Origin of the sequence: Micromonospora sp. CA-249363, from assembly GCF_050950185.1 — a bacterium.
Taxonomy (GTDB): Bacteria; Actinomycetota; Actinomycetes; order Mycobacteriales; family Micromonosporaceae; genus Micromonospora.
In genome coordinates this window covers 565,371-678,196 of sequence record NZ_CP192020.1, presented here as the reverse complement: position 1 = coordinate 678,196, position 112,826 = coordinate 565,371, and the positions used below count along the sequence as shown (strand labels likewise).

Annotated in this window: 109 protein-coding genes, 1 tRNA gene and 1 riboswitch (2 of these 111 cut by a window edge); of the genes, 61 read left to right on the top strand and 49 right to left on the bottom strand. The window is 71.8% G+C overall.

The features are described 5' to 3' along the window. Positions 1-354 carry the final stretch of a 2-oxoacid:acceptor oxidoreductase subunit alpha gene (locus tag ACQPZK_RS03250; protein ID WP_433536871.1) on the top strand. The gene continues 1,494 nt to the left of window position 1, outside the view, so the window shows 354 of its 1,848 coding nt (coding positions 1,495-1,848); the start codon falls outside the window, past its left edge; its stop codon occupies positions 352-354. After that, positions 347-1,381, top strand: a complete 1,035-nt coding sequence (locus tag ACQPZK_RS03245; protein ID WP_433536870.1) for a 2-oxoacid:ferredoxin oxidoreductase subunit beta — start codon at positions 347-349, stop codon at positions 1,379-1,381. The genes ACQPZK_RS03250 and ACQPZK_RS03245 overlap by 8 nt, the downstream gene beginning before the upstream one ends. Before the next feature lie 70 nt (positions 1,382-1,451). Here ACQPZK_RS03245 and ACQPZK_RS03240 read toward each other — a convergent pair whose 3' ends face one another. Next, the gene (locus ACQPZK_RS03240; RefSeq protein ID WP_433536869.1) at positions 1,452-2,096 is read right to left on the bottom strand and encodes an FMN-dependent NADH-azoreductase; all 645 of its coding nucleotides are present in this window, start codon (positions 2,094-2,096) and stop codon (positions 1,452-1,454) included. An 82-nt stretch (positions 2,097-2,178) separates the two neighbouring features. Between ACQPZK_RS03240 and ACQPZK_RS03235 the strand changes: the two genes are divergently transcribed. Next, the gene (locus ACQPZK_RS03235) at positions 2,179-2,661 is read left to right on the top strand and encodes a MarR family winged helix-turn-helix transcriptional regulator (RefSeq protein ID WP_433536868.1); all 483 of its coding nucleotides are present in this window, start codon (positions 2,179-2,181) and stop codon (positions 2,659-2,661) included. Between the two features lie 10 nt (positions 2,662-2,671). Here ACQPZK_RS03235 and ACQPZK_RS03230 read toward each other — a convergent pair whose 3' ends face one another. After that, a complete protein-coding gene (locus ACQPZK_RS03230) occupies positions 2,672-3,685 on the bottom strand; it encodes a potassium channel family protein (protein ID WP_433536867.1) in 1,014 nt (337 codons plus the stop codon). A 176-nt stretch (positions 3,686-3,861) separates the two neighbouring features. Here ACQPZK_RS03230 and ACQPZK_RS03225 point away from each other — a divergent pair, with 176 nt between their 5' ends. The 5 genes from ACQPZK_RS03225 to ACQPZK_RS03205 all read left to right on the top strand — a co-directional run bounded on the left by ACQPZK_RS03225 (position 3,862) and on the right by ACQPZK_RS03205 (position 6,885). Further along, on the top strand, positions 3,862-4,449 hold the full coding sequence (locus ACQPZK_RS03225) for a helix-turn-helix domain-containing protein (protein WP_433536866.1): 588 nt from the start codon (positions 3,862-3,864) through the stop codon (positions 4,447-4,449). A gap of 136 nt (positions 4,450-4,585) precedes the next feature. Further along, entirely contained in the window at positions 4,586-5,185 is a 600-nt protein-coding gene (locus ACQPZK_RS03220) for an ATP-dependent Clp protease proteolytic subunit (RefSeq protein WP_433536865.1), read from the top strand. Between the two features lie 55 nt (positions 5,186-5,240). Continuing rightward, positions 5,241-6,008, top strand: a complete 768-nt coding sequence (locus tag ACQPZK_RS03215) for a hypothetical protein (protein ID WP_433536864.1) — start codon at positions 5,241-5,243, stop codon at positions 6,006-6,008. Between the two features lie 104 nt (positions 6,009-6,112). Beyond that, complete coding sequence (locus ACQPZK_RS03210; RefSeq protein ID WP_433536863.1) at positions 6,113-6,463, top strand: DoxX family protein; 351 nt, start codon at positions 6,113-6,115, stop codon at positions 6,461-6,463. Between the two features lie 41 nt (positions 6,464-6,504). After that, entirely contained in the window at positions 6,505-6,885 is a 381-nt protein-coding gene (locus ACQPZK_RS03205) for a VOC family protein (RefSeq protein ID WP_433536862.1), read from the top strand. 60 nt (positions 6,886-6,945) lie between these two features. Here ACQPZK_RS03205 and ACQPZK_RS03200 read toward each other — a convergent pair. Beyond that, positions 6,946-7,021: transfer RNA gene (locus tag ACQPZK_RS03200), tRNA-Arg, on the bottom strand. Between the two features lie 261 nt (positions 7,022-7,282). On the opposite strand from ACQPZK_RS03200, the gene ACQPZK_RS03195 reads away from it, so the two are divergent. Both ACQPZK_RS03195 and ACQPZK_RS03190 read left to right on the top strand, forming a co-directional pair. Further along, a complete protein-coding gene (locus tag ACQPZK_RS03195; RefSeq protein WP_433536861.1) occupies positions 7,283-8,113 on the top strand; it encodes a M23 family metallopeptidase in 831 nt (276 codons plus the stop codon). Positions 8,114-8,257: 144 nt separating this feature from the next. Further along, on the top strand, positions 8,258-9,877 hold the full coding sequence (locus ACQPZK_RS03190; protein ID WP_433536860.1) for a serine/threonine protein kinase: 1,620 nt from the start codon (positions 8,258-8,260) through the stop codon (positions 9,875-9,877). Between the two features lie 202 nt (positions 9,878-10,079). Here ACQPZK_RS03190 and ACQPZK_RS03185 read toward each other — a convergent pair whose 3' ends face one another. Next, on the bottom strand, positions 10,080-10,733 hold the full coding sequence (locus ACQPZK_RS03185) for a CGNR zinc finger domain-containing protein (RefSeq protein ID WP_433536859.1): 654 nt from the start codon (positions 10,731-10,733) through the stop codon (positions 10,080-10,082). 151 nt (positions 10,734-10,884) lie between these two features. On the opposite strand from ACQPZK_RS03185, the gene ACQPZK_RS03180 reads away from it, so the two are divergent. Next, on the top strand, positions 10,885-12,105 hold the full coding sequence (locus ACQPZK_RS03180) for an MFS transporter (protein ID WP_433536858.1): 1,221 nt from the start codon (positions 10,885-10,887) through the stop codon (positions 12,103-12,105). 116 nt (positions 12,106-12,221) lie between these two features. On the opposite strand, the gene ACQPZK_RS03175 is transcribed toward ACQPZK_RS03180, so the two are convergent. Both ACQPZK_RS03175 and ACQPZK_RS03170 read right to left on the bottom strand, forming a co-directional pair. Further along, a complete protein-coding gene (locus ACQPZK_RS03175; RefSeq protein ID WP_433536857.1) occupies positions 12,222-13,583 on the bottom strand; it encodes a glycoside hydrolase family 6 protein in 1,362 nt (453 codons plus the stop codon). A 217-nt stretch (positions 13,584-13,800) separates the two neighbouring features. Further along, positions 13,801-14,394: a TetR/AcrR family transcriptional regulator gene (locus tag ACQPZK_RS03170; protein ID WP_433536856.1), complete on the bottom strand. Its 594-nt coding sequence runs from the start codon at positions 14,392-14,394 to the stop codon at positions 13,801-13,803. Between the two features lie 80 nt (positions 14,395-14,474). Here ACQPZK_RS03170 and ACQPZK_RS03165 point away from each other — a divergent pair, with 80 nt between their 5' ends. The 4 genes from ACQPZK_RS03165 (at position 14,475) to ACQPZK_RS03150 (ending at position 17,538) form a co-directional block, all read left to right on the top strand. After that, the gene (locus ACQPZK_RS03165) at positions 14,475-15,383 is read left to right on the top strand and encodes an alpha/beta hydrolase family protein (protein ID WP_433536855.1); all 909 of its coding nucleotides are present in this window, start codon (positions 14,475-14,477) and stop codon (positions 15,381-15,383) included. A 61-nt stretch (positions 15,384-15,444) separates the two neighbouring features. Next, positions 15,445-15,948 (top strand): MarR family winged helix-turn-helix transcriptional regulator, encoded by a 504-nt coding sequence (locus ACQPZK_RS03160; RefSeq protein WP_433536854.1) that lies wholly within the window; start codon positions 15,445-15,447, stop codon positions 15,946-15,948. Positions 15,949-16,063: 115 nt separating this feature from the next. Further along, a complete protein-coding gene (locus tag ACQPZK_RS03155; RefSeq protein ID WP_433536853.1) occupies positions 16,064-17,011 on the top strand; it encodes an NADP-dependent oxidoreductase in 948 nt (315 codons plus the stop codon). 26 nt (positions 17,012-17,037) lie between these two features. Further along, positions 17,038-17,538, top strand: a complete 501-nt coding sequence (locus ACQPZK_RS03150) for a cupin domain-containing protein (protein WP_433536852.1) — start codon at positions 17,038-17,040, stop codon at positions 17,536-17,538. A gap of 62 nt (positions 17,539-17,600) precedes the next feature. On the opposite strand, the gene ACQPZK_RS03145 is transcribed toward ACQPZK_RS03150, so the two are convergent. After that, positions 17,601-18,830, bottom strand: coding sequence for a hypothetical protein (locus tag ACQPZK_RS03145; RefSeq protein ID WP_433536851.1), 1,230 nt, complete (start codon positions 18,828-18,830; stop codon positions 17,601-17,603). Beyond that, entirely contained in the window at positions 18,817-19,350 is a 534-nt protein-coding gene (locus ACQPZK_RS03140) for a SigE family RNA polymerase sigma factor (protein WP_433536850.1), read from the bottom strand. Before ACQPZK_RS03140 ends, ACQPZK_RS03145 begins: the two co-directional genes overlap by 14 nt. A 151-nt stretch (positions 19,351-19,501) precedes the next feature. On the opposite strand from ACQPZK_RS03140, the gene ACQPZK_RS03135 reads away from it, so the two are divergent. From ACQPZK_RS03135 to ACQPZK_RS03125, 3 genes are all read left to right on the top strand, one after another. Continuing rightward, positions 19,502-19,978 carry a MarR family winged helix-turn-helix transcriptional regulator gene (locus ACQPZK_RS03135; protein WP_433536849.1) on the top strand — a complete coding sequence of 159 codons (477 nt, stop codon included), beginning with the start codon at positions 19,502-19,504 and terminating at the stop codon, positions 19,976-19,978. A 163-nt stretch (positions 19,979-20,141) separates the two neighbouring features. Next, complete coding sequence (locus ACQPZK_RS03130) at positions 20,142-20,762, top strand: malonic semialdehyde reductase (RefSeq protein WP_433536848.1); 621 nt, start codon at positions 20,142-20,144, stop codon at positions 20,760-20,762. Positions 20,763-20,812: 50 nt separating this feature from the next. Next, positions 20,813-22,054 carry a PP2C family protein-serine/threonine phosphatase gene (locus ACQPZK_RS03125; protein WP_433536847.1) on the top strand — a complete coding sequence of 414 codons (1,242 nt, stop codon included), beginning with the start codon at positions 20,813-20,815 and terminating at the stop codon, positions 22,052-22,054. Positions 22,055-22,061: 7 nt separating this feature from the next. On the opposite strand, the gene ACQPZK_RS03120 is transcribed toward ACQPZK_RS03125, so the two are convergent. Next, a complete protein-coding gene (locus ACQPZK_RS03120) occupies positions 22,062-22,412 on the bottom strand; it encodes an STAS domain-containing protein (protein WP_433536846.1) in 351 nt (116 codons plus the stop codon). 206 nt (positions 22,413-22,618) lie between these two features. Here ACQPZK_RS03120 and ACQPZK_RS03115 point away from each other — a divergent pair, with 206 nt between their 5' ends. From ACQPZK_RS03115 to ACQPZK_RS03080, 8 genes are all read left to right on the top strand, one after another. Then, a complete protein-coding gene (locus ACQPZK_RS03115; RefSeq protein ID WP_433536845.1) occupies positions 22,619-23,023 on the top strand; it encodes an ATP-binding protein in 405 nt (134 codons plus the stop codon). Between the two features lie 357 nt (positions 23,024-23,380). Then, positions 23,381-24,751 carry a ricin-type beta-trefoil lectin domain protein gene (locus ACQPZK_RS03110; RefSeq protein WP_433536844.1) on the top strand — a complete coding sequence of 457 codons (1,371 nt, stop codon included), beginning with the start codon at positions 23,381-23,383 and terminating at the stop codon, positions 24,749-24,751. Positions 24,752-25,051: 300 nt separating this feature from the next. Further along, positions 25,052-27,493 carry a ricin-type beta-trefoil lectin domain protein gene (locus ACQPZK_RS03105; protein ID WP_433536843.1) on the top strand — a complete coding sequence of 814 codons (2,442 nt, stop codon included), beginning with the start codon at positions 25,052-25,054 and terminating at the stop codon, positions 27,491-27,493. Positions 27,494-27,653: 160 nt separating this feature from the next. Then, positions 27,654-28,085 carry a YbaB/EbfC family nucleoid-associated protein gene (locus tag ACQPZK_RS03100; protein WP_433536842.1) on the top strand — a complete coding sequence of 144 codons (432 nt, stop codon included), beginning with the start codon at positions 27,654-27,656 and terminating at the stop codon, positions 28,083-28,085. Beyond that, positions 28,075-28,398 carry a hypothetical protein gene (locus tag ACQPZK_RS03095; RefSeq protein WP_433536841.1) on the top strand — a complete coding sequence of 108 codons (324 nt, stop codon included), beginning with the start codon at positions 28,075-28,077 and terminating at the stop codon, positions 28,396-28,398. The genes ACQPZK_RS03100 and ACQPZK_RS03095 overlap by 11 nt, the downstream gene beginning before the upstream one ends. Beyond that, positions 28,395-30,191 carry a hypothetical protein gene (locus ACQPZK_RS03090; protein WP_433536840.1) on the top strand — a complete coding sequence of 599 codons (1,797 nt, stop codon included), beginning with the start codon at positions 28,395-28,397 and terminating at the stop codon, positions 30,189-30,191. The genes ACQPZK_RS03095 and ACQPZK_RS03090 overlap by 4 nt, the downstream gene beginning before the upstream one ends. A gap of 28 nt (positions 30,192-30,219) precedes the next feature. Beyond that, complete coding sequence (locus tag ACQPZK_RS03085) at positions 30,220-30,489, top strand: hypothetical protein (RefSeq protein WP_433536839.1); 270 nt, start codon at positions 30,220-30,222, stop codon at positions 30,487-30,489. 111 nt (positions 30,490-30,600) lie between these two features. After that, positions 30,601-31,893 carry a GAF domain-containing protein gene (locus tag ACQPZK_RS03080; protein ID WP_433536838.1) on the top strand — a complete coding sequence of 431 codons (1,293 nt, stop codon included), beginning with the start codon at positions 30,601-30,603 and terminating at the stop codon, positions 31,891-31,893. A gap of 40 nt (positions 31,894-31,933) precedes the next feature. Here the strand turns inward: ACQPZK_RS03080 and murQ are convergent, their stop codons facing one another. After that, the gene (gene murQ / locus ACQPZK_RS03075; RefSeq protein WP_433536837.1) at positions 31,934-32,827 is read right to left on the bottom strand and encodes an N-acetylmuramic acid 6-phosphate etherase; all 894 of its coding nucleotides are present in this window, start codon (positions 32,825-32,827) and stop codon (positions 31,934-31,936) included. Between the two features lie 243 nt (positions 32,828-33,070). On the opposite strand from murQ, the gene ACQPZK_RS03070 reads away from it, so the two are divergent. Genes ACQPZK_RS03070 through ACQPZK_RS03060 form a run of 3 tightly spaced genes read left to right on the top strand, consistent with a single transcriptional unit; the run spans position 33,071 to position 38,710 of the window. After that, entirely contained in the window at positions 33,071-34,630 is a 1,560-nt protein-coding gene (locus tag ACQPZK_RS03070; protein WP_433536836.1) for a sodium:solute symporter, read from the top strand. Positions 34,631-34,641: 11 nt separating this feature from the next. Next, positions 34,642-35,817, top strand: coding sequence for an anhydro-N-acetylmuramic acid kinase (locus ACQPZK_RS03065; protein ID WP_433536835.1), 1,176 nt, complete (start codon positions 34,642-34,644; stop codon positions 35,815-35,817). Positions 35,818-35,842: 25 nt separating this feature from the next. Then, positions 35,843-38,710, top strand: a complete 2,868-nt coding sequence (locus ACQPZK_RS03060) for an FAD-binding and (Fe-S)-binding domain-containing protein (RefSeq protein WP_433536834.1) — start codon at positions 35,843-35,845, stop codon at positions 38,708-38,710. Here ACQPZK_RS03060 and ACQPZK_RS03055 read toward each other — a convergent pair. Genes ACQPZK_RS03055 through ACQPZK_RS03045 form a run of 3 tightly spaced genes read right to left on the bottom strand, consistent with a single transcriptional unit; the run spans position 38,707 to position 42,181 of the window. Further along, complete coding sequence (locus tag ACQPZK_RS03055; RefSeq protein WP_433536833.1) at positions 38,707-40,203, bottom strand: MFS transporter; 1,497 nt, start codon at positions 40,201-40,203, stop codon at positions 38,707-38,709. The genes ACQPZK_RS03060 and ACQPZK_RS03055 overlap by 4 nt on opposite strands. Next, the gene (locus ACQPZK_RS03050; protein WP_433536832.1) at positions 40,200-41,474 is read right to left on the bottom strand and encodes an MFS transporter; all 1,275 of its coding nucleotides are present in this window, start codon (positions 41,472-41,474) and stop codon (positions 40,200-40,202) included. The genes ACQPZK_RS03055 and ACQPZK_RS03050 overlap by 4 nt, the downstream gene beginning before the upstream one ends. After that, positions 41,471-42,181, bottom strand: coding sequence for a siderophore-interacting protein (locus ACQPZK_RS03045; RefSeq protein ID WP_433536831.1), 711 nt, complete (start codon positions 42,179-42,181; stop codon positions 41,471-41,473). The genes ACQPZK_RS03050 and ACQPZK_RS03045 overlap by 4 nt, the downstream gene beginning before the upstream one ends. Positions 42,182-42,296: 115 nt before the next feature. Here ACQPZK_RS03045 and ACQPZK_RS03040 point away from each other — a divergent pair, with 115 nt between their 5' ends. Beyond that, the gene (locus ACQPZK_RS03040) at positions 42,297-42,854 is read left to right on the top strand and encodes a GNAT family N-acetyltransferase (RefSeq protein WP_433536830.1); all 558 of its coding nucleotides are present in this window, start codon (positions 42,297-42,299) and stop codon (positions 42,852-42,854) included. Positions 42,855-42,862: 8 nt separating this feature from the next. Here the strand turns inward: ACQPZK_RS03040 and ACQPZK_RS03035 are convergent, their stop codons facing one another. Genes ACQPZK_RS03035 through ACQPZK_RS03025 form a run of 3 tightly spaced genes read right to left on the bottom strand, consistent with a single transcriptional unit; the run spans position 42,863 to position 46,009 of the window. Then, positions 42,863-43,558, bottom strand: a complete 696-nt coding sequence (locus tag ACQPZK_RS03035; RefSeq protein ID WP_433536829.1) for a hypothetical protein — start codon at positions 43,556-43,558, stop codon at positions 42,863-42,865. After that, positions 43,545-44,177: a DUF305 domain-containing protein gene (locus ACQPZK_RS03030; RefSeq protein WP_433536828.1), complete on the bottom strand. Its 633-nt coding sequence runs from the start codon at positions 44,175-44,177 to the stop codon at positions 43,545-43,547. The genes ACQPZK_RS03035 and ACQPZK_RS03030 overlap by 14 nt, the downstream gene beginning before the upstream one ends. Further along, positions 44,177-46,009: a sigma-70 family RNA polymerase sigma factor gene (locus ACQPZK_RS03025; RefSeq protein WP_433536827.1), complete on the bottom strand. Its 1,833-nt coding sequence runs from the start codon at positions 46,007-46,009 to the stop codon at positions 44,177-44,179. The genes ACQPZK_RS03030 and ACQPZK_RS03025 overlap by 1 nt, the downstream gene beginning before the upstream one ends. A gap of 225 nt (positions 46,010-46,234) precedes the next feature. On the opposite strand from ACQPZK_RS03025, the gene ACQPZK_RS03020 reads away from it, so the two are divergent. Next, positions 46,235-47,035: an SDR family NAD(P)-dependent oxidoreductase gene (locus ACQPZK_RS03020; RefSeq protein WP_433536826.1), complete on the top strand. Its 801-nt coding sequence runs from the start codon at positions 46,235-46,237 to the stop codon at positions 47,033-47,035. 14 nt (positions 47,036-47,049) lie between these two features. On the opposite strand, the gene ACQPZK_RS03015 is transcribed toward ACQPZK_RS03020, so the two are convergent. Then, on the bottom strand, positions 47,050-48,117 hold the full coding sequence (locus tag ACQPZK_RS03015) for a DUF2855 family protein (protein WP_433536825.1): 1,068 nt from the start codon (positions 48,115-48,117) through the stop codon (positions 47,050-47,052). A gap of 67 nt (positions 48,118-48,184) precedes the next feature. Continuing rightward, positions 48,185-49,399: a PP2C family protein-serine/threonine phosphatase gene (locus ACQPZK_RS03010; protein ID WP_433536824.1), complete on the bottom strand. Its 1,215-nt coding sequence runs from the start codon at positions 49,397-49,399 to the stop codon at positions 48,185-48,187. 287 nt (positions 49,400-49,686) lie between these two features. Here ACQPZK_RS03010 and ACQPZK_RS03005 point away from each other — a divergent pair, with 287 nt between their 5' ends. Beyond that, entirely contained in the window at positions 49,687-50,481 is a 795-nt protein-coding gene (locus ACQPZK_RS03005; protein WP_433536823.1) for an RNA polymerase sigma factor SigF, read from the top strand. 6 nt (positions 50,482-50,487) lie between these two features. Here ACQPZK_RS03005 and ACQPZK_RS03000 read toward each other — a convergent pair whose 3' ends face one another. The 3 genes from ACQPZK_RS03000 to ACQPZK_RS02990 form a co-directional block, all read right to left on the bottom strand. Beyond that, a complete protein-coding gene (locus ACQPZK_RS03000; protein WP_433536822.1) occupies positions 50,488-51,519 on the bottom strand; it encodes a medium chain dehydrogenase/reductase family protein in 1,032 nt (343 codons plus the stop codon). Between the two features lie 91 nt (positions 51,520-51,610). Beyond that, entirely contained in the window at positions 51,611-52,153 is a 543-nt protein-coding gene (locus ACQPZK_RS02995) for a TetR/AcrR family transcriptional regulator (protein ID WP_433536821.1), read from the bottom strand. Between the two features lie 39 nt (positions 52,154-52,192). Continuing rightward, the gene (locus ACQPZK_RS02990; RefSeq protein WP_433536820.1) at positions 52,193-53,074 is read right to left on the bottom strand and encodes a helix-turn-helix domain-containing protein; all 882 of its coding nucleotides are present in this window, start codon (positions 53,072-53,074) and stop codon (positions 52,193-52,195) included. Between the two features lie 137 nt (positions 53,075-53,211). On the opposite strand from ACQPZK_RS02990, the gene ACQPZK_RS02985 reads away from it, so the two are divergent. Next, positions 53,212-54,078, top strand: a complete 867-nt coding sequence (locus ACQPZK_RS02985) for an oxidoreductase (protein WP_433536819.1) — start codon at positions 53,212-53,214, stop codon at positions 54,076-54,078. Between the two features lie 184 nt (positions 54,079-54,262). On the opposite strand, the gene ACQPZK_RS02980 is transcribed toward ACQPZK_RS02985, so the two are convergent. Further along, entirely contained in the window at positions 54,263-55,732 is a 1,470-nt protein-coding gene (locus ACQPZK_RS02980; protein ID WP_433536818.1) for an MFS transporter, read from the bottom strand. Between the two features lie 183 nt (positions 55,733-55,915). On the opposite strand from ACQPZK_RS02980, the gene ACQPZK_RS02975 reads away from it, so the two are divergent. The 4 genes from ACQPZK_RS02975 (at position 55,916) to ACQPZK_RS02960 (ending at position 59,183) form a co-directional block, all read left to right on the top strand. Next, positions 55,916-56,395, top strand: a complete 480-nt coding sequence (locus ACQPZK_RS02975; RefSeq protein WP_433536817.1) for a winged helix-turn-helix transcriptional regulator — start codon at positions 55,916-55,918, stop codon at positions 56,393-56,395. Between the two features lie 101 nt (positions 56,396-56,496). Further along, complete coding sequence (locus tag ACQPZK_RS02970; protein WP_433536816.1) at positions 56,497-57,372, top strand: SMP-30/gluconolactonase/LRE family protein; 876 nt, start codon at positions 56,497-56,499, stop codon at positions 57,370-57,372. Between the two features lie 148 nt (positions 57,373-57,520). Next, positions 57,521-58,624 (top strand): L-dopachrome tautomerase-related protein, encoded by a 1,104-nt coding sequence (locus ACQPZK_RS02965; protein WP_433536815.1) that lies wholly within the window; start codon positions 57,521-57,523, stop codon positions 58,622-58,624. Between the two features lie 40 nt (positions 58,625-58,664). Beyond that, the gene (locus ACQPZK_RS02960) at positions 58,665-59,183 is read left to right on the top strand and encodes a DUF421 domain-containing protein (protein ID WP_433536814.1); all 519 of its coding nucleotides are present in this window, start codon (positions 58,665-58,667) and stop codon (positions 59,181-59,183) included. Between the two features lie 22 nt (positions 59,184-59,205). Here the strand turns inward: ACQPZK_RS02960 and ACQPZK_RS02955 are convergent, their stop codons facing one another. Continuing rightward, positions 59,206-59,961, bottom strand: a complete 756-nt coding sequence (locus ACQPZK_RS02955) for a dienelactone hydrolase family protein (protein ID WP_433536813.1) — start codon at positions 59,959-59,961, stop codon at positions 59,206-59,208. Between the two features lie 179 nt (positions 59,962-60,140). On the opposite strand from ACQPZK_RS02955, the gene ACQPZK_RS02950 reads away from it, so the two are divergent. The 4 genes from ACQPZK_RS02950 to ACQPZK_RS02935 all read left to right on the top strand — a co-directional run bounded on the left by ACQPZK_RS02950 (position 60,141) and on the right by ACQPZK_RS02935 (position 62,435). Beyond that, the gene (locus ACQPZK_RS02950) at positions 60,141-61,064 is read left to right on the top strand and encodes an SDR family oxidoreductase (RefSeq protein WP_433536812.1); all 924 of its coding nucleotides are present in this window, start codon (positions 60,141-60,143) and stop codon (positions 61,062-61,064) included. Positions 61,065-61,168: 104 nt separating this feature from the next. After that, a complete protein-coding gene (locus tag ACQPZK_RS02945; RefSeq protein WP_433536811.1) occupies positions 61,169-61,558 on the top strand; it encodes a hypothetical protein in 390 nt (129 codons plus the stop codon). Further along, entirely contained in the window at positions 61,555-62,058 is a 504-nt protein-coding gene (locus ACQPZK_RS02940) for a universal stress protein (protein WP_433536810.1), read from the top strand. Before ACQPZK_RS02945 ends, ACQPZK_RS02940 begins: the two co-directional genes overlap by 4 nt. Before the next feature lie 41 nt (positions 62,059-62,099). After that, positions 62,100-62,435 (top strand): SAV_915 family protein, encoded by a 336-nt coding sequence (locus ACQPZK_RS02935; RefSeq protein WP_433536809.1) that lies wholly within the window; start codon positions 62,100-62,102, stop codon positions 62,433-62,435. Here the strand turns inward: ACQPZK_RS02935 and ACQPZK_RS02930 are convergent. From ACQPZK_RS02930 to ACQPZK_RS02895, 8 genes are all read right to left on the bottom strand, one after another. Next, positions 62,396-64,399: an FAD-dependent oxidoreductase gene (locus ACQPZK_RS02930; RefSeq protein ID WP_433539091.1), complete on the bottom strand. Its 2,004-nt coding sequence runs from the start codon at positions 64,397-64,399 to the stop codon at positions 62,396-62,398. The genes ACQPZK_RS02935 and ACQPZK_RS02930 overlap by 40 nt on opposite strands. Before the next feature lie 105 nt (positions 64,400-64,504). Continuing rightward, the gene (locus tag ACQPZK_RS02925) at positions 64,505-65,185 is read right to left on the bottom strand and encodes a response regulator (RefSeq protein WP_433536808.1); all 681 of its coding nucleotides are present in this window, start codon (positions 65,183-65,185) and stop codon (positions 64,505-64,507) included. Continuing rightward, positions 65,182-67,734, bottom strand: a complete 2,553-nt coding sequence (locus ACQPZK_RS02920) for a DUF4118 domain-containing protein (protein ID WP_433536807.1) — start codon at positions 67,732-67,734, stop codon at positions 65,182-65,184. Before ACQPZK_RS02920 ends, ACQPZK_RS02925 begins: the two co-directional genes overlap by 4 nt. 72 nt (positions 67,735-67,806) lie before the next feature. Continuing rightward, positions 67,807-68,688: a potassium-transporting ATPase subunit C gene (locus ACQPZK_RS02915; protein WP_433536806.1), complete on the bottom strand. Its 882-nt coding sequence runs from the start codon at positions 68,686-68,688 to the stop codon at positions 67,807-67,809. After that, on the bottom strand, positions 68,688-70,883 hold the full coding sequence (gene kdpB / locus ACQPZK_RS02910) for a potassium-transporting ATPase subunit KdpB (protein ID WP_433536805.1): 2,196 nt from the start codon (positions 70,881-70,883) through the stop codon (positions 68,688-68,690). The genes ACQPZK_RS02915 and kdpB overlap by 1 nt, the downstream gene beginning before the upstream one ends. A gap of 20 nt (positions 70,884-70,903) precedes the next feature. After that, positions 70,904-72,559, bottom strand: a complete 1,656-nt coding sequence (gene kdpA, locus ACQPZK_RS02905) for a potassium-transporting ATPase subunit KdpA (protein WP_433536804.1) — start codon at positions 72,557-72,559, stop codon at positions 70,904-70,906. Continuing rightward, positions 72,559-72,648 (bottom strand): K(+)-transporting ATPase subunit F, encoded by a 90-nt coding sequence (gene kdpF, locus ACQPZK_RS02900; RefSeq protein ID WP_036390805.1) that lies wholly within the window; start codon positions 72,646-72,648, stop codon positions 72,559-72,561. Before kdpF ends, kdpA begins: the two co-directional genes overlap by 1 nt. Before the next feature lie 408 nt (positions 72,649-73,056). Next, positions 73,057-74,097 (bottom strand): TRM11 family SAM-dependent methyltransferase, encoded by a 1,041-nt coding sequence (locus ACQPZK_RS02895; protein WP_433536803.1) that lies wholly within the window; start codon positions 74,095-74,097, stop codon positions 73,057-73,059. A gap of 72 nt (positions 74,098-74,169) precedes the next feature. Here ACQPZK_RS02895 and ACQPZK_RS02890 point away from each other — a divergent pair, with 72 nt between their 5' ends. Then, positions 74,170-75,054 carry a zf-HC2 domain-containing protein gene (locus ACQPZK_RS02890; protein WP_433536802.1) on the top strand — a complete coding sequence of 295 codons (885 nt, stop codon included), beginning with the start codon at positions 74,170-74,172 and terminating at the stop codon, positions 75,052-75,054. A gap of 154 nt (positions 75,055-75,208) precedes the next feature. Here ACQPZK_RS02890 and ACQPZK_RS02885 read toward each other — a convergent pair whose 3' ends face one another. Further along, positions 75,209-75,862: a TetR/AcrR family transcriptional regulator gene (locus tag ACQPZK_RS02885; protein WP_433536801.1), complete on the bottom strand. Its 654-nt coding sequence runs from the start codon at positions 75,860-75,862 to the stop codon at positions 75,209-75,211. 227 nt (positions 75,863-76,089) lie between these two features. Here ACQPZK_RS02885 and ACQPZK_RS02880 point away from each other — a divergent pair, with 227 nt between their 5' ends. Continuing rightward, complete coding sequence (locus ACQPZK_RS02880; protein WP_433536800.1) at positions 76,090-77,244, top strand: peptidoglycan recognition protein family protein; 1,155 nt, start codon at positions 76,090-76,092, stop codon at positions 77,242-77,244. A gap of 146 nt (positions 77,245-77,390) precedes the next feature. On the opposite strand, the gene ACQPZK_RS02875 is transcribed toward ACQPZK_RS02880, so the two are convergent. Next, a complete protein-coding gene (locus ACQPZK_RS02875) occupies positions 77,391-77,642 on the bottom strand; it encodes a hypothetical protein (protein ID WP_433536799.1) in 252 nt (83 codons plus the stop codon). 155 nt (positions 77,643-77,797) lie between these two features. Between ACQPZK_RS02875 and ACQPZK_RS02870 the strand changes: the two genes are divergently transcribed. After that, positions 77,798-78,016, top strand: coding sequence for a helix-turn-helix transcriptional regulator (locus ACQPZK_RS02870; RefSeq protein WP_433536798.1), 219 nt, complete (start codon positions 77,798-77,800; stop codon positions 78,014-78,016). A gap of 115 nt (positions 78,017-78,131) precedes the next feature. Here ACQPZK_RS02870 and ACQPZK_RS02865 read toward each other — a convergent pair whose 3' ends face one another. After that, entirely contained in the window at positions 78,132-78,434 is a 303-nt protein-coding gene (locus tag ACQPZK_RS02865) for a hypothetical protein (RefSeq protein WP_433536797.1), read from the bottom strand. Between the two features lie 157 nt (positions 78,435-78,591). Between ACQPZK_RS02865 and ACQPZK_RS02860 the strand changes: the two genes are divergently transcribed. The 11 genes from ACQPZK_RS02860 to ACQPZK_RS02810 all read left to right on the top strand — a co-directional run bounded on the left by ACQPZK_RS02860 (position 78,592) and on the right by ACQPZK_RS02810 (position 89,613). Next, positions 78,592-79,752 (top strand): acyl-CoA dehydrogenase family protein, encoded by a 1,161-nt coding sequence (locus ACQPZK_RS02860; RefSeq protein WP_433536796.1) that lies wholly within the window; start codon positions 78,592-78,594, stop codon positions 79,750-79,752. After that, positions 79,742-80,956: an acetyl-CoA C-acetyltransferase gene (locus ACQPZK_RS02855; RefSeq protein ID WP_433536795.1), complete on the top strand. Its 1,215-nt coding sequence runs from the start codon at positions 79,742-79,744 to the stop codon at positions 80,954-80,956. The genes ACQPZK_RS02860 and ACQPZK_RS02855 overlap by 11 nt, the downstream gene beginning before the upstream one ends. Positions 80,957-80,970: 14 nt before the next feature. Next, a complete protein-coding gene (locus ACQPZK_RS02850; protein ID WP_433536794.1) occupies positions 80,971-83,112 on the top strand; it encodes a 3-hydroxyacyl-CoA dehydrogenase NAD-binding domain-containing protein in 2,142 nt (713 codons plus the stop codon). Continuing rightward, positions 83,109-84,212, top strand: a complete 1,104-nt coding sequence (locus ACQPZK_RS02845) for a CaiB/BaiF CoA transferase family protein (protein WP_433536793.1) — start codon at positions 83,109-83,111, stop codon at positions 84,210-84,212. The genes ACQPZK_RS02850 and ACQPZK_RS02845 overlap by 4 nt, the downstream gene beginning before the upstream one ends. Before the next feature lie 90 nt (positions 84,213-84,302). Further along, on the top strand, positions 84,303-84,749 hold the full coding sequence (locus ACQPZK_RS02840; protein WP_433536792.1) for a YbaB/EbfC family nucleoid-associated protein: 447 nt from the start codon (positions 84,303-84,305) through the stop codon (positions 84,747-84,749). Between the two features lie 3 nt (positions 84,750-84,752). Further along, positions 84,753-85,094, top strand: a complete 342-nt coding sequence (locus ACQPZK_RS02835) for a hypothetical protein (protein WP_433536791.1) — start codon at positions 84,753-84,755, stop codon at positions 85,092-85,094. Next, a complete protein-coding gene (locus tag ACQPZK_RS02830) occupies positions 85,078-86,157 on the top strand; it encodes a hypothetical protein (RefSeq protein ID WP_433536790.1) in 1,080 nt (359 codons plus the stop codon). Before ACQPZK_RS02835 ends, ACQPZK_RS02830 begins: the two co-directional genes overlap by 17 nt. Before the next feature lie 13 nt (positions 86,158-86,170). Then, positions 86,171-86,449 (top strand): hypothetical protein, encoded by a 279-nt coding sequence (locus ACQPZK_RS02825; protein WP_433536789.1) that lies wholly within the window; start codon positions 86,171-86,173, stop codon positions 86,447-86,449. A 162-nt stretch (positions 86,450-86,611) separates the two neighbouring features. Beyond that, positions 86,612-87,859 carry a DUF2786 domain-containing protein gene (locus ACQPZK_RS02820; protein ID WP_433536788.1) on the top strand — a complete coding sequence of 416 codons (1,248 nt, stop codon included), beginning with the start codon at positions 86,612-86,614 and terminating at the stop codon, positions 87,857-87,859. Positions 87,860-88,006: 147 nt separating this feature from the next. Continuing rightward, entirely contained in the window at positions 88,007-88,363 is a 357-nt protein-coding gene (locus ACQPZK_RS02815) for a YciI family protein (RefSeq protein ID WP_433539090.1), read from the top strand. Continuing rightward, positions 88,360-89,613 (top strand): RNA polymerase sigma factor, encoded by a 1,254-nt coding sequence (locus tag ACQPZK_RS02810; RefSeq protein ID WP_433536787.1) that lies wholly within the window; start codon positions 88,360-88,362, stop codon positions 89,611-89,613. Before ACQPZK_RS02815 ends, ACQPZK_RS02810 begins: the two co-directional genes overlap by 4 nt. Positions 89,614-89,633: 20 nt before the next feature. On the opposite strand, the gene ACQPZK_RS02805 is transcribed toward ACQPZK_RS02810, so the two are convergent. From ACQPZK_RS02805 to ACQPZK_RS02775, 7 genes are all read right to left on the bottom strand, one after another. Continuing rightward, the gene (locus ACQPZK_RS02805) at positions 89,634-91,106 is read right to left on the bottom strand and encodes an alpha/beta hydrolase (RefSeq protein WP_433536786.1); all 1,473 of its coding nucleotides are present in this window, start codon (positions 91,104-91,106) and stop codon (positions 89,634-89,636) included. A 118-nt stretch (positions 91,107-91,224) separates the two neighbouring features. Beyond that, positions 91,225-91,494, bottom strand: coding sequence for a hypothetical protein (locus tag ACQPZK_RS02800; RefSeq protein ID WP_355049137.1), 270 nt, complete (start codon positions 91,492-91,494; stop codon positions 91,225-91,227). Continuing rightward, entirely contained in the window at positions 91,491-91,838 is a 348-nt protein-coding gene (locus ACQPZK_RS02795; RefSeq protein WP_433536785.1) for an ArsR/SmtB family transcription factor, read from the bottom strand. Before ACQPZK_RS02795 ends, ACQPZK_RS02800 begins: the two co-directional genes overlap by 4 nt. Before the next feature lie 164 nt (positions 91,839-92,002). Continuing rightward, positions 92,003-92,176 carry a CsbD family protein gene (locus ACQPZK_RS02790; RefSeq protein WP_278150219.1) on the bottom strand — a complete coding sequence of 58 codons (174 nt, stop codon included), beginning with the start codon at positions 92,174-92,176 and terminating at the stop codon, positions 92,003-92,005. 74 nt (positions 92,177-92,250) lie between these two features. Then, positions 92,251-94,500: a heavy metal translocating P-type ATPase gene (locus ACQPZK_RS02785; RefSeq protein ID WP_433536784.1), complete on the bottom strand. Its 2,250-nt coding sequence runs from the start codon at positions 94,498-94,500 to the stop codon at positions 92,251-92,253. Positions 94,501-94,512: 12 nt separating this feature from the next. Next, positions 94,513-95,451 carry a hypothetical protein gene (locus ACQPZK_RS02780; protein ID WP_433536783.1) on the bottom strand — a complete coding sequence of 313 codons (939 nt, stop codon included), beginning with the start codon at positions 95,449-95,451 and terminating at the stop codon, positions 94,513-94,515. Positions 95,452-95,465: 14 nt separating this feature from the next. After that, on the bottom strand, positions 95,466-95,675 hold the full coding sequence (locus ACQPZK_RS02775; RefSeq protein WP_422738011.1) for a heavy-metal-associated domain-containing protein: 210 nt from the start codon (positions 95,673-95,675) through the stop codon (positions 95,466-95,468). A gap of 95 nt (positions 95,676-95,770) precedes the next feature. Between ACQPZK_RS02775 and ACQPZK_RS02770 the strand changes: the two genes are divergently transcribed. Then, the gene (locus ACQPZK_RS02770; RefSeq protein WP_433536782.1) at positions 95,771-96,067 is read left to right on the top strand and encodes a metal-sensitive transcriptional regulator; all 297 of its coding nucleotides are present in this window, start codon (positions 95,771-95,773) and stop codon (positions 96,065-96,067) included. 1 nt (position 96,068) lies between these two features. Here the strand turns inward: ACQPZK_RS02770 and ACQPZK_RS02765 are convergent, their stop codons facing one another. Then, the gene (locus tag ACQPZK_RS02765) at positions 96,069-98,147 is read right to left on the bottom strand and encodes a copper-translocating P-type ATPase (RefSeq protein ID WP_433536781.1); all 2,079 of its coding nucleotides are present in this window, start codon (positions 98,145-98,147) and stop codon (positions 96,069-96,071) included. A 313-nt stretch (positions 98,148-98,460) separates the two neighbouring features. On the opposite strand from ACQPZK_RS02765, the gene ACQPZK_RS02760 reads away from it, so the two are divergent. Continuing rightward, positions 98,461-99,819, top strand: coding sequence for a YibE/F family protein (locus ACQPZK_RS02760; protein WP_433536780.1), 1,359 nt, complete (start codon positions 98,461-98,463; stop codon positions 99,817-99,819). Positions 99,820-99,985: 166 nt separating this feature from the next. Further along, positions 99,986-100,116, top strand: a riboswitch (cyclic di-AMP (ydaO/yuaA leader). 4 nt (positions 100,117-100,120) lie between these two features. Then, entirely contained in the window at positions 100,121-101,143 is a 1,023-nt protein-coding gene (locus ACQPZK_RS02755) for a coiled-coil domain-containing protein (protein WP_433536779.1), read from the top strand. Between the two features lie 58 nt (positions 101,144-101,201). On the opposite strand, the gene ACQPZK_RS02750 is transcribed toward ACQPZK_RS02755, so the two are convergent. Next, a complete protein-coding gene (locus ACQPZK_RS02750; protein WP_433536778.1) occupies positions 101,202-101,924 on the bottom strand; it encodes a carbonic anhydrase in 723 nt (240 codons plus the stop codon). A 159-nt stretch (positions 101,925-102,083) separates the two neighbouring features. Here ACQPZK_RS02750 and ACQPZK_RS02745 point away from each other — a divergent pair, with 159 nt between their 5' ends. Then, the gene (locus ACQPZK_RS02745; RefSeq protein ID WP_433536777.1) at positions 102,084-102,401 is read left to right on the top strand and encodes a helix-turn-helix transcriptional regulator; all 318 of its coding nucleotides are present in this window, start codon (positions 102,084-102,086) and stop codon (positions 102,399-102,401) included. A 74-nt stretch (positions 102,402-102,475) separates the two neighbouring features. Then, positions 102,476-103,714, top strand: coding sequence for a type VII secretion-associated serine protease mycosin (gene mycP, locus ACQPZK_RS02740; protein WP_433536776.1), 1,239 nt, complete (start codon positions 102,476-102,478; stop codon positions 103,712-103,714). A 52-nt stretch (positions 103,715-103,766) separates the two neighbouring features. Here mycP and ACQPZK_RS02735 read toward each other — a convergent pair whose 3' ends face one another. From ACQPZK_RS02735 to eccCa, 6 genes are all read right to left on the bottom strand, one after another. Further along, positions 103,767-105,101, bottom strand: a complete 1,335-nt coding sequence (locus ACQPZK_RS02735; protein ID WP_433536775.1) for a WXG100 family type VII secretion target — start codon at positions 105,099-105,101, stop codon at positions 103,767-103,769. Positions 105,102-105,119: 18 nt separating this feature from the next. After that, positions 105,120-105,683: a hypothetical protein gene (locus tag ACQPZK_RS02730; RefSeq protein ID WP_433536774.1), complete on the bottom strand. Its 564-nt coding sequence runs from the start codon at positions 105,681-105,683 to the stop codon at positions 105,120-105,122. Between the two features lie 37 nt (positions 105,684-105,720). Then, the gene (locus ACQPZK_RS02725) at positions 105,721-107,154 is read right to left on the bottom strand and encodes a S8 family serine peptidase (protein WP_433536773.1); all 1,434 of its coding nucleotides are present in this window, start codon (positions 107,152-107,154) and stop codon (positions 105,721-105,723) included. A 117-nt stretch (positions 107,155-107,271) separates the two neighbouring features. Beyond that, positions 107,272-107,550 (bottom strand): WXG100 family type VII secretion target, encoded by a 279-nt coding sequence (locus ACQPZK_RS02720; protein WP_354855539.1) that lies wholly within the window; start codon positions 107,548-107,550, stop codon positions 107,272-107,274. A gap of 25 nt (positions 107,551-107,575) precedes the next feature. Then, positions 107,576-107,884 carry a WXG100 family type VII secretion target gene (locus tag ACQPZK_RS02715; protein WP_355049151.1) on the bottom strand — a complete coding sequence of 103 codons (309 nt, stop codon included), beginning with the start codon at positions 107,882-107,884 and terminating at the stop codon, positions 107,576-107,578. A 216-nt stretch (positions 107,885-108,100) separates the two neighbouring features. After that, entirely contained in the window at positions 108,101-112,063 is a 3,963-nt protein-coding gene (gene eccCa, locus ACQPZK_RS02710; RefSeq protein WP_433536772.1) for a type VII secretion protein EccCa, read from the bottom strand. 166 nt (positions 112,064-112,229) lie between these two features. Between eccCa and eccD the strand changes: the two genes are divergently transcribed. Further along, a protein-coding gene (gene eccD, locus ACQPZK_RS02705; protein ID WP_433536771.1) for a type VII secretion integral membrane protein EccD crosses the window boundary here: on the top strand, positions 112,230-112,826 show its beginning. It continues 804 nt past the right edge of the window; the window shows 597 of its 1,401 coding nt (coding positions 1-597); its start codon is at positions 112,230-112,232; the stop codon falls past the right edge of the window.

Below are 112,826 nucleotides of genomic sequence, written 5' to 3'. Positions count from 1 at the left end.
ATCCCGGTGCCGGACATCGAGGTGGAGGATCCGGACGGCGACGCCCGCGTGCTGGTGCTCGGCTGGGGCTCGACGTACGGGCCGATCGGCGCCGCCTGCCGTGGCGTCCGCCAGCGTGGTCTGTCCATCGCCCAGGCGCACCTGCGGCACCTGGCCCCGATGCCGGCGAACCTCGGCGAGGTGCTGCGCTCCTACGACAAGGTGGTCATCCCGGAGATGAACCTGGGCCAGCTCGCCCACGTCATCCGGTCCCGCTACCTGGTCGACGCGATCAGCTACAACCAGGTCCGTGGCCTGCCGTTCACGGCCGCCGAGCTGGAGACGACGCTGGAAGAGGTCCTGAAGAATGTCTGAGCCCGTCGCCCTCAAGCTCACCGCCAAGGACTTCAAGTCCGACCAGGAGGTGCGCTGGTGCCCCGGCTGCGGTGACTACGCCATCCTGGCGGCCATCCAGCAGTTCATGCCGGAGCTGAACATCCCCCGCGAGCGCACCGTGTTCGTCTCCGGGATCGGCTGCTCGTCGCGCTTCCCGTACTACATGAACACGTACGGCATGCACTCGATCCACGGCCGCGCGCCGGCGATCGCGACCGGACTGTCGGTGTCCCGTCCGGACCTGTCGGTCTGGGTGGTCACCGGCGACGGTGACGCCCTGTCGATCGGCGGCAACCACCTGATCCACGCGCTGCGACGCAACGTCAACCTCAAGATCCTGCTGTTCAACAACCGGATCTACGGGTTGACCAAGGGGCAGTACTCGCCCACCTCCGAGGTCGGCAAGATCACCAAGTCGACGCCGTCCGGCTCGGCCGACGCGCCGTTCAACCCGCTCTCGCTCGCTCTCGGCGCGGAGGCCAGCTTCGTCGGCCGGACCATCGACTCCGACCGCAAGCACCTCCAGTCGGTGCTGCGGGCCGCCGCCGAGCACCAGGGCTCGGCGTTCGTCGAGATCTACCAGAACTGCAACATCTTCAACGATGGCGCGTTCGACCAGCTCAAGGACCCGTCCACCCGGGACGACTACCTGATCCGCCTGGAGCACGGCCAGCCGATCACCTTCGGGGCGGACGGTCGGTTCTGCGTGGTGCACCCGCCGGGCGCGTTCGGCCTGGAGGTCCGGGAGACCAGCTCCGTACGCCCCGAGGAGATCGTCGTGCACGATGCGACGGTGGCCGACCCGGCGTACGCGTTCGCGCTGTCCCGGCTGCCCGGCCTGGACCTGCGCAACACGCCGATCGGTGTGTTCCGTTCGGTGGACCGGCCGTCCTACGACAGCGTGGTGCAGGAGCAGTTGGCCGCGGCGAAGGCGAAGGTCACCGAGACCCCCGAGCAGCAGCTCGCGGGCCTGCTGGGCAGTGGCGACACCTGGACGATCCTCTGATCCAACCGACCTGAACGAGAGCGGCCGCCCCCATTCCGGGGCGGCCGCTGTCGTTGCGTCAGGTGCCTTCTCAGCGCTGCGCCGAGGCCGGCGTCCACAGGTTGTCGATCTCCTTCTCGGCCGCCGTGCGGCTGGCCTCGTGCAGAGGGATCAGCTCGGACATCGCCGGCACCGTGGGCGCCAGGGTCAGTTCCGTGCTGATGAAGCGCGGCTCCAGGCCGGTCATCGACAGACCGTGTGGGAGCCACTGCTCCGCATGGTCCCAGCCGTGCCGCGGGGTGCCCTCGCCGTAGCCGCCGCCCCGGGTGGCCACCACCACGAACTCACGACCGCTGAGCAGGCCCTCCTGCGTCTCCGGGTCGTAGGTGAGGCCGGCGACGATCAGGTGGTCGACCCAGGACTTGACGCTGCTCGGCGCGCCGTAGTTGTAGAGCGGCAGCCCGAGCAGGACCACGTCGGCCTGCTTCACCTCGTCGACGAGGCTCAGGCTGAGCTCCCACGAGGCGCGCTGGGCGGGGGTGTGCTGGTCCGGCGGTGTCATTCGCGCCAGCCCGCCGTCGGAGTCCAGGTGCGGCAGCGGCTCGGCGCCCAGATCGCGGTAGGTCACGGTGCCGTCGGGGTGCGCGGCGCGCCAGGCTGCGGCGGCCCGGGCGGTGAGCTGCCGGCTGACCGACCAGTCGCCCCGGATGCTCGAATCGATATGCAGCAGGTTCATGATTCCTCCTCCAAGGATCGTCTGTGTTGCACCAACTATTTATAGCAGGCAGATGTTCCGGGGCGTCGGTAGACTGGGTCACATGTCCGCCCTGCCGCTGGATCCGTCGGAGCACCGCTCGGGTGCCCTGCTGGACCATCTGGCGCGCCGGATGCGCCTGCGGGCGGAGTCGGTGCTCGCGCCACTGGGCCTACGGCCGCGACACCTGGTCGCGCTCACGGTGCTGCGGGCCGGCGGCGGCATCAGTCAGCAGGCGCTCGCGAGCACCCTGGAGATGGACAGCACCAACATCGTGGGACTGCTCAACGACCTTGAGGCGAAGGACCTCGTCGAGCGTCGGCGCTCACCCAAGGACCGTCGACGACACGTCGTCGAACTCACCGAAGACGGGGCAAAGCGCCTCAATGAGGCCGAATGCGCCCTCGCGGGCGCCGAGGACGAGGTGCTGGGAGCGTTGCAGCCGGCCGAGCGGGAAACGCTCTACAACCTGCTGCGGCGAGCGGCCACCACGACACCGATCACCTGCACCGAGGTCCTCAGCGAGGTGGACGCGGACGCCTGCTGACGCGCGAGTGTCAGACCGTGGTCGTGGACTGCGGGCGGTCGTCGCGGACGTGCACCAGCATGTCACCGGTCTCGATCACCGCACCGGCCTTGTCGGCCAGGGTGACCACCTTGCCCCGCCGCACCAGGGCGATCACCAGTGACTCCAGCTCGCGCGGTGAACGACCCACCTCGTCCCGCTCCGCCGAGCGCATCGCCAACGCCATCCCCTGCCCCGGCGTGAGCAGATCCTCCACGACGTCGATCAGCGGAGGCGCCGAGGTCGAGAGGCCGAGCAGGCGACCGGCGGTCGCCGAGGAGACGATCACATGGTGCGCGCCGCTCTGCTTGAGCAGCGGGGCGTTCTCCGCCTCGCGGGCCGCCGCGATGATCCGGACCTGCCCGGCGGTGAGCTGCCGGACGGTCAACGCCACCAGCACCGAGGCGTCGTCGCTGTCGGTCGCGATGATCACTGCCTTCGCGCTCCGGACGTGCGCCTCGTTCAGCACCGACGAGCGGGTCGCCGACCCCTCGATCGCCACCAGCCCCGCCGACGTGGCCTGCCGCAGTGCGACGCCGCTGCGCTCCACGACCACGATCCTCGACCGGTCCAGGCCGTTCTCGAGAAGGGCGTTGACCGCGCTGCGACCCTTGGTGCCGTAGCCGCAGATGATGACGTGGTCCTTCACGACTCTCCTCCACCGCGACAGGCGACGGCCGGTCCGGTACTGCTCAGTCAGGACTTCCAGGGTGGTACCGACCAGGATGATCAGGAAGAGCACCCGGGCCGGCGTGACGAACAGGACGTTGACCAGCCGGGCCGACGGCGCGGCCGGGGTGATGTCCCCGTAGCCGGTGGTGGAGAGCGAGACCACCGCGTAGTAGAAGCAGTCCAGCAGGGTGAGGCCGTCCTCGTTGACGTCGCGGTAGCCGTCCCGGTCCAGGTAGACCGCCGCCACCACGGCGAAGACCAGCCCAAGGGCGGCCGCGAGCCGCAGGCTCAGCGCGCTCAGCGGGCCTCGGCGCTGCGCGGGAAAATGGATCACCGTCGAACCTGCTCCGCCGCCGTCGCCTGCACGCCCACAACATAGCGGGTACGCGGCGCTTCGCACGCCCGGGTCACGACGACGGTCGACGCGGCATGCGCGGGTCGGCCTCGACCGCCGGCAACCGGCATGATGAAGGGGGTCTTCCCGACGACCACCGCGAGAGTGAGGTCCGCATGTCGTTGCTACGACGAGTGATCGGCGGGGTGCTGCGCCGGCTGCGCCAGAGCCAGGGCCGCACACTGCGCGAGGTGGCCGAAGCGGCCGGGGTCTCGGTGCCCTACCTGTCGGAGGTCGAGCGCGGGCGCAAGGAGGCCTCGTCGGAGGTCCTGGCGGCGATCTGCCGGGCGCTCGGCATCCAACTCTCCGACCTGCTCGAAGCGGCCCGCGACGACCTGCGCCGGGTTGAGCGTCGCATCCCCGCCGCGCCCCGGGCGGCTCTGGCCCGGCTGGAACGGGCGCCCTCGGCGCGTACCGAGACCCGCCCCGGATTCCGGCTCGGCTTCCAGCCGGACGGGGCAACGCCACCCGTGGCCGCCGCCCCGGCTCCCGTCCGGCAGCCCGCCGGGCCGGTGCTGCGGCTGGGCGGGCCGATCCTGCACGTCGGCGGTCCAGCCTCGCCCGCCGGGTCGACCGTCGGAGGAGCGGGGCTGCGAGTGCGACTGATCGCCTCCGCACCGGCCGGGCGCCCCGGTCCGCGTACCTCCAAGATGCTGGCCTGCCGCCGGGCCCGGGCGGGCCGGCGGCGGCTGGCCCGGGTGTAGGCCGGCCGGGGTTCTGCCCTGGGCCGATCTGCCGCCGGCAGAATCCCTGGGCCGCGACCGCCGCCGCGCGCACGCTGGAGGAGCCGGCTCCCCGGGCGATCCAGTCGCCCGCCGGCACGGTGGAAGGCGGCGAGACATGATCGAGAACGGCGTGCGGATGTTGGACGGCGGTCAGCCGGCCTTCGGCGACCAGGTGTTCGAGCGGCTGCTGCGGGAGCGGATCGTCTTCCTCGGCACCGAGGTGACCGACGAGTCGGCCAACCAGATCTGCGCGCAGATCCTGCTGCTCGCGGCCGAGGACGCCGACCGGGACATCTACCTCTACATCAACTCGCCGGGCGGCTCGGTGACCGCGGGAATGGCGGTCTACGACACGATGCGCTACGTCCGCAACGACGTTGCCACGCTGGCGCTCGGCCTCGCCGGCTCGATGGGACAGTTCCTGCTCTGCGCCGGCGCGGCCGGCAAGCGGTACGCGCTGCCGCACTCACGGGTCATGATGCACCAGCCGTCCGGCGGGATGGGCGGCACCGCCTCGGACATCACCATCCAGGCGGAGAACATGCTGCACGTCAAGCGCACCATGCAGGAGTTGATCGCCCAGCACACCGGACACACCCTCGACGAGATCCAGCGCGACTGGGACCGGGACCGTTGGTTCACCGCCGAGCAGGCCCGGGAGTACGGCATCGTCGACCGGGTGCTCACCCACGCCGAACAACTGCCGGCGGACTGACCCACCGTGCTGGCCGGGCCCCCCGAAGTGGACCATGTTGGTTAGGGTCGCGTCTATGCGTCGACTGATCCCTGTCCTCTCGATTGCCCTCGCCGCCGCCCTCGTGGCCGGCTGCGGCACCACTTCCGGCGACACCGGAGGGTCCGGCCCGTCCGCGGCCCCCACCACGCCCAAGCTCGAACCGGTCGCCGCCGTCCGGCAGGCCATGGACCGCAGCCTCGCCGGCACGCTCACCATGGACGCCTCCGTCAAGGCCGGCGGCCAGTCGATCAGCCTCAGCGGCAAGGTCGACCCCGCCGCCAAGGCCATCCACGTCACCGGCACCGCCCCGGAGCCGATCGAGGCCCGGCTGATCGGCGACGCCGCCTACATCAAGTCGGACTCGCTCGACGGCGAGAAGCCCTGGATGAAGATCGACCTCAACAAGCTCCGGCCGACCAGCTCGCTGCGCCAGTCGTTCGACCTGAAGTCGCAGACCGGCCTGATCGGCGGCATCGTGACCGCCCAGGAGGTCAGCCCCGGCCGCTACAGCGGCACCGCCGACCTGAACAAGGCCGCCGAGGCCGCCACCAACGACGGCGGCATGCGCGAGGGCCTCGAGTCGACCGCCAAGCTGGCGAAGGACCCCAAGGCCATCCCCTTCGAGGCGACCGTCGACGCCGACGGCCGGCTCACCGGCCTGTCCTACACGGTCGCCACGAAGAGCCTCGGCGACCTCGTCACCGACATGAAGATGAGCGGCTTCGGCGAGAAGGTCACCGTGACCGCCCCGCCGGCCGCCGACACCGAGGCCGCCTCCGCCGAGATGTACAAGTTCCTCTGACCCCGCGATGACGTAGGTGCCCTCCGGACGACCGGAGGGCACCTACGCGCTCGACATCTCGCGGAACTGTTCCGTCCTGAAGGCGACGACCACGGGGAGGGTCCATGTTCGCCGCGTACGTGACAGTCACCATCATCGCCTCGGTGTTCACCGCCATCGCCGCGGTCACCTACCTGATCGGCCACGAGTACCCCAAGGCCCAGGCGGACATGAAGCGGGTGCCACACTCCTGGCTGCCCGTGCTGGGCACGCTGCTGGCCGCCGGCTCGCTGGGACTGCTGGCCGGATTCTTCGTACCGCTGGTGGGGACGCTCGCCGCCGCGGGACTGGTGCTGTACTTCGTCGGGGCGCTGATCGCGCACCTGCGCGTGGGTTCACGCAAGCTCGTGGGATGGGCCGTCTTCTTCGTCACCGTGCTGGCCACGCTGATCGTGAACCTGGCCTACCACTGGTGACCGTCGAGACGCCCACCCTTCACTGGAAGTAGGTTCCGTCAATGGCATGCCGTATCGGTGAGCTCGTGCTCAAATGCCGCGACCTCGAGGTGCTGGCACGGTTCTGGTGCGAGGTCCTGGACTTCGTGGAACTCGATCGCGAGGAGGGCGTCTACATCGAGATAGGCCCCCGCGAGGGGTTCGGCGGCCCGCAGCCGACGATCTTCCTCATCCGTGACGACGAACCGAGGAACGGGCCTGCTCGGCTGCACATCGACGTCAACCCCACCGACCGCGACCAGGCCGCCGAACTCGAACGTCTCCTGGCCGCCGGAGCCAGGCCGATCGACATCGGCCAGCCTGCGGACGCCTCCTGGCATGTCCTCGCCGACCCGGAAGGCAACGAGTTCTGCCTGCTCAAGCGCCGCCTCGACCCGCTGTGACGGTCCCGGCGTAAACGATCGACGCAGCTGCCGACGAGGTCGGTCGAGCCCATCATTGGTTGGTGCCCCCGGCAGGATTCGAACCTGCGACACACGGTTTAGGAAACCGATGCTCTATCCCCTGAGCTACGAGGGCGCGAGGGCACAGTCTAGCGACCAGGGCTCCGCCCGGGGTGGCAGGGAGTGGCCCGCGCCCACCCACCTCCCCCGCGCGCATGTCGACCCAGCCCAGGCCCACACTCACAGCACACCTGTTCAGGTCGACGCCGGGCCCGGGTAGCCGTTCCGGCCCGGGGCAGCCACGGCGACCACGAGGCGCCCCGCAACAAGCGCGGCCCAAGCGGTGATCGCAAGCAGTTCCTTGCCCTGCAACGCGTTCAGGTCGTAGGTTGCATCGATGATCCTCAACGAGGAGCCTCGACCTGACCCCACCCCGGATGTGAGCCACGACGGTCCGCGGCGCGAGGATCTTGACGGCATCGCGTACCTGCGTGGACTGTCGAGGCGCGGGTTCCTCACGAGCGCCGCGCTGGCGGCGTCCGGGTTGTCGGCAGCTTTCGGCCTGCTGCCCGACCCCGCCCGCGCTGCCGGCAGTTACCAGCGGCCGTGCGGAAACGTACGGATCTCAAGCTCCTGGCAGGACCACCGGAACCGGACGCCGCCCTCGGGTGAGCCGGGCACCGACTATGCGGTCGGGGTCGGCACTCCCGTCATGGCCGCGGCGAACGGCACGATCCGTTTCGTGAAGACCGACACCTCTACCGCGACCGGACGCGTCGTGGGGATGGCCCACGACGACGGCAATTACACCCGGCACCTGCACCTGTCGAGGATCATCGTCTCCACCGGTCAGCGTGTGTCACGCGGCCAGACCATCGCGTACACCGGTTCCTCGGCGAACGGCAGTGACTCCGGCGTCGGACCGCATGTGCACACGAGCCTCTGGCTGAACACCGGAAGTCCGACGAATTTCGGCGCGACTGTCGATTTCGAGAACCACGTCGGGGACGTCACCGCCCCGAACCCGCCCGACCAGGAGGTAGACGAAGTGTTCATCGCGAACGTTAAGGGCAACTGGTACCTGGTGGTTCCCCAGGGCACCAGCAAGCCGCGGGCGGTGGTACTTGGCGGCGACAGCAACGCCGCCGCTTCCGGCATCCCCGTCCTGAACTTCAGCTGGGACCCGTCGATCAATGCGCTCAGGGCCGCGGTCGACGGCATCGGCTGACCTGTTCGACCACGCCGCCGCGCAGGTCCTCAACCGAGGTCGACGGCATCGACGGCGCTTGGTTGGCGGACGATAGGCTGCGGGCGGCGTCCGACTGACCTAAGGGGACCGGGTGATGGGCGGAACAGTCTGCGGGCATCCGGCGTGAACGACGGCCTGCGTCCCTGCGACCCGGCCCGCCTCGGCGGGTACGACGTGCTGGACCGGCTCGGCGACGGCGGCATGGGCACTGTCTTCCTGGCCCGCTCGCCGCAGGGACGGCGGGTGGCGATCAAGGTCATTCGTCCGGAGCTCTCGCATGACGAGGAGTTCCGGGGCCGGTTCCGTAGTGAGGTGAACCGCGCCCGCCAGGTTCCGCCGTTCTGCACGGCCGAGGTCCTGGACGCCGACCCGGACCACGACCCGCCGTACCTGGTGGTGGAGTACGTCGAGGGTCCCAGCCTGGCCCAGCTGCTCCGGGAGCAGGGGCCGCTGGGGGCGGCCCAGCTGCACAGCATCGCGGTCGGGGTGGCTACCGCGCTCACCGCCATCCACAGCGCCGGGGTCATCCACCGGGACCTGAAGCCGGCGAACGTTCTGGTGGCGCCGGGTGGGATCAAGGTCATCGACTTCGGCATCGCGCGGGCGTTCGAGGCGACGAGCCAGCACACCCGGACCAACCAGATGGTCGGAACCGTCTCGTACATGGCGCCCGAGCGGTTGGACACCGCGTCCGGCCATCCGGTGGGCCCGGCTGCGGACGTCTTCGCCTGGGGCACCCTGGTCGCCCATGCGGCGACCGGCCGCAACCCCTTCGGAGGCGACTCCGCTACCGCCACCGCGATGCGGATTCTGACCCAACCGCCGGACCTGACCGGGCTCGGTGGGCCGTTGCGGGAGTTGGTCTCCCGGGCGTTGGAGAAGGATCCCGCTGCCCGTCCCACCGCCCGCGACCTGCTCGATGGGCTGTTGACGGCAGGCTATGCGGGAGGTGCCGGGGCGTCCGCTCAGATCCTCGAAGGGACACCGGCGGCGAGTGTGCTGCCGGCCGCAGGCGGTGGTGACCAGGACGGGCGGTCCAGGCCACCCGGTCTCACCGCTGCCGGTAGCCAGGGCTCGCGCAGGCGTGGATGGCTCACCGCAGGCGGTGCGGCCGTAGCGGTGATCGCGGTGGTGGTGTCCGCCTACCTGTTCGGCCCGCAACTGCTCAACCGTGGGTCAAAACCAGATCACGTGGGCTCGACCCCGACCGGCAGCCCGGCAGCGAGCGCACCGGCGGCCACCGTGTCCACGACCCCATCGGGTACGCCCAGCGCGTCACCGTCGAGGAGCACGGACCCTACCCGGGCGATACTGACCGGTCAGCGGCGAATCCTGCTGCACCTGGTGGAGATCGACCGTGATCTGAAGCTGCCGTTCCACGGCGAGCTCGAGACCGGGGACGGCACCGGCAAGGATGCGCTCTTCGTGCTCGAGCCGGTCGGCGTCGACTTCATGATCAAATCGGTGAACCCGGACATCGCCCACCGACCGTGCCTCGGGGTCAAGATCGATTCAAAGGGGTACGCGTCGCTGGTGGGAGCCGAGTGTTACGCGACCGCCGCAACCGTGTTCGCGATATCCCGCGAGAGCAAGGACGACAAGGGGCGCCCGTCCTACGCGATCATCAGTGACGAGTACGGGGTGGTCCAGTGGAGCCCGACGAAGAAAGCGATCTACGTCGAACACCTCGGCGACGCCGAGCTCGACACCACGTTCAGCCTGGTCGACCGCGGCGCGGTCTGATCCGGCGTTCGAGGGGTCGGCCCAGCCTCAGCCCAGCAACGCCATCCGGTCGATGACGGACTCGCGCAACCCTTCCGGCCACGGAACAACGGCGGCGGGCGACCTGAGTGCTCGACCGGGACGGATCAACGGCCCGACAGGGTGGCCAGCGCCCGGTTCGGGTCGACGCTCGGAGCGCGGACGCGGCAGTGCGACCGGATGCCTACGGGCGCGAGGGTCGGGCTGCGCGGCGGCGCTCGGTGAGCCGTCGCGCCTTCACCGCGTTGCCGCAGTCAGCCATGCGGCACCAGCGACGGGAACCGCTGCGGCTCTGATCGAGGAACAGCCAGCCACAGCCACCTTCACCCACCGGGCAGCGGCGCACCCGGGTCAGATCGGCCGTCAGCATGATGTCGAAGGCGGCCTCGGCGAGCCGATCGGGCACCACCATGGCTGGCACCGTGCCGTAGGCCAGCCGCACCTGCGACGAGCCGAGCACCAGTCTCGCGCGAGCGGCCGCCCCCGACCAGCGCTCGTGCAGGCCGACCAGCGCGGCGCCGGCCGCGATCGGGTCACCCGCCGTGCCACCGTCCGGGTCGGTGCTGACCGCGAGCATCACGAGGTGGAGCCCTTCGCGGATGTCCCGCACGGCGAGGAGCCCCGCGTGCGCCGCCGCCGGCTCGTCGTGCCACGCCCGGTCGACCTGGTCGGCCTCCGCGTTGCTGATCACTCCCGCCCGGACTGACCAGCGCAGCAGGGCGGAACTGTCGGACAGGAAGTCGTGGGCGGGCGAGCTGCCCCCTCGCTCAAGAGTGTTGACCAGATCGAGCGCCGGGTGCCGGCCGACCAACGGCAGCTCGGACACATCGAGGGGCATACCGGCGATGCTACCACCTATACCGTCAAAAACGGTTGTCATATGCCCGATTCCGATCGTGTTCGCTGCTACAACAGCAGCCATCCATGGCTTCACGCTACCGCCAAAACATGGTTAGGTGGAATCACACAACGACTGCGGGAGGTAGCCGATGGCACACCCTCGACGCGAGGTCTACGCCCTCGTCGCGTTGTCCGCCGCCACGTTCTGTTATGTCACGACCGAGGTGCTGCCGATCGGGTTGCTCACGCTGATCGCGCCAGACCTGGGACGCTCCAGGTCCGAGGCGGGCCTGCTGGTGACCGCGTACGCCGTGGTGGTCATGATCGTGGCCCTCCCACTGACCCGGGTCACTCGGCGAGTGCCACGGCGCCCGCTACTCGTCGGCACGCTGGGCGTCTTCGCCGTGGCGACGGCGGTGTCGGCCATCGCCGACTCCTACGAGGTGCTGCTCGCCGCACGGTTGGTGTCCGCCACCACCAACGGCGTCTTCTGGGCAGTGGTGTTTCCCGTGGCGATCTCGATGTTCCCCGCGAACGTTCGAGGCCGCACCGTGGCTCGACTCTCGATCGGTAACGCCCTCGGGCCGGTCCTCGGCGTACCGCTGGGCACCTGGTTGGGCGGGGAGTTCGGGTGGCGGGCCGCCTTCGTCGCGATGGCCGTCCTCGGCTTCGCCATCTGCCTTGCGGTCGCCCTGCTCCTGCCGACTGTCACACCGCGGCAGAGTGCGGGAGACATCGGGTCGATGCCGGATCGACGCCGCTTCATCATTCTCCTCGTCGCCACCGTTCTCGCGGTCACCGGCGCCATGGGCGCGTTCACGTACATGACCGTCTTTCTCCTCGACGTGAGCGGGTTCGCCACGGCGTCTCTCGGCATGTTGCTCTTCGTGCAAGGCTCGTTCGGCGTGGTGGGCACCTGGGCGGTCGGCCGCGTCCTGGACCGGTTTCCGCTCGGTGTCGTGCTGGGCCTGCTCGGGCTCCTCACCGCCGCGATGCTCGGCCTCTACGGAACCGGCACGAGCCAGGTGTCGGCGATCCCGTTGCTCGCCGTGGCGGGGATGTCGTTCAGTTCGCTGATCGCCGGGATCCAGCACCGCATCATGCAGGTCGCCCCGTCGACCACCGACATGGCGTCGGCCAGCCTCAGCGTCGCTTTCAACGTCGGGCTCGCGGCCGGCTCGCTCATCGGGGCGGGCCTGCTCGCGACGGTCGGGGTCGGGGTCGTTCCGTTGTTCGGCGGGCTGCTCACGGCCGCGGCACTGACGCTGCTCGCCGGCCACGAGATGTCCCGCGGGAGAAGGAGCGGAACCCGAATCGCTCGTCGTGATCCCGACGAGCAACCGATCGGACAAGCCGCGTCGCACGCCTGAGCCGGCCGGGAGCGACCCGCCGTACGAGGACGCGCCGATCCGGCCCGTACCCCATCGAACGAGAGCGGCCCGGCGCGGAGGTGACTCTCCGCGCCGGGCCGTGACGTCGGTCGGGGTCAGGCGGCCGCGCAGCTGGCCGTCGCGCCCGGGCCGGTGCCAGTGCCCTGGAAGCCGAAGTTGGTCGACTGGCCGGCACCGACGCGTCCGTTGTAGCCCACGTTGGTGTACCGGACGGTTCCGCTCGTGCCGCTGGCCTGCGCGTTCCAGACACCGGTGACCGCGGTGCCGCTGGGCAGCGTGACGGTCACGGTCCAGCCGTTGATGTCCGCGGAACCGGCGGTGACCGTCACGCTCGCGGTGAAGCCACCGGACCACTGGTTGAGCGCCACCGACGCGGAGCAGCCGTTACCGGTGGGCGGCGGCGTGGTGGGCGGGGGCGTGGTGGGCGGCGGGGTGGTCGGCGGAGGCGTGGTCGGGGGCGGAGTGGTCGGCGGGGCGGACGTCGGCGGCGGGGTCGTCGGCGGGGCCGTCGTGGGCGGGTTGGCCACGCCGTTGGCCAGGCTGTAGGCCAGGTCGGGCTGGAACGAACCGGCCGTGTAGCGGCAGCCGTCCGCCTCGCCCGGAGGCTTCACCCACAGGTACGCGTCGATGTTGCTGTCGCCGGTGTTGGTCGTCGGGTACATCCCGATGCGCCGGTCGGTGTTGTCGTCGCCGCACCAGTCTCCGCTGGCACCACCGTTGCGGCTGGTGTCGATCACCTGGCGCTTGCCCGAGATGCCCATGCCGTTCAGGGAGGAGATGACCGCTCGACCGAAGTTGGCCTCGCTGGAGGTCGAGTTGTAGTTCGACACGTTGCTGAAGAAACCGTCGGCGTACTGCACGCCGGCTGCCCGCAGCCGGTTGGCGGTCTCACCCGCGCTGTTCCAGGTGGAGTGGCCGGCGTCGAGGTAGACCTTGGCGTTGGGGTTGGCCGACTTGATGGTGCGAGTGGCCGTCGAGATCGCCTGGTTGCGCGCGTTGATCTCACTGCTGTTCAGGCAGGTCAGCAGGGCGAGCGAGTCGGTCTCCAGAATGATGATGACCGTCTGGTTGCCCAGTCCCCGGGAGAAGTTGGACACCCAGGTCTGGTACTGGTTGAGGTCCGGCGCCCCACCGGCGCTGGCCCCGCCACAGTCCCGGTTGGTGATCTGGTACACCGCGATCACCGGGATCTGCTGGGCCGAGTTGGCGGCGCCGACGTACGCGGCGGCCTCGGACTGCGCGGTCGAGATGTTGAAGTTGGCGAACCAGCGGGCCTGAGGCTGGCTTGCGATCTTGTCGCGGATGACGGCGGCGCGCGAGTCGCCGGGGTTGGCGGCGACCCAGCGTACGACCGCCGAACTCGGGTCGCGGTAGAGCGGCCCGGAGATCGTGCCGGCGGACGCGCTGCCGACGGCGAGGCATACGCCGGCGGCGGTGGCGCCCGCGATCGCAGCCACGCTGAGAGCCGTGGATCTGCGTCGCCGGAGGGAGAGGATAGCCACGTCGTGTTTCCTCCTGATCACATTGATGTATCTAAGTTCATGGGAGCGTTCCCATGAAGGTAGCGGAGGCGCGCGCCGCTGCCAAGATGCGCGAAACTTTCGGTGCCCGACCCCGGGAGGTGGACCAGGAGCAGCCCGAGCCTCGGCTCGACCACTCTTGTGAGGCCGGCCTCTAGGACCGGCGGCGGCAGCCGACGAGCAGGCGGGCCACCATGGCCTGCGCATCGGCACGTTCGTACCCGGGACCGAGGATGCAGAGGTTCCCCACGGCGCGCATGAGGGTGTGCGCGGTCACCGCCGGATCGATGTCGCCCTCCGCCACGCCCGCGTCGATCAGCGACGCGCAGGCGGGAACGAGCCTTTCGAGCATCAGGGTGTGCAGGGTGAGCAGGCTCGGGTCCTCGGATTGCAGGGCAACGCCCAGACCGTGCTTCGTCACCAGAAACTCCACGAAGACGCCGATCCACCGCGTCAGCGCCTCACCGGCGGGGATGGGCTCGTCTCGCAACCTGGCGGCGAGCGCGACGCACTCGTCGATCTGGTGGCGGTAGACCGCGACGACTAACTCCGCCCGGCTCGGGAAATGGCGGTAGACCGTACCGAGGCCGACACCCGCGCGCCCGGCGATGTCCCGGATGGGCGCCTGCACTCCCTGCTCCACGAAGACGGCAGCAGCAGCGGTGAGAAGCGCTTCACGGGTACGCCGCGCGCCTGCCTGACGTGCGCCGAGCGGGTCGGTCACAGCCCCTCCTTGTTGGCGGAACATTGTTCCGCTACTGTTGACGGAACATGGTTCCGCCAAAGTATGGCAGATCCGGTCCCCGACGTAGAGGAAGCAGCGCACCTATGAACGGACAACAGGCAGCCCAACGGATCGTCGCGATCAAGCCCATCGGAGTGCCCACCGAGGGACGCGGCATCGACCTGCAGGTCAAGGTCACCGCGCCGGCGTCCGGCCGGGACCTCCCGGTGATCGTCTTCTCGCACGGCAACGCCTGGTCGATGGACGGCTACGAGCCCCTCGTCGACCGCTGGGCGGCGGCCGGGTTCGTCGTCGTCCAGCCGACCCACCTCGACTCCCGGCGCAACGGCATCGGATTCGACGACCCGCGGTTCGGCACGATCTGGCGCGTACGGATCGCCGACCTGCACGCGGTCCTCGACAACCTCGGAGACATCCTCGACGAGGCGGGCCTGCGCGGCCGCGTCGACGAGGGGCGGGTGGCGGCCGTCGGGCACTCCTGGGGCGGCCAGACGGTCGGCACCCTCCTGGGCGCTCGCGTGCTGGACGCCGACGGCACGCCGGGCGAGGACTTCGCCCACCCTGCGGTCAGGGCCGGGGTCCTCATCGCGGCGACCGGCACCGGCGACACCCTCACCCCGTTCGCGGCCGAGCACCTGCCGTTCATGCGACCCGACTACTCCACCATGACCACGCAGGCCCTCGTCGTCACCGGCGGCGAGGATCGGTCGGCGATGTCCACCCGCGGGCCGGACTGGTTCACCGACGCCTATCACCTCAGCCCCGCGCCGAAGAGCATGCTGACCATCACCGAGGGCCAGCACACCCTCGGTGGCATCGCCGGCGAGAGTGTCGCCGAGACCACCGACGAGGACCCGGCCCGCGTGGCACTCGTCGCCGACGCCGTCTCCGCGTACCTCCTGGATGTCTTCGGGCTCGACGACACCGCGTGGAAGGACCTCGACGCACGCGCCGCGACCAGCGACGGCGCGTTCCTTCTCGAGCACCGGTAGACCGCGAGGCCAAACGTCGGTCGACGGCACACTTCGAATCCGAAGCACGTATCGTCGCAGGATGAACGACTCGGCACCCGGCCTCGACGCGGAACAACTCGGTGCGTACTTCGCCCTGATGGAGGTCAGCAGCCTCCTTCAGTACGCGGTGGACGAGCACCTACGCGCCGACGGCGACCTCAGCTACGTGCAGTTCCAGATCCTGGCCCGACTGGTCGACGCACCCGAGGGGCGGTTGCGGATGACGGATCTGGCCGACGGTGTCGTCTACAGCCGTAGCGGGCTGACCTACCAGGCAGGCCTGCTCGACAAGCGGGGCCTGATCACCCGCTCGCCGTCGCCGGACGACGAACGCAGCGTCATGGTGACCGTCACCGACGCCGGCCGGCAGCTGGTCGCGCACGTGCTGCCCGGCCATGTCGACCGCGTCCGGCAGTTGCTGTTCGAGCCGATCGGCAGGCAGGATCTCGCTGCGATCAGCGCCGTTCTCGGCCGCGTCCGAACCCACATGCGTGCCAACCCGCCGCGATCCGCCAAGCCCCGCTCGGGCCGCTCCAAGCGCTGAGAGCCCTGTCGGCCGGCTCACAACGAACACACTTGCTTCAAACCCGAAGCATGCTATGGTCATGAAGTGCTTCGAATACGAAGCACAACGACGAAAAGAAGATGAGGGCCCCGCGATGAAGGCAGTGCGTTTCCACGAGTACGGCGAGCCGTCCGTCCTGCGCTACGAGGACGCGGAGCGGCCGGTCCCCGGCGCCGGACAGGTCCGGGTCCGGGTCGCCGCGACCTCGTTCAACCCGGTGGACGGCAACATCCGTGCCGGCTTCATGCAGGGACCGATCCCGGTGACGCTGCCGCACACCCCCGGTTTCGACGTGGCCGGCACGGTCGACGCCCTCGGCGAGGGTGTCACCGGACTCCAGGTCGGCGACCAGGTGGTCGGGTTCCTACCGATGACGGAGGCCGGCGCGGCCGCCGAGTACGTCATCGCCCCGGCCCAGGTCCTGACGCCGGCACCGGCGAGCATCCCCCTGGCCGACGCCGCCGCCCTGCCGGCCGTCGGCCTCACGGCCTGGCAGGCGCTCTTCGACCACGCGAAGCTGACCACAGGGCAGCGCGTCCTGGTCAACGGCGCGGGTGGCGCGGTCGGCAGGTACGCCGTCCAACTCGCCCACCACGCCGGCGCCCACGTCATCGCCACCGCCGGTCCGGGCAGCAGCAGGGCGGTCGCCGCGGCGGGTGCCGACGAGGTCGTCGACCACACCACCACCGACGTGGCCGCCGCGGTCACCGAACCGGTCGACGTGGTGCTCAACCTCGCGCCCATCGACCCGGAGCGGCTGGCCGGGCTGCTCACCCTGATCCGTCCGTCCGGGGTGCTGGTCAACACCACCGTCTGGATGCCCGCACCGAGCGACGAAGCCCGGGACGTACGCGGCATCGACCTCTTCGTGCGCAGCGACGCCGGCCAACTGGCGCACCTGGTGAGCCTCGTCGACTCCGGTGAGCTGCACGTCGACATCGCCCGGCGGGTGCCGCTGGCCGAACTGCCGGCCCTGCACGCCGACGCGGCGGCCGGCACGCTGCCCAGCGGCAAGGTCGTCGTCGACGTACTCGACGCCTGATCCCACCATCGACCGAGGAGACCGCGATGATTCCCGACGACGACCCGTCGCGCTCGCTGACCGTGGCGAGCCCCGACGATCCCGGCACCACGTACATCTCGCTGGTGGGCAACACGTACGCCATGCTGATCAGCGGCGCGCAGACCAACGGGGCGTACTGCCTGATCGAGATGCGCGTGCCGGACGGTGGTGGCCCGCCGCCGCACCGGCACGACTTCGAGGAGATGTTCACGGTCCTGGAGGGCGAGATCGAGTTCACCTTCCGCGGCGAGAAGCACGTCGTGCGGGCGGGGTCGACCGTCAACATCCCGGCCAATGCCCCGCACAACTTCCGCAACGTCTCCGGGGCGCCGGCCCGAATGCTGTGCATGTGCACGCCCGCCGGCCAGGACGAGTACTTCACGCGGATCGGCGACGTGGTCGACGGCTGGGACGCGCCACCGCCGCACCTGTCCCAGGACCAGATCGCGGAGCGTCGCCGTCGCGCCGTGGACCTGGCAGCGACCTACCGCAGCGAGTTCCTGTAGCCGGCCACGACGGTGACCGCACCCGAGCGTGCGGTCACCGCCGTTGCGCAGCGGAACGACGGCTACGGGCGAAGGGCCGTCGCGGCGGGGGTCCAGGTCGACTCGTTCCCAACATCGGCCACCGTGATTCCCTTGGCGATCTTTTCCAGCTCGGCCTGGGGCAGGTGGCCGCCGAGACCCGCGGAGCTGACCTGGAGGACGACCGTGCCGTCGGCGTTCCAGATGTTGCAGAAGCCACCGCCGGCGTTCCGGCCGCCCCCGCCGGACACCGGGTAGCACCTCGTGACGCCGGGCTCGGGCGACTGGTTCGAGCCGGTGTCCGGGGTGACGAAGATGTGGAACCCGTCCTCGATGCCGTCCTCGGTCGAGTCGTAGGGCGCGGTCAGGCCCGAGGCGGGCGCGGCCGGCCTGGTGTACGTCGCGCCCCCGTAGTCACCGGCCCGCGCCGTCGCGATGCCGTTGAGGCCCGGCATGGCGTGCGTGCCGATCTGGAGCGGCGTGTAGCCGGCCGGCACGTAGCCCACCGTGAACGGCACCAGGGCCGGCGCCGGAGGGCTCGGCTTCAGACCGTCGACGAGGCCGCCCAGGTCCTCGAAGCTCGGCGTCGCCGGGTCGGAGGAGATCGACGTGACGGCCGCCCAGGCGTTGTCGGCGTACTCCCAGGCGAAGAGCTTGTTGCCCGCGGTCGGCTGGTTCTTCGGGTCGAGGCCGACCGGCAGGGTCGCCCGCACGGCCTTGCGCCCGGAGACGGTGACGTCGCTGCCGCCCTTGATCCCGGCGGGGTCGAAAGCACCCGGCCGGTAGACGGTCAGGTAGGCCCACAGGCTCGGCTTGCCGTCGGCTGCCTCTTTCTGTTGCTCGATGCTGAGGCGCGGGTGCGGGGCCGTGGCCTCCCCCTCGGTCACCGGCCTGTCGTTCGCCTCGTGAGCGTCGGAGTAGACGGAGGCGATCTGGTACGCGGTGGACGCCACGATCGGGTCCTGCACGTGCAGCGGGCCGGCGTCGTACCCCTGGAAGGTGAAGGTGAACGGCTCGGCGTCGGACCACGCGGCCTGGCCGGGCCTGGACATCGCGCCGGCCGGGGCCGGCGTGGTGTTCTGCTCGGCGCTCAGGGCGGGCAGCACGAGCACACCGGCGACCGCGACGGCGACCAGACCGGCCGCGCCGGCCGACGCGAACCCGGCGCGGCGACGCCGCTCGGCCCGCCGCCCCAGGGCGACGATGTCATCGACGGTACGGGCCATCGGCGGCTCGTCGCCCGTCACCGTGTCCACGAGGTCACGCAACTGCACTGGTCCACTCCTCCATCGACTTCCCGCTGAGATTGATCCGTTCGCCGGCGAGCGACTCGCGCAGCTTTGCCAGGCCACGCGAGGCCTGGCTCTTGGCCGCGCCGACCGTGCAGTCGAGAACGCCGGCCGTTTCCTCCAGGCTCAGACCGAGGTAGTGCCGGAGCACCACCGCGGCCCGCTGCCGGGCCGGCACGGCGTCGAGCGCCACGCGCAGGCGCATCCGCTCGTCGGTCGCGACGGCCGGGTCGCGCACCACCACGTCCGGCATGGCATCGCCGGCCGGTCGCTCGCGCCGCCAGGGCCGCCGGGTCTCGTCGATCGCGGCCCGGTACACCATCGTCTTGACGTACAGATCGGGTCGATCCAGCTTCCGCCACCGCGGGTAGAGCTTGACCAGCGCGTTGGCGACGGCGTCCTCTGCCGTGTGCCAGTCGCCGCAGGTCACGTACGCCAGCTTGCGCAACGACGCCATCTCTGACGTCACAAACTCACGGAATGCCTGCTCGTCTTCGGCTTTCACGTCGACTGCCTCCTTGTGCCGGAGGTAGAACGGAACCGCCGTACCGGAAAGTTGCACCGGCTCGACAAGTAGTTGTGCGACTACCCGGTGATGAGACCGGGCCCGGAACGACGAGATGGTTCACGGATCAACCACTGGTAGATTCGCGGTCGTGACGGAGCCGCGCTGGTTGGACGAGCAGGAGCAGCGGGCGTGGCGTGGGCTCATGGCGACGCAGGAGAGCCTGGCGGCCTTCATCGACCGCCAGCTCCGTACCCGTTGTGGCCTCTCGCACGCCGACTACCAGGTACTGGCCCACCTGTCCGAGTCCCCGGAGGGTCGGCTGCGATCGTTCGAGCTGGGCGACCGCCTGCACTGGGAGAAGAGCCGACTGTCCCAGCACCTGTCGCGCATGCAGAGTCGCGGCCTGGTGACGCGTGAACGCTCGCAGGCCGACCAGCGGGGCGCGGTCATCACCATCACCACCACGGGCCAGGAGCTGATCACCACCGCGGCCCGGCAACACGTCGCGGATGCCCGGGACGCCGTCGTGGACCAGCTCACCCAGGCCGAGCTGCGGACGCTCATCGCGATCACCGACAAGGTGCGTCGCCGGCTCGCCGCCCTGGGTGCCGCCAGCGGCGACTGACGCCGACGTCCCACCGCCGGTCCTGGTCCATCCAGGGCCGGCTTTCCCTTGCCCGCGGCGAAGCCGTGTAGCACAGCTCATACCTCCACCCGCCCGGATTGGTTGATGCATTAACGATCTCTGCCTAGGCTTTGGTTTACACGTTAACTAAAGTGAGGCAGCCATGACTTCCGATAACCCGGACACCCACTCGCTCGGCGCGCTGGACGAGACCGCGAAGCGCCTGCTCTTCTCGGACGCCCGCACCGCCAACACCTTCGCCGACACTCCCGTCTCGGACGCGGAGCTGGCCGCGATCTGGGAGCTGGCCAGATGGGCACCGACCTCGGCCAACACCCAGCCGCTCCGGGTGCTGTACGTACGCGGAGGCGCGGGGCGCGATCGACTCGTCACGCACATGAACGACGGCAACCGGGCAAAGACGGCCTCGGCGCCCGCGGTCGCCGTACTGGCCATGGACGACCGGTTCCACGAGCACATTCCAACCGTCCTGCCGTACAAGCCGGAGCTGAGGGACGTCTTCGCCGGGAACGACGCCCTGCGCACGGGTACCGCCTTGTTCAACGCGACCCTCCAGGCGGGCTACTTCATCCTCGCCGTCCGCGCGCAGGGGCTGGCCGCCGGTCCGATGGGGGGCTTCGACGCCGCCGGCATCGACGCCGACTTCTTTCCGGACGGCCGCTTCCATTCGATCCTGGTGGTCAACATCGGACACCCCGGCAAGGACCCCTGGTACGACCGACTGCCCCGACTGGGGCACGACGAGGTGGTGCGGTGGGCGTGAACGCCCCCGCTCCAGAGGCCGGTCCGCAGACGAGTGCTTATGCTCGACGGGTGGACGACAGCGGGCAGGCGGTGCTGACCGGGGTGTTGCAGGCGGCCGAGGACGCCGCCCCCGTGGAGGCGGTCGAGGCCGTCACGGGCACCATCGCCACAGCGCTGCACGCCTCCAGCGTCTCCCTGCTGATCGCCGACCTCAGCGGCCGCGCGCTGGTCCGGCTGACCCACCAGCCGACCTCGGATGGTCCCGGCCGTCGCCAGGACGAGGAGGCCGCCGAGGTTCTGCCGTTCGACGGCGGCCCCCACGAGCAGGTGCTCCGCCAGCAGCGCACCCAGGTGATCCGGGGCGACGGCGGCTGGACGGTGCTGGCGCCGGTCACCGAACGCGGTGAGGCGATCGGCCTGCTGGAGATCGACCTTCCGCACGAGCCGGACGAGTCGGTGATCGCGGAGATCGCCCGCACCGCGCACGCGCTGGCGTTCGTGGTCATCGCCAACCGCCGGCACACCGATCTGTTCGAGTGGGGGCAGCGCAGCACCCCGTTCACCCTCTCGGCGGAGATCCAACGCCGGCTGCTGCCCGCCGCGTTCACCTGCGAGGCGGGCGCCTTCGCGCTGTCCGGCTGGCTGGAACCGGCGGCCAGTGTCGGTGGGGACACCTTCGACTACAGCCTGGCCCGGGACCTGCTGCACGTCAGCGTCACCGACGCCATGGGGCACGGCGTGGCCAGCGCGCTGACCGCGACCCTCGGGGTGGGCAGCCTGCGCAACACCCGCCGTCGTGGCGACAGCCTCGTGACGCAGGCCGACCAGGCCAGCCGGGCCGTCGCCGAGCACGCCAACGTGCCCGGCGCGTACGTGACCGCCGTGCTCGGCCGGATGGACCTGCGCACGGGTCGCTGCGAGCTGCTCAACGCCGGGCACGTCCCGCCGATACTGGTCCGTGGCGACCGGGTCGTACCGGTGGAGCTGCCCAGCAACTTCCCGCTGGGCATGTTTCCCGAGGAGCGCTACCGCAGCGGGCAGGTCTCCCTGCTGCCCGGCGACCGGCTGGTGATCGTCACCGACGGGATGCGCGAACGCAACGCCGCCGACCTGGATCTGAGCGCTGCGCTGCTCGAGATCGCCCACCTGCACCCGCGCGAGGCGGTCCGGGCGCTCTCGGACAAGGTGCTGGCGACCGCCGGTCCGGTGCTGGCCGACGATGCAACCCTGCTCATCATCGACTGGTACGACGGCCACGGGCCACGCAGCAGCGCTGCCGGCGCTGACATCGCCCGCGCCAGCACCCACTGAACGACGCTCAGGACACCGCCGGAGACGCCTCCTCGGCGGCCTCGACACTGTCGAAGGATGCGATGACCCGATCCACCGACGTGATCGAGAGCACCTTGCGTACCGGCGGCTGAACTCCGGCCAGGCCGAGCCAGCCGTCCCGCGCCCGCATCGCCTTGTAGGCGACCACGAGCGCGCCCAGGCCGCTGGAGTCCATGAACCCGACTGCGGCTAGGTCGACGACCACCACCCGTGCGCCGCTCTCCACCACCTCGAGCAGCCCGTCCCGCAGCTGCGGTGTGGTGCTCATGTCCAGGTCGCCGGCGACCTCCACCACCGTGCCGACGCGCCCTCGCCGGGTTGCCAACGCGAAATCCACCACTCCCCCTCACGTGCCGCTCCGCCGCCCCGCTGTGCGGCGCCTGCTCGCCTCCTACCGTGCCAGAACCCGAGACCGACCGCCTTACGACGGTGCCCGAACCACCATGGCGGCATGGGTATCGGGGCACCCGGCTCTGGGTATGACAGGGTGGTCCGGGCTGGCGACGCACGGGTCTGGAAGGGAGCTGCGCGATGCGGGTGGGCATGACACTGTCACTCCCCCGCCAGCCGTCGACGGTGGCCCGCGCCCGGCACATCCTCGCCACCCTGCTGAGTCTGACCGACGTCGGCGACGACGTCCGCGCCAATCTGGCCGTGGTGATCAGCGAGGCGTGCTCGAACGCGGTGATCCACGCCGATCCCGGCAGCCCGGTCGACGTCACCATCAGTATCGACGACGACGAGTGCGTGATCGAGGTCGGCAACCAGGGCCGCGCCCCGGACGCCGCCAAGCTCGACGCCGACCTTCCCGCGCCACTGACCATCGGCGGCCGCGGACTACCGCTGATCGCCGCGCTCTCCGACGCGGCCACCTTCGTCGACGGACCACCGGGCCAGGTCCTGCTGCGCGTCACCAAACACCTCAGCGAGGTTCGAGCAGCGCCGTAGCGCCGGCCCCGCGCGGCCGGCCGCAACCCGCTCGACACAGCATTGACATATTTCACTGCCAGTTCTAGCGTCGGGGCCGAATCGATTCGGCAGTCGACCGGGTGCTCCGTTCGACGGCCGGTCGCGTGGCGTTCGGGCGTACGGCGGGCCACCGACGATTCGACGACCCTCTGGTCCCGCATGGGCGGCGAGACCAGCGGTGCAGACCCGTGAGCGACGAGCCGATCGGTCGCCGTGGGCACACCGCGTCGGGGTTTCGTCCGCGCCGAGCGGCGTCGGCAGCGGTGAGCGGTGGCGTGTCGTGGCCGCCGTGGATCCCCTCACCTATTCCTTCGTGCCGATTGGCGGGAGCCCATCATGACAGGACGTAGACCCATCCTCGGTTCTCTTGCGACGGCGGCCCTCGTCGTCGCCACCGTGGGTGCGGCGATAGTGACCGGTGGCGTGAGCACCACCGCGTCGGCCGCGAACGTCGCAGCGGCCGCAGGAACCGCCGGGTGCGGCAAGGCGCCCACCCTGACCAGCGGTCAACGGTCCATCCAGAGCAGCGGCCAGAACCGTAGTTTCATCCTGCGGATCCCCGACAACTACGACCGGAACCACCCGTACCGGCTGATCTTCGGATTCCACTGGAACGGCGGCACCATGAACGACGTCGACGGCGGCGGGTCGGACGGTGCGGCATGGTCCTACTACGGACTGCGCCAGCAGGCCAACAACAGCACGATCTTCGTCGCCCCCCAGGGCAACGGGAACGGCTGGGCCAACCCCGGCGGCCAGGACGTCACCTTCGTCGACAACATGATCAATCTGATCGAAGCCGACCTCTGCGTCGACACCACGCAGCTCTTCGCGCTCGGCTTCAGCTACGGCGGAGGCATGAGCTACTCGCTGGCGTGCTCCCGCGCCAACGTCTTCCGCGCCGTCGCGGTCTACTCCGGTGGTCAGCTGAGCGGCTGCAGTGGCGGCACCCAGCCGATCGCGTACATGGGTATCCACGGCATCGGGGACTCGGTGCTCAATGTCAGCGCCGGGCGGTCCCTTCGCGACACGTTCGTACGGAACAACGGGTGCACCGCCCAGAGCCCTCCCGAGCCGAGGGCGGGCAGCCTGACCCACATCACCACCACGTACTCCGGCTGCCGCTCCGGCTATCCCGTCGTCTGGGCCGCCTTCGACGGCGGCCACACCCCCGGCCCGGTGGACGGCGGCGGCGACAGCGGCGCGCGGACCTGGACCAAGGGCGAGGTGTGGCGATTCTTCACGCAGTTCGGCAGCACCGACCCCACGCCGAGCCCGACCGTGTCGCCCACCGGCAATCCGACCACCCCGCCCCCGAGCAGCACGTCGGCGGTGCGCAACACGGCCTCCGGCCGCTGCCTGGACGTCAACGGCGCCGCACAGACCAACGGCGCGGCGGCGATCATCTGGGACTGCCACGGCCAGAGCAACCAGAGCTGGACCTCGACGGCCGCCCAGGAGCTGCGGGTGTTCGGCGGCAAGTGCCTCGACGTCAACGGCGCCGCCACGGCGAACGGCAGCTCGGTGATCATCTGGGACTGCAACGGCCAGTCCAACCAGAAGTGGCGGTTCAACTCCGACGGCTCGATCACCGGCGTCGGGTCCGGTCGGTGCCTCGCCCTGGTCAACAACGGGACCGCCAACGGCACGCGCGCCGAGATCCGGGACTGCAACGGCGCCGCCAACCAGCGGTGGAGCCGAAGTTGACCCCGATGACCGCGCAACGGTAGGGATCGCGCTCGGCGGCGGAGCCGTCCGGCTCCGCCGCCGAGCCACGCTGCCAACAGAGCTACATTCATCAAATCTTTAGCAATCTCTACTCGACGCCCGTCGATGCAAATGGCGGTAAATGAGCCAGGAAGCGGCATTGACCGTCGATTCATGCAGTGCTTAACATATGACGTCTGCTTATCAACGATCTTCGATCACCGGCCCCTGCGCCATGCGACAGCTCGACAACCTGCCGTACGGCTCCGGGTGTCGGGAACGGTCCGGGAGGCGAACCAGATGTTCGGTAGAGACAGTGCTGGCGGGGCGGCACGACGCCGGTCATGGCGACACACGCGGCGTCCACGTCGGTTAACGGCCGCGCTGGTGGGGGCGCTCGTGGGGGCGGCAGCCGTGCTGACCGCCGTCGCCACCCCGGCGCAGGCGGCGACGGCCATCACGATCAACGGCGGGTCCGGTGGACGGGCGCTCGACGGGATCGGCGCGGTCAGCGGCGGCGGCGGCAACAGCAGGCTCCTGATCGACTACCCGGAACCGCAGCGCAGCGACATCCTGGACTACCTGTTCAAGCCGGGCCGTGGCGCGGCGATGCAGCTGTTGAAGACCGAGATCGGCGGCGACACCAACTCCACCTCCGGCGCCGAGCCCAGCCACGAACACACCCGGGGCAGCATCAACTGCAACCGGGGCTACGAGTGGTGGCTCATGGAGCAGGCGCGGGCGCGCAACGCCAACATCGCCCTGGCGGGCCTCGCCTGGGGAGCGCCGGGCTGGATCGGCAACGGCAACTTCTGGTCCAACGACTCCATCGAGTACCTGGTCGCCTGGCTGGACTGCGCGGCCACCCACGGGTTGACCATCAACTACCTCGGTGGGTGGAACGAGAAGGGCTACAACGCGACCTGGTACAAGAACCTCCGCTCGACCCTCAACTCCCGTGGCTACAGCAACGTCAAGATCGTGGCCTCGGACGACTTCGGCTGGGGCGCCGCCGACGAGTCGCTGCGCGATCCGGCGTTCGCCAACGCCGTACAGGTCTTCGGCAGCCACTACGTCTGCGGCTACCGCAGCGCCCAGTCCAGCTGTCCCAGCTCCAACAACGCGATCTCCACCGGTAAGGCGCTCTGGGCCAGCGAGAACGGCTCCGACGACTACAACGCCGGAGCGCAGGCGCTCGCCCGGGGCATCAACCGTGGCTACATCGACGGCAAGATGACCGGCTACATCAACTGGCCCGCCATCGCCGCCATCACGCCCAACATCCCGTGGGCGACCACGGGCGTGGCGGTGGCCCAGCAGCCCTGGTCCGGCGCGTACTCGATCGGCAAGAGCACGTGGGTGATGGCGCAGACCACACAGTTCACCGCACCGGGCTGGCGTTACCTCGACGGATCGAGCGGCTACCTCGGCGGCAACCGCAACAACGGCAGTTACGTGTCGCTCAAGTCGACCAACAACAGCGACTACAGCACCATCATCGAGACGATGGACGCCGGGTCTGCGCAGACCCTCGACTTCACCGTCACCGGCGGTCTGTCCACCGGCACCGTCCGGGTCTGGTCGACCAACGTCAGGTCGAGCAACACCGCCGACCACTTCGTCCGGGGCAGCGACCTCACCCCGAGCGGCGGCCGCTTCTCGCTCACCGTCCAGCCCGGCTACGTCTACAGCATCACGACCACCAGCGGGCAGGGCAAGGGCACGGCGACCAGCCCGGCGCAGGGCACCCTGAAGCTGCCGTACAGCGACACCTTCGACAGCTACGACGTCGGGCGTGAGGCCAGGTACCTGATGGACCAGCAGGGCTCGTTCGAGATCGCCACCTGCGGGGGCGGCCACTCGGGCCGGTGCGTACGCCAGATGTCGGAGCAGACGCCGATCTTCTGGACGTCCGGCCAGGCCGAGCCGTACACGCTGTTGGGTGACCTGAGCTGGCGCAACTACGCGGTCTCCTCCGACGTCATGCTGGAGAAGTCCGGTTACGCGCAGCTCATCGGGCGGGCGAACACGTACAACCACCAGGGGCCGCAGAACCTCAACGGCTACTACTTCCGGGTGACCGATGGTGGCGCCTGGTCGATCCGGAGCAACAACACCAGCGGCAACTGGCGCACGCTGGCCAGCGGCAACACCTCGGCGCTGGGCACCGGACGCTGGCACACGCTGGCGTTGACGCTCAACGGCAGCACCCTCACCGCGAGCATCGACGGCACCACGGTCGGCACGGCCTCCGACTCGACCTGGGTCGCCGGCCAGATCGGTTACGGCACGGGTCAGGGAGTCACCGCCCAGTTCGACAACCTCTCCATCACACCGGTCGGCAACTCCGGTGAGCCGGGTCCGACCGGGACGATCCGCGGGGCGGGCTCCAACCGGTGCCTGGACGTCAACGGCCAGAGCCAGGCCGACGGCTCGGTCGTGCAGATCTGGGACTGCAACAGCGGGGCCAACCAGCAGTGGACGCTCACCAGCAGCAACCAGCTCACCGTCTACGGCAACAAGTGCCTCGACGTGGCCAGCAGCTCGACGGGGAGCCGCGCGCGGATCATGACCTGCAACGGTGGCGGCGGCCAGCAGTGGCGCGTCAACGGCGACGGCACGATCACCGGCGTCGCCTCCGGGCTCTGCCTGGACGTCAACGGCGCGGGCACCGCCAACGGCACCGCCGTGCAGATCTGGACGTGCACCGGCGGCAGCAACCAGCAGTGGATCCGCGGCTGAGCGGGTAGCGGGTCCGGGCGAGACCCGTACCCCTGATCGATGGCTCCCGGCCGCTCACCTGAGCGGCCGGGAGTCGCCGTTCCGGCGGCCGGCGCGGCCTCCATGTCGGAGGGTGGGGGCGTATCGTGTGGCGGCCGGCAGCCGCATACGGGGAGGTCTGATGGCGCAGTTCCCGAACGCCGACTTCGGCGCGGCGACCGAGAACTTCGTCGCCTCCTGGGCCGCGGGCATCTCCGAGCGGGCCGCCCGTGCGCACGAGTTGTCCGAGCGTGTCGCGGCCATGTCGGCGACCGCCGAGGGCGCGGACGGTGCGGTCCAGGTCACCGTCGCCGCGTCCGGCGCCATGACCGACCTGCGGCTCGACGACCGGGTGCTGCGCTGGCGGGCGGACGAGATCGCCGCTGAGGTGCTGGCCGTGATGCGCCGGGCGCAGGGGCGGTTGGCGCCGCAGGTGGCCGACGCCGCCGCGGAGACCGTGGGCGCCGACTCGGAGACCGCCCGCGCCGTCGTGGGCAGCTACGAGACGCGCTTCCCGGAGGTGCCCGAGGAGGACGAGCAGGGGTACGGCCGGTGGGGTGACCGTGGGCGCTGAGGCAGCCGGGTTCGAGGTCACCACAGCGGCGGTGACCACCCACGCCCGCTCCGTCGACCGGATCTCCACCGGGATCGGCGTCGCACACGACGCGGCGGCGTACGTGCGGATGGGCGCCGGCGCGTACGGGCACCTGCCCGTCTGCCAGGCGCTCCCCTTCCTGCTGGACTTCCTCCAGGGCCCGGCCGCCGAGGCGCTCGCGGCGGCGCAGGAGGCGTTGCACAGCGCGGCCGGGACCCTCGACGAGACGGTGGACGCCTACGACGACACCGACGCGACGATCTCCGCCTCCCTCGGGCGGATGCACCGGTGAGCACCGACGTGGCGAATCCGCTGATCGCCGCCCGGCAGGACACCACCACCTCGTACAGCGGCCTCGGTCTCGTCGAGAGCCTGGTCGACCTGCGCAACGGCATCGAGAGCGGCTCCTGGGTCGACCTGACCATCGGCGGCTTCGGTACGTCGATGGAGGTGCTGGCGACCTGCGTCGACCCGATCGGGTCGATCGTCTCGTGGGGGGTGGCCTGGCTCATCGAGCACGTCAAGCCGCTCTCCGACGCCCTCGACTGGCTGGCCGGCGACCCGGACCAGATCACCGCGTACGCACAGACGTGGCACAACGTCTCACGGCAGGTCAGCGAGCAGGCCACCGCCCTGTCCGAGGCGGTCCGCACCGAGATCGCCACCTGGACGGGCCCCGCGTCCGAGGCGTACCGCCGCTACAGCGACCAGCACCTGCGTCACCTCGCCGGCCTGGCGGACGCCACCGACCTGATCGGCACCGTGGTCGAGGGCGCGGGGCTGCTGGTGGCACTGGTCCGGGACCTCATCGCGGACTTCGTCTCCGTCCTCGCCGTCCGGCTGTGGGTCTGGCTCGCCGAGGCCGGTCTCACCCTGGGCGCGGCCACTCCCCTGGTCGCGGCGCAGGTCTCGTCGCTGGTCGCCAAGTGGGCCGCCAAGGTCGCCGGGCTCCTCACGGCGCTGGCCCGCAGCGTCAGCCGCCTGCGGCCGATCCTGTCCAAGCTCGGCGAACTGCTCGACGCTCTCCGCACAGCGTTGCGGGGCCTCCGGCGTACCCCGGGTGGGTCGCGCTCCACCGACATGCCGGCCCCCGGTCCGGGGGCGCGCGGTTACACGGATCCGGCCGGCGGCGGGCAGACACCGCCGCGGGCCCGGCAGGACGACTGGCCACCCGACATCGATCGCGAGCCGGGGCCAGGCGGCGGCGGGCCCGGCGGCGGCGGACCAGGCGGGGGCGGGCCGGGCGGGGGCGGGCCGGGCGGGGGCGGCACGTCGCACGATGGCGGCACGTCGCACGGTGGTGACGAGCCCACGGACCTGGACGGCACGGGCGCGCCGGAGCCCGGATCCGGGGCCGATCCGCTGGTGCCCGATCATGCGAGCGAGGCCGAGTTGCGGCTGCTCGGCAGGGAGGTGCACAGCATGACCGAACTCGACCCCGGCGGACACGTCAACGACGCGTACGACGTCACGTTCACCGACGGCACGCACGGCGTCTACAAGCCGAACGTGCCGGAGAACGAGTTCGTGCAGGTGCGTTCCACCATCCCGGAGAACCAGTTGGCCGCGCGTGAGGTCGCCGCCTCGCGCCTGGACGAGGATCTGGGCTTCGGCCTGGTGCCGACGACGGCGCGCTGGGACGGGCCACACGGGGCCGGGTCGATGCAGGAGTTCGTGGAGAACGCGAGCCCGGGCCGCCCCGCCAACGCTTATCCGGCCGCCGAGAGCGAACGGATGGCGGTGCTCGACTACATCAGCGGCAACACCGATCGCCACATGGGTAACTACCTGACCGGGCCCGACGGTCGCCTGGTCGCCATCGATCACGGCTACTCGTTCCCCGAGTCGAACGCCGAACCGTTGCGTTCGGACTTCGTCACGCAGCAGATGAACCGGCCGCTGAGCCCGGAGACGATGGCCCGGCTCCAGGACACCGACCCGGCGGTGCTGGCCGACCGGCTGCGCGGCACCGGCCTGAGTGAGCAGGCGTTGTCCGGTGCGATGGACCGCTTCAACGAGATCCGTGCCCGAGGCACGATCACGGGCGAGGCGTGGAACGCCTTCCGCCCGCCGAGCCCGTGGTGAGAGGGCCGTGGTGAATCAGGAGGCAGGCATGACCGAGCAGGCGGCGACCAGGGTGGCGCTGTACACGTTCGCCCAGCACACCAATCGTCGGGTGGCCGAGTTCCGTTGGCAGCCCGGCCAACCGGTGTCGCTGACCGTCCTCGACCCGGAGTGGGGGGCGCTCGCACAGGACTTCTACGACAACGGTGTGCCCGTCGGCGCCCAGCGGGTGTCGCCGGAGGCCGGCGCGGAGTTCATGCGCGCCCTGCTGCAACGGTTCCGGATGAGCTACTACAAGTTCGTGGACGAGAGCGCCTGACCCGCGCCCTCCCCGGCGGTCCGGCGGCCCTTTTCGTATCCTGGCACCCGTGGGCGGGCCGCGACGCGGGCGGTCATCCGACCACGCCTTACCGGGAGGGGTGACCACAGCATGACGGCGGTACCGGACCAGCGGGCGACCGCCGAAGCGTCCTCGGACGCCGGGCAGGCGGCGCAGGAGGATCTGCGCGTGCTGTTCGGGCAGTCCATCGCGGTGTTCGCGTCCCTGGTCGGGCCCACGCACGTGGTGGAGGCGGCGAACCCGGCGTTCTTCGCCGCCATCGGTTCCGAACGCGCGCGCACCGGCATCACGGTTGCCGAGCTGCTGCCCGAGTTGGCCGGTCAGGGCTTCCTCGACCTGCTCGACGAGGTCTACCGGACGGGTGAGGCGTACACCGGTCGGGACGCCCGGATCGTGCTGGGCGTCGGACCGCACGCACGGGAGGCGTTCTTCGACTTCACCTACGAGCCGCGCCGCGACGCCGACGGCACGGTGACCGGGATCCGCGTCATCGGCGTGGAGATAACCCAGGTCAAGCACGCCCAGCGGTTGATGGCCGAGCACCGCGCCCTGCTGGAGCAGATCGCGCGCCAGGCGCCCCTGACCGAGGTGCTGGACGGGATGGCCCGCTGCATCGAGGGTCTCACGCCCGAGCAGGTGCTCGTCTCGGTGCTGCTCGCCGACGCGGACGGCCGGCACCTGCGCCACGGCGCCGCGCCGAGCCTGCCCCAGTTCTACAACGAGGCCATCGACGGGATCGCCACCGGCGAGGGTGTCGGCTCGTGCGGCACCGCCGCCCACCGGCGGGAGCCGGTCATCGTCACCGACATCGACACCGACCCCTTCTGGGCGGACTTTCGGGATCTGGCCGGGCGGGCCGGTCTCGCCGCCTGCTGGTCGATGCCGATTCTGGCCCGCGACGGCGAGCTGTTGGGCACCTTCGCCATGTACCACCGCACGCCTCGCGTCCCGCAGGACACCGATCTCGCCCTGGCCCGGGTCTTCGCCGACACCGCGGCCCTGGCCATCGAGCGGCACCGGGTCGAGCAGGCCAAGACGGCTGCCGAGGCACGCGCCAGGGCGGCCCACGAGGAGCTGGCCCGGGCGGTACGCGCGGAGCGGCAGTTACGCGCCGAGGCGGAGCAGCGCGCCGCCGCCGCCGCGGAGCTCACCGAGCGGATGCGTACCGCCGCCGCCGTACAGGCCGCCCGACCGCATCCGGAGCACTGCCAGCTCGGCGGTGTCCAGGGCTGCTCCGCAGCCGCCAGGATCAAGATTGCCGACTCGTGGGGCGACTCCGCCTGGGGCTGCGACACGCACGTGGAGGAAGCCATCCTCAACGTGCGGTCGGTGTTCATCGCCAACGAGGAGCTCGGCGGCCTCGCCGCGTACGTCAACCGCTGACCGCCCCGACCGCGACGGCCGGTGAGACCGCGACGGCCGGTCAGGCCGCGACGGCCGCCCGGACGTCGTCGTTGGCGTCGCGCAGCCGTGTCGCGGCCTCCTCGGCGGTGCAGTGCGCGAGCAGGAGCACGATGGCCGTCTTGGCGTGGCCGTGCGCCGCGGCCAGCGCCCGCGCGGCCGTGTCGAGATCGGTGTCGGCGGCCTCGGCGACGATCCGGCGCGCCCGGTCGACGAGCTTGGCGTTGGTGGCGTTCATGTCCACCATGAGGTTGCGGTAGACCTTGCCGAGCCGGGCCATCGTGGCTGTCGAGAGCATGTTGCACACGAGCTTCTCGGCGGTGCCCGCCTTGAGGCGGGTGGAGCCGGTCAGCACCTCGGGGCCGGTGGGCACCTCGATGGCGACGTCGGCGTGCTGGCTGACCACAGCGTCGGTGTTGCAGGCGACGGAGACGGTGGTCGCCCCGCGCGCGCGGGCGTGCGCCAGCCCACCCACCACATAGGGAGTACGACCGCTGGCCGCGAGCCCCACGACGGTGTCGCGGTCGCTGACGCCGATCGCGTCGAGATCGGCGACGGCGCGGTCCGGATCGTCCTCCGCGCCCTCGACCGCGACGCCGAACGCGCCCGCCCCGCCGGCGAGCAGACCGATGACCCGCTCGGGCGGCGTACCGAAGGTCGGTGGGCACTCGACGGCGTCGAGCATGCCGATCCGGCCGCTGGTGCCGGCGCCCAGGTAGATCAACCGACCGCCTCGGCGCAGCGATGCCACGATGACGTCGACGGCGGCCGCGATATCCGGCACGGCCCGGCGGACGGCGTCCGCGACTGTGCGGTCCTCGTCGTTCATGGCGAGGAGCATCTCGGTGGGCGACATGCGGTCGAGGTCGGTGGTCTTGTCGTTGCGGGTCTCGGTGCCGAGGGTGCTGAGGTCCACGGGGTGCTCGTTCCTTCCGCTGGTGACTCAGTCGCCGACCGGGCGAGTGCTCCCTGACCAGTTCGGCGACGCGTGCCAGATCGTTGAGAATCCGCCGGCAACGCACCGTTTGGGCCTCGCGTCCGCCCCGTATCAGCAGGCTGAGACCACAGCGTAACCAGACTGGACGGGCGCTGGCAAAAAGTTTCGCGATAGTGTGGGCCAACGTCACTTATTGACAACCCCGCTGGTTGGGAGTGAACCGTGCGTCAACTCGACCTTGTCGTGATCGTGCTGTACCTCGTGGTGATCGCCGCTGTCGGACTACGCCTGTCCGGTAAGCAGAAGTCGTCCAAGGACTACTTCGTGGGCGAGGGCAAGCTGCCCTGGTGGACCGTCTCGTTCTCCGTGGTCGCCACCGAGACCAGCGTCCTGACCGTGATCAGCGTCCCCGGCGGCGCCTACAGCAGTCAGGGCTTCGGCAACGTCGAGCTGGCCCTCGGTTACGTGATCGGCCGGGTGATCGTGGCCGCGGTGCTCATCCCGCTCTACAAGCGGGGTGGCTTCGTCAGCGCCTACCAGTACCTGGGTGAGCGGTTCGGCCTGAAACTCCAGGGCCTGGCGTCGGTCACCTTCGTCTTCACCCGCCTGCTCGCCGAGGGCGTACGACTGTTCGCCTCGGCCATCCCGATCAAGCTGCTCCTCGACGAGTTCGGGCTGAACGTCGGCTACCAGGCGATCATCATCGTGTTGACGCTGATCACGGTGGTCTACACCTACCTCGGTGGCATCAAGGCGGTCATCTGGACCGACGCCATCCAGATGGGCCTCTACCTGGGCGGGGCGATCCTGGCCATCGCGGTGCTCAGCCACGCCATCGGCTTCGACGGCTACTCGCAGGCGCTGGACGCCGGCAAGTTCCAGCTCTTCGACACCAACTTCGACCTCGCGCACGTGCTCACCAGCCCGTTCGCCCTGCCGACCGCGATCATCGGTGGCGCCATCTTCGCGATGGCCAGCCACGGGTCGGACCAGCTCATCGTCCAGCGCATCCTGTCGACCCGAACGCTGCGCGAGGGTCAGTTGGCGATGGTCTCCTCGGGCATCTTCGTGGTCATCCAGTTCGCGGCGTTCTCGCTGGTCGGCGCGCTGCTGTGGTCGTACAACAAGGGCCAGACCTTCAAGGAGCTGGGCCTGAACAGCACCGACAACCTGTACCCGAACTTCATCCTGCACGCCCTGCCGGTGGGCATCTCGGGTCTGCTGGTCGCCGGCATCCTCGGCGCGGCGATGGGGTCGCTGTCGTCGGCGCTGAACTCGATGTCGAACTCCACCGTCGCCGACTTCATCCACAGCTTCTTCAAGAAGGTCCCGTCGGACGACACCATGCTCCGGCTCGCCCGGGTGATGACCCTGGTCTGGGCGGTGCTGATGGCGATCTTCGCCTGCGCGTTCAGCTCCAGCACCGGGAACGTCTACCTGACCGGTCTGACCATCGCCGGCTACACCTACGGCGCGCTGCTCGGGGCGTTCCTGCTCGGCCGCCTCGTGAAGCGGGCCAACCAGATCGACGCGGTGATCGCCTTCCTCGTCACGATCGCGGTGATGACCTACATCGTCCGCTACGTCAAGATCGATGTGACGACGGCCGGTACCACCACCGCGACCGCCATCGCCGCGCAGTGGCTGGTGCCGATCGGCGTCCTGATCACGCTGGCCGTCGGCGCGGTGTCGAGCTGGTTCCACCCGGCCCCGGAGCCGTACGACCACAGCCGCGTCGACGATGACGACGAGACCGCGGCGGCACCCGTGGGCCGGGCATGAAGGAGGCCCCAATGCGCGTGATCGGCCTGATGTCCGGCACCTCCTACGACGGCATCGAAGCCGCCGCCGCCGAGTTCGAGCTGAGCGGCGACGCCCTGCGGATGCGCCCGCTGGGGCGGCTCAGCCACCCGTACCCGGACGAGCTGCGTGCCCGGATCGCCGCCGCCCTGCCACCCGCGCCGACCACCACCGAGGCGATCTGCGTGCTGGACACCGGCATCGGCCAGGCGTTCGCCGAGGCCGGCACGCGGGCCCTCGCCGAGCTGTGCGAGGGTCGAGCCGACCTGGTCGTCTCGCACGGCCAGACCATGCACCACTGGGTCGAGGGCGGCGTGGTCCGGGGCACCCTGCAACTGGGTCAACCGGCCTGGATCGCCGAGGCCACCGGTCTTCCGGTGGTGGCCGACCTGCGCAGCCGGGACGTCGCCGCCGGTGGCCAGGGCGCACCGCTCGTCGCCCTCTTCGACACGCTGCTGCTGCGCGGTCTGCCGGGCGTCCCGGCCGCCCTCAACCTGGGCGGGATCGCCAACATCACGGTCGTCGCGCCGGACGCCGACCCGCTCGCGTTCGACACCGGGCCGGCCAACGCGCTCCTCGACGCCGCCGTACGCCACTTCAGCGACGGCGTCGAGGAGTACGACCGGGACGGACGCGGGGCAGCCGCCGGGCAGGTGAGCCCGGCGCTGCTGCGGCGGCTGCTCGACGAGCCGTACTACCGGCTGCCCGGCCCGAAGAGCACCGGCAAGGAGCTGTTCCACCTCCCGTACCTGCTCTCCGCCCTGGCCGACGTGCCCACCCCGGACCCGCGGGACGTGCTGGCCACGCTCACCCGGCTGACGGCGGTCACGGTGGCCGACGCCTGCCGCGCGCACGGCGTCACCCGGCTCGTGGTCTCCGGCGGTGGGGCGCACAACCCGACCCTGATGGGCATGCTCGTCGACGAACTGCCGGGCGTCGACCTGACGTCCAGCGACGAGGTGGGTGTCGCGTCGGACGCCAAGGAGGCGTTGGCGTTCGCGCTGCTGGGCTACCTGACCGTGCACGGGCTGCCGGGCACCCTGCCCTCGGGCACCGGCGCACGGCACGCCTCGGTGCTCGGCAGCATCACCCCCGGTCGCGAGCCGCTGCGGCTGCCCGCGCCCGCCGGCACCGCCCCGACCCGGCTGCTGATCGTCGCGTCCGACTGACCGCCCCGCACGGGAGGATCCGCCCATGAGCACCGTCGTACCCGCGCCGACCGCCGCCGGCGTCCGCGCCCGCGAGGTCGCCGACCTGCTGCGCTCTCGTCTCGACGACCCGAGCCGGGCCAGCGCCGAGCTGCCCCGGCGGCTCGCGGCGGCGCACGACGCCTCGCCGTACCTGTTCGAGCCGCAGGCGGTGGTCCGCGCCGCCTCGGCGGTCGAGGTGGGCGCACTGATGGCCGGCGCCCGGGAGGCCGGGGTGCCGCTGACCCTGCGCGGCGGCGGCACCAGCCTCGCCGGGCAGGCCGGCGGCGCGGGGGTACTTGTCGACGTGCGCACCGACTGGCGCGACGCCGAGGTGCTCGACGACGGGCGGCGCATCCGGCTCCAACCGGGGCTGACGATCCGGCAGGCCAACGCCCGGCTGGCCCGCTACGGCCGACGACTCGGCCCCGACCCGGCCAGCGAGGCCGCCTGCACGGTGGGCGGCATGGTGGCCAACAACTCCAGCGGAATGACCTGCGGCACCACCGACAACGCGTACCGCACGATGGAGTCGCTGCGTTTCGTGCTGCCGTCCGGCACCGTCGTCGACTCCGCCGCCCGCGACGCCGACGACCGGCTGCGCTCCGCCGAACCCGAGCTGCACGCCGGGCTGCTGCGGCTGCGCGACCGGGTGCGGTCCGACCCCGGCTCGCGCGCCACCGTCGAGCGGCTGTTCGCCATGAAGAACACCATGGGGTACGGGCTGAACTCGCTGCTCGACCACAGCAGCCCGGTCGACATGCTCGCCCACCTGATGATCGGCAGCGAGGGCACACTCGGCTTCGTCGCCGAGGCGGTCTTCCGTACCGTCGAGATCCGCCCGCATGCCGCGACCGGGCTGCTCATCCTGCCCGGTCTCACCGACGCCACCGACGCGCTGCCCGCCCTGCTCGCCGCCGGCGCGCGTACCGCCGAACTGCTGGACGCGGCCGCGCTGCGAGTCAGCCAGCGCGACCCCGGCGCGGGCCCGGCCCTGCGCGGGCTGACCGTCACCGGTCACGCGGCGCTGCTGGTGGAGTTCGCCGAGGACAGCGCGGAGCACCTGGCCGCGACGCTCGCCGACGCCCGGGTAGTGCTCGAACGGCTGCCCGCCGTCACCGGCACCGAGCTGACCCGGGACCCGCGCGAACGGGCCAAGCTCTGGCACCTGCGCAAGGGCCTCTACACGGCAGTCGCCGGGGCCCGCCCGCCCGGCACCACGGCCCTGCTGGAGGACATCGCGGTGCCGATGCCCCGACTGACCGGCACCTGCGACGGGCTGATCGACCTGTTCGAGCGGCACGGCTACCCCGACGCGGTGATCTTCGGACACGCCCGCGACGGCAACCTGCACTTCATGCTCACCCAGTCCTTCGACACGCCGGCCGAGATCGACCGCTACGCGCGGTTCACCGACGACATGGTCGACCTCGTGCTCGCCGAGGGCGGCACCCTCAAGGCCGAGCACGGCACCGGCCGGGCCATGGCGCCCTTCGTCCGCCGGCAGTACGGCGACGAACTGTACGACGTGATGCGTGAGCTGAAGCGGCTGTGCGACCCGACCGGCCTGCTCAACCCGGGCGTGCTCCTCAACGACGACCCGAGCGTGCACCTGCGGCAGCTCAAGTCCGTGCCGACGGTCGACGAGGAGCTGGACGCGTGCGTGGAGTGCGGCTACTGCGAGCCGGTCTGCCCCACCGCCGACGTCACCACCACGCCCCGGCAGCGCATCGTGCTGCAACGGCAGATCGCCCTCGCCACCGCCGCCGGTGACGAGGAGCGCCGCCGCGAGTTGACCGACGACTACGCGTACGCGGCGGTGGACACCTGCGCCGCCGACAGCCTCTGCGTCACCGCCTGCCCGGTCGGCATCGACACCGGCGCGGCGATGAAGCGGCTGCGCGCCGAGCGGCACAGCCCGCGCGCCCAGCGCACCGCCGCCGGTGTCGCCCGGCACTGGAAGGCCGCCGTGACCGGAGTCCGGGTCGGCCTGAACACCGCGCACGTCACCCCGACGCCGGTCGTTCGCGCCGCCACCGGCGTGCTCCGTTCCCTCGGCGGCACCGAACTCGTACCGCAGTGGAGCGACGACATCCCGCGGGCCGGCGCGCCCCGTCCCACGCCACGCAGCGCGCCCGACGCCCGGGCGGTGTTCTTCGCGGCGTGCATCGGGAGCGTCTTCGCGGCCCAGGACGGCGGGTCCGGCGGCTCGGCTGCGGCGTTCCTGCGCCTGTGCGAGCTGGCCGGGGTGCCGGTGGTCGTACCGGCCGGCACGGCGGGGCTGTGCTGCGGGACGCCCTGGCAGTCCAAGGGCTACCCGGCCGGGCACCGCGAGATGGCCGAGCGCACCCTGGCCGCGCTCTGGGCCGCGAGCGACCAGGGCCGGCTGCCCGTCGTGTCCGACGCGTCGTCCTGCACCCACGGCCTCGCGCAGTTGACCACCGCGCTCGCCGAGGACGACCGGGCAGAGTACGCCGGGCTGCGCTTCGTCGACAGCGTCACCTTCACCGCGCAGCACCTGCTGCCGGCGCTGCCCGAGCCCCGGCGGCTCGGTTCGCTCGCGCTGCACCCCACCTGCTCGACCGTGCACCTCGACGGCGTCGACGACCTGCACACGGTGGCCCGGGCGGTCGCCGACACGGTGACCGTGCCGGACACTTGGGGCTGCTGCGCCTTCGCGGGCGACCGGGGGCTGCTGCACCCCGAGGTCACCGCCAGCGCCACCGCCGCCCAGGCCGCCGAGGTCAACGAGCGCCCGCACGACGCGTACGCCTCCTGCAACCGCACCTGCGAGATGGGCATGAGTCGGGCCACCGGGCAGCCGTACCGGCACGTGCTGGAGGTGTTGGCCGAGGCGGTCGAGCCGCCGGCCTAGGTCCGGACGGTGTCCGCGCGGCGCAGCAGCGCGGCGGCGAGCAGGCCACCGGCCAGGACAGCGGCGGCGCCGACCAGTTGCCCGGTCTCCAGCGCGGAGGCGAAAGCGCTGGTCACCGCCGCCCGCTGCGGTCCCTCCTGTGCGGCGGCGAGCGCCGCCGGAAACGAGTCCGCGCCGGCCAGCGCGGCGGGCAGCAGCGCCGCGAACCGCGCGTTCAGGACGGCACCGAGTACGGCGATGCCGAGGCTGCTGCCGACCTCGGTCATGGTCCCGTCCACGCCGGCGCCGGCACCGGCCTTGTCGGCCGGGATCGCGCTCATCACGGCCTCCACGATCGCCGGGTTGGCCAGGGCGCAACCGACGCCCATGACGAGCAGGCCGCCGAGCAGCACCCCGTACCCGCTGTCGGACCGGAGGGTCACCACCGCGAGGCCGGCCGCGAGCAGGGTCATACCGACGGCGATGGCGGCGGCCAGCCCGATACGGCGGATCACGGCGGCCGCGACCCCACTGATGTTGAGCAGCACGATGGACAGGGCGAAGGGGGCCATGCGCAGGCCCGCCTCCCAGGCCGGATAGCCACGAACGAACTGGAGATGCTGGGTCAGCAGGAAGAGCGCGCCGGTCGCCCCGAAGGTGACCAGGACGACCCCGGACACCGCGCCGACGAACCGCCGGTTCCGGAAGAAGTGCATGTCCAGCATCGGGTGGGCGATCCGCCGCTCCCAGCGGACGAACCAGCCGAGCAGGAGTACGCCGACACCGGCCGTGCCGACCACCTCGGGCGAGGCCCAGCCCCGCTCCGGCCCGGCGATGATCGCGAAGACGACCGCGGTCAGCCCGGCGGTGGAGAGCGTCGCGCCCCACACGTCGAGGCGGCCTGCGGCCGTACCACGGGACTCGGGCACGAGTGCCCGCCCGACGAGCAGGCAGACCAGCACGATCGGAACGTTCAGCAGGAAGATCGCGCCCCACGGCAGATGGGCCAGGATGGTGCCACCGATCGGCGGCCCGACCGCGAAGCCGAACGCGCTGGTGGCGGCCCAGATGCCGATGGCCCGGGAGCGTTCGGGGCCGTCGAAGACCTGCATCGCCACCGCGAGCGTCGACGTGACCAGCAGCGCGCCGCCGACGCCCATCCCCGCTCGCGCGGCGATCAACTGGCCGCTGCTGCTCGCGAGGCCCGCCGCCAGTGAGCCGAGTCCGAACAGGACGAGTCCGGCGAGCAGCATCCGGCGACGGCCGTACCGGTCGGCGGCGACACCCGCCGTCAACAGCAGTCCGGACAGGGCCAGGGCGTACGCGTTGATCATCCACTGCGCGTCGGCCGTGCTGGCGCCCAGTTCGCTGGTGAGCACCGGCACCGCCACGGTCAGCACCGTGTTGTCCAGCACCACGACGAGTTGGGCGACGCAGAGCACGGCCAGGATGAGCCAACGGTGTGGTGGCCGGACCGCCGTCGTGGGGACGGCGACCGGCTGGGTGAGCGTCACACCGCCGCCCGTACGTCGTCCGCCGGAGCGCGCTCGGTCGAACTGCGCTCGGTCGGCGGCTCGGAGGCGGCGTGGGGTGTACGGGGGAACCGACGCTGGTGCGCCAGACCGAGGGCGACCCCGGCGGCCACCAGCACGACGGCGGCGATCGCCACCGGCGGGTAACCGAGCCGGTCAGCGGCCGCCAGGCCCACCGAGGAGGCCACGAACGAGCACACCAGGCCGAACGACGACAGAACGGTGAAGTCCGTGCCACCGGTTCCCGGCCGCGAGTAGTCCATGTTCACCGTGTAGAGCACGACGTTGGCGATCGTGTAGGCCACCATGAAGCAGCAGAGCGCGGTGACGGTCCCGCCCAGTGGGGCACGACCGTTCAGCAACGGCAGCAGCATCGTCGTGGACACCACGAGGGCCACCCCGCCGGCCACGAGCATCGTGCCGCGGCCGAACCGCCCGACGCCGACCCCGGCGACGAGCCCGGCCACGATGGCCGGCGCGCTGGTCACCACACCGGTCACCACCCCGATCCGGCCCAGCGACCATCCCGCGTCCACCAGGGCGGGCGTGACCAGGGCGTACGCCATGCCCGCGCCGACGTAGACAAGCGGCACGACGCCGAAGGTCCACCGTCGGCAGCCGGGCTGACCGAACACCGACAGCAGCGCCCGGTAGGCGACACCGACGCGCTCGACCCGGTCGGTACGGGGTGGCTCGGAGAACCGCCACACCACCAGCAGCCCGACCGCGGTCAACGCGGCCAGCAGGCCGACCGCCGGCACCCAGCCGAACCGGTCGTAGACCAGCACGCAGGCGCCACCGCCGAGCAGGTTGCCGAGGTAGCTCGCCGCCACCTGAATGCCGTTGCCGGTCCCCCGGTCCGCCTCGTGGAGCATCCGGACGGCGACGGCGTCCACGGCGATGTCCTGGGTGGCGGAGAAGAAGACGTACGCGGCGCAGATGGCAATGACCGGACCGAGCGCGTCGGCGGGACGGGGAAACGGCAGCAGGGCCAGCAGGGCGAGCACCAGAGCGCTCTGGAGGACGAGCAGCCAGGACCGGTAGTGGCCACGGCGATGGGAGCCGTACCGGTCCAGGATCGGCGCCCACAGGAACTTGACGGGCCAGATCACGCCGACGACCTGGAGGAGCGCCAGCGTGTCGAGCGACGTGCCGCCGTCGCGCAGGATGGCGGTGAGGCCGACGGTGATGAAGCCGATGCCGAGGTACTGGGTGACGTAGAGCGCGGTGAGGGTGCCGAGCCGGCCTCTCACGGGGCTCTCCAGTAGCCGAGTGAGGTCAGCCGGTTCTTGTCCACGCCCAACGTCCGGCGGATGTGTCGGGTGATGCCCCGGGTGGTGGCCGCCTCGCAGGCGACCCAGTAGTGGGCCGCGTCGTTCGCCGGCAGATCGGAGCGGACGGTGTCGACGAGGTGCTGGCCGTCGGCGTCCCGGGGCACCCAGGTGACGTCGTGATGTGCGCGGGCGCGCGGCGTGAGGGCCTTCTCGCCCTCGTGGGCGTACTCGAGCCAGATCGTCGCCGGGATGTCGGCGCCGGCGTCGAGCAGGCTGTTGACGGCCGGCAGGGAGGCCGCATCACCGACCAGGTAGAGGTGCTCCGGCGCGGGGTCGGGCAACTCGAAGGCGCTGCCCTGCACGGTGGCGACGATCGTGGCGCCCACCTGCGCCGAGGTCGCCCAGCGTGCGGCGCAGCCGTCGTGGATGGCGAACTCGAGACTGAAGCGGCCGGTGGCCGGGTCGGGGTCGACAAGCGTGTACGCCCGCTGGTGCGTCCGCCCGTCGTTGTCGAACCACAGTCGGACCCACATCGTGGGGTGGACGCCGCACTCCGCCAAAAGGCCGCCGTCGTCCAGGAGCAGCCGCTGGTAGTGCCCGTCCACCGACTCGGTGGCCCGCACCGTCAACTGAAAGTCCCGGCCTCCCATGGCCTTGAGGACCAGGGCTTCCCAGTTCCGCTTCACGCACCCCTCCAGGTAAGGCGAACCTTTGTTAGGGCAGGCTAACCTACCTCCGCCGCCGGCGGAACGCGTGTCCCCCTCGCGACACCTCGGCCCGCAGCCAACAAAGGAGCACGACATGACATACCAGGAGAAGATCACCGGCCTCGGCGAGTTCACGTTGACAGCCGTGGTGCCCGACCGGGACGCGGCGCTCCTGCACCGCTGGGTCACGCTGCCCCGCAACTCGTTCTGGGGAATGGGCTCGCACACCCTCGACGAGGTCCGCGAGATCTACACCTTCGTCGACGGCCTGCCCACCCACCACGCGTACCTGATCCGCGTCGACGGGGAGCCGGTCGGCCTGTTCCAGACCTACCAGCCCGAGGCGGACCCGGTCGGCGAGCGGTACGTCGTACAGGCCGGGGACATCGGGATGCACCTGCTGCTCAGCCCGGCCCGCCACCTCGCCCGTGGCCTGACCGACGCGGTCGGCCCGGCCCTGGCCCGGTTCCTGTTCCGCGACCCGGCCGCGCAGCGGATCGTCGTCGAGCCGGACGTCCGCAACCACCTCGCGCTGCGCCGCCTGGAGATCGAGGGCTTCACCTTCGACGCCGAGATCGACATGCCGGACAAGCGCGCCCAGCTCGCGTTCCTCACCCGGTCCCGCTTCGAGGCCGACCACCCGGCCGCCTGACCACCGGATCAGCGATTCGCGCTGAGGAAGCCGATCAGTGTCGCGGCCCACCAGCCGAGCTGGGAGGTGAGAGCGGCGGCGACGCCGGGCAGCAGAGCGGACCAGCGCGGGTCGCCCTGGACCGCGACGAGTCGATCCCGTAGCCGGCCCAGGAAGAGCCCGTTGACGCCGACCACGAGCACCGCGACGAGCTTGACCCAGACCAGCGCGGAGGAGGTGTCCGGTCCCAACGCGACGCCGCTGACGACGAGACCGACCAGGCCCAGCCAGATGAGCGGGTGAGCGGCCCGTGCCGCGTTCAGCACAGCGTCGAGCGGTTCGCGGCGCAGCAGCCAGCGCAGGCTGAACCAGTCCACCGTCAGCACCGCGCCGAAGCCCACCACCAGGCAGGTCAGGTGGCAGAAGAGGGCGAGCATCCGCCCGCCCGGCGAGAGGGTGACGTGCGGCGCGGCGAGGATCGCGAGCAACCACCCGAGGCCCACCAGCGCGGTCGCTCCGACCAGGGTGGAGTGGCCCGTGGCACGCCGGTGACCACCACGCCAACCCGCCGTCGGTGCGGTCGGGGCAACGCGGCCGGGCGGCACCGCCCCACCGGTACGACCTCGCCGGGCGCTTCCCGCGTACCCGGTCGTCGCGGCGCGATGGGCAGCCCGCGGCACCCGCGCCCGACCGTCGACGGTGTCGTACAGGTCAGTGGTCCGCATCGTCGGCCGCGCCGGAGCGGCCCGCGAGAGCGCTCAACTCGGCGGCCCGCGTCGCCTGGATCCGGCCGGCGAGCGCTCTCACCTCCGGACTGCCCCCGGCGTTCTGCTCCCCTCGACACAGCACGACCGTCTGCTCGAGGTGCGCCCGGAGCAGACCGACGGCCCGGGACGGCACCTCGCTGTCGGGGGCGGTGCGCAACTCGGCGAGACGGTCGTCCGTCACCATGCCGGGCATCTGGTGCCCCTCGTGGATGTTCTGTTCCGGGACGTTGCCGGCGGCCAGCAGACGCCGCAGCTCCGACGCCTCGGCCCGGTGCGCCGTCCGGATGTCGCCGAGGACGGCACGCAGCGCGGGGTCGGTGGCCGACGGACGGGTGTCGAGGTGGTCGATCAGCGCGAGGGCGCCCTCGTCCATCGGGAGCAGCAGTTGGATGAAGGCGTCGTCGGTGCCGTTGAGCAGCACCGACGCGGCGGGCGCGGGAGCCGATGACGCGGGCGCGGCGGGTTGCTCGGTGCGGCTCGCGTTCCGGGTCAGACCGACGGCCAGCGTCGTCGCGACCAGGGTCACGGCGACGCCGGCGATCCGCCAGGCGGGGGCCTTCGACGCGGAACCGGTCATCAGCGCGCGGCCTGGAACGCGCGGCCGATCGCCGTCGCCTTGTTGCCGTCGCTGAACAGCCCGGACTTGTCCTTGTCGGTCGCGGGCAGGCCGAACCAGGCGTACCGCTGCACGTAGGAGAGCTGGCCGAGCATGCTGGTGGCCGCGGTGAGGAAGGCGGCCTGCTGCTCCTGGCTCGGGAAGTTCTGACCCCCGCCGTCGTAGCGGATCAGCGCGAACTCGGTCAGCCAGATCGGTTTCTTGTAGCGCTGGTACACGGCTTGCAGGTACTGCCGGAGCTGGCTCACCGCCGCGGCCGTCGTGAAGTCGCCGCCGTACCAGTGCAGGGCGATGAAGTCGACGCGGTGACCCCGGGCCTCGGCACCGGCCATGAACCGGCCCAGCCAACCCTGCGGATCCGCACCGCCCCAGGCGACCGCCGGGCTGCTCAGTTTGCTGCCCGTCGCCATCAGTTGCGGCCACAGGTCCAGCGCCTGCTCGACGGTCATGTTCGCCTGTTCGGACAGGTCCGGCTCGTTGAAGCCGAGCAGGTAGGGGCCGGCCGCCCGGGCCCGGGCAAGGTCCGTGGCGTTGACGTTCTCCGCGCTACGGATCATGGGGACGAACGTCGCGCCCCGCGGAGTGGTGATGCCGGGATGCTGGGTGCCCCAGGTGTAGTACCAACCGGCCTTCGAGTTGGCCAACGCCTGACTCGCGCCCGCGAAGTTCCACACCCCGACGCCCTTGCGCGCGGAGCTGACCGCCGGCACCACCGGCGCCTTCGAGGGCGATGGACGCACGCTCGGTGACGGCGCCCTGCTGGGGGAAGCGACGACGGTGGGCGAGGCGGGCGGCGCGGCGGCCCAGGAGGGCGCCGCCTGTGGCGCGGCAGCCGGATCGGCCGGCAGGAGCACCACCAACGCGGTGACCGCGGTGACCGCCACCGCCACCGAAGCGGCGAGGGACGGCAGGAGGCCACCGGGCGCCTGCGCCGCCAGGCCGGCGGCGCTCGACGACGGCCCCACGGCCGGTACGACGGCAGCGGGCACGGTCGCCTGCGGGATGTGGGCGCTGAGGCCGGCCGGCAGCGGCAGCAGCGACATCCCCGCGAGCAGCCGATCGATCGGCAGGAAGGCGGCGCCGAGGCGTCCGCAGAACGCGCAGTCGCGGACGTGCCGCGCCAATCGCTTGCGCCACAGCGGGCTGGGGTTGCCGTCCCACTCGGCCGTCAGGGCGTGCAGGTCCGGGCACCCGGGTCGTTCGTGCAGTGCGCGGACGACACCGCGGGCGCTCTGGATCTGCTCCTTCATCCGGTGGATGCGTACCGCGACGTGCCCCGGCGACAGATTCGCCGCCTCGGCGATCTCGGTACGCGTCAGCTCGCCGGTCTCCTCCAACCACCACAGCGAGAGCAGTTCCTGGTCGTCCGGATCGAGCCACCGGGTGGCCTCGGCGACCTCACGTCGCTGGTCGGTGAGACCGAGCCGGAGGATCGTCATCCCGGCGAAGTCGGAGGCGGGGTCGGGCACGTTGTGGATCGCGTCCAGCCCGGCGTCCCGGTTGAGGGCGAGCCGTCGACGCTGGTCCCAGTCGCGCACCTGCCGGATGGTGATCGCCACCAGCCAGGACCGGTACGCCGTCGGGTCGTTGAGGGTGGGCAGGTGCCGGATCACCCGTACCAGAGTCTCCTGGACGACGTCGTCGACGTCGGCGTGGCCGCGCAGCGCACGCCCGACGATGTTGTAGACCAGCGGAAGCGAGGCCGCCACGACGTCGTCGAGAGCGCGCCGGTCGCCCTGTCGCGCCGCTACGACCAACCCGGGATCGGCAACTGCCCGACCGGCTGACGACATGGGTTCCACTCCTTGTGCGCTCGGTCCGAACAGCGCCTGTGCGCGCTGACCGCCTCCTGATCGGAGACGAGCGGTGGCAGGTCACATTACGGTTTTCTGCTCGGACCGGACACCGGCTGCGTGCGTCGGGCGTGATCTGTCCGACTCACCCTGCCGGGCCCGGCCGACACCGTTACGGTCGAGGCTGCGGCGAACGGGTGCGGTGCGCAGGAACGGGGACGGGACATGACGGTTCAGATCGACCTGACCGGTAGGACCGCGCTGGTCACCGGCTCGACCCAGGGCATCGGCGCGGCCATCACGGTCGGGCTCGCCCGGGCGGGGGCACGGGTGGCGGTGAACGGCCGTACCGCCGCCGGCGTGGAGCGCGCGGCGAAGGCGCTGCGCGACGAGGTCCCCGGCGCGGAGGTCGTCGAGGTGGACGCGGACGTGTCGACCGACGAGGGCACGGCGCGCGCGCTCGACCTGCTCCCGAGCGTCGACATCCTGGTCAACAACCTCGGAATCTTCGGACCCACCGAGCCGCTGGAGATCTCGGACGACGAGTGGCGTCGCTACTTCGAGGTGAACGTGCTGGCCGGTGTCCGGCTGACCCGCGCCTACCTGCCGGCGATGATGGACCGCGGATGGGGACGGGTGCAGTACATCGCCAGTGACTCGGCCGTCGTCATCCCCACCGAAATGATCCACTACGGCGTCTCGAAGACCGCCCTGCTCGGCGTCTCGCGCGGGTTCGCGAAGGCCGCGGCCGGCACCGGCGTGACCGTGAACTCGGTGCTCGCCGGGCCGACCCACACCGGCGGCGTGGAGGACCTCGTCGCCGATCTCGTGGGCGACAGCCTCCCCTGGGACGAGGCCCAGCGGGAGTTCATGCGGCTGCACCGGCCGCAGTCGCTGCTCCAGCGGCTCATCGAGCCCGAGGAGATCGCCAACATGGTCACGTACCTCGCCTCCCCGCTCGCCTCGGCGACGACGGGCGCGGCGGTCCGGGTCGACGGCGGCTATGTCGACGCCATCGTGCCGTAACGGCGGCCGGGTGCTCAGAACTGGACGACGTGGCCCATCCGTGGGGGCGTACGACCGGCGAGGACGTCGAGCCAGGCGTCCCGCAGCGCCTCCGGACCGTGGCTGACCCGCACGTCGAGCCACCCGCTCACCATCGGGACGAACCGCTGCCAGGCGTCGGTGAACCGCGCGTCGAGGCCGTCGCGTCCCCAGTCCTGGCTGCGCTTGCGCATCTGCACCGGCGCGAAGAAGACCTCGCCCGCGGCCTCGGCGTTTGGCGTCTGGGTGGTGAGCCCGACGGCGATGTCCCGGACGAGCCGGTCGCCGAGGTGTTCGCGGAGCGCTGCTCGGGTCGCGGGCGCGCCGGACAGGTCGAGGTACGCGGTGTCGACCACGTCGAGGGTGTCGATCTCGTCGTACGGGACGACGTCGTCGTAGCAGCCCAGTGACCGCGTGAACGCCACGTTGCCGGGCGAGGTGAGACCGATCAGGCGCGCGCCGCGGCCGTGCAGTTCGCAGGCGGCGGCGTACGCCGTCTTGCTCGACGCCGACGACAGCGCCAGCGACCGCGCGCCGTAGAAGTCGTTGTCGACGACCTGGTCGGCCAGCATGAAGGAGGTGAAGAAGAGCGGCCGGAACAGGACCAGCAGGTCCTCCTGCTCGGCCTGGTAGGCCGGGTCGCCGTCGGTCGCCCGGTACGCGTTGTACGGCGAGGGCAGGCCGGCGCGGTGCGGGCTCGCGTCACGGAACCCGGACGCGTCCACCCGGTCCGGCCGGACCACCAGGTGGCCGGCGGACGGTAGGTAGCCGTAAATCCGTTGGCCCACCTCGACGCCGTCGACCGTCGACGCGACCACCTCGGCGAACCCCCACAGCGGCACGAGCCCCCACTGTGGATCGAGCCCGCGCGGGTCGGGCGGGAAGAACTCCCAGTAGCGCATCGCCTCGCCGAGCACCGCGTAGGTCACGTTGTTGGCGGTGAGGCCGACGCGGTCGACCCGCAGCAGCGCCGCACCGTCGGGCAACCCGGGCAGTTCGTCGTCGGCGAGGGTGGTCCGGGAGAGGTCGTCACGGGCCACGGCGAAGGTCCACGAGTCAGCCATGGTGTGACGCTAGACAGCCTCACAGTCACAGACAAGTGCACTGGGAGTGCAAAATCCCACTCGACGGTCAGGGGTGCGGCGCGGTGACGTGGCGCAGGTGCCCCAGCGGCAGGTGCCGCGGCTGCCACTCCAGGATCAGGGCCGTCGCGTCGTCGTCGAGCTGCTCGTCCTGGTACGCGAGGACGGCGCGTACCAGCCGCCGCATCGTCTCCGGGCTGGGCAGGCTGTCGTTGAGGGCACGGTCGACGAAGTCGACGAGCCGGTCCAGCCCGAACCGCTCCCCGTCGGCACTGCGCGCATCGGTGATGCCGTCGGTGTAGGCGAGGAGGCGGTCACCCGGGTGCAGCTCCTCCTCGTACACCCGGGGCCTTCTCTCCGACAGGTGACCGAGGCCGAGCGGCAGCGCGGTCGGCCCCGGCAGCTCCCGGATGGCCTTGCCGTCGCGCAGCAGCATGGCGCCGGGGTGCCCCGCGTTGATCAGCCTGAGCCGGCCGGTCCGCCGGTCCAGCTCGGCGAGCAGCGCGGTCGCGAAATAGTTCGGGTGCTCCGAGCGCACCCAGCGGTCGATGCTGATGGCCGTGTCGACGAGGTCGAGGCCGGATCGGCGGGCGTTGCGGTACGCGCTGACCACCAGCGAGGCCAGGCTGCTCGCCCTGATGCCGTGGCCACAGGTGTCGAAGAGTCCGACGCTGAGAACGTCGCCGTTCAGCGCGTAGTCGAAGATGTCCCCGCCCACGTCGTAGCACGGTTCGAGGATCGCGGTGATCACCAGATCGTCGGTCGCGAAGGTCAGCGGCGGCAGCAGCCCCCACACGATCTCGGCGGCGACCTGCATCGGCAGGCGGCGGCGCATCCGCTCGACGACATCGCCGTAGAGCCGGCGGTTCACCAGAACCTGGGCGACGTTGACGGCCAACTCCCAGGCGGGCCCGTCCAACGCCGGGTCACCCGCGGCCGGCGACACGACCTCCAGAACACCGAGCCGCTCACAGCCGAGCAGCAGAGGCACCCAGAGCCGGTCCGGGGCTTCGGCGGCTCGCTGCACGTCGAGGGTCGTGAACGCCCGACCGGCCAGGGTCGTCTCGATCGTCAACTCGTCCCGGGTCAGACCGGCGCCCAGCATGGGCACGAGGCAGGACTGCGTGTAGTCGGCCAGATAGATCACGATCTCGGTGGCGCCGACCGACGGCGCTGCCCGGGTGACGAGGAGCGACAGCTCGTCGGGCCCGCCCCGGGGTGCGTTGAGCTGCAGCCAACGCGCCGCGTCGCCAGCGTCGACCACGCTCCCACCTCCCCGTGTCCTGACCACCCTAGGAGCCCGGGAGCGAACTGCCAATGTGCGCCTGACCTCCCCCTACCTTCACCCATTCATACTTTCGGCTAGTAATAGATCGCACTTTCGGGTAGCGTCGGCGCTGGCACGTGAACGACATGACGCGGTGGCGAGGCCCGGGTTGTGGACCCTCCTCGACTGCGCATCCCGTCCGTCCATGCGCTCCGGCGACAGCCGGTTCGGATCTCTCTCCGGTCGACCTCGCTGATGGGCACCCCGTGGAGAGGACCGATCCCATGGTCACCACTGTGGAGCACACAGCCGGCACCACCCGTCGGAGCACCGCCAGCACTGAGGAACTGATCGTCGAGCTGGTCACCACCCCGGCCGACGACCCGCGCCGGCCGGCCCTGCGCGACCGCGCCATCGAGGCCTGGATGCCACTCGCCCGCCATCTGGCCCGCCGCTACTCCGGGCGCGGCGTGCCCGACGAGGACCTGACGCAGACCGCCATGGTCGGCCTCGTCAAGGCCGTCGACCACTTCGACGCCGGGCGCGGCGTCGATTTCAGCGGGTACGCCATCCCGACCATCGCCGGCGAGATCAAGCGGTACTTCCGGGACCGCACCTGGGCCGTACGGGTTCCTCGCCGCCTCCAGGAACTCCGGCTGTCGATCAGCGCCGCCAACAGCACGTTGACCCACACCCTGGGCCGCTCGCCGACGGTCGCCGACATCGCCACCTACCTCGACGTCTCCGAGGAGGCCGTGCTGGAAGGGCTGGAGGGCGCGCGGGCGTACCGCACGACCTCGCTGTCCACCCCCGTGGGCGTCGACGGAACCCTGGAACTCGGCGACACCCTCGGGGTCCAGGACCACGGGCTGGACCTCGTCGACCTGCGCGTGGCCCTGGGCCCGGCGCTCGCCACGCTGCCCGACCGCGAACGCCAGATCCTCAGCCTGCGGTTCCACGGCAACCTGACCCAGGCCCAGATCGCCGAACGGATCGGCGTCTCCCAGATGCACGTCTCCCGGCTGCTCACCAGGTCGCTGGCCACACTGCGCAAGCATCTCGGCGAGGAGGCCGGCTGAGCCGGTTCAGGGTTCCAGCACCACCTTGCCGGGCCGGGTGCGGGCCTCGGCGAAGGCCAGCGCGGCGGAGGCCTCGGTCAGGGGGTAGCGGGCGGCGATCTGCGGCACGAGCACGCCCTGGCGGAGCAGGTCGAGCACGATGCCGAGGTCGGCACGCAGCCGACGCCGGAACGCCGCGCCGCGCGTACGGCGACCGGCCCAGAAGTTGTAGAAGCCGACCCGGTGGCCGTTCGGCAGGGCGTTCCAGGTGTAGAGGCGGGCCAGCAGCTTCACGAAGACCCAGGCGATCGACCGCGCGGCGCCGTTGGCCGACGCGGTGCCGTACACGACGAGCGTGCCACCGGGGGCGAGCAGCCGGTACGAGGTGCGTACGCCCGGGCCGGCCACCGGATCGAAGACGGCGTCGACACCGTCGGGAGACAACTCCCGGACCCGCGCGGCCAGGTCCGGGGCACGATAGTCGAGCGGTTCGACACCGAGCGCCCGCAGCGCCTCGTGGTGTCGCGGGGCCGCGGTGCCGATGACCCGCAGCCCGAGATGGCGTCCGAGTTGGACGAGGACCGTCCCCACACCGCCGTTCGCGCCGTGCACGAGGATCGTCTGCCCGGCCCGCAGCCGGGCCCGGTCCAGCATCTGCCAGGCGGTCACCCCGTTCACGACGACGGTCTCGACCGCAGCCGGGTCCAGGCCGGGCGGCACGATCGTGAGGTCGTCGACGTCCACGACCGCGTGCGTGGTCCAGGCGCCGGTCTTGGTGACCGCCGCGACGCGCGTACCGATCAGCGAGCCGTCACCTCCCGGTCCCACCGCGCGGACGGTGCCGACGAGGTCGTAGCCGGGCACGAACGGGAACGCCGGCTGACCCGGGTAGAGGTCGCGGCGCATGCTCTGCTCGGCGTACGAGATGCCGGTGGCCTCGACCTCGACGAGCGCCTGTCCGGCGGCCGGGACGGGCATCGGCCCTCGGTTGATCTGAAGGCCGTCCGGCTCCACCACGCCGGGCAGCACCACTTCGGTGATCATCTCGCTGCTGGTCATCACTTGCCTCCCCCTGTTTGTGAGTGTGCACTCACTCACTTGTCGTGTGGAAAAAGTGGGCCGCCCGGAGCGGCCCGTGGTCGGACGTGGATCAGGGGTGTCGAATGCCGGCCGTCAGCGCTCTCGCCCACGGCTCGGGCACCTGCTCCAGGCCGGCCGTCACGATCAGGTGGCAGAGCTGCCCGTACGCGAAGAACTGCTGCACCTGGGCATCGCTCGCGCCGGACCGGTTCTGCACGAAGGTGGCGACGCGCTTGTAGCCGGCCCGCACCGCCGCGGCGATCTCGGGTACGTCCGTGACGGCCTGCGCCTGCACCTGGAGCAGCAGGAGATCCCGGTCGGCGATCAACTCGGCGTAGGCGCCACCCATCGCGTCCAGGATCTCGTCCGGACCGGCGTCACCCACGCGCTCCGCGCCCATCTCGAGCGCCGCGACGATCCGCTCGAAGCACGCCTCGGCTGCCGCCACGAACAACCCGAGCTTGCCGGCGAAGAGCCGGAAGACGTACGCCTCGGAGATGCCGGCGGCGGCCGCGACGGCGGTGACCGGGGTGGCGTGGAAGCCGGTGCGCGCGAACGCCGACACGGCGGCGTTCAGAACGACGGCCCGTCGGGCCTCGGCGGTGGATCGCATGTTTGTAAGTGTGCACTCACAAACAAAGCCGCGTCAAGCTCACTCCGACGGATAGAGACGAGCCGGGTCGCCGGGCCGAACGCTGTCCACGCCGTCGTCGGGGGTGCTGGCCGCGATCGAGCCGAGCAGCGCCAGGGAGCGCTCGGACTCCGTACCGGGCTCGGCGTGGTAGATGACCAGGAGCTGCCCCTCGGCACCGGCGACCGCGAGCTTGTCGCAGTACAGGTCGAGATCACCCACCTCGGGGTGGCGCAACCGGCTCACCACGCCCTCCCGCCTGCGTACCTCGTGCCGGGCCCACAACTGGCGGAAGCAGTCGCTCTTGAGCGACAACTCCCCCACCAGAGCCGCCAGCCGGGGATCGTCCGCGTCTGCGGCCGAGTCGGCGCGCATCTGACCCACCACGCTCTGCATCGCCTGCCGCCAGTCCCGGAACAGCTCTCGCTCCGCCGCGTCCAGGAACACCGCCCGGAGCCGGTTCGCGCCCGGAGCGAGATTCGGCGATAGCACCCTCGCCATCCGGTTCGACGCCAGGATGTCGAGGTAACGGTTCTGCACGAACGCGGGCATCGGGAGCTGCCCCACCAGGTGAAGAACGCTGGCCGGCACACGCTCGACGGCCGGCCGGACCGCCCGGCGCGACCGCGGGCGGGTCAGCCCGATCATGTACGCGGTCGCCTCCGGGTCCAGCCGAAGCACCCCGGCGAGCGCGTCGAGGACCTGTACCGAGGGATGCCTCTCCCGGCCCTGCTCCAACCGCAGGTAGTAGTCGGCGCTGATGCCGGCCAGCATCGCCACCTCCTCGCGCCGCAGCCCGGGCACCCGGCGCAGCCCGACTCCCGGGCCGAGACCCACGTCCTGCGGTCGGATCTGCTCCCGGCGGGCACGCAGGAACTCGCCGAGCTGGTTGGTGGCGTCCATGCCGTTGACGGTAGATCGCCCGGCGACCCGGTGACTGGCTGTGTCACTCCCAGGAACACCTCGCCCTGCCGGACGGGCAGAGACCGACGGAGAGTCGTCGTGCGCATATCTGCGGCGACAACGGATAGAGGAACGACATGAGCGACAACATTCCCGGCGGCGCACTGACCCCCGCCGACGGCCTCACCCTGAGCCGGATGGGCTACGGCGCGATGCAGCTCGCCGGCCCGCACGTCTTCGGGCCTCCGCGCGACCGCGAGCAGGCAATCGCCGTGCTCCGCGAGGCGGTCGACCGGGGCGTACGCCACATCGACACCAGTGACTTCTACGGCCCCGTGGTGGTCAACGAGCTGATCCGCGAGGCGCTGCATCCGTACCCCGAGGATCTGCACCTGGTCACCAAGGTCGGCGCGCGCCGCGGCGACGACGCCTCCTGGCTCCCCGCGCTGCGGCCGGACGAGCTGAAGGCCCAGGTCCACGACAACCTCCAACACCTCGGCCTGGACGTCCTCGACGTGGTCAACCTGCGCGTCGGCGTGGCCGAGGGCACCGGCGACGACCCCCTCTCCGAGCAGTTCGGCGCCCTCGCGGAGCTACAGCAGGAGGGTCTGATCCGACACCTCGGGCTCAGCAACGTCACGCTCGCCCAACTCGACGAGGCGCAGGCCATCGCCCCGGTGGTCACCGTGCAGAACCTCTACAACCTCGCGAACCGGCAGGACGACCCGCTCGTCGACCGGTGCGCGGCGGAGAACATCGCCTTCGCCGCGTTCTTCCCGCTGGGCGGGTTCACGCCCTTGCAGTCCGACACCCTCAACGCCGTGGCCGCCCGGGTGGGCGCCTCGGCGCAGCAGGTCGCCCTGGCCTGGCTGCTGCAACGCTCCCCCACCATGGCGCTGATCCCCGGCACCTCGACGCTGGCACACCTTCGGGAGAACCTCGCCGCGGCCGACCTGACGCTGCCAGCCGACGCGATCGAGGACCTCGACACGATCGGCAGCTGATCGCGGGGCCGAACGGGCCGGCGCGTACCCCGGCTCGTGCCGACCCGGCCGGGCCGGCGCTGGCGGGGCGGCCCGGCGCGGGTGGTCCCCGGCGGCCCCGGCCTGGTGCTGGCGTGGCGGCGGACCCGTCCCGGCGCGGACATGGCGGCCCGGCGTGGTCGCGGCCGCGTCGGGTCGGGCCGCGCTAGTGCTGGTGGGGGCGGTTGCGGATGAGGGTGAGCGCGAGGGCGGCGGTGACGAGGAAGACGACGCCGCTGACCCGCAGACCGGCCTGGACCCCGGAGGTCATGGCCTCGGCGAGCGCCGACCGGACCGGTTCGGGCAGCGGCTGGTCCCCGGTCGCGCCGGCGGCCACCGCCGCCTGCACGGCGCTGCGGGTGGGTTCGCCCACCTGGTGGGCGGCGAGGCGGTCCGGCAGGTCGGCCGCCATCGTGGTGGTGAGCAGCGTGCCCAGCAGGGACGAGCCGAGCACCGAGCCGACCTGTCGGGAGGCGTTGACCGCGCCGGAGGCCATGCCGGCCTGGGCGGGGGCCACGCTGGCCAGCGCCGCGGCCGTCGCCGGAGCGACCACCAGACCGCTGGCCGCGCCGAACAGCGCGAACAGCGCCCAGCGGTGGTCGAACGTCGTGGTCGGCCCCTGCGCTGCCAGCCCGAAGCTGGCCACCGCACCGAGCACCAGGCCGACGGTGAGGGGCGCCTTGAATCCGGTACGCCGGATGGTCCGCCCGGCGGCGAAGGCTACGAGGACGTACGCGCCGAAGAGCACCAGCATCCGCCAACCGGTGTCCAGCGGGCTGAGCGCCTGGGCACGTTCATGGAAGAGGACGAGCAGGATCGCCACGCCGGTGAAGCCGAACAGCGACACGGCGGCGACGACCATGACGGCGCTGAACGACGCCGAGCGGAACAGCCGTACGTCGAGCATCGGCGCGCTGGCCCGCAGCTCGACCAGCACGAAGGCGACAAGCGCGACGGCCGCAACGATCCAGGCCGTCGTCACGACTCCGCTGGTGTAGCCGTCGCGTCCGCCCTGGATCATGGCGTAGACCGCGGCGGCGATGGCGACGGTGCCGAGCAGTAGACCGGGCAGGTCGAGTCGTCCCGCGCTGGGCCGCGACTCGGCCACCCCGATCGCGGTGACGACGAGGGTGACCACGCCCAGCACGATCGTCGACACGTAGACGCTGTGCCAGGAGTGCTGGCGCAGCAGCGCGCCGGCGATGAGCGGGCCGATCGCCAGACCGATGCCGGAGGCGGCCGACCAGGCGGTGATGACCTCGGTACGGCGGTGCGGGTCGGTGAACGTCGCGCCGAGGATCGCCAGACTGTTCGGCAGGATCAGGGCACCGCCGAGGCCGGCGACCAACTGGCCGACGATCACCCAGCCCACGGTGGGCGCGCTCGCCACGGCGACGCCGCCCGCGATCATCGCGAGGATGCCGGCGCCGAACATGCGTCGGCGCCCGTAGCGGTTGCCCAGGGTGGCGGCGGACAGCACCAGGCTCGCCACGACCAGGGTGTAGGCGCTGGGGATCCAGATCACGGTGGTGGGGTCGACCCGGAGGTCGGCCTGGATGGTGGTCAGGGCGGAGACCGTGGCCGTGATCTGCAGGAACGTGATCATCGCGCCCAGACACATGGCGATCAGGGTCACGGGACGGGAACCGCGGACGGACGGGCGGATGGCGACGGCCGGCCCGGGCGCGGCTGAGGCTGTGCTGCTGCTGGTCACTGGGTGTCCTCGGGTTGGGTGAGGCTGACTGTTGCTAACACAAGCCAGCAGCGTTCCAGTGAAGCACCTGGCTGCCGTCAACGCAAGCCAGGTAGGCTGGATGGCATGGAGGACCTACGGGACGACCGCGAATCCTGGTCGATGGAGAACTGCTCCGTCGCACGAGCGATGGACATCGTGGGCAGCCGTTCGACGATCCTGATCATGCGCGAAGCGCTGCTCGGGACGCGGCGGTTCGACGACTTCGTCCGCCGCGTCGGAGTCGGCGAGCCCGCCATGGCCGCCCGACTCAAGGAGATGGTCGCCGCCGGCCTCCTCGAACGGATTCCCTACCGGGAGCCGGGCCAGCGCACCCGCCACGAGTACCAACTCACCCGCAAGGGCCACGACCTGCTGCCCGTCATCACGGCGCTGCGCAACTGGGGCGACACCTGGAGCGCCGACGAAGCCGGCCCCGGCATCCGCGCCACCCACCACGACTGCGGCGAGCCGGTCCGCGCGGTGCTCCGCTGCGCCGCCGGCCACGACGTCGAGGAGGGCGAGATCGACATCACCGCGGGGCCGGGCCTGATCCGCCGACAGTGAAGCCTCGCCCCGGCTGCGGGAGCGTGGATGGTGTGTGCGGGGTACGGTCCGCGCAGCGGCACGGACCCCTGCCACCGCCCACGAACCGCAGGAGGAGCGAGATGGAGCTGACCGAACCGACCGTCTGGGACGCGGAGCGGTTGGAGCTCGGCGAGGGGTTGCGCTGGGTCGACGACCGCCTGGTCCTCGTCGACCTGCTGGCCGGGCGGCTGCTGGAGACCGACGGCGACCGGCCCGCTCCGCTACGGGGACTGCGCCGGCTCGACGTCCCGCTCGGCGCGGTCGCCCCGGTGGCCGACCAGCCCGGCGAGTGGCTGGCCGCCGCCGGCACCGGCATCGCCGTGCTGCCCGCCACCGGCGACCCTCGACCGGTCGCCGAGCTGGTCGCCGACGCACCGGAGCCGACCCGGATGAACGACGCCGTCGCCGACCCGCAGGGCCGCTTCTGGGCCGGCAGCATGGCGTACGCGCAGACGCCCGGCGGGGGCACGCTGTTCCGATTGACGCCCGGCGCTGCGCCGGTGTCCGTGGTGACGGGCATGTCCATCCCGAACGGGCCGGCGTTCGACGCCGAGGGCACCACCATGTACCTGGCGGACACGCCCCGTGGCGAGATCGACCGGTTCACCGTCGACCCGGCCACCGGTGACCTGCACGGGCGGGAGCCGTTCGTGCGGCTCTCCCCGGGCGAGGGCAGCCCGGACGGCATGACGCTCGACGCTGCGGGTCACCTCTGGGTCGCGCTGTGGGGCGGCTCGGCGGTCCGCCGCTACCGTCCGGACGGCACCCTGGATCGGGAGATCCAGCTACCGGCGGCACAGCCGGCCGGCATCTGCCTCGGCGGCGCCGACCTGCGGCGGCTCTTCATCGGCACCGCCTCGGTCGGCCTCACGTCGGCCGGCCCGGCGGACGGCGCGCTGCTCGCGGTCGACGTCCCCGTTCCGGGCCTGCCGATCTCCCACGCCCACGCCGCCTGACACGACGCCGCTCGGCCGTGTCGAGGACGCTCGCCCGACCGGGGCCCGGCTGAGGCATATCGGACGTCGGGGCGGGAATAGCCCCTCCGGAAGCGGCAGTGGGTCGACCGACAGGGGGCTGGGCGATGAGCACCGTGGAGCGTGCGTCATGAACGGGCCGGTCGGCGACGAGCCGGTCGGCGAGCTGGAGTTGGTGCACACGTTCACCGGCCCGATGCCGACCGGGGTGAGCGTCTCGCACCAGGGCCGCATCTTCGTCAACTTCCCGCAGTGGGGCGACGACCCGCCCGCCACCGTGGTCGAACTGCGCGACGGCAAGGAGGTGCCCTTCCCCGATCAGGCGTGGAACAGCCCGTCGGGCATCGACGACGCGGGCGCGTTCGTGTCGGTGCAGAGCATCGTGGTGGACCCGGCGGACCGGCTCTGGGTGGTGGACACCGGCAGCCCGAAGTTCCAGCCCACGAAGCCGGGCGGCCCGAAGCTGGTCCGGATCGACCTGGACACGAACACCGTGGCCCAGGTGATCACCTTCCCGCAGGACGTGGCGCCGCCCACGACGTACCTCAACGACGTCCGCTTCGACCTGCGTCGGGGCGAGGCCGGGGTCGCGTACATCACCGACTCGACGGACTCCGGGCCGAACGGGATCATCGTGGTGGACCTGGCCAGCGGTGCGTCCTGGCGTCGGCTGCACGATCACCCGTCCACGAAGGCAGACCCGGTGACCACCTTCCGCCCCTTCGTCGAGGGTCGTCCGCTGATGAACCGGCCGCCGGACGGCCCGCCGAAGCCGTTGGCGATGGGCTCCGACGGCATCGCCATCTCGGCCGACGGCACCCGGCTGTACTACTCCCCGCTGATCTCTCGCCGCCTGCACAGCGTCTCGGCGGAGGCGCTGGCCGACCCGTCGGTGACCCAGGAGGCGGTCGCAGCCACGGTCGTCGACGAGGGCGACAAGGGCACCGGGTCGGACGGATTGGAGTCCGACGACAAGGGACGGCTCTACTTCACCTCGTACGACCACAACGCCGTGCTGCGGCGGCTGCCGGACGGCGAGATCGAGACCCTGGTGCACGACCCGCGACTGTTGTGGCCGGACACCATGTCGGTGGCCACCGACGGGCACCTCTACGTGACCGCCAACCAGTTGCACCGGCAGCCGCAGTACCAGCGGGGCCAGGACCTGCGACGCAAGCCGTACGCGCTGTTCCGCGTGCGGATCGACGCCGGCCCGGTGCTGCTGCGCCCCTGAGCGGGAGGCATGGGCGGTCGGCCGGCGGGTAGCCCCTCGGGTGGCCGACTGGCATGAGGTGTTCGTCCCGGACACCCCGCTGTTGGAGATCGTGGTTCGGGGCAGCGTCATGTACCTCGCGCTGTTCACCCTCCTGCGGGTCATCCTGAAGCGGGAGAGCGGCACCACCGGCGTCACCGACCTGCTGGTCATCGTGCTCCTCGCCGACGCCGCCCAGAACGGCCTGTCCGGCGGCTACAGCTCGGTCACCGACGGGGTCCTGCTGGTCGGGGTGATCATCGGGTGGTCGTACCTGCTGAACGCCGTCGCGTACCGCTGGCAGGCCGCCGCCCGGCTGATCCGGCCGGGCTCGCTGGTGCTGGTCCGGGACGGGCAGGTCGTGCGGGAGAACATGCGCCGGGAGCTGATCACCGACGAGGAGCTGCACACCCTGCTGCGCCAGCAGGGCGTCGTCGACCTCGACCAGGTCCGCGAGGTGCGGATGGAGTCCGACGGGCGGTTCAGCGTCACCACGCGTACGCCGGGCCGACCGCGCGACGTGCGGGGCGGCCTCGGCTGACCGCCGCCCGGCACGTCCCGCCTCAGCTCACCGGGAGGGTGCGGTCCAGCAGGTCGAACAGGGCCACCCAGTGCCGCTCGGTGCCCTGCTCGTGGTACATCGGGGTGTCGGCCATCGTGAAGCCGTGGTGCGCGCCCTCGTACACCTCGGAGCGGTAGCGCACCCCGGCGGCGTCGAGCGCCTCCTCCAGGGTGGCGATCTGCTCGGGCGTCATGGACTGGTCCGCGTCGGCGTGCCCGAGGTACAGCTCGCCGGTGATCGACCCGACGGCCAGGTGCGGGCTGTCCGGCGCGTCGGTGACGACCCGCCCGGCATGGAAGCTGGCGACGGCCGCGATGCGGTCCGGGTACGCCTCGATGGCCCGCAGCGCGTTCGTACCACCCATGCAGTAGCCGGTGATCACGACCGGGCCCGGCCGGACGTCGTCGCGAGCGGCCAGGAAGTCCAGGTACGCGGCGGTGTCCCGGCCGATGACGTCGGGGGTCAGCGCCCCGATCAGCGGCACGATCTTCTCGAAGAGGGCGCCGCGCTGGTCGGCCTCGCCGAGCCGGGACAGGTCGAACAGCGGCGCCCGGCCAGCCCGGTAGAAGAGGTGGGGCGTGAGCACCAGGTAACCGCGTTCGGCGATCCGCTCGGCCATCTCCACCAGGCGGGGCCGGGGACCGAAGGCGTCCATGAAGAGGAGCACGGCCGGGAACGGGCCGTCGCCGTCGGGCCGGGTCAGGCTCGCGTCCGCCGTTCCGTCGCTGGTCGGGATGTCCACCGTCGTCGTCTGCACCGAGCCTCCTCGTAAGCCGATCTTGGTCCGTTCGGAACGTTACCCGCCCGCCTCGGTGCCCGACGCCGGTGGCAGACAGGGACCGGCGATCCCTGGACAAGGTCACCCTGCATACCGGGCGGCGACCGGCCCAGTGTTGTCGGTGACCGAATGAAGGACGCCGCGACGTGGAGGTTGTCGTGCTCGATGAGACCGTTGGGGACCTGACCGGAAAGCTCGCCGTGGTGACCGGCGGCAGTGACGGCCTGGGGCTCGGCCTGGCCACCCGCCTGGCCCGCGCCGGCGCGGAGGTGGTGCTGCCGGTCCGCAACCCGGCCAAGGGCGACGCCGCGTTGGACGCCGTCCGGGCCGCCGCGCCGGGTGCCACCGTGTCGACCCGGCAGGTGGACCTCGCCTCGCTGGACTCGGTGGCCGCTCTCGCCGACACACTGCTCGGCGAGGGGCGACCGATCCACCTCCTGATCAACAACGCCGGTGTGATGGCACCACCCACCCGACACACCACTGTCGACGGCTTCGAGCTCCAGTTCGGCACCAACCACCTCGGCCACTTCGCGCTGGCCGGACGGTTGCTGCCGCTGCTGCGGGCCGGACGGGCCCGGGTCACCACCATGTCGAGCAGCGCCGCCCGCTCCGGCAGGCTGGACTGGGACGACCTGCAGAGCACCCGACGGTACGGGGCGGTCCGCGCGTACAACGCGTCCAAGCTGGCCACGCTGCACTTCGGGCTGGAACTCGACAGGCGCAGTCGGGCCGGCGGTTGGGGCGTCACCAGCAACGTGGCGCACCCCGGCACCACGATGACCAACCTGTACGCGTCCGGGCCCAACCTGGGCCGCAGCCGGCCCTCGGCGCACCACGCCGTGATGAGCCGGCTGGCCCGCTGGGGCGTCCTGGTGCAGTCGGTGGACGCCGGCCTGCGACCCGCCCTCTACGCGGCCACCAGCGAACGGGCGCAGGGCGGCCGGTTCTACGGGCCGGACGGTCTGGGGCAGTTCACCGGCGCACCGACCGAGCTGGCCGTCTACCGTTCGGCCCGCAGCACCGACGACGCGGCCCGCCTCTGGGCGGTCTCCGAGCAGCTGGTGGGCGTCGAGTACTGAGCGGGACCGCGCGCGCGTGAACGGCGCGTCAAGAATCGGCGTGGGCCCGTCGAAACGGCGTATCGGCGGTCTCCCCGCCGCCGCCGGGCGGTGACGATGGATCCATGAGTCCTTGGCGGATGACACGCTGGGAGCGCGGGAACCTACCGCCCGAGACCGACCCGATCGAGCCGGCTCCCGGCGCGGACGGGCCCGAACGCCGACACGAGGCGCTGGTCAGCGTCCGACTCGGCCCGGCCGCGCCCGGCAGCCACCTGGTCGAGTACCTGCGGCACGAGCCGTGCGCCGTCGAGGCGTGGTGGATCGCCGCCGACGTCGACGCCGTGGTGCGGCTCTCCGCGCCGAGCGTGACCATGCTGCACCGGGCCGTGGCCGACCTGCGTCTGCGGGCCGGGGTGGAGGTGGCCGAGGCCAACTACATCCTCCGCGCGCTCGACCTGTCCGTGCCCGAGCGTCGCCGTGACGTCCCGGCGTGGGAGGTGTCCGCCGCATGAGCCGCCCCGCCGCTGCCCACCGGATCGTCGTCGGCGTCGACCGTTCGTTCGCCGGCATGCAGGCGCTGCGCCGCGCGGTGCAGCTCGCCCGCCGCGAGGGCGCGCAGGTGGACGCCGTACGCGCGTGGGTCTTCGCACCGACCTGGCGGCCCGGCACGCTGAATTGGCGCTGGCAGGACGAGTGTGACCGGGCCGCCCTGGTCTACCTGCGCGGAGTCTTCGACGCCACGATGGGCGGCGTGCCCCGGGATGTCGCGGTCCGGCTGGTGACGACCCAGGGGTACGCCGGGCAGGTGCTCGTGGACCACGCGGACCGGGAATCCGATCTGCTCGTCGTCGGCAGTCCCGGCCGTGGCCGGTTCGGCCGGTCGCGCGGGCAGGTGACCCGGTACTGCGTACGCCGCGCCGCCGTGCCGGTCGTCGCGGTGCCCGCCCCGTCCTGGGCTCGGGCCGCGACGATCCGCCAATTCGCCCGCGACCTCGAACGGCTCAGCCGATGACCGCCGATGGCCCGGCGCGACGGGAAAGGACCACCCCGACCATGGACGACGGCCCGAGAATCTACGCCGTACCGGTGCGTGAGCTGCCCGGACGGCCGGTGGGAACGGTGCGGACCGGGCGGACGCCGCAGGGTGAGCGGGTGGGTATCGCCTTCACCCGAGCCGACCTGTTGGTCACCGCGATGGGCTCGGACCAGCCGTGGGAGGAGCTGTGCGAGTCGGCGCTGCGCGGCATGCTGCGTCCGCTCGGCATCGACCGGATCCAGGTCGACCCCCTGCTGGTGGCGCCACCGCTCGGCCCGAGCGTCGTCGACCGGGCCGCGCCGACCGCCCCCGTTCAGGCCGGCACGAAGCGCACCGCGTCGGCGACCACGTAGCCGTCGGTGTCCTCGGTGCGGATCAACACGCTGCCGTCGCTGCCGGCGGTGAACGGATAGGTGCCCAGCGGCACCCACTGGCCGCCGGACTGCCGCTGGTCGACGGTCCGGGTGGTCACCCCGCCGGAGTACGCGATGTCCACCGGCACGTTCGTCGCCCGGTTCGGGTGCGCGGTCCAACGCAGGTGCACGGTCCACGATCCGGACGTGGGCAGCGTCGGGCGGAACCGCAGCCGGTTGACGCCCTTGGCGGTGTTGCCGTCGTGCTCGTAGTCCACGCCGTGGTAGCCGCTGACGTCGACGCTGCGCACCCACGTACCGGCCCGGGTGATCCCGCTGGTCGCCGCGTTGTCCAGGATCACCTCGCCGGGCGTTCCCCAGTCCAGCACCGCGCCGTCCTGACGCAGCCGGGCCTGGAGCGCGGGTACGGAGACGGCCTGCACGGCGAGGTTGCCGGTGAGCGCCAGCGACGCCGCGGTGGCCGCCGCCTGCCCGAGGATCATGAACACCGGCTCCATCCGGATCGAGCCGTACGCGATGTGGCTGGCCGACAGGCAGACGGGTACGAGCAGGTTGGCGCACTGGTTCTGGTGCGGGACGATCGCACGGTAGCTCACCGGGTACGGCTGCGGGACGCTGATCTGCACGTCCCCCTCGTTGCGGACCCGCCCGTCGACCACGACGCGTTGGCAGTTGTGCGAGTCCATCGTGTAACTGGCGAGGCCCACCGAGTCGGTGGCCCGCGTCCGGCCCCGACAGTCGGCCTCGGTCATCACGTACGCGGAGACCATCCGGCGGGCCTCGCGGATGTAGAGCAGTGGCGGCCAGCCACCGGTGGTGGTGAACTCGTCCACCGGCAGCCCCCACCGGGCGGTCGAGTCGCGCACGGTCGCCGGCAGCCGGGGATCGTTGGCCAGGAACCACATCAGGCCCTGCTGGTACGTGCGGTGGTCGGCGATGATGCTCTCCCGGGCGGCCCAGCTCGCCGTCGGGTAGGCGTGGTTGAGGCCGATGTGGTCGGTGGAGACCGCGCCGTTGTTGTTGGAGTCGGTCTTGCCGCCGCCGATCGAGTGGGTGGTGAAGTACGGCCCGGTGTAACCGGCCTGGATGTGGCGCAGCAGCAGTTCGTACCGGATCGGGTCGTAACCGGACGGCTTGCCGAACGGGATGCGGTTCGCGGCCTGGGTCAGGCACATCCGGAAGCAGTACGCCTGGATGCGGTCGTCGCCGCTGCCCTGCGGGGCGAGCGGAGTGGCGGAGATGCCCGGTAGCAGACCGCTGGCCGGCGAGCCGGCCGTCACGTACGGATCGACGGGGTAGACGAACTGGTGGGTGTTGCGGGACTGCACCCCGTTGATCGTCTCGCCGTACGTGTCGTTGGACTCCCGCCCGACGGTGAACCCCACCCCCGCCATGGCCAGCAGGTCACCCTCGTAGGTGGCGTCGACGAACACGCCACCGACGTAGACCGACCCGTCCTCGGTGCGCAGCTCGGTGATCCGGTTGCCGGTACGGCCGAGGCTGGACAGGCGGGCCCCGACGACCACCGGGACGCCCGCCTCGGCCAGCATCTCGGCGAAGACCTGCGCGGCGACGTGCGGTTCGAAGGTCATCCGCAGTGGGGACGTGGGGGTGAGCGTCCCGCCGTGGTACTTGACGTACACCCGGCGGTAGAACTCGGCGGCCAGCCCGCCGATGGACGCCTGGACGCCGGTGTCGGTGGCCCCGAGCCCGGCGGTGCTCAGCCCGCCGACGTGGCTGGTGGGCTCGACCACGACGGCGGTGCGGCCGAGTCGGCGCATGGTGATCGCGGCGGCCAGCCCGCCGGACGTGGCGCCGTAGACGACCAGGTCGGCGGTGGTGACGGCGGCTCGGGCGGGGCCGGCACGGAAGGGGTCGGTGAGACCGGCCAGGACGAGACCGGCGCCGCCGGCGGTCAACAGCCGGCGACGGGACAGGGGCATGGACACGGCGAACTCCATCGGGGTAACCGGAGGGGACGGTTACAGAAGCACGCCGCTGCCGCTGCGGTACGAAATTCTTCAATCTCTACCGCTGGGTGTCAACGGTCAGGGGCGGTAGCGGTAGCCCATGCCCGGCTCGGTGATGAGGTGGCGGGGACGGGCCGGGTCGTCCTCCAACTTGCGCCGGAGCTGGGCCAGGTACTGCCGCAGGTAGTTGGTCTCGTTCTGGTACTCCGGCCCCCACACCTCCTGCAGGAGCTGGCGTTGGCTGACCAGCTTGCCCGGGTGGCGCAGCAGCTTCTCCAGCACGCTCCACTGCGTGGGGGTCAGCTTGACCTCGGTGTCGTCGTCGCGCCACACGCGGTGGTCGGCCAGGTCGACGGTGTGCCGGCCGATCCGCAGCGCGGGCACGGCCTCGCTGGGCGCGCCGAGCCGCCGGGTCACCGCGCGGATGCGGGCCAGCAACTCCTCCACCCCGAACGGCTTCGTGACGTAGTCGTCCGCGCCCGCGTCGAGGGCGGCGACCTTGTCCTCGCTGCCGGCCCGGCCGGAGAGCACGATGATCGGCACGGCGGTCCAGCCGCGCAGACCGCGGATCACCTCCACGCCGTCGATGTCGGGCAGGCCGAGGTCGAGGACCACCAGGTCGGGCGGGTGACTGGCGGCGGCCTTCAACGCGGCGGTCCCGGTCGCGGCGACGTCCACTTCGTACCGGCGGGCGCGCAGGTTGATCCGCAGGGCCCGCAGGATCTGCGGTTCGTCGTCGACGACCAGGATGCGCGTCATTCCTGCGGCTCCTCCGGGCTGGTCTGGGCGGCGGCGGGCAACCGCAGCACCATGGTGAGCCCACCGCCGGGGGTGGTCTCCGGGGTGATGCTGCCACCCATGGCCTCGGCCAGTCCCCGGGACAGGGCGAGCCCGAGGCCGACGCCGGTCTGGTTGTCCCGGTCACCGAGACGCTGGAACGGCAGGAAGACGTGCTCCCACTTGTCTTCCGGGATGCCGGGCCCACGATCGATGACCCGCAGCTCCACCTGACCGGCGTGCGCGCTGGCGGTGATCGTGGGCGGCTGGTCCGGTGGGCTGTAGCGCAGCGCGTTGGCGATGACGTTGACCAGCACCCGTTCCAGCAGGCCCGGGTCGGCGGTGGCCGCCGGCAGGTCGGCCGGGATGTCCGTGGCGACGGTCGCGGCCACCGGGCCAAGTTCGTCCAGGGCCAGGGGTACGGCGTCCTCCAGGCCGATCGTGGTCGCCGTGATGCCCAGGGCGCCGGCCTGGAGGCGGCTCATGTCCAGCAGGTTGGCGACCAGCCGGGCGAGACGGTCCAGCGATTCCTCGGCGGTCTCCAGCAGCTCCTCGCGGTCGGCCTCGTCGAACTCGATGTCGTGGCTGCGCAGGCTGGTCACCGCCGCCTTCGCCGACGCCAGGGGCGTACGCAGGTCGTGGCTGACCGCCGCGAGCAGCGCGGTGCGCATCCGGTCGGCCTCGGCGAGGGGCCGCGCGGTGGCGGCCTCCTCGGCGAGCCGTTCCTGGCGGAGCGCGACGGCGGCCTGGGCGGCGAACGCCTCGACGATCCGCCGGTCGGCGGCCTCCAACCGCCGCCCGCTGAGCACGACGGTGATCCGCTCGTCGACGGGTACCGCCGTCTCGCCGTCGTCGGGCGTGCAGGCCGGCTGCTCACCGACGCTGGCCACGACGCACCAGGCGTGCTCCTCGCGGGCCCGCTGGGGGCGGCCGCTCGCCTCCTCGGCCAGCTCCAGCAGGCTCACCGCGCGCAGCCCGAAGGTCTCGCGGAGTTGGTCGAGCAGGGCGGGCAGCGGGCGTTCGCCGCGCAGCACCCCACCAGCGACGGCAGCGAGGGTATGCGCGTCGGCGGCGGCCCGCGCGGCCTCGCGGGTCCGCCGGGCGGCCACGTCGACGATCCAGCTCACCGCGAGCGCCACCGCGACGAAGACGGCGAGGGCGAGCAGGTTGTCGGCCTCGGCGATGGTCAGCGTCCGGTACGGCGGGGTGAAGAACCAGTTGAGCAGCAGCGACCCGCCGAGCGCGGCGACCAGCGCCGGCCACACCCCGCCGACCAGCGCGACCCCGACCACCCCGGCGAGGAACAGCAGGATGTCGTTGGTCAGGGTCAGATCGGGCAGGGTCTTCAGCAGCAGGGTCAGCAGCGGCATGCCGAGCACCGCCAGGCCGAAGCCGAGCAGCCGGCGACGTCGCGACAGCGCCGCCGGCACCGCTGCCGCCCGGCGGCCCTTGCCGGCCTGCTTGTGGGTGACCAGGTGGACGTCGATCGAGCCGGACAACGCGGTGGTGGTCACCCCGACGCCCCGGGCGAAGATCTGCGCGAAGCGGCCCCGCCGGCTGGCCCCGAGCACCAGTTGGGTGGCGTTCACGCCCTGGGCGAAGTCGAGCAGCGCGGCCGGCACGTCGCTGCCGAGCACCTGGTGGTACGTGCCGCCCAGACTCTCCACCAGCACCCGCTGGCGGGCCAGCTGGGCCGGGTCGGCGCCGGCCAGACCGTCGCTGCGGGCCACGTGCACGGCGAGCAGATCGGCGCCCTTGCTGCGGGCCGCGACCCGGGCGGCCCGGCGGATCAACGTCTCGCCCTCCGGGCCGCCGGTCAGCGCCACCACGACCCGTTCGCGGGCCTCCCAGGTGGCGTCGATGCCCTGCTGGCTGCGGTACCTGTCGAGCTGCTCGTCGACCTTGTCGGCCAGCCAGAGCAGCGCCAGTTCGCGCAGCGCGGTGAGGTTGCCGACCCGGAAGTAGTTGCCCAGCGCGGCGTCGATCTTGTCGGGACGGTAGATGTTGCCGTGCGCCATCCGCCGCCGCAGCGCCTCGGGGGTCATGTCGACCAGCTCGACCTGCTCGGCGGCGCGGACGATCTCGTCCGGCACGGTCTCCCGCTGGGTGGTGCCGGTGATCTGCGCGACGACGTCGTTGACCGACTCCAGGTGCTGCACGTTGACCGTGGACAGCACGTCGATCCCCGCGTCCAGCAGCTCCTGGACGTCCTGCCAGCGCTTGTCGTGCCGCGAGCCGGGCACGTTGCTGTGGGCCAGCTCGTCGACGACCGCGATCTCCGGCCGGCGGGCCAGCACCGCGTCCACGTCCATCTCGGTGAACTCGACGCCCCGGTAGGTCATCGTGCGGCGGGGCACCTGCTCCAGGTCGCCGATCATCGCGGCGGTGTGCTGCCGGCCGTGCGTCTCCACGAAGCCGATGACCACGTCGGTGCCGCGCGCGGCACGCCGCTGGGCCTCCTCCAACATGGCGTACGTCTTGCCGACGCCGGGAGCGGCCCCGAGGTAGATGCGTAGTTCTCCGCGTGGCACGGGAACCATCCTCCCTGGTCAAAGTGGCGGGCGGGGCCGCGCCCGGTCGGCACGGCCCCGCCCGCGATGTGCTCAGCGCGCGGCGAACCGCTTGTCGAGGGCGAGGTTGAGTTCCAGCACGTTGACGCCGGGCTCACCCATGAACCCGAGCCCACGCCCGTCGGTGTGCTCCTCGATGAGCTCGCGGACCGCCGCCGGGTCCGCGCCACGCTCCCGCGCGACCCGGTTGACCTGCAACTCGGCGTACGCCGGGCTGATCTGCGGGTCGAGGCCGCTGGCGCTGGCGGTGACCGCGTCGGCGGGCACGGCCGGGTCGGCCGGCGCGTCGCCGCGGATCGGGGTGACCACCCCGCCGGCCGCGACGTAGTCCTCGCCGGGCTTGGCCAGCTCCACCGGCACCCCCTGGTACGCGGCAACGAACGGCGTCGCCGGGGCGACCTGGTTGACGCTTACCACCCGGGTGACCTTGCCGGTCAGCCCGTCGGCGCGGAAGACGGCGAGCACGGCGCCCACGCCGTCGTCGGTGCAGTAGGGCCGCCGGCCGTCGACGCCGTTCAGCTCCCCGACGGCCTTGCTGCGCGCGCAGACCTGGGTGAGCAGGCTCTCGCTGGACTCCTCCGGGTCGGTGGCGATGGTGTCGACGACGCTCTCCGGGCCGAGGTTGCTGGCCGAGGTTGAGGTCGGGTCGTAGCCGTCGCCGGCGGCCGACGGGCGGGACTGGAAGTAGCGGGCGACGGGGTTGCCGTCCGCATCGGTGAACGACTGGCCGATCAGGGAGCTGCCGACGGTCGCGCCGCCCACGGTGACCAGCGAGCCGTCGGCCTTGTGGTGGAGGCCGGGTAGCTGACCGAGGGCGACCAGGGCCAGCGGGTAGACCAGGCCGAGCAGCACCGTGAAGACGAGCAGGGCGCGCAGCGCGGCGAGGTGTTGGGCGATCCAGGTGGGTAGACGCATCACGAAATCCCCGGGACGAACTGGATGAGCAGGTCGATGAGCTTGATCCCGATGAACGGCACGATGATGCCGCCCAGGCCGTACAGCAGAAGGTTGCGGCTGAGCAGCTTCGACGCGGCGGCCGGCCGGTACCGCACGCCGCGCAGGGCGAGCGGGATCAGCGCGATGATCACCAGGGCGTTGAAGATGACGGCGGACAGGATCGCCGACTCCGGGCTGGCCAGCCGCATGATGTTCAGCGCGTCCAGGCTCGGGTAGAGGCCGGCGAACATGGCCGGGATGATCGCGAAGTACTTCGCGATGTCGTTGGCGATGCTGAACGTGGTCAATGCCCCTCGGGTGATCAGCAACTGCTTGCCGATCTCCACGATCTCGATCAGCTTGGTCGGGTCGGAGTCGAGGTCGACCATGTTGCCGGCCTCCTTGGCGGCCGACGTGCCGGTGTTCATCGCCACCCCGACGTCGGCCTGGGCGAGCGCCGGCGCGTCGTTGGTGCCGTCACCGGTCATCGCGACCAGCCGGCCACCCTCCTGCTCCCGCTTGATCAGCGCGAGCTTGTCCTCCGGCGTCGCCTCGGCCAGGAAGTCGTCCACCCCGGCCTCGTCGGCGATCGCCTTCGCGGTACGCGGGTTGTCGCCGGTGATCATCACGGTCCGGATGCCCATCCGACGCATCTCGTCGAACCGCTCGCGCATGCCGGACTTGACCACGTCCTTGAGGTGGATGACGCCGAGTGCGCGGGCCGGCTCACCGTCGACGTGCTCGGCGACGACGAGCGGGGTGCCGCCGGTGCCGCTGATGGCGTCCACGATCTCGCCGACCTGCTCGGTCGGGTGACCGCCGTTCTCCCGTACCCACTTCATCACCGCTGCGGCGGCACCCTTGCGGACCCGACGGCCGGTGCCCGACGCGCCGCCGTCGACGCTGGCGTCCGGGGTCAGGTCGACGCCGCTCATCCGGGTCTGCGCGGTGAACGGTACGAAGGTGGCGTGCGGCATGACGCCGGGCTCACGCTCACGCAGCCCGAACTCGTTCTTCGCCAGCACGACCACCGAGCGCCCCTCCGGGGTCTCGTCGGCCAGGCTGGAGAGCTGCGCGGCGTCGGCCACGGTCGCGGCGTCGACCCCCTCGACCGGGACGAACTCGGCGGCCTGCCGGTTGCCCAGCGTGATGGTGCCGGTCTTGTCCAGCAGCAGGGTGTTGACGTCGCCGGCCGCCTCGACGGCCCGACCGCTCATGGCCAGCACGTTGCGCTGGACGAGCCGGTCCATGCCGGCGATGCCGATGGCCGACAGCAGCGCGCCGATGGTGGTGGGGATGAGGCAGACCAGCAGCGAGACCAGCACGACGCCGGTCACGCCGGAACCGTTGATCGCCCCGCTGTCCGGCGCGGCGGCCTGGTACGCCTTGGAGAAGATCGCGAGGGGCTGAAGCGTGACCACGGCCAGCAGGAAGATGACCGTGAGCGCGGCGAGCAGGATGTTCAGCGCGATCTCGTTCGGCGTCTTCTGCCGGTTGGCACCCTCGACCAGGGCGATCATGCGGTCGATGAAGCTCTCCCCCGGCTTCTGGGTGATCTTCACGATGATCCGGTCGGAGAGCACCTTGGTGCCTCCGGTGACCGCGCTGCGGTCGCCGCCGGACTCGCGGATGACCGGGGCCGACTCACCGGTGATGGCCGACTCGTCGACGCTGGCGATGCCCTCGACGATGTCGCCGTCGCCCGGGATGATCCCGCCGGCCTCGACCAGGACGATGTCGCCCTGGCGCAGCTCCGGCGCGGGCACCGCCTCGTCGCGGTAGGTGTTGGCCCGCGCGCCGGGCTTCCAGTCGACCAGCCGGGTGGCGATGGTGTCCTTCTTGGCCTGCCGCAGGGTCGCGGCCTGGGCCTTGCCGCGGCCCTCGGCGACCGCCTCGGCCAGGTTGGCGAAGACCACGGTCAACCACAGCCAGGCGGTGATCGCCCAGGCGAACACCGACGGGTCGGCCACCGCCAGGACGGTGGTGAAGGCCGCGCCGACCTCCACGATCAGCATCACCGGGTTGCGCCACAGGGTCGCCGGGTTGAGCTTGCGGACGGCGTCCGGCAGGGACCGGACGAGCTGCTTGGGGTCGAGCAGTCCCCCGCCGATCCGGTTGCCCTGTGTTGCCGGGCTGCCGGGAAGCTGCTCTGTCGGGGCGGACGTGATGGACATGTCCTCGTTCCTCATGATGGTCAGAGCCCCTCTGCCAGCGGACCGAGCGCGAGCGCGGGCAGGAAGGTCAGCGCGACCAGGACCACCGTGACGCCGACGACCATCCCGATGAACAGGGGTCGGTGGGTCGGCAGGGTGCCCTCGGACGCGGGGGTGGGTGCCTGGCGGGCCAGCGAGCCGGCCAGCGCGAGCACGAAGATCAGCGGCAGGAACCGGCCCAGCAGCATGCACAACGCGAGCGCGGTGTCCCACCAGGTGGTGTTGACCGTGATGCCGCCGAAGGCGGAGCCGTTGTTGTTGCTGGCCGAGGTGAACGCGTACAGCACCTCGGAGAGGCCGTGCGGGCCGACGTTGAGCGCTGTCGAGTTGTTGCCGGTGGCGAACGCCGCGGCCGTACCGACGAGCACCAGGATCGGCGTGATCAGGAAGTAGAGCGAGGCGAACTTGATCTCCCGCGACCCGATCTTCTTGCCCAGGTACTCGGGGGTGCGGCCCACCATCAGACCGGCCACGAAGACCGTGATCACCGCGAGGATCAGCAGGCCGTAGAGACCCGAGCCGACGCCGCCCGGCGCGACCTCGCCGAGCATCATGTTGACCATCGTCATCATGCCGCCGAGCGAGGTGAACGAGTCGTGGAACGAGTTCACCGCACCGGTCGAGGTGAGCGTGGTCGCGGCGGCGAAGGTGGCCGAGTTCGAGACGTCGAACCGCACCTCCTTGCCCTCCAACGCCGCGCCGACCGCCTGCGGCACCGTGCCGTGGCCGGCCAGTTCGAAGACGTTGGTGATGGCGACGCTGAGGAAGGCGAGGATGCCCATCACCGCGGCGATGGCGTAGCCCTGCCGGTTCTGCCCGACCATCCGGCCGAAGACCCGGGGCAGGCTGAACGGGATCAGCAGGAGCAGGAAGATCTCCAGCCAGTTCGTCCACGTGGTGGGGTTCTCGAACGGGTGGGCGCTGTTGACGTTGTAGAAGCCGCCACCGTTGGTGCCCAGCTCCTTGATCACTTCCTGGCTGGCGACCGGGCCACCGGTGATCGTCTGGCTGCCGCCGGTCAGCGTGCTCACGTCGGTGCCCGCGGAGAGGTTCTGCACCACCCCGCCGATCATCAGCACGATGGCCCCGAGCACCGCGATGGGCACCAGGATCCGCAGCACGATGCGGGTCAGGTCGACCCAGAAGTTGCCGAGCTGCCCGGTGCGGCTGCGGGCGAAGCCGCGCACCAGCGCGACCGCCACCGCGATGCCGACCGCCGCCGAGACGAAGTTCTGCACGGCCAGACCGGCCATCTGCACGAGGTGGCCCATGGTCGACTCACCCGAGTACGACTGCCAGTTCGTGTTCGTCACGAACGACACGGCTGTGTTCCACGCGCCGTGCGGCGTCACCGGATCGAAGCCCAGCGACAGCCACAGGTGGTTCTGCACCCGCTGGAACAGGTACAAAAACAGGATCGAAACGGCCGAGAACGCGAGCACGCTGCGGGCGTACACGCCCCAGGTCTGCTCGGCGGCCGGGTTGACCCCGACCAGGCGGTAGATCCCCCGCTCGATCCGCGACTGCTTCGTCCCGGAGACGGCCCGGAACATGTAGTCGCCGAACGGCTTGTAGACGGCCACCAGGGCCGCCACCAGCGTCAGCACGAAGATGACGCCCGCTGTTGTCATGGTCATCAGAAGCGCTCCGGGAACAGCAGGGCGAACACCAGGAACGCGCCCAGGACGATCGCGAGCACCAGACCGACGGCGTTGACCGCGTTCACAGCTTCTCCACCGCCCGGACCACCAGGGCGAGCACTGCGAACAGCGCCACCGTGAGGACCACGAACACCACGTCAGACACGCTGACTCCTCTTACCGGAAAGGTTCGTCGCGACCGCCTTCCGGTCGCGCCGGGCAAGCAAAGCCCAGGTGCGCGTCAGACGGCAGGGCCCATAACGCGACCATGACGGCGGCGAACCATTTCTTGACGCGGTTTTCACAGCCGCACCTGATCAGGTGAAATGCGGCACAGCGGCGCGGCGGCCGGGGGGGCGGGCAGGCAGTGTCCGTCCTTTGCTCTGCTTCAACCGAGGCGACAGTGAGGCACCGACACTGTTGCCTCGGTTGAGGCAGAGCAAAGGAGCCGAAGGGGGTGGTGGGGGTGACCCAGCCAGGGCCGGAGGGGCCGGTCAGGCCGGGCGGCGGGCCACCAGCACGTCGCGCATGATCGACTGGTCGACCCGGTGCCGCAACGCGCGGTAGGGCTCGTCGTCGACCACGGTCAGGCCGGCGTCGGCCAGCGCCGCCGCCGCGTCGTCGCGGCTCGCGACGTGGGTGTTCCACGAGATCCCGAGCGCGCCGCCGGGCCGCAGCAACCGCGCCCAGACCGGCGCGGCGTCCGCGAGCAGCGCCAGCGGGTCGCGCGACAAACCCTGATCGGCGGTACGACTGCCGTGCTGTACGCCGTACGGGGCGTCGGCCACCACCAGATCGATCGTCTCCGGCCGGAAGAACTCGCCCGCGCGGGTGGTGTCGGCATTGACCACGTCCAGCAACTGCGTGCGGCCGGCCTTGTGCTCCTCGCGGGTCGGGGCCAGCTCGATGCGTACCCGCCGGCCGACCACCTTGCGCTCGCGCCGCACCGGGCCCGATTCCAGCACCCGGTGCTTCACGCGCTTCTGCTTCAGCCAGGTGGTGACGAACGCCCGGTACGCCTCGACGTCCTTCTGGTCGCGCTCGATACCCGCCGCGTCGAAGCCGTACATCAGCGCCTGGTTGAGGGTGGTGCCCCGACCGCAGAGCGGATCGAGCACCCGGAACCGGCGGTCGGTCAGCTCGCCGGCCCGGTCCGACGCGAGCAGGGTGACGTTGAGCAGCAACTTGGTGAACTGCTCGTTGGTCTTGCCCGCGTACTTCTGGATGGTGAGCAGGTCGTCGTCGTAGCGGTCCAGCCGGCTCCACTCGACCGGGCGCAGCAGGTCACCGACGATCTCGAACAATGCGTACCCGGCGGAGAGATTGCCCAGGACGGCCAGGTCCCGCTCGGTCAGCCCGTCCCCCGCGAACGTGACGTACGTCGCGCCGCCGACGACCTCGGTGTCCAGCTCGCCGATCCGGCCGTCGAGCGCCGACCGGCCGAAGATCTCCAGCTCGGCCCGGGTGAGGTCGATGGCGGATCGGGCGTACACCCGGTTGGTGGCGGGCAGGATCAGCAGGCCGTAGCGCGTCATGATCGGGCGAGTATTTCACAACGGGTGACGACCGCCGGGAACCGGAGCGACGCACGGACCGACTACCCACACATGGGGTGTGAGCAGTGGCGGGAGATCCTGTCCGCGCAGCTGGACGGGGAGGAGACCGCCGCCGAACGGGCGGCGGCGCAGGGGCACCTGGACGAGTGCGCCACGTGCCGAGCCTGGTTCGTGACCGCGGCGGCGGTGACGCGGCGCGTTCGTACCCGATTGGTCACCGATGTCCCCGACCGGACCGACGCGATCCTGGCCGCCATCGGCGGCGCTGCCGCTGCCGGGGCGGCTGCCGCTGCCGGGGCGGCTGCCGACGCCGGGGCGGCTGCCGACGCCGGGGCGCCGGCCCGCCGGTCGCGGTGGCGGCCTCACCTGCCCGGACGTGGCGCACTGGTCGTCGGGCTGCGCGCGGCGCTCGGGCTGCTCGGCGCGGTCCAACTGGTGCTCGGCCTGGCCCAGGTGGGGCGGGGAGCGACTGCGGAGCACCTGCACGCCTCCGGCCAGCACCTGTGGCACGAGTCGGCCGCCTGGAACGTGGCGGTCGGGGCCGGCTTCCTCTTCGTGGCGGTACGCCGGAGCCCTCCGTCGGGCCTGCTGCCGATGCTCAGCGCCTTCGTCGGCACGCTGCTGCTGCTCTCGGTCAACGACCTGGCCACCGGTTCGGTGAGCGGGGAACGACTGGTCAGCCACGGCTTCCTGGTGGTCGGTTACCTGATCACCGTGCTGCTGTCCCGCCCCGGGCTGCGTCCCGGCGGGCCGGCACCGCAACGGCAGCCGACGCCGTCGCGCTGGCGTTTCGGCACCGACGAGGGCGAGCGGCCGCTGCGTGTGGTCAACGCGGGGGCTTATCCCGCGCAGGCCGCCGACCGGCACACCGCGCCGGCAGCGCGGACCGGTCGGGCCACGCGTGCCGATCGGGCCGGCGACCGCCGGGCCGCCTGAGCCGGGCCGGGCCGCCCGCTCCGCTGCCGGCTGTCCGCCCGGGGGCGTGCTCCGCTGTCGGGCGTCACCCGGAAGGCGTGCTCCGCTGTCGGCGTCGCCCGGGAGGCATGCTCCGCTATCGGGCGTCGCCCGGGGCCCGCTGCGGGGCGGGTGACTAGGCGCGGGGTTCGACCGGGCGCGCCGGCGCCTCGGCGGCGATGACCTGCGGGATGACCTGCTCCACGATGGTCAGCAGCGTGGTGGTGAGCAGCAGGTGGACCTGGGTGCGGGTCAACGCGCCGCGCTGGAGCCACTCCCGGGCCGTCGACGTGGCCAGTCCCCCGTACGCCCGGACCATCCCGCGCAGCTCCTCGCGGTGCTCCGCCTCGCCGGCCAGGCCGACGGCGACGAGCATGCGGTCCGCGGCGACCTCCTCGGCCTCGGCGAGCACACGCTCCACGTCGGCGTCGCCGCCCATCCCCCGCGCGGTGACCGCCGCCAACCAGGACGTGCTGTGCCGGGACACCACGTCGAGGAACCACGACACGCTGGCGTCGACCCGGGTCCGCAGATCACCCTTGGGCAGCCGTTCGAGGGCGACCTCCGGAATCGTCACCATGACCCGGACGACCTCCAGGTAGAGGTCCTTCTTCGTACCGAAGTAGTGGTTGACCAGCCCCCGCGCGACGCCCGCCTCCCGGGCCACGTCGGTGGTCGACACGTCCCCGTACGGCCGCTCGCCGAACAGCCGGACCGCACAGGCCAGGATCTGGCCGCGCCGGGCGTCCGGCTCCAACCGGCGGCGGCGAGGAGCGGTCTCGACACTCATCTGCCCGACCCTAGCGGCACCCGCCAGGTCGACCGCCGCTGATTACCAGGAGTAATCAGCTGGCGCGGCTATTCACTGGTAATAAACCAATCGTCCAGAGTGCCGCTTTAGCATCTTTCGGGCCCCATCCTGGCGGTGTGCCCCGAGGGCCGGCCAGGGCACCACGGCGCGGGCGGACGGCCGGCATGCCGGCTGACACCTGGCGCATCACGCAAGGGAGCACAACCGTGGTTTCTCGACGTCGAGTCCTCTACGGCGCGGCCGGCGCGGCGGTGGGCCTGTCGGCCGCCGGCACGTTCGCCGGGTCCGCGACAGCAGCGCCGTCCACCTCTACCGAGGTGACGTCGCCGCTGGCCGCCCCGCGCGGTCGCCTGATGAGCAGGACGGTGGTGACCTCGCCGGCCATCCCGCTGACCCACCTGTCCATCCGGCACGGCGGCCCCTCGGCAGCGGTGCGCCTGCGCACCGGCAAGGGCTGGAGCGACTGGCTCGAACTGAACGCGTGCCAGAACGGCCGCGACGGCGGTACGGCAGCGGCACGCTCCAACGTCGTGGTCGCCAACGGCGCGACCGCGTACGAGGTGCAGACCGCCGACGGCTCTGACGCCACCGTCTCCGAGCTGAACATGGTCGACGGGCCCCGACGGACGGTCGTCAACCCGCAGACGAACGGCCTTCCCGCTGCACGGGGTGGCCGCCAGCCGACGTACCTGTCCCGGTCCCGGTGGGGCGCCGACGAGTCGCTGCGCTTCGCCGAGGACGGCAGCGAACTGTGGCCCGCCGAGTTCTTTCCGGTACAGACTCTGACGGTCCACCACAGCGGCGTGTACGAGCACAACGAGGACCCGGACCCGGCCGCGACGGTCCGGGCCATCTACTACGACCAGTGCGTCCTTCAGGAGTTCGGCGACATCGGCTACCACCTGCTGATCGACGAGGCGGGACGGGTCTACGAGGGCCGCTACTCCGACCCGGGTCCCCTGCCGGTGTACGGTCCCGGCCTCGGCAGCGACGGTCGGCCGCTCATGGTCAACGCGGCACACGTCGGTGGCTACAACGCGGGCAACATCGGCATCTGCCTGCTGGGCCGGTTCACGTCCCAGCAGCCCAGCGCCGCCGCGCACCGCTCGTTGGTGTTCGTCCTGGCGGGCCTCGCCGCTGCGGGAAGGCTCGCCCCCGGCGGCCGGACCGACTACGTCAACCCGGTCAGCGGGGCGAGTGGCAAGGTCGACGTCATCTCCGGCCACCGCGACTGGGCCACCATCGGGGCCGACCCGACCGAGTGCCCCGGCGACGCCTTCCACCCCTACCTCGGCGCGCTCCGCCAGGAGGTGGCGGTGCTGCTGCGGCAGTTCCCGGCCCCGCCGAAGCACCCGCGCTAGGAGACCCGCGCCCCACCGTCTCCGTCTCGATTCCGTCTCCCCCGACGCCCGGCGGAGGCGGTGGGGCGTGCGCACCTTCAGGGCACTGATCACTTGATGCTCACCAGTTCGGCGGGCGTTCCCGGCCACTGGTCAGCATCAAGTGATCACCGGAGCCGGCGGCGGACCAGGCGTCGGCCGAGGTGCCGCAGGTTGGACGTCTGGGAGTAGAGCGCCGCGTTGATCGCCCCGACGGCGACTCCCGGGGCGCGCTGCACCCGGTCGACGTCCTGCACCACCCGGCCGATCAACGCCAGCCGACACCGCAGGTCGAACAGCTCCCGCCGCGCGCGGTGCAACGCCGTCTCCAGTCCCCCGACCCGCTCCCGCAACCACGCCAACTCCGTCGCCTGATCCATCAAGCCCACCTCTCACTGCACCGCACCCACGCGGCCCATCCGCCGCAGGCCACCTCTGACGACCACTCTCGCCCGATCGAATGCCCCTGTCAATATGGAGACCCCCTTTCGGGGAGGGCTGATCGGGGATACGCGAACGTGCCTAGTGTCCAGGTGTGGGCGACAAGGGGCCGGGCGAGCTGATGGGGCCGTATGAGATCGGTCAGCGGCTCAACGTGTCCCGGAGCAGGTTTCAGCAGATCGCCATGCGGCCGAGCTTCCCGAAGCCCTACCAGGAGCTTCGCGGCATGAAGGTCTGGCTGCGGGCTGATGTCGAGGCGTGGATCGCCGAGCACCGCCCGCCGCGCCCCACCGAGGGCGACGAGGCCGAGTAGCACCGGTCCGGCGTGATCCACACGAGATCGCCGAGCTGGGCGTATCCGATCGCCTGAATACCGCCACAGCGCCGATCCGGAGTGGATCACGCTCTGCGGACGTCCGCGGGCGGGCTCAGCAGCCCTCCGCCACCAGCCGGGTGAACGTCACGTCTCCGAACTCGAACACCGCTTGAGCGACAGCTTCCGCCTCCGTGGGATGACAGGTGTCTGCCACGACCTGCCAGTCGTCCGCGCAGCAGAAGAGGTAGAACTCCGCGTCGGCCTTGTCGTAGCGGGCGATCGCGAGATGGGCGACGACCTCCGCGAAGTTGCTGACGGAGTGCCGCGTCGCGCCGGTAGGCAACTGCCCCGGCGCGAGGCTGGCGAACAGCGTGACCCGGGCTCCGTCGAGTAGGGCCGGCGGCGTTGCTCTCACGGCACGATCGTCACCCAGTCGGCCTATTTGATCGACTCGATTTCCTGCAAGGCGGGGTGTCCCGCTCGGGCGGATGGCCAGACTTCACGGAACAGGAGTCGATCAAGGCGTCGCGGGCTTATTGACATGCCGCCAACAGCGCGCGAGGGTGATGCACATGTCCACGCCCGACGGCTCCCCCTCGCCCTGGCGCCAACCGGAACACGACGACCTCGCCGAACTGGCCCGCACCTTCTTCATCAAGGAGGTGCTGCCGCACACCGAACGCCTGTCGACACAGGGGCACCCGGACCGCGAGCACTACCGGCGGGCCGGTGAGCTGGGGCTGCTCGGCCTGTCCGTCCCGCAGGAGTACGGCGGCGGGGGCGGCGACTTCACCCACGAGGCCGTCGTGCTGCACGAGCAGGCGTACGCCGGGGAGGGCAGCCTCGGGCTCGCCGTACACAGTGGGATCGTCACCGGCTACCTCGTGGCGTACGGCAGCGAGGAGCAGAAGCGACGGTGGCTGCCCGGCCTGTGCAGCGGTGAGCTGGTGGGTGCGATCGCGATGACCGAGCCGGACGGCGGCTCGGACCTTCAGGCGATGCGCACGCGGGCGGTCCGCGACGCCGACGATTACCTGGTCAGCGGTGCGAAGACGTTCATCACCAACGGTGGTCTGGCGGACCTGGTCATCGTGGCGGTCAAGACGGACCCGGAGCAGCGGGCGGCCGGCATCTCGCTGCTCGTCTGCGAGGTGGGCGGCGATCCCGAGGGCTTCCGGCGCGGCCGGCTGCTCTCCAAGATCGGGCTACACGCCAACGACACGGCCGAACTGTTCTTCGACGAGTTCCGGGTGCCGGCGGCCAACCTGCTCGGTGGCGTCGAAGGGCTGGGCTTCGTCCAGATGATGCAGCAGCTTCCGCAGGAGCGCCTGGTCATCGGAGTCGGCGCGGTGGCGGCCATGGAACGGGCGGTCGCGCTGACCGTCGCGTACGCCAAGGAGCGCACCGCCTTCGGCAAGCCGCTGATGGGTCACCAGAACACCCGGATGGTGCTCGCGGAGTGCGCCACCCGTACCCGGGTCAGTCGGGTCTTCCTGGACGACTGCGTCGTCCGGCACACCCGTGGCGACCTGGACGTGGCGACGGCGGCGATGGCGAAGTCGTGGCTCACCGACGGGCAGTGCGAGGTCGTGGACCGGTGCCTCCAGATCTTCGGCGGCTACGGCTACACGACCGAGTATCCGATCGCCCGCATGTACGCCGACGCCCGGGTGCAAAAGATCTACGGCGGCACCAACGAGATCATGAAGGAGCTGATCGCCCGTGCCCTCTGAGGCGTACGTCTATGACGCGGTCCGCACCCCGCGCGGACGCGGCCGGGACACCGGCGCGCTGCACGGGGTCAAGCCGATCTCGCTGGTCGTCGACCTGATCGAGGCGTTGCGCGAGCGCAATCCCGGCCTGGACGTCGCCCGGTTGGAGGACCTGCTGCTGGGCATCGTCACGCCGATCGGCGAGCAGGGCGGCGACCTGGCGCGGGCCGCCGCTCTGCTGGCCGGGCTGCCCGACCACGTGGGCGGGGTGCAGCTCAACCGGTTCTGCGCCTCCGGGTTGGAGGCGGTCAACTCGGCCGCCGCACGGGTCCGCTCCGGGTGGGAGCACCTGTTGCTGGCCGGCGGGGTGGAGTCGATGTCCCGGGTGCCGATGGGTTCCGACGGCGCGGCCTGGGCGACCGATCCGCAGACCGCGCTGGCCACGTCGTTCGTGCCGCAGGGCGTCAGCGCCGACCTGATCGCCACGATCGAGGGCTTCACCCGTGACGACGTGGACGGTTACGCGGTGCGGTCGCAGGAGCGGGCCGCCAAGGCGTGGGCGGGAGGGCACTTCGCGCGTTCGGTGGTGCCGGTCCGCGACGGCAACGGGCTGGACATCCTCACCGTCGACGAGCACCCTCGCCCGGACACCACGCGGGAGGCGCTGGCCCGGCTCACCCCGTCGTTCGCCACCATCGGGGAGGCTGCCGGCTTCGACGCGGTCGCCTTGCAGAAGTTCCACTGGTTGGAGGCCATCGAGCACGTCCACCACGCGGGCAACTCGTCCGGCATCGTGGACGGCGCGGCGCTGGTACTCGTCGGCTCCGAGCGGGTCGGCCGCGACCTCGGCCTCACCCCGCGTGCCCGGATCGCCGGCGCGGCGGTCAGCGGGGCCGACCCGACGTTGATGTTGACCGGTCCGATCCCGGCCACCCACAAGGCGCTCGCCGCCGCCGGGCTGACCCTCGACGACATCGACCTGTTCGAGATCAACGAGGCGTTCGCGGCGGTGGTCCTCAAGTACGTCCGCGACCTGGGACTCGACCCGGACCGGGTGAACGTCAACGGTGGCGCGATCGCCCTCGGCCACCCACTCGGCGCGACCGGGGCGATGCTGCTCGGTACGGCGTTGGACGAGTTGGAACGCCGCGACCTGCGCCGCGCCGTGGTGACCCTGTGCATCGGCGGCGGCATGGGCGTCGCCACCGTGATCGAGCGCTGCTGACCGGGAGGACGACCATGACCGACACCATCCGGTACGACCGCGCCGCCGACGGCATCGTCACGCTCACACTTGACGACCCCGACCAGTCCGCCAACACCATGAATCGGGCGTACGCGTCCTCGATGAGCGCGGCGCTCGATCGGTTGGAGGCCGAGCCCGACCTTGTCGGGGTCATCGTGACCAGCGCGAAGTCGACGTTCTTCGCCGGTGGCGACCTGCCCGAGATGGTCCGGGCGACCCGCGAGGACGCGCCCGCGCTGGCCGAACTGCTCGGCACCATCAAGCGGGACCTGCGACGGTTGGAGACGCTGGGCCGGCCGGTCGTCGCGGCGGTCAACGGCTCCGCGCTCGGCGGCGGTCTGGAGATCGCGCTCGCCTGCCACCACCGGATCGCGCTGGACACACCCGGCAGCCGGCTCGGGCTGCCCGAGGTGACCCTGGGCCTGCTGCCCGGGGCCGGCGGGGTCACCCGGACGGTACGGATGCTCGGCCTGGCCACGGCGTTGACCACGGTGCTGCTCACCGGCCGGCGGATGCGCCCGGCCGACGCCCTGACCGCCGGAATCGTCGACGAGGTGGTCGCCACCGAGGCGGAGATGCTGGATCGGGCCCGCGCCTGGATCGCCGGGAACCCGCACCCGACACAGCCGTGGGACCGGCCGGACTACCGGATGCCGGGTGGCACCCCGGCCAGTCGCTCCCTCGCCGCGCAGCTACCCGCGTTTCCGGCCACGCTGCGCAAGCAACTCAAGGGCGCACGGCTGCCCGCGCCGGAGGCGATCCTGGCCACCGCCGTCGAGGGCGCGCAGGTCGACCTGGACACCGCGCTGACCGTGGAGACCCGGCACCTCATCGGCCTGCTCACCGGCCAGGTCGCCAAGAACATGATCGGTGCGTTCTTCTTCGACCTGAAGGCCGTCAACGGCGGCGCGGCGCGGCCGTCCGTGGACGTTCCGCCGGTGCGACGGGTGGCGGTGCTCGGCGCCGGGATGATGGGCGCGGGCATCGCGTACGCCTGCGCCGACGCAGGGCTGGACGTGGTCGTGCGGGACGTCTCGCCGGAGGCCGCCGGCCGGGCCCGGGAGCACGTCGAACGGCTGCTGGCCCGCCGGGTCCGCAAGGGTCGCGCCACCGAGGCGGACGCCCGCGCGGTGCTCGACCGCATCACGACCACGGACCAGGTGGACGCGCTGGCCGGCTGCGACGCCGTCATCGAGGCGGTCTTCGAGGACCCGGCCCTGAAGAGAAAGGTGTTCGCCGAGGTGCTGCCGGTGCTCGCGCCGGACGCGCTGCTGGCCACCAACACCTCCACGCTGCCGATCACCGGCTTGGCGCAGGGAGTGGACCGGCCGGCCGACTTCATCGGCATGCACTTCTTCTCGCCGGTGGACCGCATGCCGCTGCTGGAGATCGTCGTCGGCGAGCAGACCGGGGACGTGGCGTTGGCGCGGGCGTTCGACCTGGGCCGGCGGATCGGAAAGACCCCGATCGTCGTCAACGACGGCCGCGGCTTCTTCACCAGCCGGGTCATCGGCCGGTTCATCGACGAGGCGGTCGGCATGGTCGCCGAGGGTGTCCCCGCCGCGTCGGTGGAGCAGGCCGCCCTTCAGGCCGGGTATCCGACCGGGCCGCTGGCGCTGGCCGACGAGGTGAGCCTCACCCTGATCCAGCGGATCCGCCGCCAGTTCGAGGCCGCCAGCGCGGAGTACCGACCGCTGCCGGCGCACCGCCTCGTCGACGAGCTGGTCGACGCGTACGACCGGCCCGGCCGGGCCGGCGGGCGCGGTTTCTACGCCTACGAGAACGGCCACCGGGGTCGGTTGTGGACCGGCCTGGCCGACCTGACCACCGACGCGGGCCGGGCGGTGCCGTTCACCGACCTTCAGGAGCGGATGCTCTTCGCCGAGGCGTTGGACGCGCTGCGCTGTCTCGACGAGGGGGTGCTGCGTACCGAGACCGACGCCAACATCGGCTCGATCTTCGGCATCGGCTTCCCCGCCTGGACGGGTGGCGTGATCCGATACGTCCGCCAGTACACGGGCGGGCCCGCCGGCTTCGCGGCGCGGGCCACCGAGTTGGCCGGACGGTACGGCGACCGGTTCACGCCCCCCGGTGACCTGGTCGACCGTCTCGCCGCACCGGTCGGCGTCGCGTGAGCGGGGCAGGCGGCCCGCTGGCCGGGGTGCGGGTGGTCGAGCTGGCCAGTCTCGCTCCGGCGCCCTTCGGCTGCATGGTGCTCGCCGACCTCGGGGCGGACGTGGTGCGCGTCGACCGACCGGGCGGCCCGGGCGCCGGTCGACTGGCCGCGCCGAGCGGCGGGCCGTTGCAGCGCGGCCGGCGGGTCACCGCGCTGGACCTGAAGTCCCCGGCCGGTGTTGCCGACCTGCTGCGCCTCGTCGAGCGGGCGGACGTGCTGGTCGAGGCGTACCGGCCGGGGGTCGCCGAGCGGCTCGGCTTCGGCCCGGACGTCTGCCGGGACCGCAACCCGCGCCTGGTGTACGCGCGGATGACCGGCTGGGGTCAGGACGGCCCGCTGGCCGCCCGGGCCGGCCACGACATCGACTACATCGCGGTCGCCGGGGCGCTGGAACCGCTGGGCCGAGCGGGTGAGCGCCCACACGCGCCGCTGAATCTGATCGGTGACTTCGCCGGTGGCGGCATGCTCCTGGCCGTCGGCGTGCTGGCCGCGCTGCTCGAACGGGAGCGCTCCGGCCTCGGTCAGGTCGTCGACGCGGCCATGGTGGACGGTTCGGCGCTGCTCACGTCGTTCCTGCACGGGTTGCTCGGCACCGGTCTGTGGGCGGCCCCGCGTGGGCGGAACCTGCTCGACGGAGGCGCACCCTTCTACGACACGTACGCCACCGCAGACGGTGGCTTCATGGCCGTCGGGGCGCTGGAACCGGCCTTCTACGGCGAGCTGCTGACGGGGCTCGGCCTCGCCGACGCGGACCTGCCCCAGCAGTACGACCCGAGCGGCTGGGACGAGCTGCGGCGGCGGTTCACCGAACGGTTCGCCGAGCGGACGCGGGACGAGTGGACGGCGGTCTTCGCCGATCGGGACGCCTGTGTGGCCCCGGTGCTCGCCCCCGGCGACGCGCACCGGCACCCGCACAACGCGGCCCGGGGGACGTTCGTCGAGGTGGGGGGCGAGGTGCAACCGGCACCGGCGCCGCGCTTCGACCGTACGCCGACGGGCCCGCCCGTGCCGGAGCGGGACGTGTCGCCGGTCGAGGAGATCCTGACCTCCTGGCGGTAGATCCACAGCGGACCTGCGGGGCAGCCGTACGGCTGTCGCGTTGGTACGGTCGAGCACCGACGGTGGATCACCGACCGGAGGGGTACGAGCATGGCGAGTGGTATCGATCCGTCCGGCCTGAGCCGGTCACTCGAGGACGCGATGCGCCTGCTCGGCCAGGCCTCGGGCGCTGTGGCGGCACAGTCCGACGACGCCGACGGGTCCGCGCCCTCGGCCGAGCAGATGACCGGTCGGGGCACCGGCGGGGACGGTCTCGTCGAGGCGGAGGTCGCCGCCTTCGGCGCCCTACGGAGCCTGGTGATCGATCCGAGCCTGTCCCGGGCCGGCACGACCGTGATCGCCGAGTACGTGCTGGAGGCGGTGCAGGCGGCGCAGGCCGACGAGCGTGCGCGTCGGGCCGACGTGACGGCCGGGGCGCAGGTCGACGGCACCGCCCTGGCCCAGCAGCTCGAACGCGTCTCGGAGGAGGCGTTTCGTGGCTTCCAGCAGATGATCGGCGACCTGGACGCGGCCACCCGTCGGATGGATCGTCGCTGAGCCATGTCCGATGGGATCGAGGTCGACGTCGACGCCCTGCACGCCGCAGCGGCGTCGCTCGCGGCGACCGGCCAGCAACTCGGCGAGGCGGTCAGCGGCCTCGAATCGACGGTGAACGGGTCGGGTAATCCGTGGGGCGCCGACGAGGCGGGTTCGCTCTTCGGGGCCGTGTACGTCGAGGTCCTGATGCACGCGCTGGACGTCTACCGGTCGATGGCCGACCAGTTGACCGAGGCCGCGGAGAACCTGGACCTCAGCGCCGACGCGCACGAGGCGACCGACGTCGCCAACGCGGAACTCTTCACGAGGATGGAGCTGCCCGGTGGGTATGCAGCTTCCTCCTGAGCTGGCCGAGGCGCTGGGCTGGGTCGGCTTCACCTGGCCGACCGCCGACGAGGAGTTGCTGTTCGAGGCGTCCCAGCTCTGGTTCGCGTTCGCCGGCCGGCTGCGGACGGCGGCCGGCGAGGCGCAGGCGGGCGCGGCGCAGGTCGGGATGACCAACAGCGGCGACGACGTCCGGGCGTTCGAGCAGGCGTGGCAGGCCGAGGAGGGTGCGCCGCGCCGCATCGAGGACGGCGTCCAGGCGGCCGAGCTGATCGGCATGGCGTTGCTGGTGATGGCCATCATCACGCTGACGCAGAAGATCATCGTTATCGTCCAGTTGACGATCCTGGTGATCCAGGTGGCGATCGCGTTGGCGGCGGCGGCAGCCAGCTTCGGCGCCTCGCTGGCCCAGATTCCCGTCTCGATCGGCGTGGCCCGGATGGCGATCCAGCGGGTCATCAAAGAGGTCATCGAGAAGGTCGTCAAGGAGATCATTCCGCAGCTGTTGAAGCGCGCGAAGACGCTGCTGCGCCGCTTCACCCGCAAGGGCGCGAAGCGGGGTGGCCCCGGCCGCCGGGGCGTACCCGGCCCGCACACCACCGAGCGCTACCCCAACACCAAGCCGATGCTCGACAAGTACCGCAACGAGCACCTGCCCGGCGGGCACTTCCCCACCGCCGTACGCCGGCTCAGCCCGGAAGAACTCGAACAGCACCGGGTGTTCTTCGACAGCAACGGTGTGCTGCGCAGCGCGCGAAACGGCGAGCCGTTCGACACGTCGAGCGCGCAGACCGTGTTCAGTGGCAACGGCCAGGCGATCTTCGTGATGGACCGCAACGGCAACCTCTACGCGTCCAACTACCAGAAGGTCGGCGACTTCCACCACTCCACACTGGGCAACGGCAACCCGGTCGCCGCGGCGGGCGAGCTGGTCGTGAAGGACGGTAGGGTCCAGTACGCGACGGCGCGCAGTGGTCACTACCAGCCCGACGTGGGCCACATGGCCAATCTCGACGCCGAGTTCAAGCGCAACGGCGTGGGCGGGGTTCCGATCCTGGGCTGGGACGGCAGCCGGATCTTCTAGGGAGTCAGCGAGCATGGGTACGGACAGTTGGAAGGGCCACGTCAACGGGATCCTGTACGGGGTCCAGTTCGACAGGTCGCTCGACGACGCGGTGGTGACCCGGGTCGCCGACGGGGTGGCCGCCGGGCTCTACCCGGGCGACCGGGCCGAGACGCGGGACGCGCTCGACCAGGCGCTCCTCTACGCAGGCCCGTTGAACGACCAGGCCGAGACGCATCACAGCGAGGACGACATCCGCGCCTTCTTCCGCCGGCTGTCGACCGCGCTGGCCACCAGCCCTTCCCAGAGTTGATCAAGAGGTTCGCGTCAGAAAACGGCCGCGCCGTGACGCGAACCTCTTGATCACCGCCGGACGGGCGGGCCGGACATCCCCGTTTGGGGTGTCTTCGGTGGGGGGCGGCATGATCATGGTGGAGGTGGGCCATCGTGGGCCGCCCGAGCCGAGGGGGTGCCGGTGCCGGACGCGGACGAACTTGTCGCCGACGCGCTGGCGGCGGTGCGCGGCAGCGACGTACGACAGGCCGAACGGCAGCTCGACCGGCTGATGGTCGGCACCGGGACGGCGGACGGCGCGACGGCGGTGGACGCCGCCCTGGCACGGCGGCTGGTTCGCGGCCTCGCACGGCTCTGGCCGCGCGGTTGGCAGCCGGTCGACGTACACCGGATCGTCAGGCGTCGGCTCGATGCCGGCGCGGCCCGGCTGGCCCGCGCGGCGCTGGCCGCGCAGCGACGCGAGCAGGCCGAACCGGTCCCCGACTGGTGGGACGACCAGCTCCGCGCGCTCGCCGCCCAGGACCGGGACGCTGGGCCGGAGGTGCTGGCGGCCTGGACCGCCGCGGAGGGGCTGGACCGGATCGACGCGCTACGCGCGGCGGTCGACGTCCTCGCGCTGGTGGAGAGCCTGCCCCCGATCGCGGTGCTGCGCCCGCCGCCGGGTTCGACCGGGACTGCGCTTCCCCGCGTCGCCGGTACGACCCGCACTGGCTCGCCCATGCTGGACCGGGTACGCGCGCTGCTGGCCAAGGCGGAGTCGACCACCTTCCCGGCCGAGGCGGAGGCGTTGACCGCCAAGGCGCAGGAGCTGATCGCCCGGCACAGCATCGACGAGGCGCTGCTGGCCGCCGGCGCGGAGCGGGGCGGCGACCAGCCGAGCGGGGTGCGCCTGGGTGTCGAGAATCCGTACGCGGGGGCGAAGGCGCTGCTGGTGCAGGAGGTGGCGGCGGCGAACCGGTGCGAGGCGGTCTGGTCCGACGACCTGGGTTTCACCACCGTGCTGGGGTGGCCGGCGGATCTCGTCGCGGTGGAGCTGCTCTACACGTCGCTGCTGGTGCAGGCGACGGCCGCGATGCTGCGCGGGCGCGCCGAGCGTCGACCGGGTTCGGGCCGCCGGACGAAGGTGTGGGACGAGTCCTTCCTCAACGCGTTCGCGCTGCGAATCGGTGAGCGTCTGCGCGCGGCCACCGACGCGGCGACGGAGGCGGCGGGTCAGACGGAGGCCGGGGCGGATCGGCTGCTGCCGGTGCTCGCCCAGCGGGGTGAGGCGGTCCGCGAGCGGCTGGAGACGCTGTTCCCCGGCGTGACCCGGCACCGGCTCAGCGTGCGCGACGCCGAGGGCTGGTCGTCCGGCACCTCGGCCGCCGACCGGGCGTCCCTGGACGTCGGCGACGCCCGGCGACCCCGTCAGGTGCCGGGCCGCCCCTGATCCGCCCGGCGTGGGAACGCCACCGTCAGAAGTTTCTGCGATTTTCTTCGGTAGGCGGTAGGGAACGGGCCGGCGGCTCCGACCCTCCGGTGAGCCGCACCCCAGCCGGGGCGCGACCAGGAACCGAGGAGCATCCCTGTGAAGTACATGTTGCTGATCTGGAACCGGCCCGGCTTCACCGAGGAGCTGACCGAGGAGGACCGTACCGCCCTGTTCGGCGAGGTCGACGAGATCATGAAGGAGCTGACTGAGAGCGGCGAGCTGATCGGCGGCCAGGCGTTGGCCGACCCGTCGCAGACGCAGACGGTCCGGCTCGCGGGTGGTCACCCGGAGATCGTCGACGGGCCGTTCATGGAGAGCAAGGAGCAGTTCGCCGGCTACCTGGCCGTGGACTGCGACAGTTCGCAGCGGGCCGCCGAGATCGCCGCCCGCTGGCCGGACGTGCGCTTCGGCGGCGCGATGGAGGTCCGCCCGATCATGGACGAGGCCGGGACGGAGATGTGACCGACGACCGGACGGTCGAGGACCTGCTGCGCACGCTCGCGCCGCAGGTCCTCGGCCTGCTGGTCCGCCGGCACGGCCAGTTCGACAGGTGCGAGGACGCGGTCCAGGAGGCGCTGCTCGCCGCCGCGACGCAGTGGCCCGGGCAGGGCGTACCGGACAACCCTCGTGCCTGGCTGCTCACCGTGGCGACCCGCCGACTCACCGACGAGTGGCGCAGCGAGAGCGCCCGCCGCCAGCGCGAGGTCGCGGTGGCGCTGCGCGAGCCGGCGTACGCCCAGACGGCGCCTCCGGCCGACGCCGAGCCGGCGGTGCCGGACGCGGACGACACCCTGACCCTGCTGTTCCTCTGCTGTCATCCGGCGCTGGCCGGGTCGGCGCAGGTGGCGCTCACGCTGCGCGCGGTGGGCGGTCTCAGCACCGCTCAGATCGCCCGGGCGCACCTGGTGCCGGAGGCGACCATGAGCCAGCGCATCCGGCGGGCCAAGCAGCGGATCGAGGCGGCCGGCGCGCGGTTCGCCATGCCCGGACCGGCCGAGCGGGAGGAGCGGCTGCGGACGGTGCTGCGGGTGCTCTACCTGATCTTCAATGAGGGGTACACGGCGTCGAGCGGGCCGGATCTGCACCGGGCCGAGCTGACCGCCGAGGCGATCCGACTCGGCCGCGTCCTGCACGGGCTGCTGCCCGACGACGGCGAGGTCACCGGGCTGCTGGCGCTGATGCTGCTCACCGACGCGCACCGGGCGGCCCGGGTGGGCCCGGACGGTGAGCTGGTGCCGCTGGCGGAGCAGGACCGTTCCCGCTGGGACGCCGCCGCCATCGCCGAGGGGATCGTGCTGATCACCGAGGCGTTGACCTGGTCGCCTCCCGGCCCGTACCAGCTCCAGGCCGCCATCGCCGCCGTGCACGCGGAGGCGACGACGGCGGCGGAGACGGACTGGCGGCAGATCGTCGCGCTCTACCGGCTGCTGGGGCGGATCGCACCGAATCCGCTGGTCACGCTCAACCAGGCGGTCGCAGTGGCCATGGTGGACGGGCCCCGCGCCGGGCTCGCCCTGCTCACCCCGTTGGACGCCGACGAGCGTACGGCCGGGCACCACCGGCTGGCGGCCGTCCGGGCGCACCTGCTGGAGCTGGATGATCAGCCGGCCGCCGCGCGGGAGGCGTACCTGGTGGCGGCGCGCGGCACGACGAGCCTGCCCGAGCAGCGGTACCTGGAGCTGCGCGCCGCCCGGCTGGCGGCGCGGCACTGAGCGCCGCGCCGCCGGCCAGGTCAGACGTCGACCGCCGGACAGCTCGTGCCCCGCGCCGGCACGACCCCGTCGAGCAGGTACGAGTCGACGATCCGCCCGACGCACGGGCTCGTGGTGTAGCTGCCGTGCCCCCAGCCCCGATAGGTCAGCAGCACCCCGTGCCGACCCAACTGTCGGGCCACCGCACGGGCCCAGACGTAGCCGCTCGCCGGGTCGTGCACGGTGGCGGCGATCAGCAGCGGCACGTCGGTGCGTACCCGCAGCCGGTGCTGCGGGTTGGCGACGGTGGGGGTGCCCAGGCAGGTGACCAGGGCGAACAGCGCCGGCGGGTAGCGCAGGTCGGGCGCGAGCCGGGCGCTGCGACGCAGATGCGCGTCGTACTCGCGGTAGTCGCGGACCGGCAGGCTCCAGTCCTGGCAGAAGACCCCGAAGGGGTACGGGGCCACCGCGTCCTCTGCCAGCGTGGTGATGCCCGGCGTCGCCGCGCCGCCCTCCAGCTTGCCGATCCACTCCGCGAGCCCGGGCCACCGCCACGTGTCGTAGAGCTTCTTGTGGGCGAGGCGGCTCAGCTCGAAGGGGACGAGCGGGGCGCCGGCCCGGTCCGGGTCGGTCAGCGTTCCGCGCTCGGCCCGGGCGTGCAGCCCGGCCCAGATCGCCCGTACGTCCCGACCGTGCAGCACGCAGTCGGCGGACCGGGCACACCAGTCGAGGAACTCGTCGAACGCGTCCTCGGCGGTGACGGCCTGGGTGTCGAGGAAGGCACGGGTGTCGAGGCTGTGGTCCATCGCGGCCTCCAGCACCATGGCCCGCACCCGGTCGGGGAACAGCTCGGCGTACCGCTCGCCCAGCAGGGTGCCGTACGAGCTGCCGTGGAAGGTGAGCTGCCGCTCGCCGAGCGCGGCGCGGACCGCGTCCAGGTCCCGGGCGGCGCTCGTGGTGTCCACGTGGTCGTAGAGCGCGCCCGTACGGGCCCGGCAGTCGGCGCGTAGCAGCGCGTTCGTGGCCAGCGTGGCGTCGAACTGTGCCTGGTCGGCGATCACCTGGGGTTGCCGGCCGAGCAGGTCGCGGGAGCAGCGCACCGGATGGCTGCCGCCGGTGCCGCGCGGGTCGAAACTGACGATGTCGAACCGGCGGCGCAGGTCGGCGCTGAACCGCGAGCTCCCGTTCACCACCCGGTCGACGCCGCTGTCGCCCGGCCCGCCGGGGCCGAAGAACAGGGTGCCCTGCCGTGCGGTCGGGTCGGTGGCGACGCGGCGGGCCAACGCCAGCTCGAAGCGTTCGCCCCGTGGTCGGCTCCAGTCGACCGGCAGCGACAGGCTGCCGCACTCGGGCGGGGCCTCCGCGACGGGCGGCTCCTCGTCGGGGGCGTCCTCGGCGCAGGGGTGCCAGTCGATGACGGGTCGGGCGGCGGCCGGGCTCGCCGGGGTCAGGCCGGCGGCCGTGAGGGCCAGAGCCACCGCCCAGCCGACTCCGGATTTGCGTACGCGCAGCATGGAGTGCTGTCCTCTCCTCGAAGGAGCGTTACCGGTGAAACTCGCCTGCTGGCGAGGTGATGCTGCTTCCACCCGGGCCGTCGAGTGGCCGCTCGACGGCCCGGGGCCTTCACGCGGGTCAGTCGACCTCACGCAGGACGCGTTCGAGCGTGGTCATCCGGGTCTCCATCCCGCTCAGCCGACCGTCCATCGCGGCGAGCAGTCGGGCGTTCTCCGCCTGTGCCTGCGCGGCGGTTTCGGCGAGCTTGCGGTAGTCGTCCGCGCGGTTCGCCTCGTACCGGGCCCGCCGGGTCTTGGCGAGTTGTACGACGGTCACGGTGAACACGCTGATCAGCAGCGCGAACACGCCAAACGCTCCGACGACCTCGGTCCAGTCGTGCTCGCTCATGACCGCGCCTCCGGCTGCTCGCCCGACTCGGGCACGGTCAGCGTCTCGATCGCCGCCGCGATGACCTGGGGGGTGAGTGTGAGCACGAAGGGCTCCACCTCGTAGTAGTTCATGGCCTTCCCGTCCTCCGACAACTCCATGCGGGCGGTGACCAGCCCGGCCGCCGCCAGCTTCCGTAGGTGGACCTGCAACAGCGCGCGGCTGATGCCCAGTTGCCGGGCCAGCCCGCTGACGTACGCGCGCTCGCGGGCCAACGCGGCGACGACCCGCAGCCGGTGCGGGTTGGCCAGGGTGGCCAGCACCCGGACCAGGTCGTCGCCGGTCGGCGGCGACGCCGCGCTCATAACCAGCCCTTGCACATGCCAACAGAAGTTAGCAGGTGTCGCGAGACTGCGGCGCAACGTGAAGGCGGAATCAGGGGGATCTCAGGGTCGCCGGAGAAGTCCGGACACGACAGCACGCCGGGCCGGTGATGGTCACCGGCCCGGCGTGCGGGTTACGTCGTACGTCAGCTCTTGAAGGCGTCCTTGATCTTCTCGCCGGCCTGCTTGAGCTTGGCCGTCGACTGGTCGGCACGACCCTCGGCCTCGAGCTGCTCGTTGTCGGTGGCCCGACCGGCGCCTTCCTTCAGCTTGCCGGCCGCGTCCTCGGTGGCGTTATTGACCTTGTCGTCGAATCCCATTGCCAACCTCCATCGCAAGCGTCGCTACGAGGTCAGAGGTACCCCCGTCTTCGCTGCTCCAACCATGTCGGCCGTCACTTGTCTGCGACGGCCGACCGGAAGCGGCGCAGCCGCAGGCTGTTGGCCACGACGAAGACCGACGAGAACGCCATGGTGGCGCCGGCGATCATCGGGTTGAGCAGCCCGGCCGCGGCCAGCGGCAGGGCCGCCACGTTGTAGCCGAACGCCCAGAACAGGTTGCCCCGGATGATCCCGAGCGTGCGCCGGGACAGCCGGATGGCATCCACCGCGGCGTCCAGGTCGCCCCGGACGAGGGTCAGGTCGGACGCCTCGATCGCCACGTCGGTGCCGGTGCCCATGGCGAGCCCCAGGTCGGCCTGGGCCAGCGCCGGCGCGTCGTTGACGCCGTCACCGACCATCGCCACCGAGCGCCCCTGCGCCTGGAGCCGCTTGACCACGTCGACCTTCCCGGCCGGCAACACCTCGGCGATCACCTCGTCCACACCCACCTCGGCGGCGACCGCCCGGGCCACGGTGATGTTGTCGCCGGTCAACAGGACCGGCGTGAGCCCCAGGGCGCGCAGCCGCGCCACGGCCGCCCGGCTCGTCGGCCGGACCACGTCGGCGACCGCGAGCACGCCCCGGGCCCGCCCGTCCCAGCCCACGACTATCGCCGTACGACCGGCGGCCTCCGCGTCCCGCACGGCCCACTCGACCTCCGGCGGCACGTCGACACCGCGTTCGCGCAGCAGCCGGACCCGGCCGAGCAGAACGACCCGCTCCTCGACCGCGCCGGTCACGCCCAGCCCTTCGAGGTTGGCGAAGCCGGTCACCGGGGGCAGGTCACCCGCCTCGGCGGCGCCCACGGCGACGGCCCGGGCGATCGGGTGCTCGGAGGCGGCCTCCACCGCGCCGGCGAGCCGGAGCAGCTCCGCGCGGTCCTCGCCACTGGCCGGCACCACGCCCACCAGGGTCATCCGGCCGGTCGTCACGGTGCCCGTCTTGTCCAGCACGACGGTGTCGACCCGGCGGGTCGACTCCAGCACCTCCGGCCCCTTGATCAACACGCCGAGCTGGGCGCCGCGACCGGTGCCGACCAGCAGCGCGGTCGGCGTGGCCAGCCCCAGGGCGCACGGGCACGCGATGATCAGCACGGCCACGGCGGCGGTGAACGCGGCGGTCGGGCCCGCGCCGGTGCCGAGCCACCAGCCGAGGGTGCCCACGGCCAGGGCGATGACGATCGGTACGAACACCCCGGAGATCCGGTCGGCCAGCCGCTGCACGGCCGCCTTGCCGCTCTGCGCCTGCTCGACCAGGTCGGCCATCCGGGCCAGTTGGGTGTCCGCGCCGACCCGGGTCGCGGTGACGACCAGCCGGCCGCCCGCGTTGATCGTCGCGCCGACCACGGGGTCGCCCGGACCGACCTCGACCGGCACCGACTCACCGGTCAACATGCTCGCGTCCACGGCGGAGGTGCCCTCGTCGACGACGCCGTCGGTGGCGATCTTCTCGCCGGGACGGACCACGAACCGGTCGCCCACCGCGAGCCGGTCCACCGGCACCAGGGTCTCCACGCCGTTCCGCAGTACCGCCACCTCCTTCGCGCCGAGTTCGAGAAGGGCTCGCAGGGCCGCGCCGGCGGTCCGCTTGGACCGGGCCTCGAAGTAGCGACCGGCCAGGATGAACACCGTGACCCCGGCGGCGGCCTCCAGGTAAATGTTGCCGGCGCCGTCACTGCGGGTGATCGCGAGGCGGAACGGGTGCGTCATCCCGGGCATGCCGGCGTCACCGAGGAACAAAGCCCAGAGCGACCACCCGAAGGCGGCGAGGGTGCCGAGCGAGACCAGGGTGTCCATGGTGGCCGCCCCGTGCCGCAGATTGGTCCAGGCCGCGCGGTGGAACGGCAGCCCACCCCAGACGACCACCGGGGCGGCCAGGGTCAGCGACAGCCACTGCCAGTAGTCGAACTGCCAGGGCGGCACCATGGCCAGCAGGACCACCGGCACGCTCAGGACCGCCGAGACCCACAGCCGGGTACGCGGCCCGCGCAGCGGGTCCTCCACCGGCGCCTCGGCGGTCGGCGGGGCGGGCAGGGCCGCCGTGTAGCCGGTCTTCTGGACGGTCTCGATCAGATCGTCCGGGGTGACGTCGTCGGCGTACCGGACGGTCGCCTTCTCGGTGGCGTAGTTGACGGTGGCGCTCACCCCGTCCATCCGGTTGAGCTTCTTCTCGACCCGCGCGGCGCACGCGGCGCAGGTCATCCCCCCGATCGCCAGTTCGATCCGGTTCGGCGCCTCGGGCAGCGGTCTGCTGGTGGTGGTCATCGTCCGATCCCGTCAGTTGTGCCCATGCCCGGGGGTGCCGTGGTCGGCCCCGCCGGTCGGTGTCGGCGCACCCGTCGCGGCCGGAGCAGCGCCGGCCACGACGGTGAACTCGGCGGTGTGCACGCGCCCGCCGTGCTGGAAGTCGAGGTAGAGCCGGTAGACGCCGGTCGAGGGCACCTCGGCGTGGAAGGTGACGGCGGGGCCGGGCGGTGTGCGCCCGTCGCCGGGCGTCCCGTCCGGGTGTACGTGCAGGTACGCCAGATCACCCCGACGCAGCGCCACCAGGTGCCCGTACGCACCCAGGTAGGGCTCCAGGTCGGTGACCGGCTGTCCGGCGCGGCTCACCGTCAGGGTGAGCGCCGAGGTGCGGCCCGGCTGCGGCGTGCCGGTCAGGGTGACGGTGTAACCGTCGACCGTGGTGCTGGTCGCCGGGGCGGGCAGCGTCCGCTCGGTCAGCTCGCCGGGAACGGTGACGTCCACGCCGAGGGTCAACGGCTCGCCCCCGGTCGGGGTGAAGTCGGCGAACGCCCGCCACTGCCCGGCACCGGCCAGCGGGTTGGCGACCCGCCAGGTGCCGTCCGGGGCGAGTTCGGGGTGGACGTGCCGGAAGCCGGACAGGTCCCGCCGGGCGACGATCAGGTGCATCCGCTTGTCGTGCGCGACGTCGTACCTGGTCACCGGCCGACCGTCCGGCCCGTCGATCCGAAAGGCGAACTCGCCGGCGGGCGCGGTGACCGGCTGGAGCGTGTAGCCCCGGTCGGAGACGAGCAGTCCGCCCGGAACGAGGTCGGCGGCCTCGCCACTCGTGGTGGGGGCCGAGGTGCGAGCCACGTCGGGCCGGGTCTGCGCGACCGGGTCGACCGGGTCGACCACCCGGCCGACCCCGTACGCCGCGCCGAAGAGCGCCGCGAGACCGAGGGTGAACGCCCCCAGCCTGGTCACCGTGGTCATCTCGGATCTCCGCCTCACGCCTCGACGAGGTCGTAGCCGGCCTCGTCGACCGCGGCCCGCACGGCGCCGGTGTCCACCGGCTGCTCGCTGCTGACGGTGACCTGGCCGGTGGCGAGGTCGACCCGCACGTCGCGCACGCCCTCGATCGCGCCCACCTCGGCGCTGACCGCGCTGACGCAGTGCCCGCAGGTCATGCCCTGGACCTGGTACGTCGTCTCGACCATCGGATGTCTCCTCTCGTAGTACCGGTACCCGGTGGGGGTATCCCGGCAGGAACGGACATTACCATACCCCCCAGGGGTACGCTATCCTCGTCGTCATGACCGCACCCACCCCGATCCGCGGGTACACCGCCAGCAAGGACCAACTGCTCGCGCGGCTCCGCCGTGTGGAGGGGCAGGTCCGGGGCATCGAGAAGATGGTCGACGACGACCGCTACTGCATCGACGTGCTCACCCAGATCTCCGCGATCCAGGCCGCGCTCGACAAGGTGGCCCTGGGCCTGCTCGACGGGCACGCCCGGCACTGCATGCACGAGGGAGCGGCCGAGGGCCGGGCCGACGAGATGGCCAGCGAGATGATGGCGGCCGTCGGCCGGCTCATGAAGCGCGGCTGAGTCACGGCTCCCGGTCCGGGTCGAGCCGAACCCGGCGCAGCAACTGCGCGTTGAGCGCCACCACGATGGTGGACGCGGACATCAGCACCGCCGCCACCGCCGGGCTCAGCGCCACCCCGGCCCCGGCGAGCACCCCGGCGGCCAGGGGCAGCGCCACCACGTTGTAGCTCGCGGCCCAGGCCAGGTTCTGCCGCATCTTGCGGTACGACGCCCGGGACAGCCGGACCACGGCGTCGACGCCGCGCGGATCGGACGACGCCAGCACCACTCCGGCGGACTCGATCGCCACATCGGTGCCCGCCCCGATCGCGATGCCCACATCGGCGCGGGCCAGCGCCGGCGCGTCGTTCACCCCGTCGCCGACCATCGCCACGGTCAGGCCGCGCCGCTGGAGTTCCGCCACCCGGCTGTCCTTGTCGGCCGGCAGCACCTCGGCGAAGACCTCGTCCGCACCTTCCCGGAAGCCGAGTTCGGCGGCGACCGACTCGGCCACCGGCCGCGCGTCCCCGGTGATCATGGCGATGGTGCGGACCCCGTCGGCCCGCAGCTGCGCTATCGCCTGGCGGGCCTCCGGCCGCACCTCGTCGGTCAGCGCGAACGCCGCGAGCACCGTGTCCGGCAACCGCAGGAGATACAGCACCACGGCGCCGCGCGACGACCAGCGCCCGGTCGCCTTCCGCAGCTCGTCCGGCAGTGGTCCACCCCGCTCGCGCAGCAGGGCCGGCCCGCCGACCGCGTACTCCGTACCGTCGACGGTGGCCCGCACCCCGCGGCCCGGCTGCGAGCGGAAGCCGGCGGCACGGGCCGGCCCATCCGGGCCGGCCGCCGCCACGATCGCGCGGGCCAGCGGATGTTCGCTGTCGGACTCGACGCCGGCGGCGATCCGCAACGCCTCGTCGCGCCCCACGCCGGGGGCCGTCACCAGATCGGTGACCGCGTGCTCGCCACGGGTCAGCGTCCCGGTCTTGTCGAACAGCACCGCGTCGACGGTGCGCATGCGCTCCAACGCCAGCCGGTCCTTGACCAGGATCCCGCTTCGGGCCGCCAGCGCCGTGGAGAGCGCGACGACGAGCGGGATGGCCAGGCCGAGCGCGTGCGGGCAGGCGATCACCAGAACGGTGACGGTACGCACCACCGCCTGGTCGGGCTCACCGAGCGCGATCCAGACCAGCAGGGTGAGCACGGCGGTACCGGTGGCCACGTAGAACAGCGCGGCGGCGAACCGGTCGGCGAGCAGTTGGGCCTGCCCACCCGAGCGCTGCGCCTGCGCGACCATGCGCTGGATACCCGCGAGCGCGGTCTCGTCGCCCAGCGCCTCGACCCGGACCCGGATGGCCGAATCGGTCGCGACCGTGCCGGCCACCACCCGATCGCCCGTGGACCGGGCGACCGGACGCGACTCGCCCGTGATCATCGATTCGTCCAACTCCGCGTCGCCGTCGACAACCCGGCCGTCGGCCGGCACCCGACCCCCGGGTCGGACCAGCACCACGTCGTCGACCCGCAGCTCGTCGACCGGTACGCGCTCGACCTCGCCGTCCGCCGCCACACGCTCGGCCTCGTCGGGCAGCAGCGCGGCCAGCGCCGCCAGCGCACCCCGGGCCTGCCCGATGGCCTTCATCTCCTGCCAGTGGCCGAGCAGCATGATGGTGACCAGCGCGGCCAGCTCCCACCAGAAGTCCAGGTCGAAGGCGCCCAGGCTGGTCGCCAGCGACGCGGTGTACGCCACGGTGATCGCCATCGCGACCAGCAGCATCATGCCCGGCGCGCGGTCCCGGATCTCCCGTACCGCGCCGACCAGGAACGGCCAGCCACCCCAGAGGAACACCACCGAACCGAGTACCGGCCCCGCCCAGGAGCGACCCGGCACGTCCAGCCGGAGCCCGAGCCGGTCCATCACCAGGTCACTGGTCAGCACCACCGGCACGGTGAGAACCAGGCAGACCCAGAACCGGCGACGGAACATGGCCGGGTCGTGCCCCGCGTGCTTGTCGTGGCCGCCGTGCTTGTCGTGGCCCGCGTGCTCGTCGTGCATGGCGTGCTCGTCGCGAGGTCGGTGATCGGTGGGGTGCTCGGGCATGACTCCACCATCGCGCTCCGACCGGGGCAGTGTCAGCGGTTCGACTCCCCCGACACATCCGCACGACCTGCGGCCCCCCGTCGCACTGGTTAGCATCGTCCAGCGATGACCCACCGGATCCCGCCGCCGAGCCGGGCGACGATGCCGCCACGGCGCGGCCCCGTACCGCGCCGGCCGGGCCGCTTCATCACTCTCCGTGATTGCCGCCTCGCCAGTCGGCGAGCCGACGCGCTCATAACCGCGTTCGTCCGGCGGAGCTGAACCGCACAGCCCGCCGGCACGTACCCCGCACCGGATCGTTGGGAGTCTCGCATTGGGTTCCGACCACAGCCATTCCGCTCGACCCGCACCGCCTCGGGTCCGACGGATCCTCGTCGCGACGGTGGTGCCGCTCTTCGTGGCCACCGTCGTCGCCGCCGTGGTGCTGTGGCCACGGGACGGCGCACCGCAGAGCGGCGGTGGCGCGGACGTGCCCCGCTACCACGGCACGGTGACCCGGGTGGTGACCGAACCGTGCCCGCCCTCGGCAAGCCCGGAGGGCTCGCCGACCAGCGGGCCGTGCGGCACCGTGGACGTACTCCTCGACGACGGGCCGCGCGCCGACCAGCGGGTGAGCACGCCCGTCCCCGCCGGGCCGGGTGCGCCGCGGGTCGAGGTGGGCGACGACGTCGTCCTGGTCGAGCTGGCCGACCCGACCGATCCCGCCACCAGCACCTGGAACATCGCGGAGCACCAACGCGGGACGCCGCTGGTGTGGCTCGTGGTCGTCTTCGCCGCCGCCATCATCGCGTTCGGCCGGTGGCGGGGCCTGGCCGCGCTCGCGGGCCTGGCCGCCAGTTTCGCCATCCTGCTCACCTTCGTGCTACCGGCCATCGGCGCGGGCCGGTCCCCACTGCTGGTGGCGGTGGTCGGCGCGGCCCTGATCATGTTCGTGGTGCTCTACCTGACACACGGAGTTACCGCGCAGACCTCCGTCGCGGTCCTCGGCACCCTGGGCAGCCTGGTGCTCACCGGCGTGCTGGCGACCATCGCCACGGCCACCACCCAGCTCACCGGCTTCGGCAGCGAGGACGCCACCACTCTCTCGATGTTCCAGACCAATGTGGACCTGCGTGGCCTGCTGCTCGCCGGGATCATCATCGGCTCACTCGGGGTACTCGACGACGTGACCGTCACCCAGGCCGCCACCGTCACCGAGCTGGCCAACGCCAATCCCGGGCTGAGTCGACGGCAGCTCTACCGGGCGGCCACCCGGGTCGGCCGGGCGCACATCGCCTCCACGGTCAACACCATCGTGCTGGCGTACGCGGGCGCGTCACTGCCGCTGCTGCTCCTGCTCACCGCCGACTCGCGCCCCATCGGGCAGATCCTGACCAGCGAGTTCCTCGCACAGGAGATCGTCCGCAGCGCGGTCGCCACGCTCGGCCTGATCGCCGCCGTACCCCTGACCACCGGGTTGGCCGCAGTGGTGACCGCGGCGGGATCGACGGCCATGCCCGACGCGGACGCCTCGCCACCGCGCCCCCGCGCGGACCGCACGGAGGCGTTGGCCGCTCTCAGTTCCCCGCCAACGGGTCGGGCCGACGGGCCCGACCCGCAGCGGGACGCACCCCCATCCACCGCCACCACCGGGTGGCCAGAGCCGAACAGGAGCACGGATACGGCATGGTGACACTCCTCAGCGTGACCGGATCGGGCACCCGCCCTGAGAACCGCGTCACTGGTCACTCAACGCCATGGCGAAATGACGCTTTTAGTCGGCATCAGGACGTAGCTCAGGCGGTGGACTCTCGGGTAACCTCGCTGCCGGTCACCGACGAAGGCGCGCAGCGGCGCCTGCGGTGCCACCGCCCAATCGCCAACCGGCGAGCCGGGGACCCAGGTACGTGGGGTGAATCCGCGACAGCGGTAGGGGCCACTTCCGCCCCGAACCCGTCAGCTAACCCGGTCGGCGGTCGACGGAAGGGAAGATTGTGACGGCACCCCTACGCCGCTGGTTGACACCCGTGGTGGCCGTGCTTGCTGCGCTGACCGTGCTCGCCGGGCCCCTCCCGGCCCACGCCGCCCCGACGCCCCCCACACCCTCCGGGCACGAGGAGGACGGCGACGAGCCCAAGCTGCTCACCGACGTCATCGAGCAGACCAACCGGGACTACGTGGCGGCCAAGTCCAAACTGGACAAGTCGAAGAAGCGGCAGCTCGAACTGGCGGTGGAGGTCGACCGGGCCAAGGCGGACCTGGCCGCGCTGGCCCCGCAGGTCGCGCAGATCGCCGCTCAGTCGTACCGGACCGGACGGGTCGGCGCGATAGCGATGCTGCTGGAGAGCGACGCCCCCGACTCGTTCGTCCAGCGGGCCGCGGCGCTCGACGAGATGAACATGGTCAACGAGAAGAAGCTCGCCGAGGTCAACGCGGTGAAGGCCCGCGCCGAGCAGGCGAAGCTGGCGCTCGACGCGGAGGTACGCGAGCAGCAGAAGCAGACCGCGCTGATGGCGAAGGACAAGCGGGACGCGGACAAGGCGCTCGCGCTGGTCGGCGGTAAGGGCTTCACCGGCGGTCTGGTCGACGCCACCTCGCCGGTCGCCCGGATCGGCCCGGGTCGCACCGCCGACGGTGACTGGAAGCCCCAGTCGTGCAGCGAGAAGGACCCGACCACCTCCGGCTGCGTCACGCCGCGCACGCTGCACGCGTACAAGGAGGTCAAGCGGGCCGGGTTCAACCGGTTCGTGGGCTGCCACCGCAACGGTGGACCGTACGAGCACCCGAAGGGCCGCGCCTGTGACTGGTCGTTGCAGAAGAGCGGCTTCAGCCCGTGGCACAACAACGACACCCGGATGTACGGCAACAACGTGGCCGCGTTCCTCATCCGTAACGCCGACCGGCTCGGCATCTACTACGTGATCTGGAACAGGCAGATCTGGTTCCCGGCGACCGGCTGGAAGTCGTACAGCGGGCCGTCGAACCACACCGACCACGTGCACATGTCGCTGCTCTGATCCGACGCCCAGCAGTGCGAGGGCCGTCCCGCCGTCCGGCGGGGCGGCCCTCGGCGGGTCAGACGGCGGCGGTCGCGGCCGGGTCGCCCGAGGGCTCGTCGCCCGTGGCGGCGCCGGCGGGTACGGGGGTCACGGGTCGCACCACCCCGGCGGCGAGCCGGTACGACATGCCCACCACCGCGCACCGCCCCCGCGCCACCTCGTCGGCCAGCACGGGCGACTGCCCGAGCAGCGTCTCGACGGTCTGTGCGATGTGGATGTCGACGATGCCGTCGATGTCGTCCACGCCCTCGGCGGTGGCTCGTCGGAGGCTGGGCAGCACCGCGTCGACCACCGCCGGAAGATGTCCCGGGGGCGCGACGCCGGTGGCGGCCGATTCGCGGGCCGCCTGCACCGCGCCGCAGGAGTCGTGGCCGAGCACCACCACCAGCGGAGTGCCGAGGACGGCCACCGCGTACTCGACGCTGCCCAGCACCTCGGGCCCGATGGTGTGCCCCGCCGTGCGGACGACGAAGAGGTCGCCCAGCCCGCGGTCGAAGATGATCTCGGCGGCCAGGCGGGAGTCGGAGCAGCCGACGATCACTGCGAAGGGGTGCTGCCCGTCCGCCACGGCGGCCCGGTGCCCAGCATCCTGGTTGGGGTGGCGCGGCTCTCCGGCGACGAAGCGACGGTTGCCGGAGAGAAGCTCGGCGTACGCTCGGGCCGGCTCCGTCGTGATCGACGCTCGATCGGCGGCCCGCTGCGTGCCCGGCTGCCCGCCGGGCGTACCGGAACGGCTCATCCCCGCACCTCGTCTCCACGCGTTTGACCTGCTCAACGGCCTTTTCAGCCGGGCCGGCGGTGGGCGCTGGCTCGCGCTCAACGGTCACACGCACCGCAAGATGCGTCAAGATATGCGTGATTTAGATTTCATACGTTGACCCGGAAAGGCAGCCCCACGATGGCGAGCACGGCGGCCGGCGCCGGCCGGAACTGGACATTTCTCACCAACCACGGGCACGTGCTGCTCGCCATCGCTCGCGACCCCACCGCCCGGCTACGCGACGTGGCGGCAGAGGTGGGCGTCACCGAGCGGGCCGCCCAGGCGATCGTCGCCGACCTGGAGGCCGAGGGTTACCTGAGTCGTACCCGGGTGGGGCGTCGCAACGAGTACACCCTGAACCCCGCCGGCCGGTTCCGGCACCCCGCCGAGGCCGAGGTGCAGGTCGGCGACCTCCTCGCGCTGTTCACCCCCACCCCCGTCGACGACACTCCCTGACGACCCCCGGCGCCCGGACGTCGGTCGGCGTCCTCGGGCCGCTGCCCGACGCGCCACAGCGGTAATCTCTGCGGGTGCGCGAATGCCTGCCGCCGAGCGCGACCCAACCGCCCCGCCGTACCGTGCGCGCTGTCCTCAGTGGAACGTTCGCGGCCCTGCTCGGGGTCACCCTGGCGGTGACCCCCGGCGTGCCGGCGGCAGCGGCGGCCCCCGTCTGCGGCCCGCCCGGCGAGGACGCCCTGGCGGAGATGCCGTGGGCGCTGCAGCGGCTGGATCCGGTCTCGGCCTGGCCGATCTCGCGAGGCGCCGGGGTGACGGTGGCGGTCATCGACTCCGGAGTCTCGGCCATTCACCCCGCCCTCAAGAACCAGGTGCTCCCCGGGCGCGACTTCAACAACCTGACCGACTACCGAGGCCAGTGCGACCTGGCGGGCCACGGCACGATGGTCGCCGGCATCATCGCCGGCCAGGACGGCACCGGGGCTCCGTTCAGCGGTATCGCACCGGCGGCCCGCATCCTGCCCATCCGGGTGCTGCCGAACGCCAAGGGCACCAACGACGAGGCACTGCCCGGGCAGATCGCCGCCGCCATCGACTGGGCGGTCGACAACGACGCCGACGTGATCAACCTGTCGCTGGTGACCCTGCCCCGACCCGAGCTGGCCCGGGCCGTCGAACGTGCCCTCGCCAAGCGGGTGATCCTGGTCGCCGCCGCCGGCAACCGGCAGGAGACGCAGGAGGACAAGCCGGCGTACCCGGCCGCCTACCCGGGCGTCATCGCCGTCGCCGGCGTGGACGAGCAGGGCGGGCACGTCGGCACCTCGGTCAGCGGCAGCTACGTCGACGTCGCCGCGCCGGGCCTGAACATCGTCGGTCCCGCGCCCGGTGGGTCCGGCTACCGTGCCGAACCGACGGGTGGCACCAGCTTCGCCGCCGCGTACGTCTCGGGCGCGGCCGCGCTGGTCCGGGCCGCCTACCCGGACCTCACCCCGGAGCAGGTCGCCGACCGGCTGGAGCGTACGGCGGACAACCCGCCGCAGGGACGCAACGCCGAGGTCGGCTACGGGGTGGTCAATCCGTACCGGGCGGTGTCGAGTCTGCTGGGCACCCGCGCCAACCCGCCGGTCGGCGCGCTCGCCGCGCCCGCCCCCGAAACCGACCCGCTGAGCTGGCAGCGCACCGCGGCGATCTGGGCGGCCGTGGTGGGCGCCCTGCTCACCGTCCTGCTGCTGATCACCCGGCCGATCGTGGCGCGCGGCCGCCGACGCGGCTGGCGGGCCAGCCGGCGCACGGACGAGCCGGTCACCGGCTGAGCCCGGTCCCGGCGCTGGCGCGGTCGACCGCGCCAGCGCCATCCCGCAACGCTCAGCGCAGGATGCCGGCGGTGCCGCCGCCGTCCGCGCCCCACACGTCCTCGTCCTCTTCCAGCCAGGTGTTGCGGACGGTGTCCTCCTCGCCGTAGCCGGCACCGCTGCCCGCGCCCGCCACGCCACCGGCGCCACGCGCACCCGCACCACGCCCTCCCGGGGCCGCCGCGCCACGACCGGCACCACCCCGGCCGGCGCCGCCACCACCGGCGACGCCGCCCATACCGGGTGCCATGCCACCGGCCAGCTTGCCGCCCGCGCCGAGCCGACCACCGGCGCCCCGGCCGCCACCGCGACCGGCACCAGCCGCGCCGCCACCCATCATGGGGCCCATACCCGGGGAGACCGCCCGACCCAGCGCGCCGCCACCCGCCAGAGCGCCGACGCCTCCCCCGGCGCTGCCCAGGCCGCCACCGCCGCCGCCGAGCCCGGGGGAAGAACCCAGGCCGCCGGAGCCGAGGCCGGAGCCCAGCCCGGGTGCACCGCCGCCGCCCGCGCCCGCGAGGCCGCTGCTGAACTCGTCGTCCACGCCGCCGACGCCCGGAACACCACCGGTGCCCGGATAGTCACCCGTGCCGCTGTCGTACCCGCCGGAGAGGTCGGGGTGGGTGCCGGACCCGCTGGGCAGGTTGCCGGTACCCGGCATGTCGCCGGTGCCGATCGAGGGCGTTGCGCCCAGGCCACCACCGCCGCCACCGCCGCCGATCTTCGGCACACCGCCGCCGCCACCGCCACCGCCGCCACCGGTGTCCAGGTTGGGAACCTCGGTTGTCGGGGTCTGCCGGCCAAACGGGTTGGCCTCCCCCGGCGTGCCGGGGGCGATGGCCTGGTAGTCGCCGCTCACCTGCTCGTAGACCCGGGCCGCGTCCTCCGACTGGTCGTTGATCCAGTCGGCGATCGCCGTCACCGGGTCGAACCAGCCGAGGAAGTCCGGCGAGACCTTGGCCTCGAAGAAGCCGACGCCGAGGGTCAGCTTGGCGTTGCGCGCCTCCAGCACGTCGTTGACGCAGGTCGCCGGAACCGGGAAATCCCGCTGGGCGGCGGTGAGCTTGTCAGCGGCGGACTTGAGCGACTGGACGATGCCGGTGCCCTTCTCGGCGTCCGCCACGATCTGCCCGGTGTCCTTCGAGATCTGCTCGACGTGGCCCTTGAACGCCTCGTACGCCGGGCCCTTCCAGGTCGTGCCCAGATCCTTGATGTTGGTGTCGAGGCTCTGCTTGACGTTGTTGAGATTCTTGATCAGTTGTTCCCAACCGAGGGCGGCGCTCTCCACGTCGCCCGGCCGGCCGTCGATGACGACCTTCTGGCACATCTCTTCCCAGCTCAGGCCCATCTGCCGTCCTCCCCCGTCCTAGCGCCCGTCGCCATTGCCGGCCACGTCGCCGAAGACACGCTGCATGTCGGCGGCGGACATCCTGTTCTGCTCCTCCGCCGTCTCGTAGTTCTGCTTGACCTGGCGCAGCGCCTCCGCCGCGTCGTACAGGCTCTGCGAGAGCTTCCGGACACCGGACTCGGTGCCCTGGTAGAGCCCCTGGTGCTTGGCGGCCAACCGGGCCGCCCAGTCGAACCCCCCGAGCGGGCTGGGTTGACCGCCGGCCCCACCCGCCACGCCGCTGGTCGCGCCACCCATCAGGTCCTGGATGTCGACCATGTCGTAGGAGAGCTTGTTCAGGTACGCGGCATGGGTTTCCAGCCAGGTGATGGCCGAGTCCAGGCTGGTCGCGTCCCACTCGGTCTTGACGCCGGCCTCACCGGGCGCGGCAATCAGGCCCTCCGGCGTTGCGGCGTGGTTGACGTTGTCGATTTCCAGGCCGGTCACGGCCAGACCCGACGTCGGTATCCCGCCCACCGGGACCGGAATGTAGAGATCGTCGTTCACGTACCGTTCCGGCTGGGTGGTCCTGTCGTCCGTCATCGGTCCCCTCCCCGAAACCCTGACTGGTGGTGTGCGCTCACGGCTGCTGATGCGGGCCGGGCGGCGGCGGGGCCGCGCCCGGCCAGCCGGACTGGCCCGGCGGTGTCGCCGGAGCGGTCGGTGCCGGCGAATAACCCTGCGTGGGATGGCCGGGCGGCGGATACCCCGGTCCCGGCTGGCCCGGCGGCGGACCGTACCCGGGCACGGGTTGCTGCGGCGGGCCGTAGCCCGCCGGTGGCGGCTGGTTGGCGGGCCAGCCGGGTGGCGGCATGCCGGGTGCGCCCGGGTACGGGCCGACGGCGGCCGGTGGTACGCGCCGCTTGCGGCGTCGCAGCACCACGAACAGCACGATCAGCCCGATGATCGGCACACCCAGGCAGAGTCCCGCCTGGACGATCGCGCCGGTCTTGTTCGAGACGCCGAACTCGACCGCCGGACCGTCGTCGTCGCCCGGCCGGGTCGCGCCGCCGGCCCGGGTCGGCCCGGCGGCCTCGCCCTTGAGCAGTGGATTCGCCGTCACGGCCGGCACCGAGCGGGTCAGCGCGGCGACCGGGTCGACCCGGCCGAAGCCGAACTGCGGGTCCCGGCCGGCCGGCCCGGCGTCGCGGGCGGTCTCGATCAGGCGGCTGATCACGTTGGGCGCGTCGAGCTTCGGGTACTTCGCGCGAATCAGTGCCACCACCCCGGAGATGATGGCCGCCGCCGAACTGGTGCCGCTGCTCAGCGTGTAGCCGTTCGGCGAAACCGCCTTGGGCGCCGGCGCGATGATGCTCTCCATCGGACTCGCGATCACGACCTCCGGGCCCTGCACCGAGCCCGCGAAGAAACCGCCGCGCTTGTCGAAGCCGGAGACGGCGATGACGCCCGGAATGTTGGCCGGTGCCGTGACCTCTCGGTCACCCTGCTCGACGTTGCCGGCGGAGGCGACCACCACGGCGTCCTTGCTCAGCGCGTAGTTGATGGCGTCCGCCAACTCCGGCGGAGCCGTCCCCTCGTCGCCGAGCGAGAGGTTGATGACGTCGGCGCCGTTGTCCGCGGCCCACCGGACGCCCAGCACCACGTCCTGGCCGTCGGTGTCGGCGCCGGTCGAGACCGGGAGGATCTTCGCGGCCGGGGCGATACCCAGCTCATGCGTCGTGCCACCGCCACGCCCGGCGATGATGCCGGCCATCGAGGTGCCGTGCCCCTTCTCCTTGTCGTCGTCCCGCCGGCCATCCCGGGCGGCCGTGGCGTTGGTGCCGTGCCCCGCGAGCACCTGGCCACGCAGGTCGGGATGACTGGCCTCGACTCCGCTGTCGACGACGGCGACCGTGACACCCGCGCCCTTGGTGATCTGGTGTGCGGCCGGGATCTTGAGGTAGTCCAGGTACCACTGGAGGCCACGGACCGTGTCAGCGGCCCGGGCCGACGCCGGCGCGACGGTCACCGCGGGGGCCAGCGCGGCGCAGAGCGCCAGCGCGGCCGCGCCCACGGCCCGTGTCGATCGGAAAGGCTTCCCCGTACGCATCGCTCTCCCGTATCTCGCCGACACCAACGCAATGCGGCTCCGGACCGGTCGAGCCGGACCGGAGCCGCATCGGTGATTGTGTCAGCCCCACACCTTGGAGTTGCTCATCTCGGTGGAGACGTAGTTCTCGCGGGCGATGCCGACGGCACCACCGATCTCGTTCAGGATCCGGTTGATGTCCCGGACCGACGAGTCCCACTTCGCCTGGTGCTGCTCGTAGGCGGTGCGGTCCTCGCCCTCCCACTGGAGCTTGGACAGCATCGACCGCAGCGTGTCGAGCTTCTCGTCGATGGTCTTCGAGATGGCCTGCATCTGCTGGTTGCTGCTCTCGAGGACCGCGTAGTCAACCTTGATCGTCACGACTTCCTCCTCTGCTGGCTACGGATCACGGGTTGAGAGCAGAGTGGAACTTGTCCAGCATCTGCTGCTGCTCCTCGTCGTTGACCTGGTGCGTCGTACCCGACTTGTCGAGCAGGTCCGCGATGTTGTCCATCGCGGTCAGCAGACTCACGGTGTCCTCGTTCCAGCGAGTCATGAGCGACTGGAACCCCGTGGACGCCTGACCCTTCCACGCCATGGCCAGGTCGTCGACCACGTTCCACAGCTTCTTCAGCTCGCCGTCGACCTCGCTGCGCGTGGACCGCACGTCACTCGCGGCGGTATGCAGAGTCGCAGCTTCGACCTCGAACGCCATGCTTCACACCCTTCCGTCATGTTGTGTGGCGGCGGCTCTGCCGCGCCCCTCCCCCGCGGCAAGGCAGCAACACCCCACCGACGGACACTCCACCAGAGACGGTAGCGGAATCGGTCCAGCCACCGCAGCCCTGACCGGGGCCGTTCGATGGATGATGGTGGATCGGGCCCGGTCGGGTGACCCGTACCGGTCGGCACGGGCACCCGAATGGCTCGATCAGGCCGGCTCGGACCAGGCGGTCTGAATGAGCTGCTGACCGTCGCGCCGCCGGACGAGCGTGCCCCGACCCGGCGGCTGCGGGCTCGGACGCAGAGTGCCGAACACCGCGCCCTCCTCCCGGTTGCCGGACATCAGCAGGCCGGGTGAATCCAGCTCACGCAGACGTTGCAGCACGGGCTCGTAGAGTGCCCGGGCCACTCCGCCGACCCGACGGGTGATGATCAGGTGCAGGCCGATGTCGCGCGCCTGCGGCAGCAGCTCGTGCAGCGCGCTCAGCGGATTGCTGCCGCCCGAGGCCACCAGGTCGTAGTCGTCGACCAGGATGTACAGGTCCGGGCCCTTCCACCAGCTACGGTCCCGCAGCTGGGCGGTGGTCACGTCCGGGCCCGGCAGGCGGTTGGACAGCGCGCTACGGATCGAGGCGAGCCCCTGCGCGAACGCCTGGTTGGACGGCGCGTAGTCGAGCAGGTGATCGCCCTCCACCGCGCCCAGCAGCCCACGCCGGTAGTCGGCGATCACCAGCCGGGCCTGGGCGGGCGTGTACCGCTCGGTGATACCCCGGGCGACGAGCCGCAACAGGTTGGTCTTGCCGCACTCGGCGTCCCCGAAGACCGTCAGGTGCGGCTCGTTCGCCAGGTCCAGGTAGACGGGCGCGAGCGCCGACTCGTTGACACCGATCGGCAGGCCGGGCGCCGACCGGTCGATGACGCGGGCCAGCTCGGACACCGGCAGGCGGCGCGGCAACAGCCGTACCTTGGGCGCGGGACGTCCCGGCCAGTTCGCCGCCACGTGCCCGGCCAGCGCCACCGACGCCTCGCTCAGGTCCTCGATGTCGCGTCGACCGTCGATCCGCGAGATGGCCGTGAGGAAGTGCAGCTTGTCCCGGGTCAGGCCGCGACCGGGCGACTTCTCCGGCACGTTCATCGCCGAACGCCGGTCGATCTCGGACTCTGCGGCGTCGCCCAGACGCAGCTCCAGCTTGGTGCCGAGCAGATCCCGCATGTTGATCCGGATCTCCGCCCACCGCACCGCCGTGAGCACGACGTGCACCCCGAAGCCGAGACCCCGGTTGGCGAGCGTCGTGATGGTCTGCTCCAGCTCCTCGTAGTCCTGGCGCAGCGTGTTCCAGCCGTCCACCACCAGGAACACGTCGCCGAACGGGTCGTCGGCGAACTCGCCGGCCGCCCTGCGTCGTCGGTAGCTCGCCACCGAGTCGATGCCGTGCTGGGCGAAGCGCGTCTCCCGTTCGTCCAGCACCGCGACCACCTCGGCCACCGTGCGGCGCACCGCCTCGACGTCCCGTCGACCGGCCACCCCGGCCATGTGCGGCAGCCGTTCCAGGCTGCGCAGCGCGCCGCCGCCGAAGTCCAGGCAGAAGAACTGCACCTCACGGGGCGTGTGGGTGAGCGCCAGGGAGGCCAGCAACGACCGCAGCATGGTGCTCTTGCCGCTGAGCGAACCGCCGACGATGACCACGTTGCCGCCCGCGCCGGCCAGCTCGACCATCATCGGATCGCGGCGCTGCTCGTACGGGCGGTCCACCACGCCGACCGGCACCGTCAGGCGTCCCCGGCCCGGCCAGGACGCCGTGCACAACCCGTAGGTCGGGTCGACGGCCAGCGGGCCGAGCAGCTCGCCCAGGCCCGGCGGGTCGGCCAGCGGCGGCAGCCACACCTGGTGGGCCGGCCGGCCCCGCCCCTTGAGCTGGTCGATCAGCACGTCCAGCATGGCCACGGCCTTGCCGTCGGCCGGCTGCTCCGGCTCCGGCGCGGTGTTCACCGACACCTGCGGGACCTGCGCGGGGACGAAGGTGACGCCGTACGGCACGATCCGACGCTGCACGAGGGCCTGCGACGCGGAGGCCTGCTGGCCCGGCGCCCGGTACGGCCCCGAGACGTACGCGGCCCGGAACCGCAGCATGGTGTTGGTGTCCGTCTTGAGGTAACCGTGGCCGGGGGCGCTCGGCAGCTCGTACGCGTCAGGTACGCCGAGCACGATCCGGCTCTCCACCGCCGAGAAGGTCCGCAACCCGATCCGGTACGACAGGTGCGTGTCCAGACCCCGCAGCTTGCCCTCCTCCAGCCGCTGCGAGGCCAGCAACAGGTGCACACCCAACGACCGGCCCAACCGACCGATCATCACGAACAGATCGATGAAGTCCGGCTTCGCGGCCAACAACTCACTGAACTCGTCACAAATGATCAACAAGCTCGGCATCGGCGCCAACGGCTCCCCCGCCGCCCGCGCCTTCTCGTACTCGAACCGCGAGACGTAGTTACCCGCCGCCCGCAACAACTCCTGCCGACGCACCATCTCACCGGCGAGCGCGTCACGCATCCGGTCCACCAACGGCAACTCGTCGGCCAGGTTCGTGATCACCGCGCTCGTGTGCGGCAACGCCTCCAACGACGCGAACGTCGCGCCACCCTTGAAGTCCACCAGGACGAAGTTCAACTCCTCCGACGAATGGGTCACCGCCAGCGCGGCCACCACCGTACGGAGCAGCTCGCTCTTGCCGGAACCGGTCGCGCCGATGACCAGGCCGTGCGGGCCCATGCCCTCGTGCGCGGACTCCTTGAAGTCCAGCTCGACCACGTTGCCGTCCGGGCCGACACCCAGCGGGATGCGCAGCCGGTCGCGGTGACCGCGCGGCCGCCACGTCTGGTGCACGTCCACCGCGGCGGCGTCGCCGACGCCGAGCAGGTCCGGAAGCTCCATACTGCGAGCCAGCGGCTCCTCGCTGCTGGTCTGCTGCTGCGACAGCCGGTACGGCGCGATCTGCCGGGCCAACCCCTCGGCCGCCTCGGCGGAGAGTCGGTCGGGGCGGCCCAGACGCGAGGTCGAGTTGCCCCGGATCAGATCGAGCGCACTGCCGTCGCCCGCGTCCAGGCAGAGCAACCATCGGCCGGCGTCGCGCGGAACCGTCCCGGACAGGTCGACCAGGGTGACGCCGAGCAGACCCTGACCCACCAGTTGGCAGGTCGGGGAGATCTCGCCACCGTCGACCACCACGACGAGGTGCGGCGCGGTGGTCAGCGGCTTCGCCTCGGCCGCGAACCGAGGTCGTCCGGCCAGCTCGGCGGCGAGGGAGCTCTCGGCCTCGGCCAGGCTGGCGAAGACCAGGCGACGCGCTCCGGCGGCGTCCGTCCGACCACTGTGGTGGGCGTGCGGCAGCCACTTCACCCACTCCCAGGCCGGCTGCCGGTCGGGCGCGGCGACCACGGCGATCACCAGGTCGTCCGGGGCGTGGAAGGTCACGAGCTGGCCCAGGGCGGCCCGCGTCAGGTCGAGCACCGGCTCCCGGTCACCGCGCAGCACCACCCGGCTGAACGCGCGGATCGACAGCGCGGTCGGCAGGTCGGGCACGGTGGTGTGCGCGCGGACGAACCGGCGCAGCGCGATCGCGCTCATCGGTTCCAGGTCCTCGACGGGCTTGGTCTCCGGCGGGACGATCTCCACGGCGAGCCGCTGCGGGCCCAGCGCGATCCGCGTCTCGCCGAAGTCGGGCTCGGTGATCCGGCGTTCCCACAACCGGCGGGACGCCGCGATCGACCAGAGCGCGTCGGGCTCGGGGTGCCGCCAGTCCATCGCGTCCCGCTGCTGGGCCGCCGCACGCCGGGTGCGCTTGCGCATCTGCGCGAGGTAACGCATGTAGTCGCGGCGGTCGGCGTTCAGCTCGGCCTTGTCGTTGCCGCCGTTGCTGAGCGAGCCGATGGCCATGCCGAGCATCGACACACCGAAAAGGCCGCCGGCGACGTACGTCATCATGCCGCCGCCCCGACCGGCGTAGAGGAACGCCATCGCGCCGACGCCACAGACCATCGGCAGGATCATGAGCAGCTGCCCCATCCCACGCGGTGTCGGCTCGGGCAGCTCGGGCGGGGATTCCAGCACCACCTCGCCGCGCGGCAAGGCCGGCCCCGGTTGGCGCGGAGGTCGGCGGAACACCACCGTGCTCACGGCTGTCTCCTCCCCAGAAGCGGCCCTGCCGTCGTGCCGGCGCGGCGCGAAGCTCGCGGGTGGGCACTGTACGTGCCCGTCATCGTAGGTAATCTCCCGTGGGCGCGGTGCACCCGCACCGATGCGCCGCGGCCCGCTGATCGTAGATGGACACCAGGAGGCCACTGTGGCTACGAAGTCGGCGACCGGCGGTCTGAGCCGGATCACCATTGTGGCCCCCCGTACCCGGATGGACCTGGCGCTGCCGTCGGACGTACCGATGGCCGACCTGCTGCCCACCCTGTTGCGCTACGCCGGGGAGGACCTGGCCGACGACGGGGTACGACACGGCGGCTGGGCGCTGTCCCGCCTGGGCGCGGCACCTCTGGACGGTGGTCGTACCGCCGCGCAGCTCGGTGTCCGCGACGGCGAGGTGCTGTACTTCAACCCGCGATCGGCGGCCGCCCCGGAGATCGTCTTCGACGACGTGGTGGACGCGGTCGCCACCGCCACCACGCAGCGGCCCGGGTCCTGGCAGGTCGACGCGACCCGGTCGTTCTCCGTGCTGTTCGCGGCGGCGGCCTTCGGCGCGGGCGCGGTGGCGGCTCTCTTCACCGGCCCTCCGCACCTGCCCGCCGCGATGGCCGCCCTCCTGGTCGCGGTGGCGCTGCTGGTCGGCGCGGCGGTGCTCGCCCGGGCCGTGGGCGACAGCCGGACGGGCTCGGTGCTGGCGATGGCCGGGCTGCTCTACGCCGGTACGGGCGGCCTGCTGCTGCTCGCCGGT

Excerpts from the sequence above, each read along its gene's own strand:
- ACQPZK_RS03245 (WP_433536870.1), top strand. The coding sequence starts at position 347 with ATGTCTGAGCCCGTCGCCCTCAAGCTCACCGCCAAGGACTTCAAGTCC.
- ACQPZK_RS03240 (WP_433536869.1), bottom strand. The coding sequence starts at position 2,096 with ATGAACCTGCTGCATATCGATTCGAGCATCCGGGGCGACTGGTCGGTC.
- ACQPZK_RS03235 (WP_433536868.1), top strand. The coding sequence starts at position 2,179 with ATGTCCGCCCTGCCGCTGGATCCGTCGGAGCACCGCTCGGGTGCCCTG.
- ACQPZK_RS03225 (WP_433536866.1), top strand. The coding sequence starts at position 3,862 with ATGTCGTTGCTACGACGAGTGATCGGCGGGGTGCTGCGCCGGCTGCGC.
- ACQPZK_RS03220 (WP_433536865.1), top strand. The coding sequence starts at position 4,586 with ATGATCGAGAACGGCGTGCGGATGTTGGACGGCGGTCAGCCGGCCTTC.
- ACQPZK_RS03215 (WP_433536864.1), top strand. The coding sequence starts at position 5,241 with ATGCGTCGACTGATCCCTGTCCTCTCGATTGCCCTCGCCGCCGCCCTC.
- ACQPZK_RS03210 (WP_433536863.1), top strand. The coding sequence starts at position 6,113 with ATGTTCGCCGCGTACGTGACAGTCACCATCATCGCCTCGGTGTTCACC.
- ACQPZK_RS03205 (WP_433536862.1), top strand. The coding sequence starts at position 6,505 with ATGGCATGCCGTATCGGTGAGCTCGTGCTCAAATGCCGCGACCTCGAG.
- ACQPZK_RS03195 (WP_433536861.1), top strand. The coding sequence starts at position 7,283 with ATGATCCTCAACGAGGAGCCTCGACCTGACCCCACCCCGGATGTGAGC.
- ACQPZK_RS03185 (WP_433536859.1), bottom strand. The coding sequence starts at position 10,733 with ATGCCCCTCGATGTGTCCGAGCTGCCGTTGGTCGGCCGGCACCCGGCG.
- ACQPZK_RS03180 (WP_433536858.1), top strand. The coding sequence starts at position 10,885 with ATGGCACACCCTCGACGCGAGGTCTACGCCCTCGTCGCGTTGTCCGCC.
- ACQPZK_RS03170 (WP_433536856.1), bottom strand. The coding sequence starts at position 14,394 with ATGTTCCGCCAACAAGGAGGGGCTGTGACCGACCCGCTCGGCGCACGT.
- ACQPZK_RS03165 (WP_433536855.1), top strand. The coding sequence starts at position 14,475 with ATGAACGGACAACAGGCAGCCCAACGGATCGTCGCGATCAAGCCCATC.
- ACQPZK_RS03160 (WP_433536854.1), top strand. The coding sequence starts at position 15,445 with ATGAACGACTCGGCACCCGGCCTCGACGCGGAACAACTCGGTGCGTAC.
- ACQPZK_RS03155 (WP_433536853.1), top strand. The coding sequence starts at position 16,064 with ATGAAGGCAGTGCGTTTCCACGAGTACGGCGAGCCGTCCGTCCTGCGC.
- ACQPZK_RS03150 (WP_433536852.1), top strand. The coding sequence starts at position 17,038 with ATGATTCCCGACGACGACCCGTCGCGCTCGCTGACCGTGGCGAGCCCC.
- ACQPZK_RS03130 (WP_433536848.1), top strand. The coding sequence starts at position 20,142 with ATGACTTCCGATAACCCGGACACCCACTCGCTCGGCGCGCTGGACGAG.
- ACQPZK_RS03115 (WP_433536845.1), top strand. The coding sequence starts at position 22,619 with ATGACACTGTCACTCCCCCGCCAGCCGTCGACGGTGGCCCGCGCCCGG.
- ACQPZK_RS03110 (WP_433536844.1), top strand. The coding sequence starts at position 23,381 with ATGACAGGACGTAGACCCATCCTCGGTTCTCTTGCGACGGCGGCCCTC.
- ACQPZK_RS03105 (WP_433536843.1), top strand. The coding sequence starts at position 25,052 with ATGTTCGGTAGAGACAGTGCTGGCGGGGCGGCACGACGCCGGTCATGG.
- ACQPZK_RS03100 (WP_433536842.1), top strand. The coding sequence starts at position 27,654 with ATGGCGCAGTTCCCGAACGCCGACTTCGGCGCGGCGACCGAGAACTTC.
- ACQPZK_RS03085 (WP_433536839.1), top strand. The coding sequence starts at position 30,220 with ATGACCGAGCAGGCGGCGACCAGGGTGGCGCTGTACACGTTCGCCCAG.
- ACQPZK_RS03080 (WP_433536838.1), top strand. The coding sequence starts at position 30,601 with ATGACGGCGGTACCGGACCAGCGGGCGACCGCCGAAGCGTCCTCGGAC.
- ACQPZK_RS03065 (WP_433536835.1), top strand. The coding sequence starts at position 34,642 with ATGCGCGTGATCGGCCTGATGTCCGGCACCTCCTACGACGGCATCGAA.
- ACQPZK_RS03060 (WP_433536834.1), top strand. The coding sequence starts at position 35,843 with ATGAGCACCGTCGTACCCGCGCCGACCGCCGCCGGCGTCCGCGCCCGC.
- ACQPZK_RS03040 (WP_433536830.1), top strand. The coding sequence starts at position 42,297 with ATGACATACCAGGAGAAGATCACCGGCCTCGGCGAGTTCACGTTGACA.
- ACQPZK_RS03035 (WP_433536829.1), bottom strand. The coding sequence starts at position 43,558 with ATGCGGACCACTGACCTGTACGACACCGTCGACGGTCGGGCGCGGGTG.
- ACQPZK_RS03030 (WP_433536828.1), bottom strand. The coding sequence starts at position 44,177 with ATGACCGGTTCCGCGTCGAAGGCCCCCGCCTGGCGGATCGCCGGCGTC.
- ACQPZK_RS03025 (WP_433536827.1), bottom strand. The coding sequence starts at position 46,009 with ATGTCGTCAGCCGGTCGGGCAGTTGCCGATCCCGGGTTGGTCGTAGCG.
- ACQPZK_RS03020 (WP_433536826.1), top strand. The coding sequence starts at position 46,235 with ATGACGGTTCAGATCGACCTGACCGGTAGGACCGCGCTGGTCACCGGC.
- ACQPZK_RS03015 (WP_433536825.1), bottom strand. The coding sequence starts at position 48,117 with ATGGCTGACTCGTGGACCTTCGCCGTGGCCCGTGACGACCTCTCCCGG.
- ACQPZK_RS03005 (WP_433536823.1), top strand. The coding sequence starts at position 49,687 with ATGGTCACCACTGTGGAGCACACAGCCGGCACCACCCGTCGGAGCACC.
- ACQPZK_RS03000 (WP_433536822.1), bottom strand. The coding sequence starts at position 51,519 with ATGACCAGCAGCGAGATGATCACCGAAGTGGTGCTGCCCGGCGTGGTG.
- ACQPZK_RS02995 (WP_433536821.1), bottom strand. The coding sequence starts at position 52,153 with ATGCGATCCACCGCCGAGGCCCGACGGGCCGTCGTTCTGAACGCCGCC.
- ACQPZK_RS02990 (WP_433536820.1), bottom strand. The coding sequence starts at position 53,074 with ATGGACGCCACCAACCAGCTCGGCGAGTTCCTGCGTGCCCGCCGGGAG.
- ACQPZK_RS02985 (WP_433536819.1), top strand. The coding sequence starts at position 53,212 with ATGAGCGACAACATTCCCGGCGGCGCACTGACCCCCGCCGACGGCCTC.
- ACQPZK_RS02975 (WP_433536817.1), top strand. The coding sequence starts at position 55,916 with ATGGAGGACCTACGGGACGACCGCGAATCCTGGTCGATGGAGAACTGC.
- ACQPZK_RS02970 (WP_433536816.1), top strand. The coding sequence starts at position 56,497 with ATGGAGCTGACCGAACCGACCGTCTGGGACGCGGAGCGGTTGGAGCTC.
- ACQPZK_RS02965 (WP_433536815.1), top strand. The coding sequence starts at position 57,521 with ATGAACGGGCCGGTCGGCGACGAGCCGGTCGGCGAGCTGGAGTTGGTG.
- ACQPZK_RS02945 (WP_433536811.1), top strand. The coding sequence starts at position 61,169 with ATGAGTCCTTGGCGGATGACACGCTGGGAGCGCGGGAACCTACCGCCC.
- ACQPZK_RS02940 (WP_433536810.1), top strand. The coding sequence starts at position 61,555 with ATGAGCCGCCCCGCCGCTGCCCACCGGATCGTCGTCGGCGTCGACCGT.
- ACQPZK_RS02935 (WP_433536809.1), top strand. The coding sequence starts at position 62,100 with ATGGACGACGGCCCGAGAATCTACGCCGTACCGGTGCGTGAGCTGCCC.
- ACQPZK_RS02930 (WP_433539091.1), bottom strand. The coding sequence starts at position 64,399 with ATGCCCCTGTCCCGTCGCCGGCTGTTGACCGCCGGCGGCGCCGGTCTC.
- ACQPZK_RS02925 (WP_433536808.1), bottom strand. The coding sequence starts at position 65,185 with ATGACGCGCATCCTGGTCGTCGACGACGAACCGCAGATCCTGCGGGCC.
- ACQPZK_RS02915 (WP_433536806.1), bottom strand. The coding sequence starts at position 68,688 with ATGCGTCTACCCACCTGGATCGCCCAACACCTCGCCGCGCTGCGCGCC.
- kdpB (WP_433536805.1), bottom strand. The coding sequence starts at position 70,883 with ATGTCCATCACGTCCGCCCCGACAGAGCAGCTTCCCGGCAGCCCGGCA.
- kdpA (WP_433536804.1), bottom strand. The coding sequence starts at position 72,559 with ATGACCATGACAACAGCGGGCGTCATCTTCGTGCTGACGCTGGTGGCG.
- ACQPZK_RS02895 (WP_433536803.1), bottom strand. The coding sequence starts at position 74,097 with ATGACGCGCTACGGCCTGCTGATCCTGCCCGCCACCAACCGGGTGTAC.
- ACQPZK_RS02890 (WP_433536802.1), top strand. The coding sequence starts at position 74,170 with ATGGGGTGTGAGCAGTGGCGGGAGATCCTGTCCGCGCAGCTGGACGGG.
- ACQPZK_RS02885 (WP_433536801.1), bottom strand. The coding sequence starts at position 75,862 with ATGAGTGTCGAGACCGCTCCTCGCCGCCGCCGGTTGGAGCCGGACGCC.
- ACQPZK_RS02875 (WP_433536799.1), bottom strand. The coding sequence starts at position 77,642 with ATGGATCAGGCGACGGAGTTGGCGTGGTTGCGGGAGCGGGTCGGGGGA.
- ACQPZK_RS02860 (WP_433536796.1), top strand. The coding sequence starts at position 78,592 with ATGTCCACGCCCGACGGCTCCCCCTCGCCCTGGCGCCAACCGGAACAC.
- ACQPZK_RS02850 (WP_433536794.1), top strand. The coding sequence starts at position 80,971 with ATGACCGACACCATCCGGTACGACCGCGCCGCCGACGGCATCGTCACG.
- ACQPZK_RS02840 (WP_433536792.1), top strand. The coding sequence starts at position 84,303 with ATGGCGAGTGGTATCGATCCGTCCGGCCTGAGCCGGTCACTCGAGGAC.
- ACQPZK_RS02835 (WP_433536791.1), top strand. The coding sequence starts at position 84,753 with ATGTCCGATGGGATCGAGGTCGACGTCGACGCCCTGCACGCCGCAGCG.
- ACQPZK_RS02830 (WP_433536790.1), top strand. The coding sequence starts at position 85,078 with ATGCAGCTTCCTCCTGAGCTGGCCGAGGCGCTGGGCTGGGTCGGCTTC.
- ACQPZK_RS02825 (WP_433536789.1), top strand. The coding sequence starts at position 86,171 with ATGGGTACGGACAGTTGGAAGGGCCACGTCAACGGGATCCTGTACGGG.
- ACQPZK_RS02815 (WP_433539090.1), top strand. The coding sequence starts at position 88,007 with ATGTTGCTGATCTGGAACCGGCCCGGCTTCACCGAGGAGCTGACCGAG.
- ACQPZK_RS02805 (WP_433536786.1), bottom strand. The coding sequence starts at position 91,106 with ATGCTGCGCGTACGCAAATCCGGAGTCGGCTGGGCGGTGGCTCTGGCC.
- ACQPZK_RS02800 (WP_355049137.1), bottom strand. The coding sequence starts at position 91,494 with ATGAGCGAGCACGACTGGACCGAGGTCGTCGGAGCGTTTGGCGTGTTC.
- ACQPZK_RS02795 (WP_433536785.1), bottom strand. The coding sequence starts at position 91,838 with ATGAGCGCGGCGTCGCCGCCGACCGGCGACGACCTGGTCCGGGTGCTG.
- ACQPZK_RS02790 (WP_278150219.1), bottom strand. The coding sequence starts at position 92,176 with ATGGGATTCGACGACAAGGTCAATAACGCCACCGAGGACGCGGCCGGC.
- ACQPZK_RS02785 (WP_433536784.1), bottom strand. The coding sequence starts at position 94,500 with ATGACCACCACCAGCAGACCGCTGCCCGAGGCGCCGAACCGGATCGAA.
- ACQPZK_RS02780 (WP_433536783.1), bottom strand. The coding sequence starts at position 95,451 with ATGACCACGGTGACCAGGCTGGGGGCGTTCACCCTCGGTCTCGCGGCG.
- ACQPZK_RS02775 (WP_422738011.1), bottom strand. The coding sequence starts at position 95,675 with ATGGTCGAGACGACGTACCAGGTCCAGGGCATGACCTGCGGGCACTGC.
- ACQPZK_RS02770 (WP_433536782.1), top strand. The coding sequence starts at position 95,771 with ATGACCGCACCCACCCCGATCCGCGGGTACACCGCCAGCAAGGACCAA.
- ACQPZK_RS02765 (WP_433536781.1), bottom strand. The coding sequence starts at position 98,147 with ATGCCCGAGCACCCCACCGATCACCGACCTCGCGACGAGCACGCCATG.
- ACQPZK_RS02750 (WP_433536778.1), bottom strand. The coding sequence starts at position 101,924 with ATGAGCCGTTCCGGTACGCCCGGCGGGCAGCCGGGCACGCAGCGGGCC.
- ACQPZK_RS02745 (WP_433536777.1), top strand. The coding sequence starts at position 102,084 with ATGGCGAGCACGGCGGCCGGCGCCGGCCGGAACTGGACATTTCTCACC.
- ACQPZK_RS02735 (WP_433536775.1), bottom strand. The coding sequence starts at position 105,101 with ATGGGCCTGAGCTGGGAAGAGATGTGCCAGAAGGTCGTCATCGACGGC.
- ACQPZK_RS02730 (WP_433536774.1), bottom strand. The coding sequence starts at position 105,683 with ATGACGGACGACAGGACCACCCAGCCGGAACGGTACGTGAACGACGAT.
- ACQPZK_RS02715 (WP_355049151.1), bottom strand. The coding sequence starts at position 107,884 with ATGGCGTTCGAGGTCGAAGCTGCGACTCTGCATACCGCCGCGAGTGAC.